General features: G+C 63.8%; 110 protein-coding genes, 2 tRNA genes, 1 pseudogene and 1 other annotated feature (1 of these 114 cut by a window edge). Of the genes and pseudogenes, 51 read left to right on the top strand and 62 right to left on the bottom strand.

Annotated features, from left to right (window positions below; all coding sequences use genetic code 11):
* Positions 1–436, top strand: partial view of a guanylate kinase gene (gene gmk, locus ACR65N_RS02240; protein WP_440455557.1) — the 3' portion only. The gene continues 227 nt to the left of window position 1, outside the view; the window shows 436 of its 663 coding nt (coding positions 228–663); its start codon lies off the left edge, out of view; it ends in the stop codon at positions 434–436.
* Between the two features lie 42 nt (positions 437–478).
* On the opposite strand, the gene rsmA is transcribed toward gmk, so the two are convergent.
* The 7 genes from rsmA to ACR65N_RS02205 all read right to left on the bottom strand — a co-directional run bounded on the left by rsmA (position 479) and on the right by ACR65N_RS02205 (position 8,907).
* Positions 479–1,306, bottom strand: coding sequence for a 16S rRNA (adenine(1518)-N(6)/adenine(1519)-N(6))-dimethyltransferase RsmA (rsmA, locus tag ACR65N_RS02235; protein WP_440455556.1), 828 nt, complete (start codon positions 1,304–1,306; stop codon positions 479–481).
* Complete coding sequence (pdxA, locus tag ACR65N_RS02230) at positions 1,306–2,337, bottom strand: 4-hydroxythreonine-4-phosphate dehydrogenase PdxA (protein ID WP_440455555.1); 1,032 nt, start codon at positions 2,335–2,337, stop codon at positions 1,306–1,308. Before pdxA ends, rsmA begins: the two co-directional genes overlap by 1 nt.
* Entirely contained in the window at positions 2,334–3,275 is a 942-nt protein-coding gene (locus ACR65N_RS02225; RefSeq protein ID WP_440455554.1) for a SurA N-terminal domain-containing protein, read from the bottom strand. The genes pdxA and ACR65N_RS02225 overlap by 4 nt, the downstream gene beginning before the upstream one ends.
* A 129-nt stretch (positions 3,276–3,404) precedes the next feature.
* Positions 3,405–5,768: an LPS-assembly protein LptD gene (locus tag ACR65N_RS02220; protein ID WP_440455553.1), complete on the bottom strand. Its 2,364-nt coding sequence runs from the start codon at positions 5,766–5,768 to the stop codon at positions 3,405–3,407.
* Positions 5,768–6,856 carry an LPS export ABC transporter permease LptG gene (gene lptG, locus ACR65N_RS02215; RefSeq protein WP_440455552.1) on the bottom strand — a complete coding sequence of 363 codons (1,089 nt, stop codon included), beginning with the start codon at positions 6,854–6,856 and terminating at the stop codon, positions 5,768–5,770. The genes ACR65N_RS02220 and lptG overlap by 1 nt, the downstream gene beginning before the upstream one ends.
* Positions 6,853–8,031 (bottom strand): LPS export ABC transporter permease LptF, encoded by a 1,179-nt coding sequence (gene lptF, locus ACR65N_RS02210; protein WP_440455551.1) that lies wholly within the window; start codon positions 8,029–8,031, stop codon positions 6,853–6,855. The genes lptG and lptF overlap by 4 nt, the downstream gene beginning before the upstream one ends.
* Positions 8,032–8,112: 81 nt before the next feature.
* Positions 8,113–8,907: a phosphatase PAP2 family protein gene (locus ACR65N_RS02205; RefSeq protein ID WP_440455550.1), complete on the bottom strand. Its 795-nt coding sequence runs from the start codon at positions 8,905–8,907 to the stop codon at positions 8,113–8,115.
* A 174-nt stretch (positions 8,908–9,081) separates the two neighbouring features.
* Here ACR65N_RS02205 and ACR65N_RS02200 point away from each other — a divergent pair, with 174 nt between their 5' ends.
* From ACR65N_RS02200 to ACR65N_RS02190, 3 genes are all read left to right on the top strand, one after another.
* Positions 9,082–10,566: a leucyl aminopeptidase gene (locus tag ACR65N_RS02200; protein WP_440455549.1), complete on the top strand. Its 1,485-nt coding sequence runs from the start codon at positions 9,082–9,084 to the stop codon at positions 10,564–10,566.
* 8 nt (positions 10,567–10,574) lie between these two features.
* Entirely contained in the window at positions 10,575–11,024 is a 450-nt protein-coding gene (locus ACR65N_RS02195) for a DNA polymerase III subunit chi (RefSeq protein ID WP_440455548.1), read from the top strand.
* Between the two features lie 221 nt (positions 11,025–11,245).
* On the top strand, positions 11,246–11,854 hold the full coding sequence (locus tag ACR65N_RS02190) for a nitroreductase family protein (RefSeq protein WP_440455547.1): 609 nt from the start codon (positions 11,246–11,248) through the stop codon (positions 11,852–11,854).
* A gap of 66 nt (positions 11,855–11,920) precedes the next feature.
* On the opposite strand, the gene ACR65N_RS02185 is transcribed toward ACR65N_RS02190, so the two are convergent.
* From ACR65N_RS02185 to ACR65N_RS02165, 5 genes are all read right to left on the bottom strand, one after another.
* On the bottom strand, positions 11,921–12,787 hold the full coding sequence (locus tag ACR65N_RS02185; RefSeq protein ID WP_440455546.1) for a polysaccharide deacetylase family protein: 867 nt from the start codon (positions 12,785–12,787) through the stop codon (positions 11,921–11,923).
* A 109-nt stretch (positions 12,788–12,896) separates the two neighbouring features.
* Positions 12,897–14,960 (bottom strand): prolyl oligopeptidase family serine peptidase, encoded by a 2,064-nt coding sequence (locus ACR65N_RS02180; protein ID WP_440455545.1) that lies wholly within the window; start codon positions 14,958–14,960, stop codon positions 12,897–12,899.
* A 48-nt stretch (positions 14,961–15,008) separates the two neighbouring features.
* Positions 15,009–15,179 carry a type II toxin-antitoxin system VapC family toxin gene (locus ACR65N_RS02175; protein WP_440455544.1) on the bottom strand — a complete coding sequence of 57 codons (171 nt, stop codon included), beginning with the start codon at positions 15,177–15,179 and terminating at the stop codon, positions 15,009–15,011.
* Between the two features lie 59 nt (positions 15,180–15,238).
* Positions 15,239–17,122 (bottom strand): ABC-F family ATP-binding cassette domain-containing protein, encoded by a 1,884-nt coding sequence (locus ACR65N_RS02170; protein WP_440455543.1) that lies wholly within the window; start codon positions 17,120–17,122, stop codon positions 15,239–15,241.
* Between the two features lie 49 nt (positions 17,123–17,171).
* A complete protein-coding gene (locus ACR65N_RS02165) occupies positions 17,172–17,681 on the bottom strand; it encodes a DinB family protein (RefSeq protein ID WP_440455542.1) in 510 nt (169 codons plus the stop codon).
* Positions 17,682–17,823: 142 nt separating this feature from the next.
* Between ACR65N_RS02165 and ACR65N_RS02160 the strand changes: the two genes are divergently transcribed.
* From ACR65N_RS02160 to ACR65N_RS02150, 3 genes are all read left to right on the top strand, one after another.
* The gene (locus tag ACR65N_RS02160) at positions 17,824–18,507 is read left to right on the top strand and encodes a glutathione S-transferase family protein (RefSeq protein ID WP_440455541.1); all 684 of its coding nucleotides are present in this window, start codon (positions 17,824–17,826) and stop codon (positions 18,505–18,507) included.
* Positions 18,508–18,622: 115 nt separating this feature from the next.
* Positions 18,623–19,045, top strand: coding sequence for a nucleoside-diphosphate kinase (ndk, locus tag ACR65N_RS02155; protein WP_128444735.1), 423 nt, complete (start codon positions 18,623–18,625; stop codon positions 19,043–19,045).
* Between the two features lie 103 nt (positions 19,046–19,148).
* Positions 19,149–19,823 (top strand): spermidine synthase, encoded by a 675-nt coding sequence (locus ACR65N_RS02150; protein WP_440455540.1) that lies wholly within the window; start codon positions 19,149–19,151, stop codon positions 19,821–19,823.
* Positions 19,824–19,857: 34 nt separating this feature from the next.
* Here the strand turns inward: ACR65N_RS02150 and ACR65N_RS02145 are convergent, their stop codons facing one another.
* The 5 genes from ACR65N_RS02145 to ACR65N_RS02125 all read right to left on the bottom strand — a co-directional run bounded on the left by ACR65N_RS02145 (position 19,858) and on the right by ACR65N_RS02125 (position 24,172).
* Positions 19,858–20,322 (bottom strand): molybdenum cofactor biosynthesis protein MoaE, encoded by a 465-nt coding sequence (locus ACR65N_RS02145; RefSeq protein WP_440455539.1) that lies wholly within the window; start codon positions 20,320–20,322, stop codon positions 19,858–19,860.
* A gap of 20 nt (positions 20,323–20,342) precedes the next feature.
* Positions 20,343–20,600: a molybdopterin converting factor subunit 1 gene (moaD, locus tag ACR65N_RS02140; protein ID WP_430305242.1), complete on the bottom strand. Its 258-nt coding sequence runs from the start codon at positions 20,598–20,600 to the stop codon at positions 20,343–20,345.
* The gene (gene pgsA, locus ACR65N_RS02135) at positions 20,597–21,184 is read right to left on the bottom strand and encodes a CDP-diacylglycerol--glycerol-3-phosphate 3-phosphatidyltransferase (protein ID WP_430305241.1); all 588 of its coding nucleotides are present in this window, start codon (positions 21,182–21,184) and stop codon (positions 20,597–20,599) included. Before pgsA ends, moaD begins: the two co-directional genes overlap by 4 nt.
* A 193-nt stretch (positions 21,185–21,377) precedes the next feature.
* Positions 21,378–23,414 (bottom strand): excinuclease ABC subunit UvrC, encoded by a 2,037-nt coding sequence (uvrC, locus tag ACR65N_RS02130; protein WP_440455538.1) that lies wholly within the window; start codon positions 23,412–23,414, stop codon positions 21,378–21,380.
* A complete protein-coding gene (locus ACR65N_RS02125; protein WP_440455537.1) occupies positions 23,411–24,172 on the bottom strand; it encodes an SDR family oxidoreductase in 762 nt (253 codons plus the stop codon). Before ACR65N_RS02125 ends, uvrC begins: the two co-directional genes overlap by 4 nt.
* Before the next feature lie 369 nt (positions 24,173–24,541).
* On the opposite strand from ACR65N_RS02125, the gene ACR65N_RS02120 reads away from it, so the two are divergent.
* Entirely contained in the window at positions 24,542–25,183 is a 642-nt protein-coding gene (locus tag ACR65N_RS02120) for an outer membrane protein (RefSeq protein WP_430305237.1), read from the top strand.
* Positions 25,184–25,285: 102 nt separating this feature from the next.
* On the opposite strand, the gene ACR65N_RS02115 is transcribed toward ACR65N_RS02120, so the two are convergent.
* The 5 genes from ACR65N_RS02115 to ACR65N_RS02095 all read right to left on the bottom strand — a co-directional run bounded on the left by ACR65N_RS02115 (position 25,286) and on the right by ACR65N_RS02095 (position 28,112).
* A complete protein-coding gene (locus ACR65N_RS02115) occupies positions 25,286–25,576 on the bottom strand; it encodes an addiction module antidote protein (RefSeq protein WP_440455536.1) in 291 nt (96 codons plus the stop codon).
* Positions 25,569–25,787 carry a type II toxin-antitoxin system RelE/ParE family toxin gene (locus tag ACR65N_RS02110; protein WP_440456103.1) on the bottom strand — a complete coding sequence of 73 codons (219 nt, stop codon included), beginning with the start codon at positions 25,785–25,787 and terminating at the stop codon, positions 25,569–25,571. Before ACR65N_RS02110 ends, ACR65N_RS02115 begins: the two co-directional genes overlap by 8 nt.
* 129 nt (positions 25,788–25,916) lie before the next feature.
* Positions 25,917–26,513: a glutathione S-transferase gene (locus tag ACR65N_RS02105; protein WP_440455535.1), complete on the bottom strand. Its 597-nt coding sequence runs from the start codon at positions 26,511–26,513 to the stop codon at positions 25,917–25,919.
* Positions 26,514–26,529: 16 nt separating this feature from the next.
* Entirely contained in the window at positions 26,530–27,180 is a 651-nt protein-coding gene (locus ACR65N_RS02100) for a ribonuclease T2 family protein (RefSeq protein ID WP_440455534.1), read from the bottom strand.
* A 65-nt stretch (positions 27,181–27,245) separates the two neighbouring features.
* Entirely contained in the window at positions 27,246–28,112 is an 867-nt protein-coding gene (locus ACR65N_RS02095; RefSeq protein ID WP_440455533.1) for a 23S rRNA (adenine(2030)-N(6))-methyltransferase RlmJ, read from the bottom strand.
* Between the two features lie 86 nt (positions 28,113–28,198).
* Here ACR65N_RS02095 and ACR65N_RS02090 point away from each other — a divergent pair, with 86 nt between their 5' ends.
* The 4 genes from ACR65N_RS02090 (at position 28,199) to ACR65N_RS02075 (ending at position 32,306) form a co-directional block, all read left to right on the top strand.
* Complete coding sequence (locus ACR65N_RS02090; RefSeq protein WP_440455532.1) at positions 28,199–30,322, top strand: molybdopterin-containing oxidoreductase family protein; 2,124 nt, start codon at positions 28,199–28,201, stop codon at positions 30,320–30,322.
* Positions 30,319–30,912, top strand: coding sequence for an NUDIX domain-containing protein (locus ACR65N_RS02085; RefSeq protein WP_430305223.1), 594 nt, complete (start codon positions 30,319–30,321; stop codon positions 30,910–30,912). The genes ACR65N_RS02090 and ACR65N_RS02085 overlap by 4 nt, the downstream gene beginning before the upstream one ends.
* 63 nt (positions 30,913–30,975) lie before the next feature.
* Positions 30,976–31,797, top strand: coding sequence for an alpha/beta fold hydrolase (locus tag ACR65N_RS02080; RefSeq protein WP_440455531.1), 822 nt, complete (start codon positions 30,976–30,978; stop codon positions 31,795–31,797).
* 164 nt (positions 31,798–31,961) lie between these two features.
* On the top strand, positions 31,962–32,306 hold the full coding sequence (locus ACR65N_RS02075) for a metalloregulator ArsR/SmtB family transcription factor (protein WP_440455530.1): 345 nt from the start codon (positions 31,962–31,964) through the stop codon (positions 32,304–32,306).
* A 32-nt stretch (positions 32,307–32,338) separates the two neighbouring features.
* Here ACR65N_RS02075 and purN read toward each other — a convergent pair whose 3' ends face one another.
* A complete protein-coding gene (purN, locus tag ACR65N_RS02070) occupies positions 32,339–33,010 on the bottom strand; it encodes a phosphoribosylglycinamide formyltransferase (protein ID WP_440455529.1) in 672 nt (223 codons plus the stop codon).
* A complete protein-coding gene (purM, locus tag ACR65N_RS02065; protein ID WP_440455528.1) occupies positions 33,007–34,080 on the bottom strand; it encodes a phosphoribosylformylglycinamidine cyclo-ligase in 1,074 nt (357 codons plus the stop codon). The genes purN and purM overlap by 4 nt, the downstream gene beginning before the upstream one ends.
* Before the next feature lie 202 nt (positions 34,081–34,282).
* Between purM and ACR65N_RS02060 the strand changes: the two genes are divergently transcribed.
* The 4 genes from ACR65N_RS02060 (at position 34,283) to ppx (ending at position 39,963) form a co-directional block, all read left to right on the top strand.
* Positions 34,283–35,449: an AI-2E family transporter gene (locus ACR65N_RS02060; protein WP_430305216.1), complete on the top strand. Its 1,167-nt coding sequence runs from the start codon at positions 34,283–34,285 to the stop codon at positions 35,447–35,449.
* On the top strand, positions 35,446–36,159 hold the full coding sequence (gene hdaA / locus ACR65N_RS02055; protein WP_440455527.1) for a DnaA regulatory inactivator HdaA: 714 nt from the start codon (positions 35,446–35,448) through the stop codon (positions 36,157–36,159). The genes ACR65N_RS02060 and hdaA overlap by 4 nt, the downstream gene beginning before the upstream one ends.
* 87 nt (positions 36,160–36,246) lie before the next feature.
* Positions 36,247–38,436, top strand: a complete 2,190-nt coding sequence (locus tag ACR65N_RS02050) for an RNA degradosome polyphosphate kinase (RefSeq protein ID WP_440456102.1) — start codon at positions 36,247–36,249, stop codon at positions 38,434–38,436.
* A gap of 6 nt (positions 38,437–38,442) precedes the next feature.
* Entirely contained in the window at positions 38,443–39,963 is a 1,521-nt protein-coding gene (ppx, locus tag ACR65N_RS02045; RefSeq protein ID WP_440455526.1) for an exopolyphosphatase, read from the top strand.
* 65 nt (positions 39,964–40,028) lie between these two features.
* Here the strand turns inward: ppx and ACR65N_RS02040 are convergent, their stop codons facing one another.
* On the bottom strand, positions 40,029–41,387 hold the full coding sequence (locus ACR65N_RS02040) for an esterase-like activity of phytase family protein (RefSeq protein WP_440455525.1): 1,359 nt from the start codon (positions 41,385–41,387) through the stop codon (positions 40,029–40,031).
* Positions 41,388–41,660: 273 nt separating this feature from the next.
* Here ACR65N_RS02040 and ACR65N_RS02035 point away from each other — a divergent pair, with 273 nt between their 5' ends.
* Entirely contained in the window at positions 41,661–41,915 is a 255-nt protein-coding gene (locus ACR65N_RS02035; RefSeq protein ID WP_440455524.1) for a hypothetical protein, read from the top strand.
* Between the two features lie 60 nt (positions 41,916–41,975).
* On the opposite strand, the gene rnd is transcribed toward ACR65N_RS02035, so the two are convergent.
* The 4 genes and pseudogenes from rnd to ACR65N_RS02015 form a co-directional block, all read right to left on the bottom strand.
* Positions 41,976–43,136 (bottom strand): ribonuclease D, encoded by a 1,161-nt coding sequence (gene rnd, locus ACR65N_RS02030; protein ID WP_430305210.1) that lies wholly within the window; start codon positions 43,134–43,136, stop codon positions 41,976–41,978.
* Positions 43,137–43,326: 190 nt separating this feature from the next.
* A pseudogene (locus tag ACR65N_RS02025) lies at positions 43,327–43,467 on the bottom strand (MBL fold metallo-hydrolase); the annotation flags it as partial.
* A 19-nt stretch (positions 43,468–43,486) separates the two neighbouring features.
* Positions 43,487–44,887: a multicopper oxidase family protein gene (locus tag ACR65N_RS02020; protein ID WP_440455523.1), complete on the bottom strand. Its 1,401-nt coding sequence runs from the start codon at positions 44,885–44,887 to the stop codon at positions 43,487–43,489.
* Between the two features lie 80 nt (positions 44,888–44,967).
* Positions 44,968–46,218, bottom strand: a complete 1,251-nt coding sequence (locus tag ACR65N_RS02015; RefSeq protein ID WP_440455522.1) for an MFS transporter — start codon at positions 46,216–46,218, stop codon at positions 44,968–44,970.
* 241 nt (positions 46,219–46,459) lie between these two features.
* Between ACR65N_RS02015 and aspS the strand changes: the two genes are divergently transcribed.
* The 3 genes from aspS (at position 46,460) to ACR65N_RS02000 (ending at position 50,530) form a co-directional block, all read left to right on the top strand.
* Entirely contained in the window at positions 46,460–48,250 is a 1,791-nt protein-coding gene (gene aspS, locus ACR65N_RS02010) for an aspartate--tRNA ligase (protein ID WP_440455521.1), read from the top strand.
* A 196-nt stretch (positions 48,251–48,446) separates the two neighbouring features.
* Positions 48,447–48,776 carry a DUF1236 domain-containing protein gene (locus tag ACR65N_RS02005; RefSeq protein WP_430305203.1) on the top strand — a complete coding sequence of 110 codons (330 nt, stop codon included), beginning with the start codon at positions 48,447–48,449 and terminating at the stop codon, positions 48,774–48,776.
* 144 nt (positions 48,777–48,920) lie between these two features.
* Positions 48,921–48,978 (top strand) — a sequence feature (sul1 is cis-regulatory element that is thought to sense ions involved in sulfur or methionine metabolism; They are found in Alphaproteobacteria).
* A 64-nt stretch (positions 48,979–49,042) separates the two neighbouring features.
* Positions 49,043–50,530 carry a SulP family inorganic anion transporter gene (locus tag ACR65N_RS02000; protein ID WP_440455520.1) on the top strand — a complete coding sequence of 496 codons (1,488 nt, stop codon included), beginning with the start codon at positions 49,043–49,045 and terminating at the stop codon, positions 50,528–50,530.
* Between the two features lie 85 nt (positions 50,531–50,615).
* On the opposite strand, the gene ACR65N_RS01995 is transcribed toward ACR65N_RS02000, so the two are convergent.
* Complete coding sequence (locus ACR65N_RS01995; protein WP_430305201.1) at positions 50,616–51,806, bottom strand: aq_1923 C-terminal domain; 1,191 nt, start codon at positions 51,804–51,806, stop codon at positions 50,616–50,618.
* Positions 51,807–51,999: 193 nt separating this feature from the next.
* Between ACR65N_RS01995 and parC the strand changes: the two genes are divergently transcribed.
* A complete protein-coding gene (gene parC, locus ACR65N_RS01990) occupies positions 52,000–54,261 on the top strand; it encodes a DNA topoisomerase IV subunit A (protein WP_440455519.1) in 2,262 nt (753 codons plus the stop codon).
* A gap of 46 nt (positions 54,262–54,307) precedes the next feature.
* On the opposite strand, the gene ACR65N_RS01985 is transcribed toward parC, so the two are convergent.
* From ACR65N_RS01985 to hemB, 4 genes are all read right to left on the bottom strand, one after another.
* Complete coding sequence (locus ACR65N_RS01985; protein ID WP_440455518.1) at positions 54,308–54,547, bottom strand: AbrB/MazE/SpoVT family DNA-binding domain-containing protein; 240 nt, start codon at positions 54,545–54,547, stop codon at positions 54,308–54,310.
* Positions 54,548–54,604: 57 nt separating this feature from the next.
* Positions 54,605–55,372 (bottom strand): arginyltransferase, encoded by a 768-nt coding sequence (locus ACR65N_RS01980; protein ID WP_440455517.1) that lies wholly within the window; start codon positions 55,370–55,372, stop codon positions 54,605–54,607.
* Between the two features lie 129 nt (positions 55,373–55,501).
* The gene (locus ACR65N_RS01975; protein ID WP_430305196.1) at positions 55,502–55,960 is read right to left on the bottom strand and encodes an RDD family protein; all 459 of its coding nucleotides are present in this window, start codon (positions 55,958–55,960) and stop codon (positions 55,502–55,504) included.
* A gap of 108 nt (positions 55,961–56,068) precedes the next feature.
* Entirely contained in the window at positions 56,069–57,082 is a 1,014-nt protein-coding gene (gene hemB / locus ACR65N_RS01970) for a porphobilinogen synthase (RefSeq protein WP_440455516.1), read from the bottom strand.
* 133 nt (positions 57,083–57,215) lie between these two features.
* Between hemB and ACR65N_RS01965 the strand changes: the two genes are divergently transcribed.
* The 12 genes from ACR65N_RS01965 (at position 57,216) to ACR65N_RS01910 (ending at position 71,051) form a co-directional block, all read left to right on the top strand.
* A complete protein-coding gene (locus ACR65N_RS01965; protein ID WP_440456101.1) occupies positions 57,216–57,656 on the top strand; it encodes a DUF6163 family protein in 441 nt (146 codons plus the stop codon).
* Positions 57,657–57,887: 231 nt separating this feature from the next.
* Positions 57,888–58,400: a transcriptional regulator LdtR gene (gene ldtR / locus ACR65N_RS01960; protein ID WP_440456100.1), complete on the top strand. Its 513-nt coding sequence runs from the start codon at positions 57,888–57,890 to the stop codon at positions 58,398–58,400.
* A 384-nt stretch (positions 58,401–58,784) separates the two neighbouring features.
* Positions 58,785–60,110, top strand: a complete 1,326-nt coding sequence (locus ACR65N_RS01955; RefSeq protein WP_430305192.1) for a L,D-transpeptidase family protein — start codon at positions 58,785–58,787, stop codon at positions 60,108–60,110.
* A 217-nt stretch (positions 60,111–60,327) separates the two neighbouring features.
* Positions 60,328–62,667 (top strand): DUF3772 domain-containing protein, encoded by a 2,340-nt coding sequence (locus ACR65N_RS01950; RefSeq protein WP_440455515.1) that lies wholly within the window; start codon positions 60,328–60,330, stop codon positions 62,665–62,667.
* 144 nt (positions 62,668–62,811) lie between these two features.
* Positions 62,812–64,101: a serine hydroxymethyltransferase gene (gene glyA / locus ACR65N_RS01945; protein ID WP_430305190.1), complete on the top strand. Its 1,290-nt coding sequence runs from the start codon at positions 62,812–62,814 to the stop codon at positions 64,099–64,101.
* A 13-nt stretch (positions 64,102–64,114) separates the two neighbouring features.
* Complete coding sequence (nrdR, locus tag ACR65N_RS01940) at positions 64,115–64,594, top strand: transcriptional regulator NrdR (protein ID WP_430305188.1); 480 nt, start codon at positions 64,115–64,117, stop codon at positions 64,592–64,594.
* Between the two features lie 4 nt (positions 64,595–64,598).
* The gene (ribD, locus tag ACR65N_RS01935) at positions 64,599–65,687 is read left to right on the top strand and encodes a bifunctional diaminohydroxyphosphoribosylaminopyrimidine deaminase/5-amino-6-(5-phosphoribosylamino)uracil reductase RibD (protein WP_440455514.1); all 1,089 of its coding nucleotides are present in this window, start codon (positions 64,599–64,601) and stop codon (positions 65,685–65,687) included.
* Positions 65,669–66,289 carry a riboflavin synthase gene (locus tag ACR65N_RS01930; RefSeq protein ID WP_440455513.1) on the top strand — a complete coding sequence of 207 codons (621 nt, stop codon included), beginning with the start codon at positions 65,669–65,671 and terminating at the stop codon, positions 66,287–66,289. The genes ribD and ACR65N_RS01930 overlap by 19 nt, the downstream gene beginning before the upstream one ends.
* 236 nt (positions 66,290–66,525) lie before the next feature.
* The gene (gene ribH / locus ACR65N_RS01925) at positions 66,526–66,981 is read left to right on the top strand and encodes a 6,7-dimethyl-8-ribityllumazine synthase (RefSeq protein WP_430305184.1); all 456 of its coding nucleotides are present in this window, start codon (positions 66,526–66,528) and stop codon (positions 66,979–66,981) included.
* Between the two features lie 3 nt (positions 66,982–66,984).
* Positions 66,985–67,464, top strand: coding sequence for a transcription antitermination factor NusB (nusB, locus tag ACR65N_RS01920; protein ID WP_440455512.1), 480 nt, complete (start codon positions 66,985–66,987; stop codon positions 67,462–67,464).
* Positions 67,465–67,494: 30 nt separating this feature from the next.
* Positions 67,495–68,721, top strand: a complete 1,227-nt coding sequence (locus ACR65N_RS01915; RefSeq protein WP_440455511.1) for an MFS transporter — start codon at positions 67,495–67,497, stop codon at positions 68,719–68,721.
* A gap of 191 nt (positions 68,722–68,912) precedes the next feature.
* Entirely contained in the window at positions 68,913–71,051 is a 2,139-nt protein-coding gene (locus tag ACR65N_RS01910) for a sodium-translocating pyrophosphatase (RefSeq protein WP_440455510.1), read from the top strand.
* Between the two features lie 92 nt (positions 71,052–71,143).
* Here the strand turns inward: ACR65N_RS01910 and ACR65N_RS01905 are convergent, their stop codons facing one another.
* Positions 71,144–71,626 carry an outer membrane protein assembly factor BamE gene (locus ACR65N_RS01905; protein ID WP_430305177.1) on the bottom strand — a complete coding sequence of 161 codons (483 nt, stop codon included), beginning with the start codon at positions 71,624–71,626 and terminating at the stop codon, positions 71,144–71,146.
* Positions 71,627–71,850: 224 nt separating this feature from the next.
* Here ACR65N_RS01905 and ACR65N_RS01900 point away from each other — a divergent pair, with 224 nt between their 5' ends.
* The 6 genes from ACR65N_RS01900 (at position 71,851) to ACR65N_RS01875 (ending at position 76,276) form a co-directional block, all read left to right on the top strand.
* Positions 71,851–72,444 (top strand): ubiquinol-cytochrome C chaperone family protein, encoded by a 594-nt coding sequence (locus tag ACR65N_RS01900; protein ID WP_440456099.1) that lies wholly within the window; start codon positions 71,851–71,853, stop codon positions 72,442–72,444.
* 6 nt (positions 72,445–72,450) lie between these two features.
* Positions 72,451–73,023, top strand: a complete 573-nt coding sequence (locus tag ACR65N_RS01895) for a YceD family protein (RefSeq protein ID WP_440455509.1) — start codon at positions 72,451–72,453, stop codon at positions 73,021–73,023.
* A 96-nt stretch (positions 73,024–73,119) separates the two neighbouring features.
* Positions 73,120–74,169, top strand: coding sequence for a phosphate acyltransferase PlsX (plsX, locus tag ACR65N_RS01890; RefSeq protein WP_430305173.1), 1,050 nt, complete (start codon positions 73,120–73,122; stop codon positions 74,167–74,169).
* 19 nt (positions 74,170–74,188) lie between these two features.
* The gene (locus ACR65N_RS01885) at positions 74,189–75,160 is read left to right on the top strand and encodes a beta-ketoacyl-ACP synthase III (protein WP_440455508.1); all 972 of its coding nucleotides are present in this window, start codon (positions 74,189–74,191) and stop codon (positions 75,158–75,160) included.
* A gap of 88 nt (positions 75,161–75,248) precedes the next feature.
* Entirely contained in the window at positions 75,249–75,587 is a 339-nt protein-coding gene (locus tag ACR65N_RS01880; protein ID WP_430305171.1) for an integration host factor subunit alpha, read from the top strand.
* A 149-nt stretch (positions 75,588–75,736) separates the two neighbouring features.
* A complete protein-coding gene (locus ACR65N_RS01875) occupies positions 75,737–76,276 on the top strand; it encodes a MerR family transcriptional regulator (RefSeq protein WP_440455507.1) in 540 nt (179 codons plus the stop codon).
* Between the two features lie 28 nt (positions 76,277–76,304).
* On the opposite strand, the gene ACR65N_RS01870 is transcribed toward ACR65N_RS01875, so the two are convergent.
* The 11 genes from ACR65N_RS01870 to ACR65N_RS01820 form a co-directional block, all read right to left on the bottom strand.
* On the bottom strand, positions 76,305–76,487 hold the full coding sequence (locus ACR65N_RS01870; RefSeq protein ID WP_440455506.1) for a hypothetical protein: 183 nt from the start codon (positions 76,485–76,487) through the stop codon (positions 76,305–76,307).
* 176 nt (positions 76,488–76,663) lie between these two features.
* Positions 76,664–78,028 carry an FAD-containing oxidoreductase gene (locus ACR65N_RS01865; RefSeq protein ID WP_440455505.1) on the bottom strand — a complete coding sequence of 455 codons (1,365 nt, stop codon included), beginning with the start codon at positions 78,026–78,028 and terminating at the stop codon, positions 76,664–76,666.
* The gene (locus tag ACR65N_RS01860) at positions 78,028–78,486 is read right to left on the bottom strand and encodes a DUF4126 family protein (protein WP_440455504.1); all 459 of its coding nucleotides are present in this window, start codon (positions 78,484–78,486) and stop codon (positions 78,028–78,030) included. The genes ACR65N_RS01865 and ACR65N_RS01860 overlap by 1 nt, the downstream gene beginning before the upstream one ends.
* A 422-nt stretch (positions 78,487–78,908) precedes the next feature.
* Positions 78,909–78,985, bottom strand: a tRNA-Pro gene (locus ACR65N_RS01855).
* An 82-nt stretch (positions 78,986–79,067) separates the two neighbouring features.
* Positions 79,068–79,256, bottom strand: a complete 189-nt coding sequence (locus ACR65N_RS01850) for a hypothetical protein (RefSeq protein ID WP_430305165.1) — start codon at positions 79,254–79,256, stop codon at positions 79,068–79,070.
* Between the two features lie 116 nt (positions 79,257–79,372).
* Positions 79,373–79,522 (bottom strand): hypothetical protein, encoded by a 150-nt coding sequence (locus ACR65N_RS01845; protein ID WP_430305163.1) that lies wholly within the window; start codon positions 79,520–79,522, stop codon positions 79,373–79,375.
* A gap of 76 nt (positions 79,523–79,598) precedes the next feature.
* The gene (locus tag ACR65N_RS01840; RefSeq protein WP_430305162.1) at positions 79,599–79,892 is read right to left on the bottom strand and encodes a helix-turn-helix domain-containing protein; all 294 of its coding nucleotides are present in this window, start codon (positions 79,890–79,892) and stop codon (positions 79,599–79,601) included.
* Positions 79,893–79,923: 31 nt separating this feature from the next.
* Entirely contained in the window at positions 79,924–81,198 is a 1,275-nt protein-coding gene (locus ACR65N_RS01835; protein WP_440455503.1) for an O-antigen ligase family protein, read from the bottom strand.
* Positions 81,195–82,775, bottom strand: coding sequence for an undecaprenyl-phosphate glucose phosphotransferase (locus tag ACR65N_RS01830; RefSeq protein WP_440455502.1), 1,581 nt, complete (start codon positions 82,773–82,775; stop codon positions 81,195–81,197). The genes ACR65N_RS01835 and ACR65N_RS01830 overlap by 4 nt, the downstream gene beginning before the upstream one ends.
* Positions 82,776–82,848: 73 nt before the next feature.
* Positions 82,849–84,006, bottom strand: coding sequence for a glycosyltransferase family 4 protein (locus tag ACR65N_RS01825; protein WP_440455501.1), 1,158 nt, complete (start codon positions 84,004–84,006; stop codon positions 82,849–82,851).
* Between the two features lie 5 nt (positions 84,007–84,011).
* Positions 84,012–84,590, bottom strand: coding sequence for a polysaccharide biosynthesis/export family protein (locus ACR65N_RS01820; protein WP_430305157.1), 579 nt, complete (start codon positions 84,588–84,590; stop codon positions 84,012–84,014).
* A 190-nt stretch (positions 84,591–84,780) separates the two neighbouring features.
* Between ACR65N_RS01820 and ACR65N_RS01815 the strand changes: the two genes are divergently transcribed.
* Entirely contained in the window at positions 84,781–86,973 is a 2,193-nt protein-coding gene (locus tag ACR65N_RS01815) for a GumC family protein (RefSeq protein WP_440455500.1), read from the top strand.
* A 59-nt stretch (positions 86,974–87,032) separates the two neighbouring features.
* Here the strand turns inward: ACR65N_RS01815 and ACR65N_RS01810 are convergent, their stop codons facing one another.
* Both ACR65N_RS01810 and ACR65N_RS01805 read right to left on the bottom strand, forming a co-directional pair.
* Positions 87,033–88,259, bottom strand: a complete 1,227-nt coding sequence (locus ACR65N_RS01810; RefSeq protein ID WP_440455499.1) for a GNAT family N-acetyltransferase — start codon at positions 88,257–88,259, stop codon at positions 87,033–87,035.
* Between the two features lie 108 nt (positions 88,260–88,367).
* Complete coding sequence (locus tag ACR65N_RS01805) at positions 88,368–88,577, bottom strand: DUF2842 domain-containing protein (RefSeq protein ID WP_430305153.1); 210 nt, start codon at positions 88,575–88,577, stop codon at positions 88,368–88,370.
* Between the two features lie 140 nt (positions 88,578–88,717).
* Here ACR65N_RS01805 and ACR65N_RS01800 point away from each other — a divergent pair, with 140 nt between their 5' ends.
* Complete coding sequence (locus tag ACR65N_RS01800; RefSeq protein WP_440455498.1) at positions 88,718–89,815, top strand: COX15/CtaA family protein; 1,098 nt, start codon at positions 88,718–88,720, stop codon at positions 89,813–89,815.
* A gap of 13 nt (positions 89,816–89,828) precedes the next feature.
* Here ACR65N_RS01800 and ACR65N_RS01795 read toward each other — a convergent pair whose 3' ends face one another.
* The 8 genes from ACR65N_RS01795 to rplM form a co-directional block, all read right to left on the bottom strand.
* Positions 89,829–90,686, bottom strand: a complete 858-nt coding sequence (locus tag ACR65N_RS01795; RefSeq protein ID WP_440455497.1) for an aminoglycoside phosphotransferase family protein — start codon at positions 90,684–90,686, stop codon at positions 89,829–89,831.
* A gap of 12 nt (positions 90,687–90,698) precedes the next feature.
* A complete protein-coding gene (locus ACR65N_RS01790; RefSeq protein WP_440455496.1) occupies positions 90,699–91,088 on the bottom strand; it encodes a VOC family protein in 390 nt (129 codons plus the stop codon).
* 24 nt (positions 91,089–91,112) lie between these two features.
* Entirely contained in the window at positions 91,113–92,045 is a 933-nt protein-coding gene (argC, locus tag ACR65N_RS01785) for an N-acetyl-gamma-glutamyl-phosphate reductase (RefSeq protein WP_440455495.1), read from the bottom strand.
* Positions 92,046–92,116: 71 nt separating this feature from the next.
* Positions 92,117–93,070, bottom strand: a complete 954-nt coding sequence (gene speB, locus ACR65N_RS01780) for an agmatinase (RefSeq protein ID WP_440455494.1) — start codon at positions 93,068–93,070, stop codon at positions 92,117–92,119.
* A gap of 7 nt (positions 93,071–93,077) precedes the next feature.
* Positions 93,078–93,404, bottom strand: coding sequence for an XRE family transcriptional regulator (locus ACR65N_RS01775; RefSeq protein WP_440455493.1), 327 nt, complete (start codon positions 93,402–93,404; stop codon positions 93,078–93,080).
* Positions 93,394–93,759 (bottom strand): type II toxin-antitoxin system RelE/ParE family toxin, encoded by a 366-nt coding sequence (locus ACR65N_RS01770; RefSeq protein WP_440455492.1) that lies wholly within the window; start codon positions 93,757–93,759, stop codon positions 93,394–93,396. Before ACR65N_RS01770 ends, ACR65N_RS01775 begins: the two co-directional genes overlap by 11 nt.
* Before the next feature lie 105 nt (positions 93,760–93,864).
* Complete coding sequence (rpsI, locus tag ACR65N_RS01765) at positions 93,865–94,329, bottom strand: 30S ribosomal protein S9 (RefSeq protein ID WP_430305142.1); 465 nt, start codon at positions 94,327–94,329, stop codon at positions 93,865–93,867.
* Positions 94,330–94,331: 2 nt separating this feature from the next.
* Positions 94,332–94,796 carry a 50S ribosomal protein L13 gene (gene rplM, locus ACR65N_RS01760; protein WP_430305141.1) on the bottom strand — a complete coding sequence of 155 codons (465 nt, stop codon included), beginning with the start codon at positions 94,794–94,796 and terminating at the stop codon, positions 94,332–94,334.
* A 311-nt stretch (positions 94,797–95,107) separates the two neighbouring features.
* On the opposite strand from rplM, the gene ACR65N_RS01755 reads away from it, so the two are divergent.
* From ACR65N_RS01755 to ACR65N_RS01740, 4 genes are all read left to right on the top strand, one after another.
* A complete protein-coding gene (locus ACR65N_RS01755; RefSeq protein ID WP_440455491.1) occupies positions 95,108–95,527 on the top strand; it encodes a CoA-binding protein in 420 nt (139 codons plus the stop codon).
* A 203-nt stretch (positions 95,528–95,730) separates the two neighbouring features.
* Entirely contained in the window at positions 95,731–96,270 is a 540-nt protein-coding gene (locus ACR65N_RS01750; RefSeq protein WP_440455490.1) for a glyoxalase superfamily protein, read from the top strand.
* Between the two features lie 294 nt (positions 96,271–96,564).
* Positions 96,565–97,848 carry an O-acetylhomoserine aminocarboxypropyltransferase gene (locus ACR65N_RS01745; RefSeq protein WP_440455489.1) on the top strand — a complete coding sequence of 428 codons (1,284 nt, stop codon included), beginning with the start codon at positions 96,565–96,567 and terminating at the stop codon, positions 97,846–97,848.
* A 5-nt stretch (positions 97,849–97,853) separates the two neighbouring features.
* On the top strand, positions 97,854–98,198 hold the full coding sequence (locus tag ACR65N_RS01740) for a cupin domain-containing protein (protein ID WP_440455488.1): 345 nt from the start codon (positions 97,854–97,856) through the stop codon (positions 98,196–98,198).
* Positions 98,199–98,207: 9 nt separating this feature from the next.
* On the opposite strand, the gene ACR65N_RS01735 is transcribed toward ACR65N_RS01740, so the two are convergent.
* From ACR65N_RS01735 to ACR65N_RS01725, 3 genes are all read right to left on the bottom strand, one after another.
* Positions 98,208–98,609, bottom strand: coding sequence for a type II toxin-antitoxin system VapC family toxin (locus ACR65N_RS01735; RefSeq protein ID WP_440455487.1), 402 nt, complete (start codon positions 98,607–98,609; stop codon positions 98,208–98,210).
* Positions 98,609–98,857, bottom strand: coding sequence for a type II toxin-antitoxin system Phd/YefM family antitoxin (locus ACR65N_RS01730; RefSeq protein ID WP_440455486.1), 249 nt, complete (start codon positions 98,855–98,857; stop codon positions 98,609–98,611). The genes ACR65N_RS01735 and ACR65N_RS01730 overlap by 1 nt, the downstream gene beginning before the upstream one ends.
* A 169-nt stretch (positions 98,858–99,026) precedes the next feature.
* Positions 99,027–99,488 (bottom strand): MarR family winged helix-turn-helix transcriptional regulator, encoded by a 462-nt coding sequence (locus ACR65N_RS01725; RefSeq protein WP_440455485.1) that lies wholly within the window; start codon positions 99,486–99,488, stop codon positions 99,027–99,029.
* A gap of 149 nt (positions 99,489–99,637) precedes the next feature.
* Between ACR65N_RS01725 and ACR65N_RS01720 the strand changes: the two genes are divergently transcribed.
* Positions 99,638–100,453 (top strand): SDR family NAD(P)-dependent oxidoreductase, encoded by an 816-nt coding sequence (locus tag ACR65N_RS01720; protein ID WP_440455484.1) that lies wholly within the window; start codon positions 99,638–99,640, stop codon positions 100,451–100,453.
* Here the strand turns inward: ACR65N_RS01720 and ACR65N_RS01715 are convergent.
* Together ACR65N_RS01715 and ggt are read right to left on the bottom strand one after the other, a co-directional pair.
* Positions 100,440–101,690, bottom strand: coding sequence for a cytochrome P450 (locus tag ACR65N_RS01715; RefSeq protein WP_440455483.1), 1,251 nt, complete (start codon positions 101,688–101,690; stop codon positions 100,440–100,442). The genes ACR65N_RS01720 and ACR65N_RS01715 overlap by 14 nt on opposite strands.
* Positions 101,691–101,739: 49 nt before the next feature.
* Positions 101,740–103,506, bottom strand: coding sequence for a gamma-glutamyltransferase (ggt, locus tag ACR65N_RS01710; RefSeq protein ID WP_440455482.1), 1,767 nt, complete (start codon positions 103,504–103,506; stop codon positions 101,740–101,742).
* 379 nt (positions 103,507–103,885) lie between these two features.
* On the opposite strand from ggt, the gene clpP reads away from it, so the two are divergent.
* The 5 genes from clpP to ACR65N_RS01685 all read left to right on the top strand — a co-directional run bounded on the left by clpP (position 103,886) and on the right by ACR65N_RS01685 (position 110,564).
* On the top strand, positions 103,886–104,518 hold the full coding sequence (gene clpP, locus ACR65N_RS01705) for an ATP-dependent Clp endopeptidase proteolytic subunit ClpP (RefSeq protein WP_430305126.1): 633 nt from the start codon (positions 103,886–103,888) through the stop codon (positions 104,516–104,518).
* Between the two features lie 280 nt (positions 104,519–104,798).
* A complete protein-coding gene (gene clpX / locus ACR65N_RS01700) occupies positions 104,799–106,076 on the top strand; it encodes an ATP-dependent Clp protease ATP-binding subunit ClpX (RefSeq protein ID WP_430305125.1) in 1,278 nt (425 codons plus the stop codon).
* Between the two features lie 383 nt (positions 106,077–106,459).
* Entirely contained in the window at positions 106,460–108,880 is a 2,421-nt protein-coding gene (gene lon / locus ACR65N_RS01695) for an endopeptidase La (RefSeq protein ID WP_440455481.1), read from the top strand.
* Positions 108,881–109,072: 192 nt separating this feature from the next.
* Entirely contained in the window at positions 109,073–109,348 is a 276-nt protein-coding gene (gene hupB / locus ACR65N_RS01690; RefSeq protein ID WP_430305122.1) for a DNA-binding protein HupB, read from the top strand.
* A gap of 196 nt (positions 109,349–109,544) precedes the next feature.
* The gene (locus ACR65N_RS01685; RefSeq protein WP_440455480.1) at positions 109,545–110,564 is read left to right on the top strand and encodes an NAD-dependent epimerase/dehydratase family protein; all 1,020 of its coding nucleotides are present in this window, start codon (positions 109,545–109,547) and stop codon (positions 110,562–110,564) included.
* A 455-nt stretch (positions 110,565–111,019) separates the two neighbouring features.
* Here the strand turns inward: ACR65N_RS01685 and ACR65N_RS01680 are convergent.
* Positions 111,020–111,095, bottom strand: a tRNA-Val gene (locus tag ACR65N_RS01680).
* Positions 111,096–111,433: the final 338 nt, after the last annotated feature.

Here is a 111,433-nt window from a genome sequence, read left to right as displayed (position 1 = left end):
CAGCGGCGAGCTGCTGGAATGGGCGGAAGTGCATGGCAATTTCTATGGCACGCCTCGTGAGCCTGTGGAGGCCGCCATGGCCGAGGGTCGGGACATGCTGTTCGACATCGACTGGCAGGGCGCCCTGCAGCTGCAGGACAAGATGAAGGCCGACATCGTTTCGATCTTCGTGCTGCCGCCCAGCATGACGGAGCTGCAGTCGCGCTTGCACCGTCGCGCCGAGGATACCGAAGAGGTGATCCGCACCCGGCTGCTGAACTCTCGCGCCGAGATCGAGCACTGGCGTGAATACGACTACGTCATCGTCAACGACGACCTGGACGAGGCTTTCGGCCATGTCAGCTGCATCGTCAACGCCGAGCGCATCCGTCGCGACCGGCGCCACGGCCTGTTCGATTTCGTGCGGGACCTTCTGGAAGAAGAGCCGGTGCTTTAGGCCTGATAGTGTCCGCTTCGCCTGGGGCCGCCACCGGCGGCCTCAGAGTGCGTTCGCCAGCCTGACGAACTCTTCCACCGACAATGTCTCGGCCCGCCGCTGCGGATCGATATCGGCCTTCTGCAGCAACGCCTCACCACCAAGCGACTTGACGCTTTGGCGCAGCATTTTTCGTCGCTGGCCGAATGCGGCCATCGTCACGCGCTCGAGCTTTGCGACGTCGCAGGGCAGGGGGTTGTCGCGCGGCGTCAGGTGGACGACCGTCGACGTTACCTTCGGCGGCGGGGTGAAGGCCTGTGGCGGCACATCGAACGCCATCCGCGCCTCCGTGCGCCAGCCGCACAGCACGCCCAGCCGGCCGTAATGGTCATCATCTTCTTCGGCGACGATCCGCTGGCCTACTTCCTTCTGGAACATCAGCGTCATCGACTGCCAGAACGGCGGCCACGTCGCTGGAAGCAGCCAGTTGACGAGCAGTTGAGTCCCTACATTGTAGGGAAGGTTGGCGATGATACGCACTGGACCATCCGGCACGAGAGAGGCGAAATCGGTCTTCAGCGCATCGCCCTCGATCACCTCCAGCCGCCCCGGATAGTGGCTCTCGATTTCCGCCAGTGCCGGCAGGCATCGCGGATCGCGTTCGACCGCGATCACCTTCTTGGCGCCGAGCGACAGGATCGCCCGGGTCAGCCCACCGGGTCCGGGTCCGACCTCGATGACTGTGACGCCTTCAAGCGGTCCGGCTGTCCGGGCGATCTTCTGGGTGAGGTTCAGGTCGAGGAGAAAGTTCTGGCCGAGCGCCTTGCGGGCGTCGAGGCCGAACCGGTCGATGACGTCGCGGAGCGGCGGAAGTCCGTCGAGAGTGGCCATTAATGCTGCAATCCTGCCTGGGCCGCCAGTTCGCCGGCCAGCCGCAGGGCGGCAACCAGGCTGCTTTCCCGCGCGATACCCTTGCCGGCCAGGCTGAAGGCAGTGCCATGATCCGGCGAGGTGCGGATGAACGGCAGGCCGAGTGTGACATTGACACTGTCATCGAAGCCGAGCGCCTTGGCAGGGATGAGAGCCTGGTCGTGATACATGCAGATCGCCACGTCGTATCGCGTGCGCGCTTCGTCGTGGAACATCGTATCCGCCGGCAACGGACCGACGGCGTTGATTCCCTCCCGACGGAGGATCTCGATCGCCGGTTCTATCATATCGAGATCTTCCCTGCCGATTGCGCCGTCTTCGCCGGCATGCGGGTTGAGGCCGGCAATCGCCAGACGCGGATGCAGGAGCCCGAAACGGTGGCGAAGGTCATGAGCGGCGATCCGGCACGTTTCCAGGATGAGATCCTCGTTCAGCGCTGTCGCTACGTCCTTGAGCGGAATGTGGATGGTGACCGGGATTGCCCGCAGTTTCGGCCCGGCGAGCATCATTACCGGCCGGCATGGCCGACCCGTCGCCCGCTCTGCGAGATCCGCCAGGAATTCCGTATGCCCGGGAAAGCCGAAGCCTGCTTCATAGAGGACGGACTTGGCGATCGGATTGGTAACCGTGGCGCTCGCCTCGCCGGAGAGCGACAGCGCGACAGCCGTCTCGATCGCTGTGATCGTGCTGCGTGCCGAGGCGACATGTGGACGACCGGCCTCGATTTCCGAACCGATCTTGATCGGCAGGACGGGGAGGGCATCGGCGAAGATTGAGCATGCGGTGGCAGCGGTGGCTTCGCTGATCGGAAGATCGATCTCGATCATGCGAGCCCGTGCGGCAAGCGCATCCGGATCGCCGATGTAGACGAAGGGCTGCAGGGAAAGCTCGTGTCGCCGCATCCACGCGGCGATGGTGATGTCAGGGCCGATCCCGGCGGGATCGCCCTGCGTCAGGGCCAGCGGCCGGTCTGATCTGCCGGCGGGGCTCAAGGATAGACGATCTGCGCCTTCTTACGCAGTTCCTCAAGATACTTCGCCTCGTTGGCGCTTTCGCCGTCCTTCTTTTCTTTGCCCAGGTCTTCGGCGCGGAACACGACTTCCGCCGCCGCGTCATCGGAAACCTGACGCTGGGTGCAGATCGCCAGGAATTCGACGCCGCGTTCGGTGACGCGGGACTGGGTGGTGCCGTTGCCGGATACCTTCTCGATGAACGGCTTCCAGTCTTCCGGAAGCTCAGGCTTCATCACCCGGCCGAGATCGCGGATCGACACGTCGAGCATGGTCTTGGCGAAGTCCTTGGCCTGGTCGCAGCCCGGGAACTTCGAACGCGAGGCTTCGGCTTCCTTCTGGCGCTTGCCGAGGATGGCGTTGCGCTTGGCAGCCGGCACGACGAAGATCACCTGCTTGAGGTAATATTCGGTAGTGACCGGCTTTTCCTTGTTCTGCATCATCCGCTTGACGAGCTCTTCCGACGACATCTTGCCGACGCCGTAACGGGAGTTGACGAGCCGCGGCCAGCTCATCTGCACGGCGATGAACGCCTTGAAGTGGTCCGCACCTACGCCTGCCTGGCTGAGGATGCCGGTCATCTGCGTGACGTTCATCTTGTTGCTGGCGGCAAACCGCTCGAACGCCTTGTCGACGTCCTCGGTGCTCACCGAGCCTCTAACACGGGCGATCTCGTCGCGCTTCAGGGCTTCGTCGACCAGCTGGTCACGGGCCATCTTCTGCAGATTGCCGGTGCGCCGCTGCAGCTTCAGGAATGCGACGCGCTTGGCAACGTCGGTATTGGTAATCGGCGTCTTGTTGACGACCGCAGCCACCTGGGTCGCAGCGAACGCGTTCTGCTGCACCGGTTCTACGACAAAGGAGACGGCGAGTGCTGTGGCGGCAAGGGCGACACGCCTCCATGCTACGCTGGCAAACATCTATCTCGTCCTTCCTGGCATACGCACGGCCGTCCCGGCCGCGCTTCTGTCGCGTTTAGATCAGCCGCTGGATTGCATACTTCATGCGGCGAAACAATGACGATTGGAACAAACCGCCTGCGTCGACGGCTATTCCTCGTCGAGATCAGTCGATCCGACGGCGATTTCGCCGAGGGTTCGGAAGCTCAACCGTGCCGTGACCGTCCAGTCGTCGGCATCGGCGCTGTCCGGCTGATCCGTATAGGCGACCGTAAACACCGTGCACTCGTCGGCATAGGTGACGCCCAGGCCGCGCCGAATGACCTCGTTCTTGTTGATGTCCCAGGTCGTCGATCCCGACAGCGACCACTGCTCGTTGATGCGCAGCGAGCTTGCCGTCTTCAGATACTCCGCTTCCTTCTGGAAGCCGTAGTCCGGCTGGGCCTGGATGTTGGTGTAGACGACAGCGCCACTGACGCGCGGCAGAGCGTAGGTCAATGCCACGTCGGCACGCTCCAGCTCGAAGCTCTTCTCGTCGAAACGGCCCTGGCCCTGCACGCTGTAACCCTGCGGCAGATCGACGGCTGCAAGCGCGACGTAGTCCGACGCATCCGATTCGAGACCGGACTGAGCCCCGACATTCAGGAGGTCCGGCGTATCGAACGAGTTCGTCCCGGCCAGGTGGTAGGACTGGCCGAACAGGCCGCGCAGGCCGATGCCGTTGTCGAACGTGCCGGTGTAGCGGATGCCGACATTGGCGCGTGTACCGCCCTCGACCCTGTCATAGCCTGAGAACTTGTCGCGCTCGAACAACGAGGTGGCATCGAAGACGAAGCTTTGCGCGTCCTCGTTCGGCAGTCCGCCGGCCATCTGTTCGTCCGGACGTGCGAAGATCTGGGCCACCGGCTCCAGCACGTGGCTGCTCGTCGCCGTGGTCATCAGGATCGGGTAGCGGGCTTCGAGACCGGCCGTGAGCATGTAGCGGGATGCGCCACCCGCACCCTCGAAGTCGCCGCCGTAGGTGTAATTTCTATAGGCCGCAGCATTTGCGTCGTAGCCAAGGAAGCTAGGTGCGCTGTCGCCGGTATGACGGATCCCGTCGCCTCGTGCTGCCAGGATCGGCGTAAGAAGCAGACCCTCGTCGGTGGTGAACGTCCGCTTCCACTCGGCTTCCGTGGTGAAGCGGGTGTAGCTGCCTTCCAGGCCGCGGAAACGGGCGGACGAACCTTCAGTATAGAAGTCATCCTGCTTGCGCGACAGGTTGGTGAAGTTGCTTGTGATCGACAGCTGGCCGCCGTAGATCGGTTCCGGTGCGTAATAGGTGTAGTCAAGCGACGGATAGACGACGGCCTGCTGCTTTTCGGCAGTGCGGGCATAGTCCGTATCTTGAACGTCGAAGTAGTAGTTGTGCAGTTCGAACGAATTGCGCGTTCCGAGCCCGTTCAGGTAGATGTCGTTGGTGAACGGCGTCGTGTTGTAGCCGGCAAGCCTGTAGGTTTTCGAAAAATTGTTGTCGGACTGGAGCATGACGTTCCATCCGAAGGTCCAGCGCGGATTGATCTCGAAGCGGCCCTTGGAGGCGATCATGCCGCGCTGATCGGCGCGTTCGTCGCTGGAGCCCTTGTCGAACGTGCCGGGGCTCTTCTGGTCGATACCCGCCACCCGCAGCGTGTGCTCGCCGGTCTCGAATCGGTTGCGCAACTCGCCCGCCAGCAAAAGGCCCTGCTTCGTGTAGTAGGTAGGGCTGATCGTTGCGTCCATGCTCGGCGAGAAGACATGGTAATAGGGAACGGTCAGGCCGAAGCCGAGCTTCTGCGTCACGCTCATGCGCGGAAACAGGATGCCCGACTTGCGCTCGACGGTCTCGTCCGGAACCGTGATCGGGAAGGGCAGCCTGCCCAGCGAGAATCCGAACAGTTCGAATTGCGCGCGCTCCAGGCGAATCGTGTGGGCCTTGCCGTCGCGGATAACCTTCTGTGCCTTCACCTGCCACAGTGGCGCGCGGTCGGGACGCGCAGCACACGGAAGGCAGGCGGTGTAGACGCCGTTGTTCAGCACCATCTTTTCTTCCGGCAGGCGCTCGGCGCTCTCTGCCGCAAGACGGGTATTGTCAGTCGTTTCGACGCGCAGCGAGTTGACGAATCCCTCGCCGAAATTGTCCGTCACATCCAGCGAATCCGCATAGATGCGGTTGCCGCCCGGCTCGATCAGCTCGATGTTGCCGGTGGCCATCACGCGGCCGCTCTTCTGATCGTATTCGACGCGCTGCGCCACCATCCGGTAGCTGTTGTAGTTGATCTGCACGCCGCCGACGGCAGTGACGCGCTCGGCATCCTGATTATAGGTGAGTTCGTTCGCCCGCAGGAGCATCTTTGCTCCATCGGCGACTTCCGGCGCCAGGGGAGATCCCTGCGCCATAACGGTCGACGGGTAGACGGCCGTCATGGCCACAGCCGTGCTGGTCAGCAGGGCTGCGAGAAGCCGTCTGATAGTCCCGCGGTCATTTACCGCCACTAGCCATCCTCCTGATGAAGCAGAATTGTTGCCCCGAGTGCCATCGCGACGACGACTGGAACCCAGACCGCCACGAAGGGTGGAACAACTCCGCTGCTCCCGAATGCCCTTACGAGCACCGTCACGACATAAAGCACGAAGCCACACACGATTCCACCCAGAATCACCGAGCGCGACTGCGCCATACGGCTGAAGCGAAGGGAAACGGTTGCGGCGATGAGGGTCATCGCCACCAAGAGAAGCGGCAGCGACAACAAGGAATGGAATTGGGTCTCGAGCGCCTTGGTCGAGATACCGAAAGACCGAGCTACTTCGATTTTTCGTAAAATGTCAAAGAAAGCAACGCTTTCCGGTTTGGTATTGCTCTCCTGAAGGAATTCTCGCTTCAGATTGGTGCGCACCTGTGCCGTCGGCTTGCGGGTCGGCGGCGAGCCGGTACGCGTTTCCAGAACGTTGTTAAGGTTCCAATAACCATCTTCCAAGGTCGCTGTCGCTGCATCCTGTCTCATGACGATGCGGCCGTCCTTGTCGAAATGGAACAGCACCACGTCGAACAGCTGAGTCCCGCCGTCCTCGTAGCCCTTGGCACCGATGACCGTATCGTTGTCATTGCTGATCTGGCGGATCCACGGCAGGAAGTTGGAGGCCTTGGCGGCATTGCTGGCCTTGCGCCAGTCCGTCTCCATCAGGCTGGCCTTGCTCTGGCCCCAGGCGGAGATCGGATTGATGACGGCCATGGCGAAGACGCCGATCAGGAAGGCACCGACGACGAACGGCATGACGAACTGCCAGACGGACAATCCGGCGGCGCGGGCGACGACCAGTTCGGAGCGCCGGTTAAGCGCAATCAGCGTCGTCATGCCGATGAACAGCGTCAGCGTCGGGATCGTCTGCTGGAAGATCAGCGGCAGCCGCAGCGTGCTCATCAGCAGGCCGCCGGGCACCGTATAGCCGACGAAGCCCGACATGCGCCGGCTCGTCTCGCTGAAATCCGCAAGGAAGATGATGCCGCAGACGCCGATGAAGAACCAGATTGCGGTGATCACATAGCGTTTGAAGAAGTAGCGGCTGAGGGTTACCGGAATCATGCGGCGCCTCCCTTGGATCCGCTTGCACCATTCACCAGACGGTTACGGGCCTTGCCCACCCAGCGTCCGGTGAAATCGGTGAGGAGCGACGGCATGGTCAGCTGCCGGTTGGTTGCCAGCATGAAGATCGCCAGCAGGCCGAAGGCGATCGGCACGCCGTAGATGAGCGGGGTGATGCTGTAATTGTTTCGGCTGAGATTGGTGACGTAGAAGGTGAGCCAGCGCAGCGCAAAGCAGATCGCCAGCGCAACGACCATCGGATGCAGCCGGGCGCGGCGGCTCGAGCGTGCGCCGCCTGTCACCACCAGCGACAGGAGCGCGAAGACGATCGGCAGGATCCAGTCGGACAGGCGCCGGTGCAGTTCGGCCCGGAAGCTGCCGGGGGAGGCGAGGAAGGTCTTGTCCGTCGGGTCGGGGTTCAGCAGGAACGCCAGGCTGCGGTCGCTGGAGAAGACCGGCGCTTCACCGGTCGATTCGGTCATCGACGAAAGATCGAACGCATAGGAGACGAACTTGACGATCGAGATGCGACCGTCCTTGGCCTTCCGGTGTACTTCGCCGTCACGCATCGTCAGCGTCTTGCCGTCTTCGGCGATCGAGCCTTCGCGCGCGTAATAGATGAGGTCCCAGTTCGGATCGCGGTAGTCGACCAGGAAGATGCCGGTCAGCACGCGATTCGAATGTCGCTCCGAGATCTGCACGTAGAGGCCTTCTTCGATACTGCGGAAGGTCTTTTCCTCGATCACCGAGGACAACAGGTCTGCATAGGCCTCGGCGACCATCTCGCGGGCGCTGACACGCGACGCGGGCTCGACGAAGTTGGTGATCAGGAAGGAGAACGCGGCCATCAGGACGGCAAGCAGGATCACCGGCCGATAGATCACCGAGCGGGCCGATCCGGCCGCATCGATGACTGCCAGCTCCGAATCATTGTTCATCGCGTTCAGCGTCTGCGTCACGCCGATGACGATGGCGAACGGCAGGACCACCGGGATGATCGTCGGCAGGATGAATGTCGCAAGCGTCGCGAACGAACCGATCGACTGACCGGTATCCGTCACCAGATTGATGCGACCGAGCACCTGGATCGTCCAGATGATGGTCAGCACCGGCAACAGGGTAACCAGGAACATCTGGAACGCGCGCCGGAAGATGTAGAGCTCAAGAAGTTTCATAGAGATCCGCCACGCCGTCCTGTCATCGCGGCGCTAGCCGGCATCTAAGCAATTTCAGGGAAGAATGCGACAGCTCAAACGTCACAAAGCTGTTTGCTGAGTACGTTTTCTCGCGCTCTGTGTCATTTCGAAATACGTCGCGACTGCGGCGTAGATCACGCATGACGACAGGAAGCCCAGAAGCACGTCGGAGAGGTAGTGGCCGCCGAAGGTGATGCGCAAAGCCGGCGAGATCAGGCAGAACGCGATGATCGGCGGCGCGAAGATCAGCCGCAGGCGAGGCGGAAGAAGAACCACCAGGCAGGCGATCCAGCCGGCGCCGGCGGCTTCGCCGGAAATGAACGAACAGTTGTTGATGCAGCCGCCATCAAGGGTCCCGGCGGCGGTGAACACCTGGTGGCCACCGAAAAGGTCGGTTTCATAGGGACGCGGGCGCCCAGAAATGGTCTTCAGAATGAGGTTGACGAGCAGATAGGGCCCGAGGCCGAAGGCGATCAGCGCGATCGAGTACTGCCGCGTCTTCACCGGATTGTAGGTCGCCCCGTGATGCTGGAGGTTGCGAATCAGCAGGACTAGCAGGGTGATCGCCGAGAGCGCCGGCAGGTAGAAGAAGATCTTGCGCACGGCGATCAGCGCGCCTTCGCTCGCATACGGAAACAGGCCGCAGATACGCGCCGTGTGCGCCGACGCGGTGCAGGTGATCTCCTGAAAGAAGGCCCGTGCAACCACGATGTCGAGCTGCGGCACGGCGTAGAAGAACGCCAGAAGAAGCCACCAGAGCGCCAGCAGGGTGACGAGCCAGGCCTGGGGCCGACTGAACAGAACCCGGAGGCGCCGTTTCGAAAACGGCCGACGTGTCTGGTAGATGTATGCCAAAACGGGTTTGCCTCGATTGCCAGCGTGTCTACATTAAGCAAGTTGAGAAGGCAGTGGCAAGATGCCACCTGAAGGCTTTACCGGCTGTCCTTGCTCGACGCCTTGTTCGGGCCTTCGCCATGCCTTAGGTCTGGTGCTCGTTCATCTCATTCGAACTTGCTTCCTGGAGACACGATGTCCTCTCAATTCACCATCCGCTTTGCCCCGTCCGCTCCGCAAGAGGCCGGCCTGGCCGTCCTCCTGAAGCTCAAGGGTGATGGTACTCCCGCCGGCGCCGCAACCGCAGATCCGGGTGCCGTCATCGGCAAGGCCAGCGCGGTATCGGCCTATTCGGGCAAACAGATGGCGGTGCTCGATATCCTCGCGCCGCATCAGTCGCCGTTCGACCGGATCGTCGTGCTGGGCCTCGGCAAGGCCGATGAGCTGAAGGCGCTGGACTGGCTGCGTGCCGGCGGCAAGGCCGCAAGTCTTGCCAAGCGCGCCGAACGGATGACCGTTTTCCTCGACGTGCCCGGTCTCGAGGTATCCGCGGAGCAGGCCGCCGATGTGGCGCTCGGCATGCTGCTGCGCGCCTATTCCTTCGACGCCTACAAGACCAAGAAGGATGACGACAAGGCGCCGGCGCAGGTTGCCGTGACCATCGTCACCGCCGCTCACGAGCAGGCGGCAGCAGCCTTCGAGCAGGCGCAGGCGGTGGCCGGCGGCGTCAACCTGGCGCGCGAACTGGTCAACCTTCCACCCAACGTGCTCGGCCCGGAAGAATTCGCCGATCGCGCCCGGGCGCTGGAAACGCTGGGCGTCGAGGTGGAGATCCTCACCGAGAAAGAGATGCAGGAACTGGGCATGGGCGCGCTGCTCGGCGTGGCGCAAGGCTCTGCGCGTCCCGCCCGTTTGGCAGTCATGCAGTGGAAGGGTGGGCCCGAGGGTGAGACGCCAGTGTCCTTCGTCGGCAAGGGCGTCGTCTTCGATACAGGCGGCATTTCCATCAAGCCCGGTGCCGGCATGGAAGACATGAAGGGCGACATGGGTGGCGCAGCCGCGGTGATAGGCCTCATGCATACGCTTGCCGCACGCAAGGCCAAGGTCAACGCCGTTGGCATTCTCGGCCTTGTCGAAAACATGCCTGACGGCAATGCCCAGCGCCCGGGAGACATCGTCACCTCGATGTCCGGCCAGACCATCGAGATCATCAATACCGATGCCGAAGGCCGCCTCGTGCTGGCCGACGCGCTCTGGTACTGCAAGGAGCGGTTCAAGCCGCGGATCATGATCAACCTTGCGACGCTGACCGGCGCGATCCTCGTGGCACTCGGCAACCTGCACGCGGGCCTGTTTTCCAACGATGACGAGCTGGCGGAGAGCCTGCTGGCGGCCGGCGAAGAGACCGGCGAGAAGCTGTGGCGCATGCCGCTCGGCAAGGACTACGACAAGATCATCGATTCGAAGTTCGCCGACATGAAGAACAGCGGCGGACGTCTTGCCGGCTCGATCACTGCCGCCCAGTTCCTCAAGCGCTTCGTCGGCGAGACCGCCTGGGCGCATCTCGACGTCGCCGGTACCGCAATGAACTCGCCGGCCAACGAGTTCAACCAGTCCTGGGGCTCCGGCTATGGCGTGCGGCTTCTCGACCAGCTGGTCCGCGACCGCTACGAGGCCTGAGCCGCATCATGACAGAGGTGCTGTTCTACCACCTGACCGAATCGAAGCTCGAGGAGGCGCTTCCGGCGCTCCTCGAGAAGAGCGTCGAGCGTGGCTGGCGAGTCGTGCTGCAGACGGTCGGCGAGGAGCGGCGCGATGCGCTGGACCAGCATCTCTGGACCTACCGGGAGGAAAGCTTCCTGCCGCACGGCACGGATCAGTCGGCGCATCCGGCAGACCAGCCGGTGCTGCTGACGGTCTCTCCCGAAAACGCCAATGGCGGAAACATCCGCTTCCTTGTCGACGGCGCCGAGCCGCCTGAGATAGAAGCCTATGAGCGGGTGGTCTTCATGTTCGACGGATATGATGCCGCCCAGCTCGAGGGGGCGCGCAGCCAGTGGAAGCGGCTGAAGGGCGGCGGACATAATCTCACCTATTGGCAGCAGGCGCCGGACGGCCGCTGGGTCAAGAAGGCCTGACGCTTGCCCAAGCTGGTCGCCGGCTCGGCAGTCTGCCGGACCGGTGTCAAGCCAGAGCTGGTGGGCATCAGGCACTCGGCATTACGCAGATGGCGTTGGCAGCGGCGGTCAGATCCCGCGCATCGCTGACGGTCAGCTGGCTCCCTGTTCTTCCGACGTCACTTGTGCAGCGCAATATCGCTTGGTAGCTGGTAGTCATCATTGACCTGGAGCCGCATCCCATGACCGCCAACAGCCCGACCGCCGCCCGCGTAGCGGATCATCCGATTGCCGAATTTTTCACCGAGCGCTGGTCGCCGCGCGCCTTCACCGATGCGGCGATAACGGAACAGGAACTGCTCGGTCTGCTTGAGGCCGGCCGCTGGGCACCCTCCGCCTTCAATGCGCAGCCCTGGCGGTTCGTCTATGCACTGCGCGGTGACGCCGCGTGGGATGGTATTCTGGGCGCCATTCTGCCGTTCAACCAGACCTGGGCGCAGAAGGCATCGGCTCTGGTGATCCTCGCCTCCGACACGAAGTTCACCGCACCCGGAAAGACCGAAGCCTCCGAAAACGGCAGCCATGCCTTCGACGCCGGCACCGCCTGGGGCTATCTCGCCCTGCAGGCGCACATCGCCGGCTGGGCATCGCATGCCATGGCCGGTTTCGACCGCAGCGCGATGGCGGCCGTCACCGGCATGCCGGAAACCTTCGTCCTGCACGCGGCCATCGCCATCGGCTGCCAGGGCGACGCTTCCAGCCTTCCGGAAGGATTGCAGGCGCGCGAAGTGCCGAGCCAGCGTCATCCGCTCGCAGCCACCGCGTTTCGCGGGAAGTTCAGCAAAGCCTGAGCCGTTGCATCTTCGGCAAGAGCAAGCCGGCCTCCCACGTGGAGGCCGTTCTCATCTAGACCGTGGTTAATGGCTTTCGCCGGCGGTCGCGGTTTGGACTGATGCCATCAGCAGGGAAGGCGCCTTGCGGCGCAACGTCACCACCTTATAGCCCTCGGCGCGCATCTGGGTCAGCAGCGCCGGCAGCATGGCGGCCGTCCGCACATGAATATCGTGCAGCAGGATGATGCCGCGGCGATGGGCGCTGAGCGCGTGCATGGTCCGGGTCGCAACGGCTGCCGGGCTTTCGCTGAAATAGTCCTTCGAATCCACCTGGACATCCAGCACCACCATGCCCTCGCTGGCGACGGATCGGCGCAGGCGCCGCGTATCCGACAGATACGGAAAGCGGAAGAAGCCGACATCTTCACGCGTGGCCGTGCTGACCGCCTTCCTACCCTTGTTGATTTCCGCCATAGCCTCATCGAAGGAGAGGTTGCGCAGGTTGGCGTGGTGATAGGTGTGGCTGCCGATCGTGTGGCCGTGGCTGACGACCTCCCGGGCGATCTGCGGATACGCCTGCGCCATCTCCCCGACCATCAGGAAGGTCGCCTTGACGCCGAACTCGTCGAGCGTTGCAAGGATCCGCTCCGTCTTCTTCGGCATCGGGCCGTCGTCGAACGTCAGCACCACTTCCTTGTCGCGCAGCGCGATATCCTCGAGCGAACTCACGTCGATGGTCCGGCCCGCAAGGCTGGAAGGGTTGGCGACGCGTCCCCAGGCGGCGGGTGTCAGGGGAACGGGTGTGTCCGCATCGGTCGCCGTCGACGGCTTCATCGCGGGATGCGCGGCGAAGGCGGAGACAAAGGTGCCGCCTTCGCTCGGAACGCGGCCGGCACAGGCGGAAAGCAGGCATGCAAAGGAGGCGGCGACGCAGACGACGCGAAGGGACATTGGGGAACGACTCGGATGACAGGTGCCGGAAGAAGGTGACGGCACTGTCTCCGATCATGGTTAACAGTCGGTATCTTCGAGATGGGCGAACTCCTGCCCAGCCCGACAATTACCGGGGTTCGAGGATCGCCCCCCGCAGAAAGCTGTAGCCCATCGCCGTGCGTCGCGCCATTTCCGCCGAATTGCCGGCGCCGCCGTGTCCGCCAGAGCCGAACTCGTGGAACAGCGGCCGGTGGCCGGCCTGCTCAAGACGCAGGGCGAAGCGGCGCGCATGCGAGGGATGCACCCGGTCGTCGTTCGACGAGCTTTCGATGTACAGTGCCGGATAGCTTTGTTGCGAAGCCGGGCGGATCGCCTGCAGCGGCGAGTAATCCAGCATGAAGCGCCGATCCTCCTCGTCGTCCGGATCGCCGTACTCGTCGATCCACGCCCGGCCGGCCGGAAACTGCTGAAAGCGCGTCATATCGATCACCGGTACGCGGCACCAGACGGCGCCGAAATCCTGCGGGTAGCGCGTCAGCATCACGGCCGACAGCAGACCACCATTGCTGGCGCCGGTGCAGGCGATCCGCGACGGCTTCGTGTAGCCGCGCTTGACCAGATCGCGGGCGATGGCGACAAAATCCTCGAATGCCTTGTGTCGGCCTTCTCGTTTGGCGACGCTATGCCATTGCGGCCCCAACTCGCTGCCGCCGCGGATATAGGCCTGCACATAGGCTCCACCCTGTTCCAGCCAGCGCCCGGTCGTTCCGGAATAGTGCGGGCCGAGCGATGCGGCAAAGCCGCCATAGCCATAGATCAGCACCGGCAGTTCGCCGGTCTTGAATGCCTTCGGCAGAACCAGGTGATAGGGCACGCGGGTACCGTCCTCCGATACTGCCTCCAGCAAGGCGCTCGTCATCCCTTCGGCATCGAAATAGGCGGGGGAGGCCTGCGGCTCCTTCAGGGCCAGCGGCGCCCGCTGCTCCGATGGATCGAGCAAATAGCGGGTCGGCGGCAGCAGAAAGCCCTGGCCGACGACCCAGAGCGTATCGTCGCCCAGTTGCAGATCGGCAAAGCGCGGCGTGAAACTCACCGACTCGACGCCCTCCGGCAGCGCGACCTCCAGCGGCTCGGCATCGGTTCTGGTGAGGTCGAGCACGAACATTGTCGGGACCAGGCGGTCCTCTGCGATCCAGACCGCATGACCGCGCAACAGCCGGAACTGCCGGATCGACCGTCCGCCTGCCGGCAGCGAGATGATCTGCCGCTCCGCATCGAGCGGAGCCGCACCGAACGGCGTAAGACGCTGCAGCACGAGGCTTCCGGCAGCGACCGCCTCGTCCGATTTGGCGAGCCACAGACAATGGCTGTGATTGAGGTCGGCCTCGATGTCGACGGGCAGGTCGAGGCGCCGCAGCGCGCCTTTCTCGTCCTCCGCATGGATGCTCATCTTGCCGATCTGGTGCCCGGCAAAGAAGACATGGATCTGTCGACGGTCGCCGCTAGGGTCGTCGATGACCGCATCACCGAGCGCCGGGTCGATGACGAAGGCATAGCCGTAGACGTCGGTGCGGGCGGCCTCGTAGAGGATGGATCCCTCCTGCGGCGCAACGCCTCGCTGCAACCGCCGGCCGACCCGCGGCCAGCCGGACATCGTTGCCGAAAATTCGTCGATCGCGCCGAAATAGCAGATCTCGTCGCGGCTCAGCCAGTTGGCATGCGACCGCACCGCCGGCAGATCAAAGCCGCCGGCGACGATTTCCTTCGCTTCGGCGTCGAATTCGAGCAGCCGCGTGAGGTCCGATCCGCCATCCGAAAGCCGCAGCAGAACCCGCGTCGGCTCCCATGGACAGGTCACGGCGCCGGCATAGATCCATCGCTTGCCTTCCGATGCACAGAAGGCATCGAGGTCGAATACCGTCTCCCACTCTGCGTTCGGCAGAGGATCCTGATCCGCCGGCAGCCGCCGCCAGAGCCCAAGCGGATTGTCCTTGCTGCGCCGGAAATCAAACAGCCAGTTGCCGCGCCGGGCCGGCAGGATCAGCCGATCGTCGCGCTCCATCATCAGCTGCAGCGCCTCGGCATCCTCGCGCATGGCGGGCGTATCGAGCGCCGCCTGCGAATCCGCATTGCGCTCTTCGACGAACGCACGCGTGGCGGGATCATCATCGCTTTCGAGAAACAGATCCATGATGCCGCTCCCTGCTGTCATTCTTTGCCTGAAAATCTTCGATGGCCGTCAGCCAAGATCGGTTCGGCGAAAATCGTCGCCCACGTAGAGCAGGCCGCCGGCGGCGGCCTTGGCTCCGGCATAGGGAAAACGATCGCCGAAATTGAGACGGGCCGGATGGTGGCCCTTGCCATAGCGTGAAAACGCATCAAGCGCGGCGAAGGCAGTCTCGCGCGTCACCTCGTGAATGTACGTCCGGACACTAGCGCACATTCCCCAGTGCGGAAAGGATGGCAAACTCAGCCCGCCATCGCCTCCTCGTATTCGGTCGAAAGCTCCAGCCACTGCTCTTCCGCGCCGGCGAGTTTCGCCGCTGCCTCGCCGCGCTGCTTCACCTTGTCGGCGGCCTTGGCGGGTGATTTCTCGTAGAGCGAGACATCCGCAAGCTCTGCATCAAGCGCCTGAATCGAAACCTCCAGCTTCTTCATCAGGGCCTCGATTTCGTTGATCTTTTTCTTCAGCGGCGCGAGCGAGGCGCGGCGTTCGGCGGCAAGCTTGCGCTGGTCCGCCTTCGAGCCCGTATCGATTACGATTTCAGGTTTTTCTTCTTTTTTTTTACCCGAAGAGACAATCAGGCTGCGATACTCTTCCAGATCGCCTTCGAACGAGGTGACGGTGCCGTTGTTGACCAGCCACAGCCGGTCGACGGTTGCCTCGATCAGGTGCCGGTCGTGGCTGATCAGGATAACCGCGCCGTTATAGTCGTTGAGCGCTTCGATGAGCGCCCGGCGGCTGTCGATGTCGAGGTGGTTGGTCGGCTCGTCGAGGATCAGCAGGTTGGGCGCGTGGAACGCCGCAAGCCCCATCAGCAGCCGCGCCTTTTCACCACCGGACAAGTCCTTGGCGGCGGTGTTCATCTTCTCGGTCGCCAGTCCCATCTGCGCGACGCGCGCGCGAACCTTGCCTTCCGGCACGTCCGGCATCAGCCGGCGGACGTGTTCGATCGGCGACTGGTCGGGGATCAGGTCGTCCAGCTGGTGCTGGGCGAAGAAGCCGATCTTCAGGTTCGGCGCCGTTTTCACGCTGCCGCTTTCAGCCGCGAGCCGTCCCGAGATGAACTTGGCGAAGGTCGACTTGCCGTTGCCGTTCGAGCCGAGCAGCGCGATGCGGTCGTCGTTGTCGATCCTGAGGGTGATGTTCTTGAGGATCGGCTGGCCGGGCGTATAGCCGACCGAGCCGCCGTCGATAGCGACGATCGGCGAGGAGGGCTGCTTGTCCGGTTCCGGGAAATTGATCGGCTGCACATGGTCCTCGATCACCGAGGCGACGGTTCCCATGCGCTCCAGCGCCTTGACGCGGCTCTGCGCCTGCTTGGCCTTGGAAGCCTTGGCCTTGAATCGGTCGATGAACGTCTGCAGGTGCTTGCGCGCCGCGTCGCTCTTGGCCTTCGACTTCATCTGCAACTCGTCGTTCTCGGCCTTCTGGCGCTCGAACTGGTCATAGCCGCCGCGGTAGAAGGTCAGCTTCTTCTGGTCGAGATGGACGATCGCGTTGACGGCATTGTTCAGGAGGTCGCGGTCATGGCTGATGATGAGGACGGTGTGTGGATAACGCCGCACGTAGTCCTCGAGCCACAGCGTGCCTTCCAGGTCGAGATAGTTGGTCGGCTCGTCGAGCAGCAACAGATCCGGCTCCGAAAACAGCACCGCCGCGAGCGCGACGCGCATCCGCCAGCCGCCCGAGAAGGAGGAGGCCGGGCGTAGCTGCGCTTCGGCGTCGAAGCCGAGGCCGGCCAGAATGCTTGCCGCCCGCGCTTCGGCCGAGTGGGCGTCGATATCGACCAGCCGCATCTGGATGTCGGCGATCCGGTGCGCGTCGGTTGCGGTTTCTGATTCCAGCATCAACGCCGTGCGTTCCTTGTCGGCGGAAAGCACGATGTCGATCAGCGACTCTTCGGTTGCCGGCGCTTCCTGCGCCACCTGTCCGATACGCGCCGCCTTGGGCAGGGTAACGTCGCCGGTCTCCGACGCATAATCGCCGGTAATGATGCGAAACAGCGTCGACTTGCCGGCACCGTTGCGGCCGACAAGGCCGGCTTTCGTTCCGGTCGGCAGGCTGACACTGGCATGGTCGAGGAGAAGGCGGCCGGCGATGCGCGCCGAAAGGTCGGTAATGGTGATCATGCGCGCGGTTTTGACCGAAGTTTCCGGCCGTGGCAAGCCGGGCGGGGCGCTATTGCCAGCACTGTCCCTCCCGTCTGAGGAAATAGACGAGGTCGAGCGCCAGCGATGGCTGGCCGAGCGCCGTAAGCGTCGCATGCACCTGGCCGCGGTGGTGGGTCTGGTGGTTGAAGACATGCGCAAGAAGAGGCGAGAGCGTTTGGGTGATCGGCGTCGCGACGGTGATCGGCGTATAGGAGACGAGGCCGGCAAGTGCTTGCGCCGTCAATCCATCGATCCAGTCGATGATCCGGCGGTCGTCGACCACTCGCGCGGCACGCAGGCCGTCGAGATCGTCGTACAGAACGGCATCGAGCGAGTTCGGCGCGTCGCCGGTCCCGGAGAGGCGCTTCAGCCAGATCCGATCGGCCGCCAGGATGTGGTTGAGCGTCCGGTGCGCCGATCCGAAGAAGGCGCCCTTGTCGGTCCGATAGTCCGCGTCGGTCAGCGCGGCGCAGGCGGCATAAACCTGCTCGTTGGCCCACCGGTTGTAATCGGCAAGCATCTGGTAATGGCGAAGCATCCGGTTCCCTTTCTGAATGGTCTCCAGCACCCTATCGCATACCGCGCGTCGTGCCTGTGATGGCACCGATAAAATTTCGTGATTGGATCTGGGGCCCGGCTGCGGTTCAATGGGCGCCGAACGCAACAGGACGATGATCCGGATGACCAGAATTCTCTATTCGCTGTGTGGCCGCGACGACAAGCGGCCGTTTTCGCCCCACTGCTGGAAAGTGTCGCTGGCGCTCGCCCACAAGGGGCTCGACTACATCGAGAAGCCGGTGCCGTTCACGCAGATCCCGACGCTGGAGAACGGTTTCTCGAAAACCGTGCCGATCCTGCGCGATGGTAACCTGCTGATCCGCGACAGCTTCGACATCGCGCTCTACCTGGAAGAAACTTATCCGGACGGCCCGACGCTGTTCGGCGGCGAAGGCGGCAAGGCGCTGTCGCGCTTTGTCGAAAGCGTGTCGAATACCCTGATCCATCCGGCGCTGGTCAAGGTCGCCATCAAGGACATTCACGACCTGCTGGGAGAGACGGACCAGATCTACTTCCGTCACAGCCGCGAGGCGCGGCTCGGCAGGAACTTGGAAGACGTGCATGCCGACCGGGATGCTGAAATCTCCACGATTGCAAGCCGGTTCGAGGCGATCCGCCAGACATTGAAACATCAGCCCTTCATCGGCGGCGAAGGGCCGCTGTTTGCCGACTACATCCTTTTTGGCGCCCTGCAATGGGTGCGGGTGACGACAAGGCTCACTCTGCTGCCGGCCGACGATCCGGTCAGCGACTGGTTCGAGCGCTGCCTTGATCTCTACGGTGGCAAGGGCAGGGCGGTCGCCTGAGCCTGCGCAGCCGGGCTTGTGACGGCCGCGTGAAATTCCCGGAGCCCTCTTGTCTTCGTGATTCGGGGCGGCTAAACACCGCCCACTCATTCCCTGACAATAAGGATTTTTGGCAATGGCGATCGAACGCACCTTCTCCATGATCAAGCCCGACGCAACCAAGCGCAACCTGACCGGCGCGATCACCAAGGTTTTCGAAGACAACGGCCTGCGCGTCATTGCTTCGAAGCGCGTCTGGATGAGCAAGCGCGAAGCCGAAGGCTTCTACGCCGTTCACAAGGAACGTCCGTTCTTCGGCGAACTGGTTGAAGGCATGACCTCCGGCCCGACGATCGTCCAGGTTCTCGAAGGCGAGAACGCCATCCTCAAGAACCGCGAGATCATGGGCGCCACCAACCCGGCCAACGCCGACGAAGGCACCATCCGCAAGCAGTTTGCGCTGTCGATCGGCGAGAATTCGGTGCACGGTTCGGACGCTCCGGAAACCGCTGCCCAGGAAATCGCCTACTGGTTCGCAGAGACCGAAATCGTCGGCTGAACCTGTCTCCGGTCTTCCGGAGAGCCTGGATGTAAGACTATTGGTAAAGCCGCTCGCGAGATCCTCTTGCGGGCGGCTTTCTTTTGCGTGAGGAAACCTGCCGATGCTGCCGTGGATCCAGCTCGATACCGCCAAAGTACCGGGCGACAAGTCCGAGTTGCGCCTGAAACAGCGCGGCCAGGAATTCTCGATCATGCTCGGTGCAAACGAGCTGATGAACAGCCGCCTTAGCGGCTCGGAAGAGGCTCTGGCGATACTGGCGCAGGAACGCATCAGGGACCGGCCGAAGCCGGTCGTGCTGATCGGCGGTCTTGGCATGGGCTTCACCCTGCGTGCAGCACTTGCCGTGCTGCCGGCGGATGCGAAGGTGGTCGTTGCTGAACTGGTTCCGGCGGTGGTCGAATGGGCGCGCGGGCCGATGGCCGAGGTTTTCGGGGGATGCCTCGACGATCCACGCGTATCTATCCATGTCGGCGATGTCGGCGAACTGATCCGCAGCTCCGGTGCGGGCTTCGATGCGATCCTGCTCGACGTCGATAACGGTCCCGACGGCCTGACGCGAACCAGCAACGACAGCCTCTACGATCATCAGGGGCTACGCGCCTCGCACGAAGCGCTGCGCAAGGGCGGCGTTCTCGCCGTCTGGTCTTCCGGGCCGGATGCCAAATTCACGCGTCGCCTCAAGGACAGCGGCTTCCATGCGGAAGCCGTCAAGGCCCGTGCGAGCACCAAGCGCAGCGGGGCGCGGCATGTCATCTGGCTGGCGGTGAAGCCGTAAGAGGTATTCGGAGCGGGGTTGGTCGCCGGAGGCGTCAGAGCCACTTGTCTCGGGCCGCGTCGTCGGCATCCTTGGCGGCCACCCAGCCGCCGGACGTCCCGTCGGCAAGATGCTCCTTCTTCCAGAAAGGCGCCGCCGTCTTCAGGAAATCCATCATCAGGCTGGCGCCGTCGAAGGCTGCCTGCCGGTGCGATGCCGAGGCGATGACCAGGACGATGTTGCCGCCGGGAGCGATCTTGCCGTAGCGGTGGATGGCGGTGAGCCCGAGAAGCGAAAAGCGGTCCACGGCGAGTTCGGCGATCCGCCGCATCTCGGCTTCTGCCATCCCCGGATAATGCTCGAGTTCGAGTGCTGTCAGGCTGCCGCCTTCGTCGCGGCAGAGGCCGGAAAACGTGACCACCGCCCCCACATCCCGGCGACCGCCCGTCAGCGCATCGATCTCCGCCTGCAGGTCGAAATCCTCTGCCTGGACGCGGATGGTCGGGACGATGGACGTCATGCTGTTCTCCGGAAGGCGGCTCAGCCGCCGGTCATCGGCGGAAAGATGCCGATCTCGCGGGCGCCGGCGATCGGCTCGTCGTGATCGACATGCTCCTGGTTGACCGCCACCCGGATGACATCCGGATACTGCAGCGCCGCTTCATAGCCTTCGCCGAGCGTCTTCAGGTAATCCAGCAGATCGCCTGCCGTCACGACGCTCTCCGGAAGGTCGATGTCCTCCTCGGGCTTGTCGATGCGTTCGCGCACCCAGGCGAAATAGACCAGCTTGACCCTCATTCTGCGTCCACCACGTGCTTGAGCCCGGCCTTGAAGTAGTCGTAGCCGGAATAGATGGTGAGGAGCGCCGCGATCCACAGAAGCGTGATGCCAGTTGCCGTCGTGTAGAGGCCGAACTTGTCGCCCGCCGGTCCGGCGAGCAGGAAGGCGATCGACACCATCTGGATCGTCGTCTTCCACTTGGCGATCCGGGTCACCGGCACCGCCACCTTCAGCGCCGCCAGATACTCGCGCAGTCCCGACACGAGGATTTCCCGGCACAGGATGGTGATCGCCGCCCACAGCGACCAGCCGGCGATCGTCCCGTCGGCAGCCATCAGCAGCAGCACCGAGGCGACCAGCAGCTTGTCGGCGATCGGATCCAGCATGCGGCCGATATTCGACGTCTGGTTCCAGATGCGCGCGAGGTAGCCGTCGAAATAGTCGGTGATCGAGGCAATCGCGAAGATAGCCAGGCCCATCCAGCGGGCGAAATCCGAGCTCTCCAGCCGGCCCTCGACGAAAAAGCACACGACGATCAACGGCACGGCCAGGATGCGCGCATAGGTGAGGAGATTGGGGATGTTGTATGCGCGCGACGCCATGGCGGACCTGTTACCTGATATGTGCTTCTAGTTGATGCTTAGACGCCGGAGCGTCAACACGCAATCTGACTGAATTGCTGCAGCCTTGGCCAACCCTCCTGTGGTGCGGCTCGTTTACGTCGTTATCGAGGCATGCGGGCTGCCGTGGTTAAGGCAGGCGGTGCCGTGATGGGCGATCCGGGCCGGTCGGACGTCAGCCGGCGCGGTTCTCGTGGAAATGGTTGTAGATGTGCTTGGCGACGCCTTCCGAGATGCCCTCGACAGCCATCAGGTCACTGATGCCGGCCCGCGATACGGCCTTGGCGGTGCCGAAGTGCTGCAGCAGCGCACGCTTGCGCGTCGGGCCGATGCCGGAGATCTCGTCGAGCGGGTTCTTGACCATTTCCTTCTTGCGCCGCGCCCGATGCGAGCCGATGGCGAAGCGGTGCGCCTCGTCGCGCAGCCGCTGGACGAAATAGAGGACGGGATCGCGCGGCGGCAGCGAGAAATCCTGGCGGCCGTCGGCAAAGAAGCGTTCGCGACCGGCCTCACGATCGACGCCCTTGGCGACGCCGATCGCCGTCACCACCTCGCGGATGCCCAGCTCGTCGAGGATCTTGCGCACCGCCGACATCTGTCCCTGGCCGCCATCGATGAGGATGACGTCCGGCCAGGCCGGGAAGCCGGCATCGGCCGCATCCTCGGGGGATGGCCGGGCGGTGCGATCGGGCAGCCCTTCTTCCTTCAAGAGACGTGAGAACCGGCGGGTCATCACCTCGCGCATCATGCCGAAGTCGTCGCCAGGGGTGATGTCCGTCGATTTGATGTTGAACTTGCGGTACTGGCCCTTCACGAAGCCTTCCGGTCCGGCGACAACCATGCCGCCGACGGCATTGGTGCCCATGATGTGCGAGTTGTCGTAGATCTCGATGCGGCGCGGGACTGTCGCCAGCCCGAAGGTCTCGGCAAAGCCCCTCAGCAAGCGCTCCTGCGAAGCCGTCTCGGCAAGCTTGCGGCCATGTGCCTCGCGGGCGTTCGACAGGACGTGGTCGGTCAGGTCCTTCTTCTCGCCCCGCTGCGGCACCAGGATGGCGATCTTCTGGCCGGCCTTCTCGCTCAGCGCCAGGGCGAGCAGGTCCTGTTCCTCGATCGTCTCCGACAAGAGGATCTGGCGCGGCACCGGCTTGTCGTCGTAGAACTGCGCCAGGAAGGCGTTCAGCACCTCGGCGCCGGTCAGCTGCGGATCGGCCTTCGGGAAATAGGCCTGGTTGCCCCAATTCTGCCCGGCGCGGAAGAAGAATACCTGGATGCAGGTCAGCCCGCCCTCATGGTGGATGGCAAAGACATCCGCCTCCTCCACTCCGGCCGGATTGATGCCCTGGTGGCTCTGCACGTGGCTGAGCGCGCTGAGGCGATCCCGGTACACGGCCGCCCGTTCGAAATCGAGATCCTCGGAAGCCTCGGTCATCTGCCGGCCAATGGTCGCCTTGACGTTCTGGCTGCGGCCGGACAGGAAATCCTTGGCCTCGTTGACCAGTTCGGCATAGTCGGCGTCGGAGATCTCGCGGGTGCACGGTCCCGAACAGCGCTTGATCTGGTAGAGCAGGCAGGGACGGGTGCGCACCTCGAAGACGCTGTCGGTGCAGGTGCGCAGCAGGAAGGCGCGCTGCAGCGAGTTGATCGTCCGGCCGACGGCGCTCGCCGACGCAAACGGGCCGAAATAGTCGCCCTTGCGGGCCCGGGCGCCGCGATGCTTGTAGATGGCCGGCGCCCGGTGGTCGCCCGTCAGCATGATATAGGGAAAGCTCTTGTCGTCGCGCAGCAGCACGTTGTAGCGCGGACGCAGCCTCTTGATCAGGTTGGCTTCGAGCAGCAGCGCTTCGGTTTCCGTGCGGGTCGTGACGAATTCCATCTGCGCCGTCTCGCGCACCATCTTCGTCAGCCGGTTGGAGTGCACACGGCCCTGCGCGTAGTTGCTGACGCGCTTCTTCAGGCTGCGGGCCTTGCCGACGTACAGCACGTCGCCCGCCTCGTTGAACATCCGGTAGACGCCGGGCGCGTTCGGCAGGTGCTTGACGAATTCGGCAATCAGTTCGGCGCCCTTGAGGCCGGATTCGTTCTTCAGACCCTCATGCCATTCGATGCCCGACACGACACGTGCGGCGTCGCCGTCCGGCTGGACGATGTCGTCGTCATCTTCATCTGATTCGTCATAAAGAACGCCGCCCTCGGGCAGTTTCGTTCCGTTCATTCAATGATCTCCGCCACATCAGGCGTTTTCCAGGCCAGATGCTGGCCACCATCTAGGGCTATCATTTGGCCCGTGATGGACGGAGTGTCAAAAAGAAATCGGATCGTCTGTCCGAATTCCATGGCCGTGGGCCCATGCTCGAGGGGCAGGGCGGCGACCTGCCGGGCGAAGTCCTGTTCCGACTGGCGGGCGCTGCGGAACGACGGGCCGGGGCCGATGGCATTGACCCGGACGCGTGGCGCATAGGCCTGCGCCAGTGTCTGCGTCGCCGCCCACAAGGCCGCTTTCGACAGGGTATAGGAGTAGAACTGCGGCGTCAGCTTCCACACCCGCTGGTCGATGATGTTGACGATGAGCCCATCTTCATCCGCCGGCAAATGGCGCAGCAGCGCCGCCGACAGGATCGATGGCGCCCGCACGTGGATGCCGAAATGCCTGTCGAAGATTTTTGCATCGAAGGCATCTGCCGTATCGGCCAGGAAGATCGAGGCATTGTTGACGAGACCGGTCAGCGGCCCAAGTTTTTTTGCCGCAGAATCGATTAATTGGTCGGCCTGTTTCTCGTCGAGAAGATCGGCCTTGACCGCGATCGCCCGATAACCTTCCGCCCGAAGCAAGGCGGCAAGAGCCTCCGCCTCTTCGATCGAACGATCCGCATGCACCGCGACGCCATAGCCATGTCGGGCGAGATCCTCGCAAATTGCCCGGCCCATTCTTTTGGCACCGCCAGTTACAAGTACGCTACGGGAGGAAGACAAGGTTCGTTCAGTCCTTTCAGGCCGATCTTGGAGAGCGACTTCATGCCGAAGCTTTACGAGATCATCAAGTCGCCGGATCGTTTGCCAGAAGACTTTTGTTCAGCTATGGAATCGTCATGTAGTCACGCGGCCGTGACCAGTAGTTCAACATGTAATACTTCTGTTTACCTTCGAGTAAGGTTAACGAAATACATGTTGCGGCAAAGCAACATCCAATTTCTGCCATTCGCGCGCCACAATCAATTCACAATTCGGTACTTTCATTTCCTCAATTGGCCACCAAATTCCATCTCAACGAGCCGGGAACAAATGACGATCTTTCGTCTTGTTAGATCACTTCCCAGCTCGGCATAAAAAGGAGATTTAAGTATGCGTACTCTCATCGCGACCCTGATGGTTTCTGCAGCCAGCCTCGCCGCCGTTTCGGCACACGCAGCAGACGCCGTCACCCAGATCCCGGAAGCTCCGATGGCCGTTGAAACTGCCGCTCCGGCAGCCAACTGGTCTGGCTTCTACCTCGGCGGCTACGGCTCGTACGATTTCGGCACGGCCCAGGGCGGCCCGAGCGACACCAACGCTGACGGTTGGGGCGGCGGCGCATTCGGCGGTTACAACTGGCAGAGCGGCCAGATCGTCTACGGTGCTGAAGCCGACATCGGCTACAACGACCAGAAGGGTTCGGCCGGCGCTGGCGTCACTGCCGAGCAGAAGCTCAACGGCTCGGTCCGCGGCCGCGTCGGTTACGACCTCAGCCCGTTCATGATCTACGGCACGGCCGGTCTGGCTGTCGGCAACCATGAACTGTCCAACGCTGCCGGTTCCGACGACAAGACTGCCGTTGGCTACACGGTCGGTGCAGGTGTTGAAACCTTCATCACCAACAACATCACCGCCCGCGTGGAATATCGTTACACCGATTTCCAGGACAAGGACTACAACCTCGGCGGCACCACCGTGTCGCGCGGCTTCGACGACCATTCGGTCAAGGTCGGCGTTGGCGTCAAGTTCTGATCCAGCGGATCTGTAATGAAAAAAGGCCGGGGGGAAACCTCCGGCCTTTTTTGTCTGCGGCTGCGCGAGGCGCTGCTGACGGTGCCTCTGGCAAGTTCTCGTTCAAGCCGCCCGAGGCTTGGCCGTCAGCTGTAATCCCAGCGCCTTCAAGACCGCAACCGTCGTCTCAAGTGTCGGATTGCCGCTCTCGCTCAGCGAGCGATACAGTTGCTCCCTTGCCAGCCCCGTCTCGCGCGCCACTGCCGTCATTCCCTTCGCCCGTGCCACGACGCCGATCGCCCTGGCGATGTAAGCTGCGTCGTCCGTCTCGAAGGCATCGGTCAGGAACGCTTCGATTGCCTCATCTGTCTTCAGCAGGTCGGCCGGGTCGAAGCTGGTAAAGGTGTCATTCATGATCGTCTCTCCACTCGGCGGCGATGCGTCTGGCCGCCTCGATATCCCGCCGTTGCGAACTCTTGTCGCCCCCGCACAGCAGGATGATGAGCGGGGCGCCCCGGCGGCAAAAGTAGATACGGTAGCCAGTACCGTGATGGACACGCAGCTCACAGATCCCGCCGCCGACAGGCGCGCAGTCGCCCTCATGCCCAAGCGATAGCCTGAGCAGCCGGGCTGCGATAATCGCTTTCGCCCGCTCGTCCTTGAGCTTTCAGCCCATTTCCGGAAGCTGCTTGACTGCTTGATCAAGGTCACGACAGATTGTGATCTATAAATCACAACCTGTCAAAGCGGCTCTTCAGGCCGCTGACTTCATGCTCTCGTAATCGATGAACACCGTCGAAAACGTGTCCGTCCAGCCGGACAGGTTCGGCCGCCCGCCAGCCCACTGGCCGGCGAAACGTAGATTGAGGTAGCCGATCAGCGCCGCCAGCGAGAAATGCCCGCCATGCAGCCTGTCGCCTGTCTGCGGCAGGTTGTTTTCCAGGAAATCCAGGCCGCGCACAACCTTGTCCCACTGCTTGTCGATCCACGGCTGGTAGACGATCTCGGCCGGCCGGAAACGCCTCTCGTACATGATGGCGAGCAGGCAGTCGGTGATGCCGTCGCACAGCGCTTCCAGCACCTCCGCCTGCGTCCGCTCATCCGCGTCCGACGGATAGAGCCTGCCGCCGGACTGGCGGTCGAGGAACTGCATGATCGCCACACTGTCGTAGACCGGCTGCTCTCCGTCGCGGATGAGGACCGGGATCTTGCCGAGCGGGTTGCTGTCCAGCAGTTCGGCCGGCGGCGTGTTGGTGTCGGTGCGCACGTCCTCGATCGCGATGCCGAGATGGCGGGCCGCCATGCGGCATTTTGCGGAATAGGGGGAGGCGGGCGAGTAGAGCAGCTTCATGGGATATCCTGTGTCGTCAGTTTGCCGGCGGTATGGTGATGCGGCTGAGCGAGCAGCCCTGGCGATCCACCTCGCGGCACGGGCGGAAGGTCAGATCCTTGGATAGGCAGATGCGCACCTCCTCCAGCCTGCTGCCCTCGCAGCTGACGGCGATGGCGGCGGGGGTGAGGCCGGGATTGGCGGCGACGAAGCCTTGCTCGATGGCTTCGGCGGACAGTGTCTCGGTGGTCTTAAGCGTCGACAGCTGCTGCGGCAGCTTGATCTTGTCATAGGCGCTGCGGGTGGCTTTCAGGTAGTCGGCCTGGTTGAGGCCGGTGCAGCTGCCATGCTTGCGCCACTGGTGGCCGATCAGCCCCATTGACGGCATGATGTCGAAATACTGGCGTCCGAGTTCGGCGGGCACGCGGCTCGGTTCGGTGCTCGCGCAAGATTGCGGATAACCCTTCTCGTTCTGCGGCCACAGGCCATGGACGATGAAGCGGAAATCCTTGTCCGCCGCGCATTGCTGAGGATTTTCCTTGGCCCGTCCGCCAGTGCAGAAGGTCGGCGACCAGGAAAGCGACAGAACGTAGAAATCGAAGCTGCCGGGCCGATCCTCGGCGGCTGAGGGAAGGGCGCTCGCAAGCAGCGATAGACCAAGCACTGCGCAGGACAAGAAGTGGTTCATGATGGCCTCCCCGGGACTGGTCGACCATGTCCCGGATCTGCCCGTCCGGTCAAGCGGCTCGGCCGTCACACCTCTTCAGGCTTCTCCTCGCCGCGCAGCCAGAAGCTGCGCTGCGACGCATAACGATCCTGCGCCAGCACCTCCTTCAGCACCGGCAGCAGCCGGTGCAGGTCCGCCTTCAGCGTGAATGGTGGGTTGACGACGATGAGGCCGGAGCCGGAAAGGCCGGTCGTCTCGCGGTCGCTGCGCACCAGGAGTTCGGCGCACAGCATCTTGGGGATCTCCAGCGCCTGCAGGTCCTCGTGGAACTGGCGGATCGGCGCGCCCTTCTTAATCGGGTACCACAGACAGTAGGTGCCGCCGGGAAACCGTCGGTAGGCGGTCGCCAGCCCCTTGGCCAGCCGCTCGTATTCGCCATCGATCTCGAAGGGCGGATCGATCAGCACCAGCCCGCGCTTTTCCTTCGGCGGCAGGTGGGCGCCGAGCGACAGCCAGCCGTCGAGCTCCGTCACCCGGACCTGATAGTCGCCCTCGAACAGGCGCCAAAGACGGCCGAAATCGTCGGGATGCAGTTCCATCGCCGCCAGCCGGTCCTGCGGCCGAAACAGCAGCCGGGCAAGCTTTGGCGAGCCGGGGTAGAGAGTGATGCCGCCATCCGGGTTCATCTCACGCACGGCGTCGAGGTAAGGAGCAAGCAACTGCGTTACCTCCGGCGCAAGATCCGCCGACAGCAGCCGGCCGATCCCTTCGCGCCATTCGCCGGTCTTCTGCGCCTCTTCCGACGACAGGTCGTAAAGCCCGGTGCCGGCATGTGTGTCGAGCACGCGGAATGCCTTGTCCTTCTTCTGCATGTAGCGGATCAGCAGGCAGAGGACGGCATGTTTCAGGACGTCGGCGAAATTGCCCGCGTGATAGATGTGCCGATAGTTCATTCAGGTCTCTGCTGGATCGCGTGAAATGATTTGATGCGCCGCAAAAGTCGCTTTTGGCGGGGCTCGCCTTGTCCTATAGGAAAGGCATGAACCTTGCGACCCCGATCTCTGTGAAAAACGCCGTCGGTCATACGGTCTGCCCGCATGACTGTCCCTCCGCCTGCGCGCTCGAAGTCGACCTGACCGCCGAGGGCCGCATCGGCCGTGTCCGTGGCGCAAGCGCCAATACCTATACGGCCGGCGTCGTCTGCGCCAAGGTCGCGCGCTACGCCGAGCGTCTCTACCATCCGGACCGGCTGATGACCCCGAAGCGTCGTCTGGGCGGCAAGGGCGAGGGTGCGTGGCAGGAAGTGTCGTGGGACGCGGCGCTCGACGAGATCGCCGAAGCCTTCGTCAAGGCCGAGGCGGCACACGGCAGCGAGGCGATCTGGCCGTATTTCTACGCCGGTACCATGGGCCAAGTGCAGCGCGATTCCATCGAGCGCCTGCGCCATGCCAAGCGCTATTCCGGATTCTTCGGCTCGATCTGCACCAACATGGCGTGGACCGGCTACGTGATGGGCACCGGCGCGCTACGCGGTCCCGACCCGCGCGAGATGGCGAAATCCGACTGCATCGTCATCTGGGGCACCAACCCGGTCGCCACCCAGGTCAACGTCATGACCCACGCCATCCGGGCTCGCAAGGAACGCGGTGCGAAGATCGTCGTCGTCGATATCTATGACAGCCCGACGATGAAGCAGGCGGACCTCAAGGTGGTGCTGAAGCCCGGCACAGATGCCGCGCTCGCCTGCGCCATCATGCATGTCGCCTTCCGCGACGGCTATGCCGACCGCGAATACATGATGAAGTTCGCCGACGATCCGCTCGGGCTCGAGGCGCATCTGGAAACGAAGACGCCGGAATGGGCGTCGGCGATCACCGGTCTTGGCGTGGACGAGATCGAGGCGTTGGCTAAACTGGTCGGTACGACGAAGAAGACGTTCTTCCGCCTCGGCTACGGCTTTACCCGTCAGCGCAACGGCACGGTTGCCATGCACGCGGCACTGTCGATCGCCACCGTGCTGGGCTCCTGGCAGTACGAGGGCGGCGGCGCCTTCCACAACAATGGCGAGATCTTCAAGCTCGACAAGCGCGAGCTGATGGGAACCGCCTACATGGACCCGGACGTTCGCATGCTCGACCAGTCGCAGATCGGCCGCGTGCTGACCGGCGATCCGGTTGCGCTGCGTCATGGTGGTCCGGTAACGGCGCTGCTCATCCAGAACACCAATCCGATGAATATCGCGCCCGAGCAGCGCCTCGTCCGGCAGGGCTTTTCGCGCCCCGATCTTTTCGTCGCCGTGCACGAGCAGTTCATGACCGAAACGGCGGAGATTGCCGATATCGTTCTGCCGGCGACCATGTTCGTCGAGCACGACGATCTCTATCGGGCAGGCGGGCAGAACCACATCCTGCTTGGGCCGAAGCTGGTCGAGCCGCCGGCGACGGTACGCACCAATCTCTTCGTCATCGAGGAGCTCGCCAAGCGTCTCGGCGTCTCCGATTTTCCGGGGTTCGGCCTCAGTGAACGGCAGCACATCGACGGCATGCTTCTGCCGAACGGCCTGCCGGGCTACGACCAGCTTCTCACCGGAAAGTGGATCGATTGCCAGCCGGCCTTCGAGGATGCGCATTACCTGAATGGTTTTGGTTATCCCGACGGGAAGTTCCGCTTTCGGCCCGACTGGCAGGACGGCCCGTCGCCGAACAAGACGCCGAAGAGCATCGGGGCGCTTGGTCCGCATGCCGAGCTTCCGCCGTTCCCAGACCAGGTGGATGTCATCGAGGTGGCGGATGGGGAGCACCCGTTCCGGCTCGCGACCTCTCCGGCCCGCAACTTCCTCAACTCGACCTTTGCCGAGACGAAGACCTCGCGCGACAAGGAAGGCCGGCCCTCGGTGATGATCCATCCCGAGGATGCGAATGCGCTGTCGGTGATCGATGGCGATGTGGTGCGCATCGGCAACCGGCGCGGCGAGCTGCGGCTGCACGCAACCGTGACGCCCGGCGCCCGCCGCGGCGTGCTGATTGCCGAAGGCCTGTGGCCCAACAAGGCGCATCTCGACGGCGAGGGCATCAACGTGCTGACCGGTGCCGATCCGGTGGCGCCCTACGGTGGTGCAGCGGTACACGACAACAGGGTCTGGCTGGTGAAGGACGAAGCATGAGCGTTGATGAACGTGCCAAGATCGATATCGTCGAGAAGAAGCTGCTCTCCGACAACTGGTACCATCTGCATCGGGTGACGTTCGATTACACCGGATCTACGGGCAAGACCGTCCGCCTCGATCGCGAGGTCTATGACCGCGGCAACGGCGCCACGATCCTGCTCTACGACGCGCGGCGCGACGTGGTGGTTCTGGTGCGCCAGTTCCGCATGCCCGCCTTCCTCAACGGCCACTCCGGCTGGATGATAGAGACCCCGGCCGGACTTCTGGACGGCGACCACCCGGAAGAGGCGATCCGCCGCGAGGCGATCGAGGAGACCGGCTACCAGGTGCGCGACGTGCGTTTCCTTTTCAAGTGCTTCATGTCGCCGGGAGCGGTCACCGAGATCATCCACTTCTTCGCCGCCGCGATCGACATCGAGGATCGCGTCTCGGATGGCGGCGGTCTGGACGAGGAAAACGAGGACATCGAGGTTCTCGAGGTTAAGCTTTCCGACGCCTTGGCGATGATAGAGACCGGCGAGATCTGCGACGGAAAGACGATCATGCTGTTGCACTGGGCTGTCCAGAACCGGCAGGCCCTGGCCTAGCCGTCAAGGAACAGGCTTCCTCCTCTTGCGTTGAAATAGTCTGTCCAACGCAAAGGAACCGGCATGACGACAATCAAGACGCGCTCCGGCACCGAACTCTACCTCAAGGATTGGGGGCAGGGTCGCCCGGTCGTTCTCCTGCACGGCTGGCCACTGACTTCCGACACCTGGGACGATTTCGCCATGGCTGCGGCCGATGCCGGGTTCCGGGCCATCTCCTACGACCGCCGCGGCTTCGGCCGGTCCCAACAGCCCTGGACGGGCTACGATTACGACACGCTGGCCGACGATCTCGCCGACGTGCTGGAGGCGACGGATGCGCAGGATGCCGCTCTCTTCGGCTTCTCGATGGGCGGCGGCGAGGTCGCCCGCTACATGTCGCGGCATGGCGGCAGGCGGGTGTCGCAGGCGGCCCTGATCGCCTCGGTCGTTCCCTACATGCTGGAGACCACCGACAATCCCAAGGGCACGCCGCAGTCGACGTTCGACGGCATGACAGCGGCCATGAAGGAAGACCGGGCGCATTTCTTCCAGTCGTTCTTCAAGAGCTTCTACGGCGTCGGCGTGTTCACCGGCACGGTGAGCGATGCGGTCCTAGACTGGTCGTTCAACCAGGCAATGGCTGCCGGACTGAAGCCGACGCTCGCCTGCGCACAAGCCTTCGCCACCACCGATTTCCGTCCGGACCTTGCGCATTTCCGCGTTCCGACGCTGATCATCCATGGCACCGGCGACCAGACGGTTCCGATCGCTGCGGCCGGCCACGCCGCTGCCGCCGGCATCCCGGGCGCTGAGATCATCGAGTACGATGGCGCGCCGCACGGCCTGTTTGCCTCCAACAAGCAGCAGTTGACGGAAGACCTGCTGGAATTCCTACGTCGCTGATCGCTGAAAGATGGAAGGATGGCCCCCGGGGGCCATCCTGTCTCGGCTGGCCTGAAGCCAGCATGCATAGTTTATAATATTAGCTTTTTATGTGTTATCGTTCGGTGGGATCGGCAGCCCTTTGGCGTACCGGAACGGCGATATATGTCTGCGGGAGGCATGGCATGGTTGGCAGGCAGACCCCGGTCGCGGAGCCGGGATCGAACCTGGAGGTGATGCGGGTGCATGCTCCCGCGGTATCCGGACTTCTCAAGACGCTGTCACATCCCGTGCGGCTGCTGCTCGCCTGCACGCTGGCGGAGGGCGAACATTCGGTCGGCATGCTCGAAGAACGCTTGGGGGTGCGGCAACCAACCCTGTCGCAACAATTGACTGTGCTGCGCGAGGCGGCGATCGTCGATACCCGGCGCAGCGGCAAGCAGATCTTCTACCGATTGGCAGGCTACGAGACGCCGCTGCTGATTGCCGCTCTCTATACCATCTACGGAACGGCAGACGAGCCGGACTGACCAGCTTCGGTAGGGGCAGCTGCCGGCGGACCTCAGGCGGAAATGAGATGTGCCGCAGGATCCGTCTGGTTGCCGTCGCGCTCGACAGCGCCGGCAGCGGTCATCCTTACCGTGCCCTCGGCAACCAGTCTCAGCGCCAGCGGGTAGCTCTTGTGCTCGACGGTCAGTACGCGTGCAGCCAGCGTTTCGGCCGTATCGCCGGCAAGCACCGGAACCACTGCCTGGACAATCGCCGGACCCTCGTCCATGCCCTCGGTGACGAAATGCACCGTGCAGCCGGAGACGCGGACGCCGGCGTCCAGCGCCCGCTGATGCGTATGCAGGCCGGGAAACAGCGGCAGCAGCGAGGGATGGATATTGAGGATGCGGCCTTCGAAGGGGCGGATGAAATCCGCCGACAGGAGGCGCATGTAGCCGGCGAGGCAGACGATCTCTGCGTTCAGGTCGGCAAGCGCCTGGAGCACGGCGGCCTCGTGATCCCCCTTGCTGGAGAAATCCTTGCGCGCGAAAGAGAGCGTCCTGATGCCGCGGGCCTGCGCCTTGGCAAGTCCTCCGGCATCCGGCTTGTCGGAAATGACGCCGACGATTTCGGCCGGAAAATCCGCCGAGGCGCAGGCATCTGCCAGCGCCACCATGTTCGAGCCGCTGCCGGACACCAGCACGACGACGCGCTTGCGCTCCGTGTTGCCGGGGCCGGGGTTCATAGCGACAGCGTGCCCGTATAGATCGTTCCGGCGGCTCCAGCCTCGCGATCGACGATGCGGCCGAGCGGCACCACGACTTCGCCTTCAGCAGACAGGATGTCCGTGACGGCCTGGACGTTCTGCGGTGCGACGACGACGATCATGCCGATGCCGCAGTTGAAGGTGCGCAGCATTTCGGTGGCCTCGACGCCGCCGACCTTGGCAAGCCACGAGAAGACCGGCGGCACGGGAATGCTGTCAAGATCGATTTCGGCCGCCAGGTTGTCCGGCAGGACCCGCGGAATGTTGTCGGGGAAACCGCCGCCGGTAATATGGGCGAGGGCCTTCAGCGCCGCCGTCTCGCGGATCGCCTTCAGCAGCGGCTTGACGTAGATGCGTGTCGGGGTCAGCAGCGCCTCGCCGAGCGTCTTGCCGTCGGCGAACGGTGCGGCATCGGCCCACGAAAGCCCCGACACTCCGACGATCTTACGCACCAGCGAAAAGCCGTTGGAGTGCACGCCGGAAGAGGTGAGGCCGAGGATCTGGTCGCCTGCCTGAAGGTCGCCTGTCGGCAGCAACTGGCCGCGCTCGGCAGCACCCACGGCAAAGCCTGCAAGGTCGTAATCGCCGTCACGGTACATGCCCGGCATCTCGGCAGTCTCGCCGCCGATCAGCGCGCAGCCGGCCTGGCGGCAGCCGTCGGCGATGCCGAGGACGATTGCTGCACCCTGTTCCGGGTTCAGCTTTCCGGTGGCGAAATAGTCGAGGAAGAACAGCGGCTCGGCGCCTTGAACGACGAGGTCGTTGACGCACATGGCAACCAGGTCGATGCCGACCGTATCATGACGATCCGCATCGATGGCGATCTTCAGCTTGGTGCCGACGCCGTCATTGGCGGCAACCAGCACCGGATCGGTGAAGCCGGCGGCGCGCAGGTCGAACAATCCGCCGAAGCCGCCGATCTCGCCGTCGGCGCCGGGGCGGCGTGTCGAACGGACTGCCGGCTTGATCTTTTCGACCATCAGGTTTCCGGCATCGATATCGACGCCCGCATCGCTGTAGGTCAGACCGTTCCTGCCTTCGTCGCTCATCGCCCGTCTCCGCATGTCTCGTCAGCATGTCCTGCAAGAAGCGTCGCATTGCATGCCGGGGCGACAGATGCAAGCACCCGCGCCGGGCTGCCCTGGTTTTCCAAGCTGTTCAGCAAGGTTTTTGCAGTGCACGGCTTCGCCTTGACCTTGTCGGAAAGACAGGTCATCCCTCAGGCACGGGACGATAGAGAAGGATCCGAGCATGGCCTACCACATCAGCGGTGCAAGCCTGAGGCGCTACGTCCTCTTCTGGGTGGCGGCCCTCATCGGCTTCATCATCTTTCTGCTGGCGTTCCGGACCATTCTTCTGCCCTTCGTCGCCGGCATGGCGCTTGCCTATTTTCTCGATCCGGTCGCCGACTGGCTGGAGCGCCGTGGCCTGAGCCGGCTGATGGCGACCTGCGTCATCCTCATCGGCTTCATCCTGATGTTCACCGTCGCGCTGATGGTCATTATCCCGCTGATCATCAGCCAGTTCAGCGAATTTGCCCAGCAGCTGCCCCAGTATGTGACGCAGTTGCAGCAGCTGATCGCCAGCCCGGAAAACTCCTTCCTGCCCGACTGGATGGTCAGCCAGATCCAGACCGCCAAGGAAAACTTCTCCAGCCTTATGACCGAAGGCGCCGGCTTCCTGGGCGGCCTGCTCAGCCAGCTGTGGAATTCCGGCAAGACCATTCTCGACGTCATCTCGCTGCTGGTCGTCACGCCCGTTGTTGCCTTCTACATCCTGCTCGACTGGGACCGCATGGTCGCCAAGGTCGACAGCTGGCTGCCGCGCGATCAGGTGGTGACGGTTCGCCAGCTGGCCCGCGAGATGGACCAGGCGGTCTCCGGCTTCATCCGCGGGCAGGGATCGCTCTGCCTCATCCTCGGCGTTTATTACGCAATCGGCCTGTCGCTGGTCGGTCTGAACTTCGGCCTGTTGATCGGCTTCGTCGCCGGCATGATCAGCTTCATTCCCTATATCGGCTCGCTGGTCGGCCTGATCCTGGCGGTCGGCGTGGCGCTCATGCAGTTCTGGCCCGACTACGGCTGGATCATCGCCACCATGTGCGTGTTCTTCTCCGGCCAGTTCATCGAGGGCAACATCCTGCAGCCGAAGCTCGTCGGCTCCAGCGTCGGCCTGCATCCGGTCTGGCTGATGTTCGCGCTGCTCGCCTTCGGCGCGATGTTCGGTTTCGTCGGCCTGCTGATCGCCGTGCCGGCCGCGGCCGTCGTCGGCGTGCTTGTCCGTTTCGCGCTGTCGCGGTATCTTCAGAGCGACATCTATTACGGCCACACGGCCGAGCTGCCCTGGGATGACATGAACGACGTGGACGCCAAGGCGCTGCAAAACCCTTCGACGGAAACACTCAGCAAGAACGCATGACCGAGACGCTCGACAAACATAAGCGTCAGCGCGCCGAGCAGCTGCCTCTGGCGCTGACCCATGACGCGGCAACCGGGCGCGAGGATCTGCTCGTCGCCGCGCCGGTGAGCGCTGCGCTGGCGATGATCGACGCATGGCCGGACTGGAAGGCGCCGGTCGTCATCCTCACCGGTCCCGCTGGCTGCGGCAAGTCGCATCTGGCCAGCATCTGGCGCGACAAGGCCGGCGCGATCGACATCCACCCGACGCGCGGCGCTGAGGCCGCAACCGTCGCTGCCACCTCGCCGGTGGTCTTCGAGGATGCCGACCGCCGCGGCTTCGACGACAGCGAACTCTTCCACGTCATCAACAGCGTGCGCGAGAACGGCCGGAGCTTGCTGATCACCGCGCGCCTCTGGCCGATGTCTTGGCCGGTGGTTCTGCCGGACCTGCGCTCGCGCCTCAAGGCGGCGACGGTCGTCGAGATCGGCGAGCCGGACGAGGATCTGCTCGGGCAGGTGATCGTCAAGTTGTTCGCCGACCGGCAGTTGCACATCGATGACCGCATCGTCGCCTACATCGTGCAGCGGATGGAGCGGTCGATGGAAGCGGCGCAGGGCGTCGTCGACCGGCTCGACCGGCTGGCGCTGGCGCGCGGCACCCGGATCAGCCGGGGGCTGGCGGCGGAAGTGCTGGAAAGCTTAGCGGGCAGTGCCGATCGCGACAGTTGACTGTCATAGTTCCGTCGTTGAAAAGGTATAGGCGCCAAGTGGATGGCCGGGGTTTTCCCGGCGTCGGGCGCAGCGAAGGGGGCCATGATGGATCAGATCTCGGAAGTGCAGGCAAAGTCGTTGGACGTGCCGCCGGACGCCGTGGATTTGCTCAACAGCCCGGAACGCTTCATCAACCGGGAATTCTCCTGGCTCCAGTTCAACCGCCGCGTTCTCGAAGAAACGCTGAATACGGCGCATCCGCTGCTTGAGCGCATCCGCTTCCTGTCCATCTCGGCCGCCAACCTCGATGAATTCTTCATGGTCCGCGTTGCCGGGCTCGAAGGGCAGGTGCGCCAGGGCATTCTCGTGCGCAGCCCCGACGGCAAGACGCCGGCCGAGCAGCTTGAAGACATCCTCAAGGAAATCGACAATTTGCAGATGGAGCAGCAGGCGTCGCTTGCCGTCCTCCAGCAGTATCTTGCCCGCGAGGACATCCTGATCGTCCGCCCGGCGGCTCTCAACGATGACGATCGCCAGTGGCTTGCGACGGATTTCGAGGAAAACCTGTTCCCGATCCTGACGCCGCTATCCATCGATCCGGCGCACCCGTTCCCGTTCATTCCCAACCTCGGCTTTTCCATGGGCCTGCAGCTCGACAGCAAGAGCGGTCGCGAGCCGATGACCGGCCTTCTGCGCCTGCCGCCGACGCTCGACCGGTTCATCCGCTTGCCGGACGAGGGACAGACAATCCGCTACATCACGCTGGAAGACGTGGTCAGCATGTTCATCGACCGGTTGTTCCCGGGATATGAAGTCAAGGGCGCCGGCACCTTCCGCATCATTCGCGACAGCGATATCGAAGTCGAGGAAGAGGCCGAGGATCTGGTGCGCTTCTTCGAGACGGCGCTGAAGCGCCGCCGCCGCGGCAAGGTCATCCGCATCGAGACGGATTCGGAAATGCCGGCCTCGCTGCGGCAGTTCGTCGTCCAGGAGCTCGGCGTGCCGGACAACCGGGTCGCGGTTCTGCCCGGGCTTCTGGCGCTCAACACGCTGTCGGAAATCGCCAAGGCGCCGCGCGACGACCTGCGCTTCGAGCCCTACAACGCCCGATTTCCCGAGCGCGTTCGCGAACACGCCGGCGACTGCTTCGCCGCGATCCGCGAAAAGGACATGGTGGTCCACCATCCCTACGAGAGCTTCGACGTTGTGGTGCAGTTCCTGCTCCAGGCTGCGCGCGATCCGGAAGTTCTGGCGATAAAGCAGACCCTTTACCGCACCTCCAACGACAGCCCGATCGTGCGGGCGCTGATCGATGCGGCCGAAATGGGCAAGTCGGTGACCGCCCTGGTCGAGCTCAAGGCGCGCTTCGACGAGGAGGCCAACATCCGCTGGGCGCGCGACCTCGAGCGCGCCGGCGTGCAGGTGGTGTTCGGCTTCATCGAACTGAAGACGCATGCCAAGATGTCGATGGTGGTACGTCGCGAAGACGGCAGACTGCGGACCTACTGCCACCTTGGCACCGGCAACTACCACCCGGTCACGGCAAAGATCTACACCGACCTGTCCTTCTTCACCTGCAATCCGAAGATCGCCCACGACATGGCGAACGTCTTCAACTTCATCACCGGCTATGGCGAGCCGCCGGAAAGCATGAAGCTTGCCGTCTCACCCTACACGATGCGTCCGCGCATCCTGCGCCACATCGAGGAAGAGACGGCGCATGCTTTGGCCGGTCGTCCCGCCGGCATCTGGATGAAGATGAACTCGCTCGTCGATCCCGAGATCATCGATGCGCTGTACCGCGCCAGCCGCGCCGGCGTCGATGTCGACCTGGTAATCCGCGGCATCTGCTGCCTGCGTCCGCAGGTCGCCGGCCTGTCGGAAAACATTCGCGTCAAGTCGATCGTCGGCCGCTTCCTCGAGCACAGCCGAATCTTCTGCTTCGGCAACGGGCACGGGCTGCCGTCCGAGCATGCGCTGGTCTATATCGGTTCGGCCGACATGATGCCGCGCAATCTCGACCGGCGCGTCGAGACGCTGGTGCCGATGCTCAACCCGACAGTGCACGAGCAGATCCTGTCGCAGATCATGCTTGGGAACCTGATTGACAATCAGCAGAGCTACGAGATATTGCCCGACGGAACCTCGCGCCGCATGGAAGTCCGCCTGGGTGAGGAACCTTTCAACGCGCAACAGTATTTCATGACCAATCCGAGCCTGTCCGGCCGCGGAGAAGCCCTGAAGTCAAGTGCGCCGAAGCTCATCGCCGGCCTGATATCCGGACACAAGAAATAGGGACGTATGGTACGATCTGAAGCCCAGGGGCGTCTCCCCGGAAGCGCGCCCGTCTCGGTGGTCGATATCGGCTCAAACTCGGTGCGCGTGGTGATCTACGAGGATCTGTCCCGGTCGCCGACGGTTCTCTTCAACGAGAAAGTCTTGTGCGGACTGGGCAAGGGGCTCGGATCGACAGGTCGCATGGACGACGAGGCGGTCCGCCGCGCGCTGAACGCGCTCCGGCGTTTCCGGGCGCTTTCGGACCAGGCCCGCTCCACCCGCATCTTCGTGCTCGCAACCGCTGCTGCCCGCGAAGCCTCCAACGGCCCCGCCTTCATCGAGGAGGCCGAGACGATCCTCGGCCATCCGGTGCAGGTACTGTCGGGTGAGGAGGAGGCGCTTTATTCGGCGCTCGGCGTGATCAGCGGCTTCGGCGACGTGGACGGCATCGCCGGTGATCTCGGCGGCGGATCGCTGGAATTGATCGACATCAGGGGACGGGAATTCGGCAAGGGAGTGACGCTGCCGCTCGGCGGGCTCCGGCTGGCCGAAACCTCCGGCAACTCCCTGTCCAAAGCGCGCAACCTCGCCAAGGCTGAGGTCCGCAAGGCAGGCTTTCTGGCAAGCGGCGCTGGCCGCACCTTCTATGCCGTAGGCGGCACCTGGCGCAACATCGCCAAGCTGCACATGGAGATCATCCGCTACCCGCTGCACATGATGCAGGGCTACGAGCTGCAGTTGAACGAGATGCAGAACTTCCTCGAGCAGGTGGTTCTGTCGAAGGACAGCAAGGACCCGGCCTGGCAGTCGGTTTCCAAGAACCGCCGGGCGCTCCTGCCCTTCGGTGCCGTCGCCATGCAGGAAGTGCTGAGCGTCATGAAGCCGTCGCGCGTGGTGTTCTCCGCGCAGGGCGTGCGCGAAGGCTATCTCTACTCGCAGCTGCCGATCGAAGAGCAGGAAGCCGATCCGCTGCTGCTGGCCGCCGATGAATTGGCCATCCTGCGCGCCCGTTCGCCCGAGCATGCGCGGGAGCTTGCCGAATGGACCGGCCGCATGGTGCCGGCCTTCGGCGTCACCGAGACCCACGAGGAGAGCCGCTACCGGCGGGCCGCCTGCCTGCTTGCCGACATCAGCTGGCGCGCCCATCCCGACTACCGGGGCCTGCAGGCGCTGAACCTCATCGCCCACTCGTCGCTGATCGGCATCACCCATGCCGGACGCGCTTATCTGGCGCTTGCCAACTACTACCGATTCGAAGGCCTCCACGACGACGGCGCCACCGCCCCGCTGTCGCAGATCGCCACGCCACGGCTGCTCGACCTCGCCAAGCTGCTCGGCGGCCTGCTGCGCGTCGTCTACCTGTTCTCGGCGTCGATGCCTGGCATCGTCAACCATCTGCACTTCCGCCGTTCCAACAGCCCGGATCTCGATCTGGAGCTGGTCGTGCCGCACGAATACTCGGCCTTTTCGGGCGAGCGCCTCGACGGTCGCCTGCAGCAGCTGTCGAAGCTCACCGGCAAGCGGCTGGCCTTCGTCTTCGAATGAGGCTCTGACGGCATCTCTTCAAAGGGCCACTCCATCCGCGGATGGAGTGGCCCTTTGTCGTTTGGTTACTTGGCCGTCAGGAACGCGCCGACTTCCAGCAGCACGAACTCGTTGTCGTCCGCCTTGTCGACGGCGCGGCCGGCCGAGAACGGCAGGTTGTTGTCGTTGCCGACGACGATGTGAGTAGCGTCGACCACATCGACGTTCTCGATGGTGACGAACGGCATGTCGTAGAAGCCTTCACCGCCGCCCTGCTTTGCCTTGCCGTCCGGGTCGGCGATCTTCATCAGGTCGATATAGCCGATCTTGCGGACGGCCTTGCCGACATTGGCCTCCGACATCTCGATCTTGTAGATGCGCTTGTGCTTGGCAGGCTGATCGAAGCAGGTGGCTTCCGGCTTCTTCGGATCGGCGCAGGCCTTGTCGCCGGTGCCGGCACCGTTGTCACGCTCGATCACTAGCGCCGTCGTCGCGTCGATCATGTTGAAGTCGCCGATCGCCACGCCGCCTTCAGTCAGCGGGTAGAGCCAGCTGCGGCCGGTCCAGGCTTTTGACGCGGCATCCAGCTCGACGATGCGCAGGGCCGTCTGGCCGTCGCTCTTCTCGACCGAATTGTCTTCGAGGTAGAGCGGGCCTTCCAGCAGGCCGTACAGCTTGGCGCCGTCCTTCGCCATCGCCAGGCCTTCGAAGCCGCCGGAGCGCTTGATGTTGAAGGCGGCCGGCTTGGCAGTCGGATTGGCCGGCACCGAGAGGAGAGCGTTGTCGGGCGAGGTGACCGGACGGCCATCAACCAGCGTCGCGATCACGTCGGTCAGTTCACCCTTGGCGTCGAACTTCAGGAGATAGGGGCCGAACTCCTCGCCCACCCAGAAGCCGTCGGCGGTCGGCTGGATCGACTCGACGTCGAAGTCGGCGCCGGTCAGGTAGCGCTTGGCCGCGCCTTCCATGGCGATCGGGAAGGGCGCCTTCTTGTTCGGGTCGCTGAGAAAGACCGTGCCGATGCGCTCGACCTTGCCGGCCTGCCAGTCGAACCGCACGTGATGCAGCATCAGCATGGCGTCGCTGGAAGTGGCCTTCGAACCAAAGCCATTGTCCGAGAGTGTCCAGAACGTGCCGTCGGACATTGCCTTGATGCCTGAAAATCCCTGCAGCGGCTGCCCCTTGAACGGCAGCGACAGGCCGGTGAGCCGCGCGCCGTCCTTGCCGGGAACGGTGTCGAGCGCTTCGGTGCGCTTGCGATCGGCGGTGGTGAACTTGCCGGAGGTCTTGAGGAATTCTGGCGCGTCCTGCGGCGCTTCGATCATCGTGTTGGCAGGCACGATTGCCTGGGCTGCGAGCTTGGCAGGGAAGGCCATTTCGTCGGCTGATGCGCCGACGCTCATGATGGCCAGCAGGGCGACGGAAGCGAAAAGCGATCTGGTCATGGGAACCACCTGTGAGTTTGAGAACAGGTTCCTCCTAAGCGGTCGCCGTGACATGCGGTTGACGGATTTGCGACGGCTCAACTTCGACGGCCCGCGACGCGCCCACCTTTGGCGACGAGCAGCAGTTAGCGCCGAGAGGGATGATCCAGCCGGACTGTTCACGGAATTGCGACGCAGTGGTCATCGAAGCGGCGTTGCGGTCGAGGAACACCGCTCCCATCTCTGTCCCATGCAATGGCGCATCGCGCCTTGCGGCTACAAAGGACAACTTCCATGAAAACCATATTGACGGGCGCGCTTCTGGCGCTTCTGATCGGCGCTCCCAGCGCCTTCGCAATCGAGCCCATTCCGGGCAGCATCACCTACAACGGCCAGCCGCGTGCCAAGCTTACCAAGGCCCCGATCGGCAGCACCGTCTACAACGACTTCTACGACGGTGGGCAGCGTTACCACGAAACCTACGTGATCCAGCCGGATCGCAGCCTCAAGCTGGTTTCGCGGCAGATCATCAGCTTCCCGAACGACTGAGCCGGGAAGCTTCTCTGCCTGACAGACCGAGGGCTCGTGAAAAACGAGCCCCTTGGCGGGTCAGACGGCGTCCGGCGTGAGCTCAACCAGTTCGACCTTCTTGTCGATGAAGCGCAGCGCCAGCGCGCCGGAGATCAGCTTCAGCGCCGGTTCGCCGAACAGGTCGCGACGCCAGCCTGAGAGCGCCGCCACCTCGGCAGCCTCGCCTTCGGCTGCGATCTTGTCGAGATCGTCGCTGTTGGCGATCACCTTGGCGGCAACCCCGTGTTTCTCCGAGATCAGCCGCAGCAGAACCTTCAGCAGCTCGACCGCCGACTGCGCGCCTTCCGGCGCATGCACGTGCTTCGGCGCGTGCGGCATGTCCGTCTTCGGCAACGCCAGGGCGGAATTCACCGCGTCCAGGATGGCAGCCCCCGAGGATGAGCGCTCCCAGCCCTTCGGCACCGTGCGCAGGCGCGCCAGTGCGTCGATATCCTTCGGCTGCTGCTGAGCGATCTCGAAGATCGCATCGTCCTTGACGACGCGCGAGCGGGGAACGTTGCGGCTGCGGGCCTCGCGCTCGCGCCACGCCGCCACGTGCTTCAGCACCGCCAGCTCCTGCGGCTTGCGCAGCCGGGATTTGAGCCGCAGCCAGGCATCGTCCGGATGCATGTCGTAGGTCGCCGGGTTTTCGAGGACAGCCATCTCCTCGCTGACCCAGGTCGTGCGTCCCTGCTTTTCCAGCTGATCCTTGAGGCTCAGATAGACGTCGCGCAGATGCGTGACGTCGGCGAGCGCATAGTCCAGCTGCTTTTCGGTCAGCGGCCGCCGGCTCCAGTCGGTGAAGCGCGACGACTTGTCGATCTGGACGTTCTTGGTCCGCTGCACGAGCTGGTCGTAGGAGACCGAATCGCCAAAGCCGCAGACCATCGCCGCAACCTGCGTGTCGAAGATCGGGTGCGGGATCAGCTTTCCCAGATTATAGACGATTTCGAGGTCCTGGCGCGCCGCATGGAAGACCTTGACCACCGCCGGATTGGCCATCAGCTCGAAGAACGGCTTCAGGTCCAGCCCCTTGGCCATCGGGTCGACGATGACTTCCAGGTCCGGACTTGCCATCTGGATCAGGCAGAGTATCGGCCAGAAGGTGGTCTCGCGCAAAAATTCGGTATCGACAGTGACGAATTCCGATTGGGCAAGCTTACGGCAGGCGTCCTCGAGGGCGGCAGTTGTGTCAATCATCAGCTTCGTTCAGGCAGTAAAACTAAGGGGTCAGCTTTCCTTTCCCTTTCCCTTCGCGATGTCAACATGAAGAGCGGTTCTTCTATTCTGCGGCAGCAGGTATTGCGTGATTTAACCGCCGGATGCGTCTTTTTCCACGCGGCGCTTGCTCTGCCGCAGGCTGTCGATGTTGTCGCGGCGGACCTGCTCGTAAGCCGAGCCCGTAGGCGCCGTCGTCGAGCCAGTTCCGGCGCGCCGAATGGAGTCGCTTGCCGTCTATCCGGCCATCGTAATAGGCGAAGACGCCAGGTCCCGCTTCTGTCATCCGCAGCGTCTTGTTCATCTCGCTCATGATGACTGTCCCTCGGGTCCTAGACGACCCGCACATAGCTGGTCATGCCGGTCTTCTGGTGCTCGATGATGTGGCAATGCATCACCCAGTCGCCGGGGTTGTCGGCAACCAGCGCAAGCTGGACCTTTTCGTCGGGAAGCACCAGGTAGGTGTCGGTGATCAGCGGGCTCACCGGCCGCACGCACGACGAGACGACCTGGAAATTCATCCCGTGCAGGTGGATGGGGTGTAGGTGAGGGGTGGTGTTCTGCAGGTTGATCAGGTAGCTGCGGCCGCGCTTCATCTCGGCGAGCGGCGCCGTCGGATCGGCCGTGTCTCCCGGCCACGGCACCTTGTTGATTGCCCAGAACGAATAGCCCAGCGATCCGCAGAAGGATTCGCGGGATGCGTTCTCAGCCGTGGCGCTGAGGATCAGCGGGATCTCCTCGGCATTCCTCAGGTCCGGCGCCTCGAACGGATTGGCGGCGAGCGGCGGCGTGTCGCGGATGTCGCGCTTCAGGGAAGAGCCGGTCGACCGGAAGCTGGCAACCGTCTTCGCCGTCGACGGCCGGATGTCGACGAGTGACGCCGTCTGACCTTCGCCGTCAGGCATCCGCACCACCAGGTCGGCACGCTGGCCGGGGCCGATCACCAGCGTCTGGAACGGTTGCGGAGCGGGCAGCGACTGGCCGTCGAGCGCCACGACCAGCGCCTCGGCGCCGTCCAGCCTCAGCGAGTAGATGCGCGTCACGTCGGTTGCTGCCAGCCGTACCCGCACCAGCCCGCCCGGCGGTGCATCGAAGGACGGCTGCACCTGCCAGTTGGCGCCACGCACCGTGCCGAATGTGCCGTTGCGGGCGGCGTCGCGCGGCTTGAAAGCCTCGATGAACTGGCCGTCGTCACCCAGACGCCAGTCGCGCAGGTTGATGGCGATCTCCGCATCGAACTGCGGGTCCGCCGGATCCTCGACGATCAGCAGGCCCGCCATGCCGCGGCCCATCTGCGTCAGCGTGTTACAATGCGGGTGGTACCAGAAGGTGCCGGCGTCCGGCGGCGTGAACCGGTAATCGAAGCTGTCGCCCGTGTAGACGTAGGGCTGGGTGAGGAAGGGAACGCCGTCCATGCGGTTGTCGATCCGCAATCCATGCCAGTGGATGGTCGTCGGCTCGTCCAGCCGGTTGGTCAGTCGTGCGTGAAAGGGTTCGCCGCGCTTCATCCGCAGCACAGGCGGCATCGGGTCGGCACCGGCGCTTCCGTCGCCCCAGCTCATCACGCCGCGGGTCGGGTGCCGGCCGTCGAGCACCGCCTCTGTCAGCCGCGCTTCGAGCACGGTCGGGCTGCCGGCATCGCTCGCGTAAAGACGCGCGGCTCCAAGCCCGGCGCCATAGGCACCAATCCCGGCGCAGGCCTTCAGCAATGTCCTTCGAGAAAGTCCGACCATGGCGCCTGTCCGTGGAAGCGTCGCCCGTTCTCCTTAAAGATGAGCCGCTGCCTCAGCAATAGACAAGCTGCCGCAGGCCGTCATCCGCGCGGCGGCTCCTTGGGGTCATCACCCGGTGCGCCGGCCAGCCGGCTGAAATAGGCCGAGGTGCGCAAGAGCGCCCGGAAGCGGCCCGGTCGCTGTTCCGGGGGGATCGCCGGCCGGGTGCGGATGCGCACCATCGTATAGGCAAGGAAGCCGATGAAGATGAACGAGGTGTAGATGAAGAACACCGACGGGCCGACGAACTGCAGCAGCAGCGCGGCCAGCAGCGGTCCGATCGTCGCGCCGATCGACCAGAAGAACAGCAGCCCCGCCGACACCAGCGCATGCTCCCCCGGCTTTGCGTGGTCGTTGCCATGCGCCGAGCACAGCGAATAGAGCGGCATGGCAAAGGCGCCATAGACGAAAATGCCGACGATGTTGGCGGTCTCCGCTGTTCCGGCGAAGAACGACAGATATGCGCCGGTGATGATCGTCCCGACGGTCGCCCAGATGATCACCTTGCGCCGGTCGAACCGGTCGGAATAGAGGCCGAGCGGATATTGCAGCACCACGCCGCCGATGATGCCGGCGCTCATGAAGGTGGCGATCCCCGTGACGCTCATGCCGATCTCCTGCGCATAGATCGGCCCGATATTGCGGAAGGCGGCCATGCTGAGGCCGACCGCAACGACGCCGACCACCGACAGCGGCGAAATGCGCCAGACCTCCAGGATGTTGACGTTGAGCGCTTCGGGCGGCGACGGGCTGGATTTGTCGAAGACCGAGATCGGCACCAGCGACAGGGCCATGGCGATGGCGATCAGCGAGAAGATCACCGGACCCTCGATGCCGACGGTCGGGATCAGGTATTGCGCGGCGGTCACCGAACTGAGATCGACCAGCCGGTAGACGGACAGCGTGCGGGCGCGGTTGGCATTGGTGACCTTGGCGTTGATCCAGCTTTCCACCACGGCAAACAGCGTGGCGACCGAGATGCCGATGGCAAAGCGCATGAGCGCCCAGAAGATCGGCGAGACGATCAGCGGCATCAGGATGGAGCAGCAGGCGGCGATGGCCGCCATGGCCGCAAACGTGCGGATATGGCCGATGGAGCGAAGGATGCGTGTGACTGTGAGGCAGCCGATGGCAAAGCCGATGCTATAGCCGGCGCCGATCAGTCCGATGGTCGTCGGCGCAAATCCTTCGGCCGACCCGCGCAGCGCGATATAGGTGCCCTGCAGCCCGTTGCCGCCGATCAGGATGCCGGCCGTCACGAGGAGGGGAATCAGCGGGCGGATCTGGCTCATGCGGATATCCGGGATCGGGTCTGCGGAGGGGGTGGGACGGCGAAGAGCCGTCAGACGGGGCGGGGTGATGCGATGGTTACCGTCTTAGACAAGCCCGCTCTTGAAAAACAGCCGAAAACTCGCCACACCGGTGCTCAGCCTTGACAAATCGGGCAGGCCATGCGCTTTTCCGCCCGATTTTCCCCCTGTCGGCCGAGACCTGATGCTTTGTGCCGGCACCCGTGATTCCAGGATCTTCGAAATGCACCGTTACCGCAGCCACACCTGTGCCGCCCTCCGGAAATCCGATGTCGGCCAGACCGTCCGCATCTCCGGCTGGGTCCACCGCGTTCGCGATCATGGCGGCCTGCTGTTCATCGACCTTCGCGACCACTACGGCATGACGCAGATCGTCGTCGATCCCGACAGCCCCGCCTTCAAAGCTGCCGAAACGGTGCGCGGCGAATGGGTCATTCGCATCGACGGCACCGTCAAGGCGCGCTCGGACGAGACCGTCAACAAGCAGATGGCGACCGGCGAGGTCGAGCTATACGCGCAGGAGATCGAGATCCTGTCGGAGGCCAAGGAGCTTCCGCTGCCGGTGTTCGGTGAGCCGGACTATCCGGAAGATATCCGGCTCAAGTACCGCTTCCTCGACCTGCGCCGCGACACGCTGCACAAGAACATCGTCAAGCGCACGCAGATCATCGCCGAAATGCGCCGCGGCATGGGCGAAGCCGGCTTCACCGAATATTCGACGCCGATCCTGACCGCCTCATCGCCGGAAGGCGCGCGCGACTTCCTGGTCCCGAGCCGTATCCATCCCGGCAACTTCTACGCCCTGCCGCAGGCACCGCAGCAGTACAAGCAGCTGCTGATGGTCGCCGGCTTCGACCGCTACTTCCAGATCGCGCCGTGCTTTCGCGATGAAGACCCGCGCGCCGACCGTCTGCCGGGCGAATTCTACCAGCTCGACCTGGAGATGAGCTTCGTCACCCAGGAAGACGTGTGGAACACCATGCAGCCGGTGATGACGCAAGTGTTCGAAAAGTTTGCCGACGGCAAGCCGGTTACGAAAGACTGGCCGCGTATTCCCTATGACGTCGCGATCCGCAAATACGGCTCGGACAAGCCGGACCTGCGCAACCCGATCGAGATGCAGGGCGTCACCGAGCATTTTGCCGGCTCCGGCTTCAAGGTGTTCGCCGGCATGATCGCCGCCAACCCGAAGGTCGAGATCTGGGCGATCCCGGCCAAGACCGGCGGTTCGCGCGCCTTCTGCGACCGGATGAACGCCTGGGCGCAAAGCCTGGGCCAGCCGGGCCTCGGCTACATCTTCTGGAAGGAAGAAGACGGCAAGATCGCCGGCTCCGGCCCGCTTGCCAAGAACATCGGCGAGGAGCGGACGGACGCGATCCGCACCCAGCTCGGCCTTGAAGCTGGCGATGCCTGCTTCTTCGTCGCCGGGGAGCCGTCGAAGTTCTACAAGTTCGCTGGCGAAGCCCGCACCCGCGCCGGCGAGGAACTGAACCTCGTCGACCGCGACCGGTTCGAGCTGTGCTGGATCGTCGACTTCCCGTTCTTCGAATGGAGCGACGAAGAGAAGAAGCTTGATTTCGCCCACAACCCGTTCTCGATGCCGCAGGGCGGCCTCGAGGCGCTGGAAAACCAGGATCCGCTGACGATCAAGGCCTATCAGTACGACGCCGTCTGCAACGGCTTCGAGATCGCCTCGGGCTCGATCCGAAACCAGTCGCCCGAGCTGATGGTCAAGGCGTTCGAGCTGGTCGGGCTCTCCAAGCAGGACGTCGAGGAACGCTTCGGCGGCATGTACCGCGCCTTCCAGTACGGCGCCCCTCCGCATGGCGGTTGCGCCTTCGGCATCGACCGAGTCGTCATGCTGCTGGTCGGCGCCAAGAACCTGCGCGAGATCACGCTGTTCCCGATGAACCAGCAGGCCCAGGATCTGCTGATGAACGCGCCGTCGCCGGCGGCCCCCAAGCAGCTGATGGAACTGTCGCTGCGGGTTCTACCGCCGATGAAGAAAGACTGATCGGCTCTGCATCGGCCCTGATCAGGACCCAGGTTTGAAGAGCCGTCGGCAATACTGCCGGCGGCTTTTTGCTGCGGTCAGGGATGGAACTGCAGCCGGGACCGCGCGCCGGCCCAGGATTTCAGTGGATGTGGGCGGGGGAACCAACCAGCGCCCGGGGCATTGTCAGGCCAGCATCAACGCCGAGGAGAGCAATATGCTGAAGTCCCTCATGGCCGCATCGGCGGTCCTTTTCATGTCGACCGCAGCCTTTGCGCAGTCGACCGTCATCGTCACCGAGCCGGCTCCGCCGGTTGCCGGCACCGTGGTTGTCCGTGAAATGCCGACGCAGGTCCGGACCTATGTCATGCAGCAGGAAGTACCGTCTGTCAGCTATAGCGGCGACGTTCTGGTTGGCCGCGTCCTGCCGCAGGAAGTCGAGACACATGTCGTCGATGGCTATGGCGACTATGCTTACACCGTCGTCAACGAGCGCCGCGTGATCGTCGATCCGCAGACCCGCGAAGTCATCCAGGTTCTCGACTAACACATCGGTCGAATACCAGAAGAACGCCGGGCCGAGAGCGTCATGCTCCGGGTCCGGCGTTTCTGTTTTTAGCAAGCCGCATCTGCTGCAGCGTTGGTGCCGAGGTTGCCTAACCGCCGATCTGCGGCTATGGACAGGGCATCACAAGGACCCGGGTGAGATCCCCGGGTGGCTCTTCCGGCCGCCGATCCGCCGGACAACGCAAAGCATTGGCCATTCCGACCAGGTTCGTTCCCGGCCGATGCGCATCGTTTGCGAAAAAAATCATGACATCATTCTCCACCTACCGTCGCGAATGGTTCTCCAACATTCGCGCCGACATCCTCTCCGGCATCGTCGTTGCCATGGCGCTGATCCCGGAGGCCATCGGCTTCTCGGTCATCGCTGGCGTCGATCCCAAGGTCGGGCTGTTCGCCTCCTTCGCCATCGCCTGCGTTTCGGCATTCGTCGGCGGCCGGCCCGGCATGATCTCGGCCGCCACCGCCGCCACTGCGGTCCTGATGGTGACGCTGGTTAAGGAACACGGCCTCCAATACCTGTTTGCCGCAACCCTCCTGATGGGTGCGCTGCAGATCGTCGCCGGGCTGGTGAAGCTCGGCCGCATCATGCGCTTCGTCTCGAAGTCGGTGATGACCGGTTTCGTCAACGCGCTCGCCGTCCTCATCTTCATGGCCCAGTTGCCGGAGCTTATCGGCGTGCCGGCGATGACCTACGTGATGATCGCCGCCGGCCTCGCCATCATCTATCTGTTCCCCTATGTCACCCGGGCGATCCCGTCGCCTCTGGTCGCCATCATCGTCCTGACCGTCGCCTCCCTGCTGTTCGGCATGGACCTGCGCACCGTCGGAGATCTGGGCGAACTGCCCTCGACGCTGCCGGTCTTCGCGCTCCCGCAGATCCCGCTGACCTGGGAGACGCTGCGGATCATCTTTCCGTATTCGGCGGCACTTGCGGCCGTCGGCCTTCTCGAATCGCTGCTGACCGCCAAGATCGTCGACGAGATGACCGACACGACCAGCAGCAAGAGCCAGGAATGCATCGGGCAGGGGGCAAGCAACATCGCCGCCGGCCTGATCGGCGGCATGGGCGGCTGCGCCATGATCGGCCAGTCGGTGATCAACGTCTCGTCGGGCGGCCGCGGCCGGTTGTCGACCTTCGTCGCCGGTTCGTTCCTGCTGGTCCTGCTCCTCGTCCTCGACGATTTTCTGAAGATCATCCCGATGGCGGCGCTGGTTGCGATCATGATCATGGTGTCGATCGGCACCTTCTCGTGGCGCTCGATCCCGGACCTGCGGCGCAATCCGTGGTCGTCTTCCGTCGTCATGCTGGCGACGGTCATCACCGTCGTCGTCACGCATGACCTGTCGATGGGTGTGCTGGCGGGTGTCCTGCTGTCCGGCATCTTCTTTGCCGGCAAGGTCGCAAAACTCTTCCGCATCAGCTCGACGATCAGCGACGACGGAAAGCACCGCACCTATCGCATCGAGGGCCAGATCTTCTTTGCATCCACGGAAGGTTTCGTCGCCGCGTTCGAGTTCGCCGAGCCCCTGAGCCGGGTGACGCTGGATGTGTCGGGAGCCCATCTGTGGGACATCTCGGCCGTCGGCGCGCTGGACCAGGTGGTCCTGAAGTTCCGCCGCCATGGCGTGGATGTCGATGTGCAGGGATTGAACGCCGCAAGCGAAAGCATGATCGATCGCTATGCGCTGCACGACAAGCAGCATGCGTCAGTGGCAGCGGCGACCGGACACTGAGTGGCCGACATCGGCATTAGTTGAAGACGATAGGGTCATTCTACGCGCCGCCGGTTGCGGCGCGTAGAACGGGTTGGCATGCCGACTATTCGTTTGCCGTCACGGTCACGCCCAGCATGTCGGGCAGCGTGTTCGGGGCAGCCTGCGCGGCGCCGATGATCATCGGCAGCGGGATCGGCTTCGGCGGCTCTGCGGTGATCGTCAGGTTGCGCGGGTTGTCGATGAAGGTGTTGATGGCCGCCGACAGGCTGGTCTGCAACGTCGGCAGGTTCAACTGGGCCAGCATCAGCGGCGCCATGCCCTTGACCATCATCGCCATCTGCTGCCCGGAGACGCCCTGGCTCTTGCCGGCATAGTCCAGCCCGCGCTTGGTGATGCCGGCATCCTCGAAGCTGATCTCGGCATTGTTGAAGGTCAACTGCTGCAGCAGTCCGAGCATCGCCAGGCCGGCGGCCTGCTTGGCGGCTTCCTTGTCCGGATTGGCTTCGGAGGCGCGCGCGGTTTCCTGCGCCGACTTGATGAAGCCGATCGTGTAGCCGGAAAGGCTGAACGACATGTTCAGCCTGCCGACATCGGCGAAATCCAGGGCATATTCATCGACGTTGATCGTGCCGGGCTCGGCTTCCCAGCTGCCCTGCATGGAAATCTTGCCGTTGATCGTCGTCAGTCCGAGGCTCTGGATGGTTTCCAGCGACTTCGGATCGTCGACGACGCTGAGGTCGGCCGTCACGCCATCCACCAGCGTGTCGAAGCTGATGCCGGAATTGTCGTCCGCGCGCTCCAGGTTGGCGGTCGTCTCGCGGATCGACGCGACCTGCTTGCCCTTGACGGTGACGGTCACCGGGCCGGCATGGCCGCGCTCGTAGAAGAGGAAGGAATCGACGTTCGGTCCGCCGGCGCTGCCCGGGATCGAGACATTGGCGAAGTAGAGGTCGCTCGCCGTGATCGTCGTATCTTCCTGCGTCGAATTGACGTTGGGGAACACGGCCTTGCTGATCGCGTATCCACCATCGCTGCCTTCCTCGACGCCCTCCAGCACGATGTCGCCGACCGTCATCCGCTCGCCATCCTTGGCGTCGGCGATCGACAGACCCTTCAGCGTCACGGTCGCGCCACTGACGTCGATACCGGCAACCTGCACGTCCTCCGGCTGGAGATTGACCGAGGCAACGATCTTCTTGAACAGGTCGTTGCCGTCGAGAGCGAAAGCGGGCGAGGAGACCAGCGCGATAGCGGCGCCGGCGACGAGAAGCCGGGTGGTACGGGTCAGGATCATGGGCGGTCCTCCTGCGCCCGATGGGGCGCCACTGGTTGTTTTTATCGGGTGTCAGTTATAGGCGCCGGAGAGGAAACGTCCATTGCTTTTCCACAGGCTGGCGGCCATTTGCCGACCTTGCAGCGGAGGTTCATCCACAGGCGGTTTGCCTGTCTTTCTTGCCGGGAATCAGGCTTTCCGGTAGTCAAGCCCCATGGGACAAAATCTAGTACCTCCGCCCGGTGACGGCGGCGACGATCATATCCTGCCGATCGACCTGAAGGCGGCGCTCGAGGAGCGCTATCTCGCCTATGCTCTGTCGACCATCATGCACCGGGCGCTTCCCGACGTCCGCGACGGGCTGAAGCCGGTTCACCGGCGCATCATCCATGCGATGAGCGAGATGGGCATCCGGCCGAATTCGGCGTTCAAGAAGTGCGCCCGTATCGTCGGCGACGTCATCGGTAAGTTTCACCCGCACGGCGACCAGTCGGTCTACGATGCGCTGGTGCGCCTCGCGCAGGACTTCTCGCAGCGCTACCCGGTCGTCGACGGCCAGGGCAATTTCGGCAATATCGATGGCGATAGCGCTGCCGCCTATCGATACACCGAAGCTCGCATGACCGAGGTCGCGGCCCTGCTGCTCGAGGGTATCGACCAGGACGCGGTGGATTTTCGCCCCACCTACAACGAGGAAGACGAGGAGCCGACGGTCCTGCCGGGGGCTTTCCCGAACCTGCTTGCCAATGGCGCTTCGGGCATCGCTGTGGGCATGGCCACCTCGATCCCGCCGCACAATGCCCACGAACTCTGCGACGCCGCGCTGCATCTCATCCGCCATCCGGACGCGACGATCGAGAAGCTGGTCGAGTTCATTCCCGGTCCAGACCTGCCGACCGGCGGCATCATTATCGACAACCGCGAGCAGATCATCGAGGCCTACAGGACCGGCCGCGGCGGGTTTCGCGTGCGTGCGAAATGGGAGACCGAGGATCTTGGCCGCGGCGGCTATCAGATCATCATCACCGAGATCCCCTTCCAGGTGCAGAAGTCGCGGCTGATCGAGAAGATCGCCGAGCTTCTCATCGCCCGCAAGCTGCCGCTGCTGGAAGACGTGCGCGACGAATCGGCCGAGGACGTGCGCGTCGTGCTGGTGCCGAAGAGCCGCACCGTCGATGCCACCCTGCTGATGGAATCGCTGTTCCGGCTGACCGAGCTGGAAAACCGTATCCCGCTCAACATGAACGTCTTGTCGATGGGCCGTGTGCCCAAGGTCATGGCGCTCAACGAGGTGCTGCTCGAGTGGCTCGCGCACCGCAAGGAAGTCCTGGTACGGCGCTCCAGATTCCGGTTGGCGGCGATCGACCGGCGTCTGGAAATCCTGGGCGGCCTTCTGATCGCCTACCTCAACCTCGACGAGGTGATCCGCATTATCCGCGAGGAGGACGAACCGAAGCCGGTGATGGTCGCCAAGTGGCAGCTCACCGATATTCAGGTCGAGGCAATCCTCAACATGCGGCTGCGCAACCTGCGCAAGCTGGAAGAGTTCGAGATCCGCAAGGAGTTCGACGAACTGACCAAGGAGAAGGCCGACATCGAGTCGCTGCTCGCTTCCGACGAGAAGCAGTGGAAGGTGATCGAGCACGAGATCCAGGCTGTCCGCAAGGCGTTCGCCAAGGGTCGCGGCAAGCCCTTTGCCCGCCTGACGCAGTTTGCCGATGCGCCGGAGGCCGATCTCGAGGCCATCCAGCAGTCGATGATCGAGAAGGAGCCGATCACCGTCGTCATCTCGCAGAAGGGCTGGATCCGGGCGCTGAAGGGTCACATCTCCGACACCACGAGCCTGACCTTCAAGGAAGGCGACGGCCCGAAACTGGCCTTCCCCGCCCAGACGACCGACAAGATCCTGCTGCTGACCACCGGCGGCAAGGCCTATACGCTCGGCGCCGACAAGCTGCCGGGCGGACGCGGACACGGCGAACCGATCCGCATTATCGTCGATATGGAAAACGATCAGGACGTGCTGACCGCTTTTGTCCACGACGCGTCACGTAAGCTGATCCTCGCCTCGACCGCCGGCAACGGCTTTGTCGTGGCCGAGACCGAGCTCGTCGCCAACACCCGCAAGGGCAAGCAGGTGATGAACGTCGCCATGCCGGACGAGGCGAAGTTGGTGATCACCGTATCCGGTGACCACGTGGCAATCGTCGGAGAGAACCGCAAGCTGCTGGTCTTCCCGCTGTCGCAGCTGCCGGAAATGACCCGCGGCAAGGGCGTACGCATGCAGCGCTACAAGGATGGCGGCATTTCCGACGTGAAGTGCTTCGCCATCGCCGACGGACTAACCTGGGAAGATACTGCCGGACGCATGTTTACCAAGTCGAAGGATGAACTGGTCGAGTGGCTGGCCGATCGCGCCACCGCTGGCCGCGCCGTGCCGAAGGGCTTTCCGCGCAGCGGCAAGTTTGCCGGGTAGCACGACAAGCCTCCGGCACCTCGTGGTGCCGGAGGCTTGTCAGCCTCTATTCGGCGAGCTTCTTCAGAGCCACCTTGTATTTTTCCATGACGACCGCGGCGGCTTCCAGTTGCCGCTCCAGATCGTCCTGATCCGCAGCATTGCCACCCACGGGCTTCAAGAACCACAGGCCCACCCGTTCGCTCAATTCCAGCTGGTCGCCGGGACTCACGCCCATGCGTTTCAGAACGTCTTGAGGAATGATGATCCCTTGGGATGTACCGATGTGACAAACGTCGAAGTTCATGGCTCCCTCCATTCTCACTGGTCGCAGCGATTGCTGACCGCTGCCGCATTCTACCGTTTAAGGTAGCTCGCCGTCCTCATCGACGAACCGTTCCCAGCCCCTTGCAGTCAGGTGCTCCTGCGGCTGGAAACGCGTCTTGTAATGCATCTTCGCAGATCCCTTTACCCAGTAGCCGAGATAGACATGCGGCAGGCCGAGCTGGCGGGTGCGGTTGATGTGGTCGAGGATCATGAAGGTACCGAGCGACCGCCGCTCCTCATCCGGGTTGAAGAAGGAATACACCATCGACAGGCCGTCGCTCATCTGGTCGGTGAGGGCGACCGCGATCAGTTCGCCCTTCGGCTCGTCGCCGATGCCTTCGCCGGGAACGCGTTTGCGGTATTCGATGAGCCGCGTGTTGACGTGGGTGTCTTCGATCATGATGGCATAGTCGAGCGCCGACATGTCCGACATGCCGCCGCGCTGGTGGCGGTCGTCGAGATAGCGGCGGAAGAGCGAGAACTGTTCGGTCGACGGCTGGGCCGGCATCATCGTGCCGACGAGATCCGAATTGAGGGAGAGGATCCGCCGCATCGAGCGGCGCGGTATGAATTCGCCGGTCAGGATGCGGACCGAGACGCAGGCGCGGCAGCCTTCGCAGGCTGGGCGATAGGCGATGTTCTGCGATCGGCGAAAGCCTCCCTGGGTCAGGAGGTCGTTCATCTCCGCCGCGCGCGGACCCACCAGGTGTGTAAACACCTTCCGTTCAAGCTCTCCGGCAAGATAGGGGCATACTGCCGGAGCCGTCAGATAAAACTGCGGTGAGGGCGTCGCCTGAGTATTCATCCGCGAAAACCGACCTTTGCTGCCGTAAAGAGAGCGATGCCCGACACGATCGCCAACCGATCAGGATAGCATGGCGCAACTTCGCAAAACGTCAACCTTTGCAAGGGCCGCCGCCGGCAACGAAATGTGTCAGGAGGTCCGCACGACCACGGTTCCGAGCAGCAGGTCGTGGATCAGCCTTGAGCGGTCGGTAAACAGGCCGGCGAGCAGGACGAGCGGTGTCAGCACCGAGTTGATGATCCAGAACAGCACCATGTGCACGACCGCCGTCATGAAGTCGATCCGCCTTCCATCGAGGCGCACCATGGCGATGCCCACCGCCCGCATGCCGGGGCTTGCCTGGCCCGATCCGCCGAGCGACATGCCGAAGTAGAGAAGCGCGACGATGACGAACAGCGCCGGGTAGAGGAGGAAGCCGAGGCCGAGGGTCAGGATACCGAGGAAGAACACCACGACCGCTGCCGGGATGCACAGAAGCAGCACCAGCACGTAGTCGATGATGAAGGCAAACACCCGCCGGGACAGCACGCCGCTATAGGCACGCCAGTCCTCGGGGGCGGCAACGACGGGATTGTTGTCCAACGACATCGGGGTCTCCTCGGGTTCTTCGCCGGATATAAGGATCGTCCGGTCGCACCACAATAGACCCGCGCGCGGTCGCCGCCTAGCGGCCCGATCGGCTCGGCGGCGACCGTTTCAGGCGTTTTTCAGCTTCTTTGCGGCCTCTATCGAGAAATAGGTGAGGATCCCGTCGCAGCCGGCGCGCTTGAAGCACAGCAGCGTCTCCATCATGATCCGCTCGCCGTCGATCCAGCCGTTCATCGCGGCTGCCTTGATCTGCGTGTACTCGCCGGACACCTGATAGGCATAGGTCGGCAGACCGAAGGCCTCCTTCATCCGCCAACAGATGTCGAGATAGGCGATACCGGGCTTGACCATCAGCATGTCGGCGCCTTCCTCGACGTCCATCGCCGCGTCGCGCAGCGCCTCAGTGCCGTTTGCCGGGCTGATATAGTAGCTGTTCTTGTCGCCCTTCAGCAGTCCGCCGGTGTTGATCGCCTCGCGGTAGGGACCGTAATAGCCCGACGCGAACTTCGTCGCATAGGACATGATGCCGACATCCTGGTGGCCGGCTGCATCCAGCGCCCGGCGGATCGCGCCGATGCGCCCGTCCATCATTTCCGAGGGTGCGATGATATCGGCGCCCGCATCCGCCTGCAGCACCGCCGCACGCGCCACCTGGTCGACCGTTTCGTCGTTGACGATGATCCCGTCGCGCAGGATGCCGTCATGCCCGTGGGAGGTGAACGGGTCGAGCGCCACGTCGGTGATGATGCCGATCTCGGGCACCGCCTTTTTCACCGCGCGGGTGAACAGGTTGATCAGGTTGTCACGCTCGAGGATCTGCGAGCCGGTCGGGTCGCGCTTCTCCATCTCGACGTCGGGGAAGGGGGCGATCGCCGGGATGCCGAGATCGGCCGCCTCGCGGATTGCCTCGACGGCCTTGTCGACGCTCATCCGGTTGACCCCCGGCATCGCACGGATCGGATCGACGATGTTTTCGCCAGGCACGATGAAGATGGGCCAGATCAGGTCGTCTACCGTCAGCCGGTTTTCCTGGGTCAGGCGCCGCGTCCAGTCAGCCTTCCTGTTGCGGCGCATCCGCCGATGGCCGGTGATGGTATCCACGAGATGGGTCTTGTCGTTCATGACGGGCCTCTTTGGTCGTTTCTTCCGCACGGTGTCGATGTCGAACGCGACTTATCATGCCGCGCCGGTGTTTGCGAAGGGACAGGCTGCCGCACCGCTGGCAAGCCGTTGGAAAGCCCGCTATCTTCGCGGCATGGAACCTGATTCACATGTCACGCCGAAAGCCAGCCTCGTCGAGATCCTGTTCGTGGTCTTTCTCCGGCTGACTGCCATCCTGTGCTTCTGGTTCGGCCTGCAGTACTGGGCTATGCTGGTGGGCTACAGCTTCGACGGGCGGGCCCGCTTCGATCTACTTAGCCTGCCGTGGCGCGTCGCCGCCTCGGCGCTTGCCGTCGCCTATCCCGTCGTCTCGCTCGGCCTCTGGCTTGCAACCTCCTGGGGTGCGGTCCTGTGGGTCATGGCGGCGGGAGCGCAATTGCTGATGTATCGGGTCTGGCCGGAAATCTACGGCCACAACGTCATCGTGCCGCTGCTGCACGGGCTGGTCGCCGCCCTCTATATCGTCTTCCGACTGGCTCTCTGGCTGGAGGAAAAGCGCAAGATGGAAGAGCGGGTAAGGGTTGATTTACCCTGATTTCTAAGCTTTGACGGCCCTGTTGACGGCAGTTTTTTAGCCTAACTATCTGATTCTATTGAAGTCAAATATCCGAGCGCAGCACCTGTCGGCGGTTCGCGGCGTTTCGTCTGTGGGCATTAAGCAGCTGTTAGCCGTGTGTTTTAAGTCGAATTTTATGCGCATTCGATAGTGTCACTCACAAGGCGGGAAGAAACAGACACCGCCAAACAAAACAGTGAGGCAGACATGTTGAACACCAAGATCAAGCCGCAGGCAACCGCAGCAGCCGAGACCCAGGACGACGCCATCCGCAACCTGTACATGGAATCGCTCCACCTGGTTGAACGTCTTCACCGCCGTCTGCTGGACGTCATCAAGGACGAGTTCGACCGCCAGGGTCGCGACGACGTCAACGCCGTCCAGGCACTCCTCCTCTTCAACATCGGCAATTCCGAACTGACCGCCGGCGAGCTTCGCTCCCGCGGCTACTACCTGGGCTCCAACGTTTCGTACAACGTCAAGAAGCTCGTCGATCTCGGCCTCATCAACCACCAGAAGTCGCGCATCGACCGTCGCTCGGTCCGCATCAGCCTGACCAAGTCCGGCCAGGAAATCGCCGAAGTCGTCGCCAAGCTCTACGAACGCCACATCGGCTCGATCGAAAAGGTCGGCGGCATCGGCGAGAGCGAGTTCGGCCAGATGAACAAGCTGCTCCAGCGCCTCGACCGCTTCTGGAACGACTCGATCGCCTACCGCATGTGAGACCCCGTCGGCCACGGGTCTGATCCACCGGTCCCGCGTCGCTGCACTCCCAGACATACCTCCAGTTCCGATCAAAACCGGATGCGTTCCCTGCGCGTCCGGTTTTCTCGCGTTTGCGCGCGGTGCAGGGCGCCGGGGTGTCGCGTCAGGGTCACGCGGCAACACGTGGCTGTGAGACGCCGCCTCCTGACAAGAATTGGCCATATTGCTATGGGACCGCCAGAGGCAGTTGTAGCGCGTGGAAGCGAGCCGTCCGGACCTTGTCCGCGTGCGGATGCGCCGAGATTGGACAATGCGGGCTTTTGGCCTTTCCCGCACGACGCTTTATTAACCATATCGCTGTAGGCACTGTCCGATGTGCTTGCGGATAACATGGATCGAATGATGTCGAAAAAGAGCGAATCCGAACTTGTTTCCCGCCGGACCCTGCTGCGGTCTGCCGTCTCCCTTGGAGCGGCCACGCTTGCCGCACCGGCTCTGGCGCAGGATGCCCTCCAGGGGCTGATCTCGTCGCCGCGCCGCGGCACGTGGGATGATCAGTTCGATGGTGGGACATCGCGTTCGGCCGTCGGCGTCACGTCCAACAATCCCGTCCTCGGCCCGACCGGCCCTGCCAATATCCAGCAGGCGATCGCGCAGTACCAGGACATCGTCCAGAACGGCGGCTGGCCGGAAGTCAACTCGCAGCAGACGCTGCGCATCGGCGTCAGCGATCCGGCGGTCCAGCAGCTGCGCCAGCGCCTGATGATCGCCGGCGACCTGCCGCGCGAAGCGGGCATCTCCAGCGCCTTCGACAGCTATGTCGACGGTGCCGTCAAGCGCTTCCAGGCCCGCCACGGCCTGCCGGCCGACGGCGTCCTCGGCGAGTACTCGGTTAAGGCGATGAACATCCCGGCGCAGACCCGGCTGATGCAGCTCGAGACCAACCTCGTGCGCCTGCAGTCGATGGCCGGCGATCTCGGCAACCGCTACATGATGGTCAACATCCCGGCAGCCTATGTCGAAGCCGTCGAGAACGATCGCGTGGCGCTGCGCAACACGGCAGTCGTCGGCCGCATCGACCGTCCGACGCATGCCATCAACTCGAAGGTCTACGAGGTCATCCTCAACCCTTACTGGACGGCACCCCGCTCGATCGTCGAGAAGGACATCGTGCCGCTGATGCGCAAGGATCCGACCTACCTGACGCGCAACAACATTCGTCTGTTCGACGGCAGGGGCCAGGAAGTGGCGCCGGAAACCGTCGACTGGAATGCACCAAAGGCACCGAACCTGATGTTCCGCCAGGACCCGGGCAAGATCAACGCCATGGCCTCGACGAAGATCAACTTCCACAATCCGAACAACGAATACATGCACGACACGCCTCAGCAGGGCCTGTTCAACAAGCTGATGCGGTTCGAATCGTCCGGTTGCATGCGCGTCCAGAACGTCCGCGACCTGGTCACCTGGCTGCTGCGCGATACGCCCGGCTGGTCGCGCCAGGAAATCGAGCGGGTCATCAACGCCCGCCAGAACACGCCGATCAAGCTGGCCCAGGAAGTGCCGGTCTACATCGTCTACATCACCGCATGGTCGGCGAAGGACCGCGTCGTGCAGTTCCGCGACGACATCTACCAGCGCGACGGCAATCAGGAGCTGGCGCTGCAGACGACCACCGGCATCGAAAAGTCGGCCGGTTCGATCGACGACGACATGCTGCCGCAATAAGCGACGGAACATGGAATTCAGCAAAAGGCGGACCTTCGGGTTCGCCTTTTTTGTGCTGGCGGACAGGATGCTCGTCGCAGGATGGGTTCCGGTGCGATCGGTGCGGAGGCTGCGGGTGGACCGCCGGTTGCGGCGGCGCCTCGCTTCTGCTTCATTCGGCCAGGGCCGATCCGCTGGGGGAGCGGCGCACGCCGCCTCTCAAGGATCGATCCCGTCGATGATGCCTGTCCGTCGCCCAATTCTGCCGCTGCGCTGCGGCGCGGTCCTGGCCCTGTTCCTGGCGCTGTTCTTCCTGCCGGCACCCGGTGTCTCTGCCCAGCAGACTGCGGCTCCGCCTCTGCCGGCCGCAACGCCGGCCGACCCGCAGGCGCAGATCGCCGAATGGGAGCGGAGCGCGACCCGTGCGGAAGAAGCGCTGCAGGCGGGCAGGGCCTCGACAGAGGAACTGGAGATCTTGCGGCAGGAGCTTGCCGAACACCGTGCTCAAGCCGAGACGATCGCCGATTCCGGCCATGTCGTGATCCGCGTCCTGAAGGCGCAGGTTGCGACCCTGGGACCTGCGCCGGCCAAGGATCAGACCGAGCCCGAGCCGCTGGCCGCCCGGCGTAAGCAGCTGACCGAGACGCTGTTGCGCGCCGAGGAACCGGCGATTGCCGCCCGGCTCGCATTTGCCCGCGCCAACGTCCTCATAGAGGAGCTCGATGCGCTGGTTCGCTCGCGCTCGACGAGCGATCTGCTGGCGCAGAAGCCGTCCCCGCTCATGCCCTCGAGCTGGAGCGCTGCCGGGTCGGACCTCGTCCGCTACTACACCAAGGTGAGGGAGGACACGCTTAGGCCGCGGACGCAGGATGGCGAACCGGTTGCCTCCTTCGAGGACAGGCTGCTACCCGCGGCCCTTCTGGCGCTCGCCGCGCTGCTCTTGCCGGTCGGCCTCGGTCACCTCGTGCTCTCCCGGCTGGAACGCCGGGTTCGCGGCAGCCCGGGCTCCTCGACCTTTCTGGTCAAAGTCGCCGGCATTCATCTCCTACGGCTGATCTTCGGCCTCCTTGCAGCGTCGATGCTGCTGCTGGCGCTCGTGCTGCTGGAAATCGGGCCGACCAGCGCCGAAGGACTGTCTGCAGCCGTCATCGTATCGTTTTTCATCTTCCTTCTGGCTGCCTGGATCGGCAGCATCCTGTTTTCCCCGCAGCAGCCGCTGATCCGCCTGCTGCATCTCGGAGACCGCTCGGCGCGGGCCTGCTACTGGCTCGGTATCGCGTTTGCCGCGTCGCTGACGGCAGAGGCGATCGTCGATGGTGCAAGCGAGGATTTCGCCTTCTCGCCGGCCGGGCTCGCGGCGCTACAGGGCGTCAGCATCGTCATCGGCACGATCGTTCTCGCCGGTCTCGCCCGCGTCCTGCTGTCGGTTGCCGACGAATTGCGCCAAACCGCCGGCGCTGACGACGACAATCCGCTCGGACCTGGTTTCTTCACCGCTTGCGCGCGGCTGATGCAGGTTCTCGCCGTGCTGTCGCTGGTGGCGGCGGCGCTCGGTTACGTGCCGCTTGCGCGGGCAGCACTCGCGCCGCTGATGGGAAGTGTTGCCGTGTTCGGGCTCGCCTTCATCCTGCATTATGCGCTGATGGTGCCGGTGAGGGGCGGCTTCCGCCGGCAGGAATCGACGGCAGCGCTGGTCTCGATGCTGCTCGGCGTCGTCATCGTGCTGCTCTGCGTACCGCTCCTGGCACTGATCTGGGGGGCTCGCACGGCGGAGGTGTCGGAGGTCTGGCGGATCATCCAGAACGGCATCGATATCGGTGGCGCAAGGCTGTCGCCCAAGGTGTTCCTCGTCCTCGTCGTCAGCTTCCTCGTCGGCCTGTTCCTCACCCGCTGGATCCAGCGGATCGTCGACCGCGTCGTGCTGCCGAAGACCCGCATCGATCGCGGCGCCCGCAACGCCGTCAATACCGGTGTCGGCTATGTCGGGGTCATCCTCTCGGCGCTCATCGCCATCTCGGCCGCCGGCCTTGATCTCTCCAACCTCGCCATCATCGCCGGCGCGCTGTCGGTGGGCGTCGGCTTTGGCATGCAGGCCGTCGTGTCGAACTTTGTCTCCGGCATCATCCTGCTCGTCGAGCGGCCGATCAAGGAAGGCGATTGGATCGAGGTTTCGGGGTTCTCCGGCGTCGTGCGCAAGATCGCGGTGCGATCGACGCGCATCGAGACGTTCGACCGTCACGACGTCATCATTCCGAACGCAGACCTGATCTCCGGCACCGTCAAGAACAGGACGCTGAGCTCACGCATCGGCCGCATCGTCATTCCGTTGACGATCGCGACCGACGTCGATGTCGAGCGGGCGAGGGGGCTGCTGCTGTCGGTGGCGCGACAGAACGGCGCAATCCTGCCCACGCCGGAGCCGCGGGTCTTCCTCACCCGGATCGGCGGCGGCGGTCGCGACTTCGAGTTTCACTGCTTCCTGCGCGACGTCGGGTCCGAGGTGGCGACGCGTTCCGACCTGCTTTTTGCGCTGAACGCGGCCTTCGAGCGTGAGGGGTTGGCGGCGGCGCTTACCTGATCCACCGGCCTCAAGTTCGCTTGACAAACCCGCGCCGATCCGCCCGCCGCGCCATCAGGCCTGCAAATGTCGCTCGCCGTATTGCCCTCGGCAGGGCAGGCGGCTATGACCCCTTCGCATCAGTTTCCTTCAAGGAGCCCCTTCATGTCGCATAGAGATGCATTCTTCTCCCGTTCGCTTGCCGAAACCGATCCGGATATCTTTGGCGCGATCGAGAAGGAACTGGGCCGTCAGCGCCACGAGATCGAATTGATCGCCTCGGAGAACATCGTGTCGCGCGCCGTGCTCGAAGCCCAGGGCTCGATCATGACCAACAAGTATGCCGAAGGCTATCCGGGCAAGCGCTACTACGGCGGCTGCCAGTTCGTCGATATCGCCGAGGAACTGGCGATCGACCGCGCCAAGAAGCTGTTTGGCGTCAATTTCGCCAACGTTCAGCCGAACTCCGGCAGCCAGATGAACCAGGCGGTGTTCCTGGCGCTGCTGCAGCCCGGCGACACCTTCATGGGTCTCGATCTGAACTCCGGCGGGCATCTGACCCACGGTTCGCCCGTCAACATGTCCGGCAAGTGGTTCAACGTCGTCTCCTACGGCGTGCGCGAAGACGACCACCAGCTCGACATGGACGAGGTCGCCCGCAAGGCCGAGGAGCATAAGCCGAAGCTGATCATCGCCGGCGGAACCGCCTATTCGCGCATCTGGGACTGGAAACGTTTCCGCGAGATCGCCGATTCGGTCGGCGCCTACCTGATGGTCGACATGGCGCACATCGCGGGCCTGGTTGCTGGCGATCAGCATCCGTCGCCGTTCCCGCATTGCCACGTCGCCACCACCACCACCCACAAGTCGCTGCGCGGCCCGCGCGGCGGCATGATCCTCACCAATGACGAGGGTCTGGCGAAGAAGTTCAATTCGGCCGTCTTCCCCGGCCTCCAGGGCGGCCCTCTGATGCATGTAATCGCCGCCAAGGCTGTAGCATTCGGCGAGGCCCTGCAGCCCGAGTTCAAGGATTACGCCGCGCAGATCGTCAAGAACGCCAAGGCGCTCTCCGACACGCTGGTCAAGGGCGGCCTCGACATCGTCTCCGGCGGCACCGACAACCACCTGATGCTCGTCGACCTGCGCAAGAAGAACGCCACCGGCAAGCGCGCCGAGGCGGCACTCGGTCGCGCCTTCATCACCTGCAACAAGAACGGCATTCCCTTCGATCCGGAAAAGCCCTTCGTCACCTCCGGCGTCCGCCTCGGCACGCCGGCCGGCACGACGCGCGGCTTCAAGGAAGCCGAGTTCATCGAGATCGGCAACCTCATCGTCGAGACGCTCGACGGCCTGAAGGTGGCCAATTCCGACGAGGGCAATTCTGCCGTCGAAGCCTCGGTGCGCGGCAAGGTCATGTCGCTGACCGAACGCTTCCCGATGTACCCCTACATGTAAGGACCACGGTTCGATGCGCTGCCCCTATTGCGGTTCCGAAGACACGCAGGTCAAGGACTCGCGTCCGGCGGAGGATTTCACCTCCATCCGCCGGCGGCGCATCTGCCCGGATTGCGGCGGGCGCTTCACCACCTTCGAGCGGGTCCAACTGCGCGAGCTGATGGTGACGAAGAAGACCGGCCGCAAGGTTCCGTTCGACCGCAACAAGCTGGTGCGGTCGTTCCAGATTGCCCTGCGCAAGCGGCCGGTCGACAACGACCGGATCGAGCGCGCCGTCTCGGGCATCGTCCGGCGGCTGGAAAGCTCCGGCGAAAGCGAGATCTCATCCGAGCAGATCGGCCTGCAGGTGCTGGAGGCGCTGAAGAGCCTCGATGACGTGGCTTTCGTCCGCTACGCCTCAGTCTATCGCGATTTCAGCCACGCCGAGGATTTCGAAAAGGTCATTGCCGAGATCAGCGCCCGCATCGGGCGCGACAGTAAGGTGGATCCTTAAAGCGATGGGCGTGACGCCCGAAGATCGGCGGTTCATGGCGGCCGCCATCCGGCTGTCGCGCCAGCACACCGGCCTGACTTCGACCAATCCGTCCGTCGGCTGCCTCGTCGTCAAGAACGGCACCATCCTCGCGTCGGCTGTGACCGCGGTCGGCGGTCGTCCGCACGCAGAAACCCAGGCATTGGCCTCGGCCGGCGAGGGCGCGCGCGGCGCAACCGTCTACGTGACGCTCGAACCCTGCTCGCACTGGGGCAAGACGCCGCCCTGCGCCGATGCGCTGGTGGCCGCCGGCGTCGCCCGGGTCGTCATCAGCCTCACCGATCCTGATCCGCGCGTCTCGAGCCGCGGCATCGCCATCCTTGACGCCGCCGGCATCACGGTCGAATGCGGCGTGCTGGAGGAAGACGGCCGCCGGGCACTGCAGGCCTACCTCATGCGCCACCGCCAGGGCCGCCCGCACGTGACGCTGAAGCTCGCCGTCTCGAGGGACGGCAAGATCGGCCGCACCGGCCACGGCCAGGTGGCGATTACCGGTCCGGTATCGCGCGCCCAGGTCCAGGTGCTGCGTGCCGAGATGGATGCCATCCTTGTCGGCATCGGAACGGCGCTCGCCGACGATCCGGAGCTAACGGTGCGGCTCGACGGTCTGCAGGATCGGTCGCCGGTGCGCATCGTGCTGGACCGCCGGCTGCGTCTGCCGCTCACCTCGAAACTGGTCGCCACGGCCCGCCAGGTGCCGGTGATCGTCGTCGGCGATGGACCGCCGGATAACGCCCTGGCGCTTGCCGAGGCCGGGGTTGAGATCATCGAAGCCGCCGATCTCCCGCGTCTGCTGTCCGCACTCGCCTCCCGCGGGCTGTCGTCACTGCTCGTCGAAGGCGGCGCCTCGGTTGCCCGGTCATTCCTCGATGCCGGACTGGTCGACCGCATCCTGCTGTTCCAGGGGAGTGTGCTGGTCGGCGAGGGCGGCATTGAATCACCGCTCGTCCATGACGATATGCCGCCCGGGTTCAGGCTCGTGCGCGCCGATCGCTTCGGCGACGATCGCTGCTGCGACTATGAAAGGACGTTTGAATGTTCACCGGTATCGTGACCGACGTCGGCACCGTTTCCGAACGGGTGCCGCTGGATGAAGGCATCAGGCTGCGTATCGCGACCGCCTACGATCCGGCGACCATCGATATCGGCGCCTCCATTTCGCATGGCGGCGTCTGCCTCACAGTGACGCGGCGGGCCGAGGATGGCAGCAATTTGCGCTGGTACGAGGTGGAGGCCTGGGAAGAGGCGCTGCGGCTGACGACGATCGCCGGCTGGGATGTGGGCACCCGCGTCAACCTTGAGCGGGCGCTGAAGATCGGCGACGAGCTCGGCGGCCACATCGTTTCCGGCCATGTCGACGGCAAGGCCGAAATCCTGTCGATCGAAGCGGAAGGCGAGGCGGTCCGCATCCGCCTGCGCGCACCCCAGGCGCTCGCCCGTTTCGTCGCGCCGAAGGGATCCGTGGCGCTAGACGGCACGTCGCTGACGGTCAACGCCGTCGACGGTGCCGATTTCGACGTACTGCTCATCCGCCATACGCTGGAAGTTACCACCTGGGGCGACCGCAAGACCGGCGACTTCGTCAACTTCGAGGTCGATACCATGGCACGCTACGCCGCTCGCCTTGCCGAATTCCCGTCCGCCATCGCCGGCTGATCTCGCCGCTGGTGTTCACCGGCGACGGCGTCCGCCGGCATAATCATGTTCCGGCATGCAACGACGCGCGCGCAAGCTGGTTCAGAAACGGATGATGCTTTGCACCGCGACGCGACGGTTGCAACAGCGGCCGGGCAGGGCCTCGCGTGAAAATCGCTTGCCAAGCCGCGCCTGCCGTGGTTTGACCGCGCCAATTCCCAACAGCTTAAATCGCCGAATTGCGACCAGGACGATCCATGACCGACTCTTTGAAGCCCCACCTCCTCATCGTCGAAGCACGCTTCTACGACGACATGGCCGATGCGCTGCTCGACGGCGCAACCTCGGCGCTGCAGGCGGCAGGCGCGACCTATGATGTGGTGACGGTTCCTGGCGCCCTCGAAATTCCGCCGGCGATTGCCATGGCGCTGGATGCGGCCGAGCAGGGCGGCGTCAACTATGACGGCTTCGTGGCGCTCGGGATGGTCATCCGCGGCGAGACCTACCACTTCGACATCGTCTCGAACGAATCCTCGCGGGCGCTGATGGATCTGGCCGTCTCGGAATCGCTTGCCATCGGCAACGGCATCATGACCGTCGAGAACGACGAACAGGCGTGGGCGCGGGTGCGCAAGTCCGAGAAGGACAAGGGCGGCTTCGCTGCGCGCGCGGCGCTGACGATGATCGAATTGCGTGAAAAACTGGGTGCCTGATCCATGTCCAAGGACCTGCAGCAGCCGGTAAAGCCGGCAAACCAGCGTGGTGCGGCCCGTCTCGCGGCCGTTCAGGCACTTTACCAGATGGATATCGGCGGCACCGGCGTGCTGGAGATCGTCGCCGAATACGAGGAGCACCGGCTCGGCCAGGAGCTCGACGGCGACACCTATCTGAAGGCGGACCCGTCGTGGTTCCGCTCGATCGTTGCCGGCGTCGTACGCGACCAGGTGAAGATCGATCCGCTGATCCGCTCGGCTCTCCAGGAAAGCTGGCCGCTGTCGCGCCTTGATTCGACGCTGCGCGCCATCCTGCGTGCCGGTACCTTCGAGATTGCCGAGCGCAAGGATGTGCCGGTCCCGGTCATCGTCACGGAATATGTCGAGATCGCCCAGGCCTTTTTCGAGGGCGAGGAGCCGAAGATCGTCAATGCCGTGCTGGACAGGCTGGCCAAGCAGATCCGCGGCGAGACCAAGAAGTAGCGGCACCCCATCAACGGCGGGACTGAAGCCATGGACGGCATTACCGGCAACGGTCTCGACAGGCAGCTGCGCTCAGCACGGCGCAACGTCGCCTTCCTCGCGGGCGCCCAGGCGATCCTCGGGTCGGCAGCCCCGCTTTCGATTTCCGTCGGATCGCTTGCCGGCTACCAGTTGCTGGCGGCCGACAAGTCGCTGGCGACCGCTCCGGTCACCGGCTTCAACGTCGGCACGGCGCTCGGCGCCATCGGCATCGCATTCCTGTCCCGCTTCCTCGGCCGCAAGGCCGCCTTCATCAGTGGCGCCATCATCGCGGCGCTCGGTGGCGTCCTGGCAACGATCGCGCTCCTGCGCAGCGATTTCTGGCTGTTTGCCGTCTCGTTGCTGGTGATCGGCATCAGCAGCGGCTTCACCCAGAAGATCCGCTTTGCTGCCGCCGATGCCTCGCCGTCCAGCTTCAAGCCCAAGGCGATCTCCTGGATCCTCGGCGCCGGCATCGTCTCGGCGATCATCGGGCCGCAGCTGGCAATCTGGGCGAAGGACCTGTTTACGCCGTTCACCTTTGCCGGCACGTTCCTCGCGCTGCTGCCGCTCGGCCTCATCGCCATCGTCATCCTGTCCTTCCTCAAGCTGCCGGAAATGAAGAAGGCGACCGACGCCACGGTGCCCGCCCGGCCGCTGCGCGAGATCGTCACCACCCAGCGCTTCCTCACCGGCATGATCTGCGGCATCGGCACCTATGCCCTGATGAGCTTCGTGATGACCGGCGCGCCGCTCGCCATGGTCATCGGCTGCGGATTTCCGACCGAGCTTGCGACGCTTGGCATCCAGTGGCACGTGCTCGCCATGTTCGGCCCGAGCTTCTTCACCGGCATGATCATCGCTCGCGTCGGCGCCGAGCGTGTCGTGGCGCTCGGTCTGGTCACGCTGATGGCCTGCGCCGTCGTCGCCCATCTCGGCATCGAGCTGTGGAACTTCTGGGGCGCGCTGGTGCTGCTCGGCATCGGCTGGAACTTCGGCTTCATCGGCTCGACGGCGATCGTCGCCTCGACCTACCGTCCGCACGAGGCCGACAAGGTGCAGGGTTTCCACGATATCTTCCTGTTCGGCTTCGTCGCGCTGTCGTCCTTCTCGTCGGGCAAGGTCTATGAGTCGCAGGGCTGGTCGTTCATGAACCTGGTCATCTGGCCGGTGGCCATTGGCTGCCTGATCCTGCTGGCGGCGCTGATGCTACGCAGGAAGCCGGCCGCTGCGGCCTAAGCCTTTCTAACTCCTTCAACTTCCGCCACGGGTCGACGTCGCCGGCACAGCCTTTCCGGGTGGCCCCTTGACGCCATTTCCAAGCGCCCGCAATCTCCCTCGCGAAGGCCGGCCAAACTCCTTGGGAGGGGAGACGCTGCCTTACGGCCCGGCGCATCATTGCGGCCGGCTTTTGGGAGAGGAAGAAGCGTATGACAGTTCTACTGGGTGTGATCGTCTGCGGCCTGCTGTCGGTGGTTTACGCCGGCTGGGCGACACGGTCGGTTCTGGCCGCGGACCAGGGTAATCAGCGGATGCAGGAAATCGCCGGCTATATCCGGGAAGGTGCGCAGGCCTACCTGACGCGCCAGTACATGACCATTGCAATCGTCGGGGCGGTTGTCGCCGTCGGCACCTGGCTGCTCCTGTCGGGCCTTGCAGCGATCGGCTTCATCATCGGCGCCGTCCTTTCGGGGGCAGCCGGCTTCATCGGCATGCATGTCTCGGTGCGCGCCAACGTCCGCACCGCCCAGGCATCCTCGCATAGCCTGGCCGCCGGCCTCGACATTGCCTTCAAGTCGGGTGCCATCACCGGCATGCTGGTGGCGGGCCTCGCACTGCTCGGCGTCTCGATCTACTACGCGATCCTCGTTTACGGCTTCGGCAACGCGCCCGGCAGCCGCCATGTGATCGACGCGCTCGTGGCGCTCGGATTCGGCGCGTCGCTGATCTCGATCTTCGCCCGGCTCGGCGGCGGCATCTTCACCAAGGGCGCCGATGTCGGCGGCGACCTGGTCGGCAAGGTGGAAGCCGGCATTCCGGAAGACGATCCGCGCAACCCGGCAACGATCGCCGATAATGTCGGCGACAATGTCGGCGATTGCGCCGGCATGGCAGCCGACCTGTTCGAGACCTATGCGGTCTCGGTCGTCGCCACCATGGTGCTCGCGGCGATCTTCTTTGCCGGCGTTCCGACGCTTGGCGTCATCATGGTCTATCCGCTGGCCATCTGCGCGGTCTGCATCATCACCTCGATCATCGGCACCTTCTTCGTCAAGCTCGGCACCAACGGGTCGATCATGGGCGCCCTCTACAAGGGCCTGATTGTCACCGGCCTGCTGTCGATCGTCGGCCTTGCAGTCGCCACCTCGCTGACCATCGGCTGGGGCTCGATCGGCGCCGTCGCCGGAATGGATATCACCGGCACCAACCTGTTCTTCTGCGGCATCCTCGGTCTTGTCGTCACGGCGCTGATCGTGGTGATCACCGAGTACTACACCGGCACCAACAAGCGGCCGGTCAACTCCATCGCCCAGGCCTCTGTCACCGGTCATGGCACCAACGTCATCCAGGGGCTGGCGGTCTCGCTCGAATCGACGGCGCTTCCGGCGATCGTCATCATCGGCGGGATCATCTCCACCTATCAGCTTGCCGGGCTATTCGGCACAGGCATTGCGGTCACGGCCATGCTCGGGCTTGCAGGCATGATCGTCGCGCTCGATGCGTTCGGACCGGTCACCGACAATGCCGGCGGCATCGCCGAGATGGCCGAGCTGCCGCCGGAAGTGCGCCGCACCACCGACGCGCTGGATGCGGTCGGCAACACCACCAAGGCGGTGACCAAGGGCTATGCCATCGGTTCCGCCGGCCTTGGCGCACTGGTGCTGTTCGCCGCCTATTCCAACGACCTCAGCTACTTCGCCGCAAACGGCGCGCAGTATCCCTATTTCGCCGATGTCGGCGAGATCTCCTTCAGCCTTGCCAACCCTTACGTCGTCGCCGGACTGATCTTCGGCGGCCTCATCCCCTACCTGTTCGGCGGCATGGCGATGACCGCCGTCGGCCGCGCCGCAAGCTCGATCGTCGAGGAAGTCCGCACCCAGTTCCGCAACCACCCCGGCATCATGCTGGGTACCGAGAAGCCTGACTACGGACGCGCCGTCGACATCCTGACGCGTGCAGCCATCCGCGAGATGATCCTGCCGTCGCTGCTGCCGGTGCTGGCGCCCGTCGTCGTCTATTTCGGCGTGCTGGTGATTTCCGGCTCCAAGGCCTCGGCCTTCGCAGCACTCGGTGCCTCGCTGCTCGGGGTCATCATCAACGGCCTGTTCGTGGCAATTTCGATGACCTCCGGCGGTGGCGCCTGGGACAATGCCAAGAAGAGTTTCGAGGATGGCTTCGTCGACAAGGACGGCAACCGCCATATGAAGGGGTCGGAAGCCCACAAGGCCTCCGTCACCGGTGATACGGTCGGTGATCCCTACAAGGATACGGCGGGCCCGGCCGTCAATCCGGCGATCAAGATCACCAATATCGTGGCGCTCCTGCTGCTGGCGGTGCTGGCGGCCTGAGGCCTAGACCCGCAGCCATAGCCTGAAACGGAAGAACCCGCGGCACATGCCGCGGGTTCTTGTATTTTCGATTGCCGGAACGTGGCTGCGGATCAGTTGTTGCCGCCGCCCAGCATGTTGCGGAAGGCCGCAGCGCCGGCGCTGCCTGCACCGGTTCCGCCGGCCAGCAGCTGCTGCAGGAAGGTGAGGTCGCGGCCGCCGGTCGGCGTCGTGCGCGAGATCGTGTCGAACACCTTGCCGTCCTTCAGCGTGTAGACGGCGCGGCGGGCGACGGTGCCCTCCTGGTTGAAGTAGATCGCCACGACGGTCTGCTCCACGAGCCTGGGCTTCATGAAGGCAACCGGACGCTCGCGCTTCTGTGAGATGTAGTAGAAGACTTCGCCGTCGAAGGTCGCCGTGGTCGAGGGCGTACCCATCGACAGGAGCACCTGCTCACGGCTCGAGCCTTCCGGGATGAGGTCGAGCGAATCCTTGTCCAGCACGTATCCGTTATAGATCGTATCGCCGATCCCGGTGGTGCAGCCCGACAGGCCAAGCGACACGGCGACTGCCAGCACTGCGGCCTTGCTCATCATATTCAAGTCAGACCCAAACACGCGCTTCTTCAACACCCTGTCCTCATGTGTTCGACCGGCCAAGCCATTCGTCGCTGCAATAGCTTCTGCTGCGATAGCATTGTGGCTATTCCGCGAAACTTCAGCGTCCCGCTCGTCCGTATCGGCATTTCCCGGTCGGCGATCGATGGCGCCCGTCCGGCATTGCAATTCGTGCATGCTTCGGTAAACCAGCTTTGGTTTCCATGCAACAAGGCTGGCTTGCCCAGCCGTCGCTTTGGCGGCGCAGAGTGCGGGCTTTTATGATCTTCGGTCTCTTCAGAAAGAAAAATTCCAATCGCCTGATCGTCGACCGGCAATACGCGGTCTTGACTTCGGCGGCCCGCGTTCCTTTCTTTTACGCCGCCATGGATGTGCCGGACACCGTCATGGGCCGTTTCGAGATGCTCTGCGCGGTGATGATTCTGTTCTTCAGGCGCACCGCCGGTTCCGACACCAGCGGTCGACAGCTGGCGCAGGAGATCGTCGACGCCTTCTTCCAGGATATCGACCATTCGATCCGCGAACTGGGTGTCGGGGATCAGGGCGTGCCGAAGCGCATGAAGAAGCTCGCCGGGATGTTTTACGGCCGGCTGGAGACCTATGGCGCGGCAATCGACGCCGGCGACGCCGCAGCGCTTGCCGGGGCGCTGAAACGCAATATTTATCCGCAGCAGGATGCGGCGCCGGGCATGCTGCCTCTGGCGGAATGGATGATGGGCGCCGAACAGGCGCTGAAACAGGTCCCGGACGAGGCGATCGCGCGCGGTGACGTCGCGCTGCCGGCGCCGGGGAAGTGAGGTTACATGAGCAATGATACGGTGCGCGGCGCAAAGCCGCCGTTCTCCTACCCGGTCAAGGTCGGGCACATCTCCGCCAATCCGGTGACTGTGCATCTGGAGGCCGATGAGCGCGAACGCGCCGGGCTGGCGACCCTCTGGCAGGTGGTCTCGGTCAAGGAACTTTCGTCCGACCTGCAGGTAACGCGGTGGAAGAAGGATGGCGTGCGGCTGAAGGGCCAGGTCAAGGCGCGGATCGTGCAGGCCTGCGTCGTGACGCTGGAGCCGGTGGAGAGCACAATCGTCGAGGAAGTCGAGCAGATCTTTGTCCCGGAGGGATCGAAGCTGGCGCGCATCGTGGCCTCCGGCGAAAGCGCCGAGATGGTGCTCGATCCGGAGGGTCCCGATCTGCCCGAACTGTTTTCCGGTGATACGATCGACGCCGGCCAGACAGTTGCCGAGTTCGCCGCTCTGTCGATCAATCCCTATCCGCGCAAGGCGGGCATCGAGTTCAGCGACCGCATCGAGTCCGATGGGACGCAACCGGAGGACAAGCCCAACCCGTTCTCCGTGCTCAAGGACTGGCCCGCCAAGCAATAGCGTTTGCATTCATCCGCTGATGGGTTGTAAGGGGCGGCAAAACCAGTATTTTGGCCCCGATTTCGCCTGGCGCGGGACAGAAGGACTAGGAAACGCGTGATCAGAATTTCTCTTGATGCCATGGGTGGCGATTTCGGCCCAGCCGTCGTCATCCCCGGTGCCGCCACGGCACTGGAGCGTCATCCCGATGCGACCTTCGTGATCTTCGGCCGTGCCGAGGAGTGTCTGCCGCTTCTCGACAGGCATCCGAAGCTGAAGCAGAAGTCGGTCTTCCACGATTGTGAAGTCGCCATCACCATGGACGAGAAGCCGAGCGCGGCGCTGCGTCGCGGCCGCTACGTGTCCAGCATGTGGCGGGCGATCGAGGCGGTAAAGACCGGCGAGGCCGATGTCGTCGTCTCGGCCGGCAATACCGGCGCGCTGATGGCGATGGCGAAATTCTGCCTGCGGACGATGGAAAACATCGAGCGTCCGGCCATCGCCGGCATTTGGCCGACGCTGCGCGGCGAAAGCATCGTTCTCGATATCGGCGCAACCATCGGTGCCGATGCGCAGCAACTCCTGGATTTTGCCCTGATGGGCGGCGCCATGGCCCGCGCCCTGTTCGAGATCGACCGGCCGACCGTCGGTCTGCTGAATGTCGGCGTCGAAGAGGTCAAGGGGCAGGAAGAAGTGCGTGAGGCGGGTCGCATGATCCGCGAATCGAACCTCTCCACGATCTCCTACCATGGCTTCGTCGAGGGCGACGATATCGGACAGGGTGTCGTCGACGTCGTCGTCACGGAGGGCTTCACCGGCAACATCGCCCTGAAGACCGCCGAAGGCACCGCCAAGCAGATGGCCGAACTTCTGCGTTCGGCGATGTCGCGCACGCTGATGGCGAAGATCGGCTATCTGTTCGCCAAGGGTGCCTTCGACCGCCTGCGCGAGAAGATGGACCCGAGAAAAGTCAACGGCGGCGTGTTTCTCGGCCTTAATGGCATCGTGATCAAGTCTCATGGTGGCACGGATGCGGAAGGATACGCCTCGGCGATCGACGTGGGCTACGACATGGCCCGCAACGGTCTGAACGAGAAGATCTCGCAGGATTTGAAAACATATCATGCCCGCCGCCTGCCTCCGGCAGGTCCGGAAGAAGCGGCTTGAGAATAGGAATTTATCGAGCATGATCCGTTCAGTGGTTCGCGGTTTCGGCTCGGCGCTGCCTCAGCGCCTGGTCACGAACAAGGAATTGGAAAGCCTGGTTGAAACGTCCGACGACTGGATCGTCCAGCGAACCGGCATCCGTCAGCGTTACATTGCCGGCGATGGGGAAACCACTGCATCGCTCGGCGAACAGGCGGCCCGTGCCGCCCTCGACAAGGCCGGCCTGACGCCGGCCGACATCGACCTCGTCATCGTCGCCACCTCGACACCGGACAACACGTTCCCGGCGACCGCCGTCAACATTCAGAGCCGTCTCGGCATGACGCAGGGCTATGCCTTCGACGTGCAGGCGGTCTGTACCGGCTTCGTCTACGCCATGGCGACCGCCGACGCGCATTTGAAGGCAGGCCTTGCCAAGCGTGCGCTGGTGATCGGTGCGGAAACCTTCTCGCGCATCCTCGACTGGACGGACCGCACCACCTGCGTGCTGTTCGGCGACGGCGCAGGTGCGCTGGTGCTGGAGGCGCAGAACCTTGAAGGAACGATGGCCGATCGCGGCATGCTGACGGCCCATCTGCGCTCCGACGGTTCGCACAAGGACAAGCTCTACGTCGACGGCGGCCCGTCCTCCACCGGTACGGTCGGTCATCTGCGCATGGAAGGCCGCGAAGTCTTCAAGTATGCGGTCGGCATGATCACCGATGTCATCGAGGCGGCTTTCGCCGCCACCGGGACGACAGCAGACGATCTCGACTGGCTGGTGCCGCACCAGGCCAACCGTCGCATCATCGACGGTTCGGCAAAGAAGCTTGGCATTCCGACGGAGAAGGTCGTGATCACCGTCGACCTGCACGGCAACACGTCGGCGGCCTCGATTCCGCTGGCGCTTTCGGTTGCCGCGGCCGACGGTCGCATCAAGCAGGGCGACCTGGTGATGCTCGAGGCAATGGGCGGCGGCTTCACCTGGGGCGCCCTTCTGCTGCGCTGGTAATCTCGTATTTACAAGCGCTTGACCCTGGACGACAACACACATAGTGTTCGCAAACGTTGATCGATGAACACTTTGACGGGCGGGGGTCATGGCCGGCAAGACAGTGACACGGGCAGACTTGGCGGAGTCGGTGTTTCGCAAGGTCGGTCTCTCGCGAACGGAATCGGCCGAGCTGGTCGAGACGGTGATCGACGAGATCTGCAACGCCATCGTGCGCGGGGAAATCGTCAAGCTCTCGTCCTTCGCCACCTTCCAGGTTCGGGCGAAGAACGAGCGCATCGGCCGCAACCCGAAGACCGGCGAGGAAGTGCCGATCTCGCCGCGCCGGGTGATGACATTCAAGGCCTCGAACGTGCTGAAGCAGCGTATCCTGAAATCGCATCTGGCCCGCAAGGCCAAGCAGAAGCCGGCCAATCCGGCCGCCTGAACGCGGCTCCTGCACGGGCCGGCGCCGCTCTAGGCTGTTCATTCTCTCTCATTCGACTTGAATTCGCCTCCGCAAACCGTTGAAATGCGGAGCATCGAGGAATTGGACCTGCGTTGAGTCGGCCTTAGCCGATCGAGGGAGACGACATCTTGGAAAAGAGCCCGGACGCGTTCCGCACCATCAGCGAAGTTGCCGACGATCTCGACCTTCCGCAGCACGTGCTGCGGTTCTGGGAGACCCGCTTCCCGCAGATCAAGCCGATGAAGCGCGGCGGCGGGCGTCGCTACTACCGCCCCGAGGATGTCGATCTGCTGAAGGGCATCCGCCATCTTCTCTACGACCACGGCTATACGATCAAGGGCGTCCAGAAGCTCCTGAAGACGAACGGCAACAAGTTCGTCGCCGCCATCGCCTCGGGCGACATGGCGACCATGGAAGCGATCATGGCGGCCAACAACGACCGTGCGGGCGGCGAGCCGAAGATCGCGCCCGACGACGAGGACCAGATCGTCGGACGGGCGAAGGCCAAGTCCAGCGGTCGCTTCTTCGGCTTCGGCTCGGGCGGCGAGGATGACACGCTGGAGGTGTCGATCGGCAAGAGCTCGGTCGGCAAGGAAGACCGCGCGCTCCTGCAGGAGGCGCTCTTCGATCTGCTCGAGTGCAAGCGCCTGCTCGACCAGGTGCGCTAACACAGCGTCCGGCTGCCTTAGAAGCGATTCAGCCGGCGCCGCCGACCGGCGTCAGCACGATGCCGCTGCCATCGCATTCGGGGCACAGGCCGCCCTCGAGCTTGCCGGTGCCGCCGCAGCGCCGGCAAAGGTTCTCTGCAGCATCCGGCGTTCCCTCCGGCACCGCGTCGCTATTGGCCGGGGCTTCGGGCATTCTCTGATCTGTGCTCATCGCAACTTTCCTCAGACTGTCTCGAAGACCAACACCGGCCACCCCATCTCCGTTCCCGGGGGCCGATAGGAACATCGGGTCAAAGACCTTGGGATGGCAGAGGGCAGGTCAGGCGTTTCACCACGCGGCCGCCGTGCGCGCTACGGCACGGCTGACGCCGCGCTCGCGATCCGTGATCAGGGTGCGGGCTTCAGATCGCCGATCAGCGTCGGGATGAACTCCGATACCGTTGGATGGATCGGCACGGCCCATTGCAGCGCCGGATAGGGCATCTTCGCATTCATGGCATCGATGATCCCGTGGATTGCCTCGTCGCCTTCGACCCCGAGAAAGGCGGCTCCAAGGATCTGCTGCGTCTCGGCGTCGGCGACGAGCTTCATGAAGCCCAGCGTCTCGCCTTTCTCGACGGCCCGTCCGACCTTCGACATCGGTCGCTTGGAGACCAGGATCGGCCGGCCGCTCTCTCTCGCCTGCCGTTCCGTCATGCCCACCCGCCCCAGCGGTGGATCGATGTAGAGCGCGTAGCCGAGGATCCTGTCGCTCAGCTTGCGGTCGCCGCCGTCGAGCAGGTTTGCCGCGACAATCTCGAAGTCGTTGTAGGAGGTGTGGGTGAAGGCGCCGTGGCCGTTGCAGTCGCCAAGCGCCCAGATGCCCTCGACATTCGTCGACAACCGGTCGTCGACCTGGATGAAGCCTTTCTGGTCAACGGCGATGCCGGCCGCCTCCAGGCCCAGATCGTCGGTGTTCGGCCGCCGGCCCGTTGCCACAAGCACATGGCTTGCGGTGTAGCTGCCGCTGTCGGTCGTCACCTCGATCTGGTCTCCGGCCTTGGCGAACGACAGACCGCCTGCCGCCGTATGGACGGCGATGCCTTCGGCGCGCAGGATCTCGGCGATCGCCTCCGAAATGTCCTCGTCCTCGCGCGATGCCAGCCGGTCGCCTCGCTCGATGACTGTCACCTCGGCACCGAAGCGCCGGTACATCTGCGCGAATTCAAGGCCGATATAGCTTCCGCCGATCACCACCAGATGGCGAGGCACCACGTCGAGATGGATGATCGACGTGCTGGTCAGGTAGGGAACCTCGGCGAGACCCGGATAATCGGGAATCACCGGTCGCGCGCCGACATTGAGGAAAATTCGCGGCGCCGTCAGCCGCTCGCCGTTGACGAGCACCGTCCTTGCATCCTCGAACCGGCCCTGGCCAAAGATCACCGTCATGTCGGGCAATCCGTCGAACCAGGTCTGTAGCCCCTGCCGGGCGTCGAGCGTTACCTTCTCGGCGCGGCCCTGCACCACGCGCATGTCGACACCGATAGGGCCGGTGACGAGAACCCCGTAGTCGGCGGCACGTCTCGCCACATGCGCGGCACGGGCGCTGGCCACGAGCGCCTTTGTCGGCATGCAGCCGGCATTGACGCAGGTCCCGCCGAGATATTTCCGCTCCAGCAGCGCGACCTTGAAGCCTTCCGACGCCATCCGCGCCGCAAGGAACGGCCCGGCCTGGCCGGCACCGATGAAGATGGCGTCGAACTCCCGCATCACACGGCCGAGACGATCAGCACGGCGGCAACCACGGCGACCACGTCCTCGACGATGCCGGCGGGCAGATCGCGACCGAAGGAGGCAGCAAGCCTTGCTCTCACCGCTGCGCCGCCATAGGTGCCGACGACCGCCCCGATGATGCCGGCAACCACGCCGAGCCATAGGGAGCCGCCGGCCGCGCCGATTGCTCCACCCGACAGGGCGCCGCTGACGAGGCGGGCGCCGAACTGCATCGGCACCTTGCGGGACGGCGTTCCCGGCAACTGGTCGGCGACGAACTCGCCGGCCGCAAGCACGGTCAGGATCCACGGTGTCCACTGGTAGCCGAGGAAGGCCAGCGGCGTCTGCGAGATGTCGAACCAGCCGAGGCTGGCGGCCCAGGCGACGGCTGCAGGCGCCGTCAATGCCCGCAGGCCCGCGACCACACCGATAAGCAGAGCAAGAACGAGTAGCATGGTGGTTCCCTTCGTTGGTGCGGGCAGCCCGCGGGCGCTTGATCTGGTGACGCGCCTTGAGGGGATCCTAGCCTGCCTTGCCGCCGCCCGCCATGGGAGATGCTGCGCCGCCGTTTCGCGCTGCCGCGGCACGGCAACAAGGTTTGGGAAACCAGCTCAAGGCCTGGCGCTGACAAGTGGCCGCGGCCGGAGCTGCCGTGTCCGGGGGAGATTTCAGGAGGAGGGGGAGATTTCGGGAGGAGGGGGAGGCGAAGAGCCGTCAGCAGAAGCCGGCGCTGAGCAGGCTATCAGCGATCGCGGTCGCACAGACACAGAGGAATACGGGCCGTTAGATCGACGCGACGGTCTGTGATGACAGCGAGGGGACCGCTGTCGCCGGTTCAGAGATTCAGGTAAAACAACTGGGCTATCAAGGTGTTCATTGGTCGGGGCGGCCGGATTTGAACCGACGACCCCTTGACCCCCAGTCAAGTGCGCTACCGGGCTGCGCTACGCCCCGACCCGCTTCGTGAGAAGCACGAACTCCATACTGACTTGCCGCATCCGGTGCAAGACCAAAAATCGGAACCCTTGAAAGATGATCACCGGTAGAGCGGCGCCCGGGTGGCGTTCATCAGCAGTTCCTGCTCGGAGGCGAAGGGACCGAGAAGCTTGAGCAGCCGGTTCTCTTCCTTGGCGTCGAGGCGGTATCGCTTGGCGAAATCGCTGACGTTCCACACCTTCTTCAGCGGCACGTTCTGAACCGTCTGCTTGTCGATATGCTGCGTCATGATGACCCCCTCGCTGTCGTGGCTTGGCCCGACAACTGCGAGAGGGGTAAAATGTTCCAGGGTAAAACACTAAAAATGTAATTTAGCGTATTGGCAGCATGCTACCGCTTCCGGCGTCAGTTTTCCTCTACCTTCACGCCGTTGCTGGTGATGCTCATTTCAACGCCCTTCGGCTTGGTCTGCTCGTGGATGAGGTAGGCGCCGAGGCCGACGACGAGCACGGCGAGCGCGCCGATTACGAAGTAGAGATTGTTGCTGCGTGTCATGGGAACTCCGTGGACATTGCGAAAGGCGCGCAGAAACGCCGGTCCCGCAAACTTGTTCCCAGAGCGCTGGAACAATTCAGCCGTCATTGGCAGAGCTCAGGTTTTCCGGCCGCATTCCCTCGTCGGACGGCTGATCGCGGAGCCGCAGACCTGGGCCGACGCCGGGGTCGTCCTGGCCGGCAGCAAGGAAAACCACGCCCTGCTGCTCCAGCGCCTGGCGCAGCCTGTGGAAGCTGTCCATGTCTCCAGCGGTCTCGCCGCGCTCGATCTGGTCAAGGTCGGCAGTCGCAAGGCCGGCCGAGGAAGCAAGCGCCTCGGTGGAGAGGCCGAGCAGGGCACGCGCGGCGCGGATCTGGGCGTTTGTAATCATCCGCAAGTATCTGGAACCGAGCGCCGGAAGGTCAAGATGCCGGTTGTAGAGCCGGGTCCGCAGCACGCCGCAAGGCAATCCGGCCAGCGCGCCTATGGCGCCACTCCAGTGCGTGACAACCCCACACGACGCCGAACAGGATGTAGACGTGCCGCCAGTGGTCGATGTCGATGACGTTGCCGATCAGTGCGTGGCCGAGGATCGAGATCCAGGCGATCATCAGGTAGGGCTGCCACGGCCTGTCACGCAGTAGCGCCCGGAAGCCGACGATCAGCGTCGCCCAGATCAGCGTCACATAGGTGACGAAGCCGAGCCAGCCGTAGGTGGTGAGCGACTTCAGCCAGATATTGTGCTCGTCCTCGCCGAACATCTTGCCGAGCACCATAGGACCGAGACCGAGCGGGCGCTCCATCGCCATCAGGAAGCCCAGCTTGTGGCGCTCGAAGCGGCCGAGCCGCGCCCCGTCATACTCCTGCACCAGCCGGGCGCGGTTGAGGAACAGGTCCGACACCTTCTTCGACTGCATGGCACCGGCGATCGCCATCATCAGCACCAGCACGGCTGTAATGAACAGCGTGAAGATCTTCAGCCGGAAGGCGGCTGTCCGCTCCTTCAGCAGCATGACGACGACCAGCGCCAGGCAGGCGAAGACGAACAGCCCCCAGGCGGCGCGTGAGAAGGACAAGAAGACGCCGAGCGTCAGCACCAGGAACCCGGTGATGTAGAGGGGTGAGCGCAGCGGCGATCCGGAGAGCACCCGGTACATGAGGTAGAGCGCCGGCGGCACCAGATACGGGCCGAAGACGTTAGGATCCTGGAAGGCGCCTTTCGCCCGGTCGTAGAGGGTAAACACCTCGGCGCCGGGAAAGGCGTGGAAATACCCCAGAATGCCGAGTATCGCGGTGATCACCGCGCCGGCCACCCAGGCCTGGAAGATCAGTTTCAGCCGCCGGTGGTCGTCTTCGACGATGGCGCCGTAGAAGACCGCCGAAAGTGCCAGGAAGGTCGAGACGGCGACGTACATCGGCGCGCCGGTCATGTCCTTCATCACCGTCAGCGACAGCATGCCGCCGATGTTGAACAGCAGAAGCAGGATCAGCAGCGGGGCGATCGCCCGCGAGATCTTCAGCCCGAACAGGAACCACAGGGCGATCTGCATCGCCATCATCAGCTCGTAAGGGGCGGGTTCGGAGATCACGAAGCCGGAGAGGAATACGCCGACCGCGACGAAGGCCGAGCCGACGATGCGCAGCGCCGCGAGCTGCGGGCGAAAGGTTGCCGGGTGCGCGTGGCTCACGGCGCTCAATAGGCGTTTTCCGTATTGAACAACCGGATCGGCGTCAGAGCCAGGATCTTCAGGTCGAGCCACAGTGACCAGTTCTCGATGTAGTCGAGGTCGTAGGCGGTGCGGGCGCGGATCTTGTCGTCGCTGTCGAGTTCGCCGCGCAGGCCGTTGATCTGCGCCCAGCCGGTGACCCCCGGCTTCACCCGGTGGCGGGCGAAATAGCTCTCCGCCACATCGACATATTTGCGGTTGCCGGTCTGCGCCTGCACCGCGTGCGGACGCGGGCCGACCAGCGACAGCTCGCCGCGCAGCACGTTGAACAGCTGCGGCAACTCGTCAAGCGACGACTTGCGCAGGAAGCGGCCGACGGGCGTTACCCGAGGGTCTTTACGAGTGACTGCCAGCTTGGCCGTCGGATCGGCAAGTTCGGTATACATCGAGCGGAATTTCAGGACGTCGATGACCTCGTTGTTGAAGCCGTGGCGTTTCTGGACGAACAGCGCCGGCCCCTTGGACGTCGCCTTCACCGCGATGACGCAACCGATCATCACCGGCCAGAACACGACCAGCATGAGCGCCGAAAAGGTCACGTCGAAGATGCGCTTGGCAACCGAATCCCAGTCGCGCAGCGGCTTGTCGAAGATGTCGAGCATCGGCACGGCGCCGACATGGCTGTAGGCGCGTGGCCGAAAGCGCAGGCGATGCGCGTGGGCGGCGAGCCGGATGTCGACCGGCAGCACCCAGAGCTTCTTCACCAGCTGCAGGATGCGCTGTTCGGCGGTCGCCGGCAGGGCGATGATCAGCATGTCGATGCGTGCAAGCCGGGCAAATTCCACCAGTTCGCCGAAGGTTCCGAGCTTCGGGTAGCCGGCCACCACCTCCGGCGAGCGGGCGCTGCCGCGATCGTCGAAGATGCCGCAGATGCGAATGTCGTTGTCGGGCTGCTGCTCCAGTGCCCGGGCAAGGTCCTTGGCCGGCTGACCGCCGCCGACAATCACCGCGCGACGTTCCATGATGCCGTTGCGCGACCAGTTGCGGATGCCGAAGGCGAGCAGGTAGCGCACGGTCACCAGCAGCACGCAGCCGAAACCGAACCAGGTGCCGAGCGACGGCAGCGGCAGCCGGGCGTCGATGAGCTGCGCGACCAGCTGCTGCAGCGCAAAGGCCGCAAGCCAGGCGGCCAGAACCCGCGGCGCGGCGCGGCGCGGCGCCCTGAGCAGGGGGATCTGGTAGGTGTCGGCAACCTGCAGGAACAGCATGGCGAGCACTGCGCCGAACAGCGTCAGCCCGACATGCAGCAGATGCGGAAACATCGCGTCCGGCGCGGCGAACAATCCGACGGCGAGACCGGTGGCGGTCAGGATGAGGATCTCCAGAAGCCGGAACTGTCCGATCAGCAGCGACGGGCTCTGGGAATGATTGCTGAACTGCTCGGCGATCTGGCGGGCAAAGGCATTGAGTTCCGGTGCCCGGGCGTCAGAGCTGTTGCGTTCGAAAGCCTTGGCCTGCTCACCACCCGCAGCGCCGCCGGAAACATCGGACACGTTGCGCCGAAGGGCGTCGACGTCCAGTCCCTCGTGCTGTGCCGGGTCGCTCATCGCAAGATCCCAATCGCGCTCATGCGCCAGCCGGCTCGGCCACCGCGCAATGGGCAGGTCTATCAGAAAGATGCTAATAAAGTTTTGAGTTCGGGCGATCCAGCCGGCGCTGGTAGAGCGCGAGCATAGCCGAGGCCATCACCGAAGCCGAGAAGCGTGACTTGAACGCCTCCGGGCGGGGCATCACCTGCGCCTGCCAGTCGGGCACGCTCAGCACCTCGAGCATCAGCCGGGAAAGATCGTTCGCATCGCCGGGCACGGCCAGCGCCGCGCTGTGAGCGCCGAGAACCTCGGGGATGCCGCCGACGCGGCTGGCGATGAGCGGCTTTTCCGCCGCAAGCGCCTCCAGCACGATATAGGGCATGGCTTCTGCCCTGGACGGCACGACCACCACATGCGCCAGCGCGAACGCCTCGCGCGCCGGCATCGCGTCCAGCAGCCTGATCCGGCGGCCAAGCCCGCGCTCGTCGATGATCTGCCGGTAGCGCGGCTTGTCCGGTCCGTCGCCGACCATCACCGCCGACAGCGTCCGGCCAAGGCTTCGTTCGGTGCGGGCGAAGGCGTCGATGAAGACGTCCGGCCCTTTGAGGTCGCGCATCATGCCGATGTAGAGGAAATCGGCACCATCCGGCCGCGTGGCGACGGGTGAAAACTCCTGGTCGCGGATGCCGTTGTAGATGATCTCGGCCGGCACCGTCGGAGCGCCGACCTTCTCCTCATAGGTCCGCCGCTCGAAGTCGCAGACGAACACCAGCTGGTCGGTAAAGCGCTCCAGAAACCGTTCGAGCCGCAGCACGATCTGGCCCACCGGTTTGCGGCGATCATAGTGCAGGCTGCCGCCATGCGGCGAATAGAGGCGGGCGACGCAATACCTGTTGACCCGCAGGGCTGAGCCGATGAGACGGGCCACGACGCCACCTTTGGCGCCGTGTCCGTGCAGGACGTCCGGCTTCAAACTTCTGATATGCTTGTAGCTTGCGTAGAGCGCCGCCAGATCCGAAGGGCTGATGGCGCGGCGGATCGGCAGGCGGATCAGGCCGAGTGCGAGATGCGGCAGGATCGCCTCGAAGAGCTTCTCCTCGTGTGGGCCTCCCGTTGAGCTGTCGCAGAGGATGCCGACCTGATGGCCGTCGCGCACATGCTCCTCGACCAGATCCCGCACATGGCGAAAGATCCCGCCCACCGGCGACCGGAAGCAATGGATGATCCTGAGGGGTTCGCCGGCGGCCATGGATGTCAGAAAAGCCGCTCGCGGACATAGATCGTATCGCCGGCCAGCACTGGGCTGGAAATGGTGGTGCGGCCCGTCAGCGAGCGTCCATTCAGCTTGCGTGTCACGTCGACGTCGCGCTGGTTGCCGCGCGGCGTGAAGCCGCCGGCGATCGCCACGGCATTCTGCACCGTCATGCCCGGCACGTAGGAATACTGGCCCGGCCGGCCGACTTCGCCCATCACGAACACGGGCCGGTAGCGATCGACCTCTATGGTGACATCCGGATCGCGCAGATAGCCCTGGCGAAGCTTGGTGGCAATCGCACCTTCGAGGCTTGCCAGCGTCTCGCCGCGGGCCGGCACCTGGCCGATCAGCGGGAAGGAGATGTAGCCCGCCTGGTCCACCGTGTAGGTGTTCGTCAGGCTCTGCTGCTCGAAGACTGCGACGCGCAGTCGGTCGCCGCTGTCCAGCCGATAAGGCTGGATCGTCGCCTCATGGAATGCCTTCGGCGCCGGCTTGTAGGAGGTGCAGCCGGACAGGACCCCAAGCGCCGAAACGGCGAGGGCCAGTGCGATGGATGATTTACGGCGTGCGAACTTCATTCGCGCGGACTCCGGCTTAAGAAACCAACTTCATCCGTTATCGGTCCATTAGGGTTAATGGCCGGTAAAGAGCCTTGGCCTGACTGTGCCAGATGTGCGGGCGCGGCGGCGAACTGCCGGCGGGGAGGGCGTTAACGTCCCGCTTACTCTGTTCGTTTACGCTCTTCGTGAATTACACGTGGAGCGCGCGATGCCAGGCGTCACCGGAAATCAGGATGCGGATATTGATATCGGCCAGCTGTTCGGCGCCGTGAAGGACCGCCGCAAGGCGATCCTCGCGTCGACCGCCATCGCTGCGGCCATCGCCTTTGTCTGCGCCAGCCTGATGACCCCGAGCTACAAGTCCGAGACGCGCATCCTCATCGAAGCGCGCGAGACCAACACTGCCGGGCAGGAAACCCAGGGCGCCAACGAGCCGGTGCTCGACCAGTACAACATCGTCAGCCAGGCGCAGCTCCTTCAGTCGGCGGATCTCATCAAGACCGTGGCCCGCGACCTGAAACTGTTCGACCTGAAGGAATTCGACCCGGAAGCGCATTCGCTGCTGCCCGATCCGCTGGTCATGCTCGGCCTCAAGCAGAACCCGCTAGACCTGCCGCCGGAAGACCGCGTCATCAAGGCGTTTCGCGAGAAGTTGCAGGTCTATCCGGTCGAGGGGTCGCGCGTCATCGCCATCGAGGTGTCCTCGGAGGATCCCAAGCTTGCCGCCGCCATCCCCAACCGGATGGCCGAGGTGTACCTGTCCATGCAGAGCGGCGCCAAGCTCGACACGCATAGCGAAACCACCCGTTGGCTGGAGCCCGAGATCGCGTCGCTGCGCGACAAGGTGCGTGATGCGGAACGCAAGGTTGCCGACTATCGCACCACGGCCGGCCTGTTCCAGTCCGGCGAGAACACCAGTTTTTCGGCGCAGCAGCTGAACGACATTTCGACCGAGCTCGCCCGTGTCCGCGGCGAACGGGCGAATGCCGAGGCGCGGTCGGAAAACGTCCGCGCGGCGCTAAAACTCGGCCGCGGTTTCGATACGCTCGGCGACGTCGTCGGCTCGGCGATGATCCAACGGCTGAAGGAGACAGAGGCCAACCTGCAGGCGGAGATCTCGCAGACGCAGATCTCTCTGCTCGACGGACATCCGCGGCTGAAGGGCATGCGCGCCCAGCTCGCCGGCATCCGCCAGCAAATCGAATCGGAAACCCGCAAGATCCTCGCCAGCCTCGAAAGCGAGGCGGATGTCGCAAAGCTGCGGGAACGGCAGCTCGGCCAGCAGCTGAACGGCCTGAAGGCCGATTCGGCCCGTGCCGGCGAAGACGAAGTCGGCCTGCGCGCGCTGGAGCGCGAAGCCGCCGCCCAACGGCAGCTGCTGGAAACCTACCTGTCGCGTTACCGGCAGGCCGCCTCGCGCGTCGACCCGGGTTCGACGCCGGCCGACGCGCGTGTCGTGTCGACCGCGATCGAGCCTGTCGAAGCCTATTTCCCCAAGGTCATCCCGATCACCATCATCGTCGCTCTGGCGACGCTCATCCTGCACGTCATCGGCATCATCGTCGCCGCGCTGTTTTCCGGTCGCGGACTGCGCCCGACCTATGAATACGAGGACGGCGGCGAAGCGTCGGCGTACGACACGATGCCGGGCCGCTACCGTCTCTCCCAGGAGAGGACCGACAACACCGAGCAGGGCGAGTTTGATGCACATGCACTGAACGATCTTGCCGCCGCAAAGAACGATGCCTCCTCGGCCCCTGCAGCGCCCGCGGCAGAGATGCCCTCCGATATGCCGGCTGCCATTCATGCAGCGCTCAGCCTCGAAGCGGTGCGCGACTACCTTCTGCGGCGCGGGTCACCGCTTGCCGTCGCCGTGTCTCCGACCGGCGACGAAGGGTCCACGGCCACCGTCCTCCTGGCGCGCGAAATTTCTGAAGCCGGCCGCACCGTCGTGCTGGTCGACATGACAGGATCCGGCTGCCCGACCCGGCTGATGGCAGACAGCATCAGCCTGCCGGGCGTCACCGACCTTCTCTGCGGCACCACGCCGTTCGGCGACACCATCCATCCGGACCGGCTGTCGGATGCGCATATCGTTCCGCAGGGCACGGCCGACGCTGAGCAGGCGATGCGCGGCGCGGATCGCCTGACGATGATCCTTGATGCGCTGGCAGGCGCCTATGATGTGGTGCTGGTTGAGTGCGGTCAGGCAGATGCCAAGGGCCTCGAGCGACTGATGCGCGGCGACAAGGCGGAACTGATCCTGTCGCTGCCGCTGGCAAGCCAAGGCGAGATCGGCGAACTGCTCGAGGACTATGCGCAGGCCGGCTATCGCAATCCGCTCGTCATGTCGGCCGAACTTGCTGGCCGTCCCAGCCGCAGCGGCCGCGTCGCCGCCTGATCGCGTTCTCAACGCTGACAGTAATCCAAGCCGATCCGCTTTGGGTCGGCTTGCCGTCTCTAGTCCTGCTCGGTGGGGAGCGGCGATCTCCGGCCGGCCCTCAGCCGCTGGATCATGCGGTAGAGACGCGGGTTGCGCTTGATGCCGAGCTTTGCACGCCCAATGCCAGCATGCAGCGCCGCAGCGATCCGGCCGGCCGTCGAGATCGGGATCGAGATGTCGTAGAGAACGGTTTCCACCGGACACCAGCTGCGCTTGTAGCCCTGGTCGCCGACGCCGAAATCGAAGAGCGCCGCACCTTGCGCACAAGCCTGCTCGATCATCAGCCAGAACAGCAGCTCGCCGGGGCTTGCTTCCGGGTGAAGCGTTCCGTCGATCGACCCGAACTGGCAGATGATGTGATCGCCCTTGCGCGACAGGCCGGCGATGGCAGCGATCTCGCCGCCCTTCCTCAGCCGGATCGCATGCAGCCTGAGCGGATAATTCTGCTCCATTGATTGGGCATCGATCAGCGCGTGGAAGAAGGCCCGGATCTCCGGATCGGCGAAGACGTCTGGAAGCCCGTGCGCCTCGAAGCGGACGCGCTTCTGGCGGAAGAATAGGTCGAGGAGCGTGTGCTGCTCGGCCAATGTTTCCGGAATCCAGTGATCGTAGCCGCCGGCCTCTTCGAGGCGCCGGTTCTGGGTGCGGAATTTCTTGCGCCGGCGCTTGGCATTCAGCTGCTTCAGCGTTTCCTCGAAGCGCGGATGAAGCGGCAGCTGAAAAGACGGGTTGAGGTGGGTCCGGAAGCACAGCGCCGCGAGCGGATGATCCCCGTCGCGCCAGCGCCGCGGGACAGCTTCGAGGATGGCAAGATCGGCCTTGCCCTTCAGCAGCAGGGCGATCTGTCGGCGGATCTCCATCTGCCGGGCGGGCGCCGGTCGAAAATCCTCGGCAAACAACCCGGTGTTGAGATTGTTGTGACGGCCGCCGGGGAACGCCGCGACCCGGATGCCGTTGCGCCTGGCGATCTCAAGCGGCAGCAGGAAGACCATTCGATCGCCGACAAGCCCCTCGATGACCAGCGGCGTTCGACCATGCGCTATCGACCAGCTTCGGCACCAGTCGTAGCCCTGATGCAGCGAATTGAGCGGCAGCCGTTCCAGCCGCCGCCACTCATGTTCAATGGAGGCCATGTCGACGAGGCGGCACATGATTGCCGTCGATTCGACCGCAGCCTCTCCCGGCTCCGCGTTCGGATCGGGTGGGGCAGGGCATTCATCGATCGCCGAGCGGATTGTCTGCACGCGGTACTCCTTGGTGCCGGGCAGAGGCTAGGGCAGGAATCGCAACAACTGGTTATGGCGCAAAGACAGTGAGCGTCCGATCGCCGGGTGTGGTTAAGCGCCAGTGAATCAGCGCGGCCGCGGCCCCGCCATCCAGCGGATGATCAGCATTGCCGGCAGGATCCACAACAGCCCGCTCAAAGCAAAATAGGCAAGGTGCACGTACCAGGGGGAGGTGCCAAGCGTCAGCGAGGCGATGCTCGTGGCGATCAGCGCGTAGCTGAGGACGAGGATGATCAGCAGGATCGTTCCGATGAACTTCTTCAGGCGCAGTGGCATGAGCTTCCTCTTGCAAGCCGGTCCGCTCTCAAAGACCTTGCCGCGACGGCATGCCGCAAACCTGCAGGACTTGTTTTGCACGGGCCCATGGGGCAAATCAACGCCGAGACGACATTGTCGACAGATGTCAGGAGACGGTCATGGTCACCTCGGACGCAATCATCCGGGATACGAGCAGTGAGGAGAGCCGCCGGCTGGAGCGCAATCGCCTCGCTCTGCGCCGCTGGCTGCAGCTCGTCATCCTGACGCTGGTCTGCCTGGTCGTTGTCGGCGGCGCCACGCGGCTCACCAATTCCGGCCTGTCGATTACCGAGTGGAAGCCGATCCATGGCGCCATACCGCCGCTTTCGGTTGCCGAATGGGAAGAGGAATTCCAGCTCTACCAGCGCATCCCGCAGTATCAGCAGCTGAACCACGGCATGACGCTCGACGAGTTCAAGTCGATCTTCTGGTGGGAATGGGCGCACCGGCTGCTGGCCCGGGCAATCGGCCTCGTCTTCGGCCTGCCGCTGGTGTTCTTCTGGCTCACCGGCCGTGTCGAGCGCCGTCTGCGCATGCCGCTCGTCGGGCTCCTGGCGCTCGGCGGCCTGCAGGGCTTTGTCGGCTGGTGGATGGTATCCTCCGGCCTTGCGGTGCGCACCGACGTCTCGCAGTATCGCCTGGCGACGCATCTCACCATCGCCTGCCTGATCTACGCCGCCTGCGTCTGGATCATGCGTGGGCTGACGCCACAGACGGTCGACCGGCCGCCGACCCGCCACTCGCATCTCGCCGCCGGTGCCCTGGCGTTTCTGGCGCTGTTCCAGATCTATCTCGGCGCGCTGGTTGCCGGCCTGGATGCCGGCTTCGCCTACAACACCTGGCCGCTGATGGATGGCGCGCTCATCCCCGGCGACCTGTTCATCCAGCAGCCCTGGTGGATCAACCTCTTCGAAAACCCGAAGACGGTGCAGTTTGTCCACCGCTGCGGCGCTTACCTGCTGCTGATCTTGACCTTCGTGCACATGCTTCAGTCGCTGCGCCTGACGCCCGGCACAGGCCATGCCCGGGGCGCGATGCTGCTGTTCGGTCTCGTCTGTCTGCAGGCGGCAATCGGCATTGCAACGCTTCTGCTGCACGTGCCGATCGAGGCGGGGCTGCTGCATCAACTGGGCGGGCTTCTGGTGCTCGGCTATGCCATCGCCCACTGGCGCGGCTTCTACGGCGAGTTTCCGCGCGATCCGGCAGTGCGCAGCTGACGCCTGGCGGGCTTCAGAACCCGTCGCTCAGCATCCTCCGCACAATTCCGGCAAAGGCCAGTCGCTCCTTGATGTTCTGCTGCGCGCCTTCCGCGTCCGCTCGCTTCTGCGACCATGCGACCGAAAGCATCGCATGCACGGCGGCAAACCGCAGAACCTTGTCGGGCGGGCAGCCGAAATGAATGCCGAAGTCGCGGGCGAGGCGGCGGATCCGCTCCGGTGAGACGATAAGCGCCCCGGCGCCAAGCGGATTGCCGAAGACGTTCGCCACGTCGTAGACGGGGTCGCCGATCAGGCCGTGCGGATCGATCGCCCGCCAGCGATCCTTGCCATCAAAGAGGATGTTGTCGTGGTGGAGGTCGCCGTGCAGCGGCCGCACGTCATGCGTCTCCGCCAGAAGGCTGCGGGCCTCGGCCGCCGCCCAGCGACAGATCTCGTGATGGTCTCCACCGCGTTCCTCCAGCGCGAAGAGCGTCTTGACGTGGTCGGCAAACGGCATCATGCCGCGCGGCGCCGGGCGAGGCATCGCGCTGTGCAGCTCTGGCAGCAGGTTGAGGATCACGCTCGTCGCTTCAACGTCCCGAGCCGCACCGAGGACGCGCGCCAGCGTCAGTGCGCCGGCATCTTCCAGCAAGGCACAGTCATTCGTCACGTCCAGCAGTCGGACTGTGCCGTGTCCGTCACGCCAGCGCAGGAATTCAAAGCCGGAGCGCTCGGCCATGCCTTCCGGCTTGAGCCGCTTGAGGATGACGATTTCACCGCTGTCCGTGCGCGCACGCCAGACATGGCTGCTGTGCGTATCGGCGATCAGCACCGGGTCGGAAAGCCGCCAGCGTCGTAGAAGGAAGGGGTCGACATTCGCCACCATCATCCGCCCGCACAGCTAGGCCGGCAGGTGGCAGACCGCCTCGATATTGTGCCCGTCGGGATCGAGAACGAAGGCGGCATAATAGTTCGGGTGATACTCTGGGCGCAGACCGGGCGGGCCGTTGTCCGTCGCACCATGCTCCATGGCCGCTGCGTAGAAGGCATCGACCGCTGCCCGATCGGGCGCGCTGAAGGCGACGTGCATGCTGCCCTTGCTGCGCGCGCCGTTGCCGATCCAGAAGGAGGCCTTGCCGTCGCGGCCGTAGCCGACGCCCTCATAGGTTCCGCCGGTTTCCGCCGCCGTCACCGCCATGACGATTGAGGCGCCGAGTGCCGGCATGACGGCATCGTAGAACAGGCGGGAGCGGCCGAAATCGGCCACCGATAGTCCCAGATGATCCAGCATTGCCGCACTCCGTTGCGATGGGTTTCAGGCCGACAGCATCAGGTCCATGTTCTGCACGGCTGCACCGGAGGCGCCCTTGCCGAGATTGTCGAGCACGGCGACGAGGTTCACGTGCGCGCCGCCCGGCGTTCCGAACACGAAGAGCTTCATCGTGTCCTGCCCGGCAAGTTCCTCGGCGTCGATGCGGCCGAGCTTGGCACTTTCTTCAAGCGGCACGACGGTGACGATGTCCTGCCCGGCATAATGCGCCGCAAGCGCCGCATGGATGCTCTCCAGCGTCGCGCCGGGCGCGAGATCCTCGACGAACAGTGGCACCTGGACGATCATCCCCTGCGGGAAGCGGCCGACCGACGGCGAAAACAACGGCGCCCGGTCGAGCAGCCCGTGGATCTTCATCTCCGGCGCATGCTTGTGCTTGAGCGGCAGGCCATAGAGGAAATTGTTGGCGGAAATCGCGTCGTCCCGCGACGGGTCTTCCATCTGGGCGATCATCTGCTTGCCGCCGCCCGTATAGCCGGAGACCGCATTGACCGAGACCGGATAGCCGTCAGGCAGGATGCCGGCGGCCCGGAGCGGCCGGATGAGGCCGATGGCGCCGGTCGGATAGCAGCCGGGGTTGGCGACGTAGCGAGCGCCACGGATCTTGTCCGCCTGCTGCCGGTCCATCTCGGCGAAGCCATAGGCCCAGTCGGGCGCGATCCGGTAGGCGGTCGAGGTATCGATGATGCGAACCCGGTTGTTCCCCGACAGCATGGACACAGCTTCCCGCGACGCATCGTCGGGAAGGCAGAGGATCGCCACGTCGGCGCTGTTGAGCAGGTCCTCGCGCAGGGCCGGGTTACGCCGCTCCGCCTCCGGGATCGACAGGAGCTCGACGTCGCGGCGGCCGGCCATGCGGGTGCGGATCTGCAGGCCCGTGGTTCCGTGTTCGCCATCGATGAAGATTTTCGCGCTCATGTCTTCGCCCACAATAACAGGAGGTTGGCAGGTTCGGCGGAATCAGTCTCTCCGCCAGTTGATTCTGTTTCTCAAGCGCTGCGGGAAAGCCGCTCCGCCCGGAGGCCCAGCATATACATGGCGACTGTCGCACCGGCAATGGCGGTGATATCGGCATGGTCGTAGGCAGGCGCCACCTCGACGACGTCGGAACCGCGGATGTCGAGGCTGCCGAGCTTGCGCAGGACCGAAAGGATCTTTGCCGAGGACGGTCCGCCGGCGACCGGCGTGCCGGTGCCCGGCGCGAAGGCCGGATCGAGGCAGTCGATGTCGAAGGTGAGGTAACACGGCCGCTCGCCGACATGCGCGAGGATTTGCTCGGCGATCGCCTGGGCGCTCAGGTCCTCCACCGCGTCGCCGCGCAGGATGCGAATGCCGAAATCCTCCGGTGCCTGCGTGCGGATACCGATCTGGATCGAGCGGGAGGCGTCGATCACGCCTTCGCGCACCGCCCGGGCGACGAACGAACCGTGGTCGAGGCGCTGGCCATCGTCGTCCCAGGTGTCCTGGTGGGCGTCGAAATGCACCAGCGCCAGCGGTCCATGCCGCTCCGCATGTGCCTTGAGCAGCGGCCAGGTGACGAAGTGATCGCCGCCGAGCCCCAGCAGATAGGCGCCGGATGCGAGAATTTCCGCCGCCTGCGCCTCGATCCGCGCCGGCGTCTCCTGATGGTTGCCGTAGTCGAGCAGCACGTCACCATAGTCGGTCACTGCCATCTCTTCGAACAGGTCGCGGGCGAACGGGTACTGCGGGTCGTTGTCGAAGATCGCCGAGGCGCGGCGGATCGCCTGCGGCCCGAACCGGGCGCCCGGCCTGTTCGAGGTCGCGGCATCGAAGGGGATGCCGAGCACCACCGCATCGACGCCCTGCAAGTCCTTGGTGAACCGGCGGCGCATGAAGGACAGCGCGCCGGCATAGGTCGGGTCGGAGGCAGCACCACGATAGGCGCTGGCGGTGAATGCGTGGTCGATGGATTTGGAGGGCATCGGTGCTCTATTTCGTCTCGGAAAGGTCGGAAAATTTGCGGATCTTGATGGAGCGCCCCTGAAAGCGGGCCGTTATCTCCAATTCGCCGCCCATCGCCTCGATGAACCGCCGAAGCGTTCCGACATACATGTCGGCTCGCTTCTCCAGCTTGGCCACGGAGCTCTGGCCGATCTGCAACGTCTGGGCGATGTCTTCCTGCGACAGCTTCAGTGCCCGCCGCACGTCCGCCAGATGCATTTCTTCGCCAAGGCGCAGAGCCTCTTCCTCGGCCTGCGCGCGGTCGGCCTTCGGCATCTGGCTTCGCAAGTCGCCGAAATTGTTTCTACCGCTCATGGCCATCCTCCTTTGCCAGTTCCGCCAGATGCTCATCGTAGAGCTCGTCGGATATCGGTATCATCGTCTCATAGAAGCGCTTGTTTCCCGTCTTGTCGCCGCCAATCAAGAGAATGGCCATGCGCCGGGGATCGAAGGCGTAGAATATCCTGAGAGGCTTGCCGCTGCTCTGGACGCGCAGTTCCCGCATGTGTGCATGTCGCGAGCCTTTCACGCCGCTTGAGTACGGAAAGGGGAGGTTAGGACCGCGCGCTTCCAGCTGTCGCACATGCGCGTCGATGCTGATGTGGTCACTCGGCTTAAGAGTATGCCACCATGCCTCGAATTCGTTCGTGTACTCGACGACATAGCTCATCCCCGGATGATATGCCCTGCGTGGAATATTTCAATCGGTCTGCCACAACGAAAAAAGGCGGAGCCGAAGCCCCGCCTTTCCAATGACCGTATCCGGTCTCCGCGATTAACGCTTGGAGAACTGGAACGAACGGCGGGCCTTGGCCTTACCGTACTTCTTACGCTCGACGACGCGGCTGTCGCGGGTCAGGAAGCCACCCTTCTTCAGAACCGCGCGCAGGCTCGGTTCGAAGTAGGTGAGGGCCTTCGAGATGCCGTGACGAACGGCACCGGCCTGGCCGGAAAGACCGCCGCCGGCAACCGTGGCGATGACGTCGAACTGACCGGTGCGGGCAGCGGCGACAACCGGCTGCTGCAGGATCATCTGCAGGACAGGACGGGCGAAGTATGCCGTGAAGTCCTTGCCGTTGATGATGATCTTGCCCGAGCCAGCCTTGACCCAGACGCGGGCGACGGCGTTCTTGCGCTTGCCGGTCGCGTAGGAGCGGCCCAGCGTGTCGACCTTGCGTTCGCGCGACGGAGCGGCCTGAGCGGTCGTGCCGAGATCCTTCAGGGAAGAGAGGTCAGCCATGATCAGGCGCTCCTTACGTTCTTGGTGTTGAGCTTGGCGACGTCGAGGCTGACGGGCTGCTGTGCTTCATGGGGATGGTTCGAGCCGGCATAGACGCGCAGGTTCTTCATCTGGCGACGGCCGAGCGGGCCGCGCGGGATCATGCGCTCGACTGCCTTCTCGACGACGCGTTCCGGGAAACGGCCTTCGATGATGGCGCGTGCAGTGCGCTCCTTGATGCCGCCCGGGTAACCGGTGTGCCAGTAGTACTTCTTGTCGTTGTACTTGTTGCCGGTGAAGACGATCTTGTCGGCGTTGATGACGATGACGTTGTCGCCGTCGTCGACGTGCGGCGTGTAGGTCGCCTTATGCTTGCCGCGCAGACGGTTGGCGATGACGGTGGCGAGACGGCCGACGACGAGACCTTCGGCGTCGATCAGTACCCACTTCTTCTCCACCTCAGCGGGCTTCTGTACGAAGGTAGACATTGAGTTGCTCTCTTCTTCATGATCCCGGGAGCGAGGCAGGCCTCGACCGCGGGCGTTTCTTGTTGCTTGGTATGACAGGCGGACAGCGGCGGGATTGATCCACGCCAAGTCTTGACCTGCGCGGCTTATAGGCGGTGCGCCGAAAACGGTCAAGACAAGCGATTTTCCGCATCGGAAAATAAACTCAGATAAAACAGGGCGTTAGCAATGTGGTATTATGAGGCCACACAAATTACCGGGTATCCGGCTGGTTCTGACGCCGGACTGTTTCCATATAGCCGAGGACAGGGGATCACCGGAGGCCTATAGCCATGAATCACGATCGCTACGAACGTCAGTACATCGACGGCATCCTTGAGGATACCCGGACGATCGCCCTGCTCGGGGCGTCGCCCAACCCGGCGCGGCCGAGCCACGGCGTGATGGGCTTCCTGCTGTCGAAGGGCTACCAGGTGTTTCCGGTCAATCCCGGGCAGGCGGGCAAGCAGATCCTCGGCCAGATGGTCTATGCGCGGCTCGCCGACGTACCGCAGCCGGTGGACATGGTCGATGTTTTCCGCGCCGCCGAATATCTGGACGGTGTGGTGGACGAGGCGCTGGCACTGGAGACGCCGCCGAAGGTCATCTGGGGCCAGCTGTCGGTGCGCGACGACAAGGCCGCTGCCAAGGCCGAGGCGGGCGGTATCAAGGTGGTGATGGATCGCTGCCCGGCGATCGAACTGCGCAGCTGACGGTCTATCTACAGCCGTTGTCGCTGGCGCCGGGCGGGGTCCTGCGCTAGTCTCGCGGCACGGCTGGAGGCGGCCGGCCGCTCGCGCTTGTCTTCAAGCCTGGTGAACGCCTCCATGCGCCGGATCCTGAACGTTTCCCGTCAGGCGAGGGTGTTGGCAATGCGGGCACCAACAGGACTTCGCCGCCTGACGAAGGAACGGACATGCGCGATTACCGCGACGCAAAATCCATGGCGAAAGCCCTGCGGGAGGCACTTGCCGCCCACGACGCCCCCATCACCCATTCGCAAGCTTTGGAGATCGTCGCCCGTCAGTTCGGGCTCGCCAGCTGGAACATCCTCAGTGCCAGGATCGGCGACGGCATGACGCAAGATCCGATAGCCTTCGAACGCGCCGTGCCGATCGTGCGCATCTTCGATGTCGCCAAGGCACACGAATTTTACCTCGGCTTTCTCGGCTTCAGCGTTGATTGGGAGCATCGCTTCGGCAGTGACTTCCCGCTTTACACCCAGGTGTCGCACGCCGGCCTGCAACTGCATCTCTCCGAACATGCCGGTGATGCGACGCCCGGCGGCACGACCGTTGTCTACATGAAGGGCATCCGCGCGCTGCATGCGGAGCTGACCGCCCGGAACTACCGCTACATGCGACCGGGGCTGGAAGAGGTCGACGGCCGTCTGGAAGTGACGGTGACCGACCCGTTCAACAACCGCATCCGGTTCATGGAGGTCATTGGCCGCTGACATGCCGTGGTGTCGCAAGCCGGGCTGACCCGGAATTGCCACCCGGCAGGATGTGCCACTCTACCGTCGCGACGACGCCATGCGAGTGCGAGCCTGTTGACGACCGCCTGCCGGGCAAAGCATCTGATCAGGATGACAGCGGTTCAATTTTCACCGGCGGCTGGCTGCGCGGAATGATATTCCTTGATCGCAATCGAAGGACGGCCTTTGCTGGCCTCGCAGTTATAGGGCGGTGCCGATCTTCCGACGGAAGCCGACGAGCCCGAGTGGCAGACATTGATGGGAGGAGACGACATGGCAACCCATAACCCGGGATTTTCGACGCTTGCCGTTCACGCGGGCGCCGCACCGGATCCGACGACCGGCGCGCGGGCGACACCGATCTACCAGACGACGTCCTTCGTCTTCAACGACGCCGATCACGCCGCAGCCCTGTTCGGCCTGCAGCAGTTCGGCAATATCTATACGCGCATCATGAACCCCACCCAGGCGGTGCTGGAAGAGCGGGTCGCGGCGCTTGAAGGTGGCACCGCGGCGCTGGCGGTCGCGTCCGGCCATGCGGCCCAGATGCTCGCCTTCCACACGATCATGACGCCGGGTCGTAATTTCGTCGCGGCCCGCGGCCTCTACGGCGGCTCGATCAACCAGTTCGGCCACGCCTTCCAGAATTTCGGCTGGCAGGTTCGCTGGGCGGATGCCGCCGATCCGGCCGGCTTCGACGCGCAGATCGACGACAACACCCAGGCGATATTCATCGAGAGCCTCGCCAATCCAGGCGGCACCTTCGTCGACATCCAGGCAGTCGCCGACGTCGCCCACCGCCGCGGCCTGCCGCTGATCGTCGACAACACGATGGCCAGCCCCTATCTGGTGCGGCCGCTGGAGCACGGCGCCGACATCGTCATCCATTCGCTGACGAAATTTCTCGGCGGTCATGGCAATTCGATGGGCGGAATCATCGTCGACGGCGGCACGTTCGACTGGTCGGCCTCCGGCCGCTATCCGATGCTGTCTGAGCCCCGTCCGGAATATGCCGGTCTCGTCCTCCATCAGACGTTTGGCAATTTCGCCTTCGCCATTGCCGCCCGCGTGCTTGGCCTGCGCGATCTCGGCCCGGCGATATCGCCGTTCAACGCCTTCATGATCCTGACCGGCATCGAGACCCTGCCGCTGCGCATGCAGAAGCACAGCGACAATGCCGCAGCCGTCGCGCGCTGGCTGAAGGGTCACGACAAGATCGCCTGGGTCAACTATGCCGGGCTCGAGGAGGATCCCAACCATGCGCTGCAGCAGCAGTATTCGCCAAACGGCGCGGGCTCCGTCTTCACCATCGGCCTGAAGGGCGGCTACGACGCGGGCAAGGGCTTTGTCGAGGGGCTCAAGCTTTTCTCGCACCTTGCCAACATCGGCGATACCCGCTCGCTGGTCATCCACCCGGCCTCTACCACGCATCGCCAACTGACCTCCGACCAGCAGGTATCTGCCGGCGCCGGGCCGGATGTCGTGCGCCTGTCCGTCGGCATCGAGGATGTCGCCGACATCATCGCCGATCTCCAGCAGTCGCTCGAGAGGATCTGATCCGCATGACCCTTGTGCTATCGTTCGACATATCCGCCGTCGAGCCGGAGGAGGGCGCTCCGGCGCCCGACCGGCTGATCTCCGGGGAGCCGAAATTCCGCACCTGGAACGTCGAGGAAGCGGATGGCGGGGTCTATGCCGGCGTCTGGGAATCAACGCCTGGCAAGTGGCGCATCGTCTACGACGAGTGGGAGTATTTCCACATTCTCGACGGCTATTCGATCGTCACGGAAGAGGGCGGCGAACCGATCCATCTGCGGGCAGGCGACAGGCTGATCCTCAGGCCGGGCTTCAGGGGAAGCTGGGAAGTGGTTGAAACGACTCGCAAGGATTATGTGATCAGGCTCTGAGCCGGACGATCAGGCGCGGGCTAGAACGCCGTTGGCGAGCGCTGCTGCGGCGAGCGCCTTGTCGAACGTGGCGAGCTGCCCGTCGAGCCGCAGCGCCAGTTCCAGATAGGCGGCATCGTAGATCGTCAGTGCGTAGCGCTCGGCGAGATAGCGGATAGGCAGAAGCGGGATGTCCGTCTCGACTTTGATCGGCAGCTTGTCCATCCGGTTGAGCGCGTCGGTGAGTTGGTGCTGAGATAGTCTGCCACGCCGGAACGCCATGACACAGATGTTGGTCACCTCGTAGAGCCAGAGCGGCGGCACAAGACCGTCTGCGGACGCGAGCTTATCGAGAATGTTCTGGGCCGCCGGCACGTTCTCGTCCGGCAGCAGCCATGACGCAGTGACCGAAGCGTCGATGATGTAGAGCATCAGCCCTTCTGGCCCTCGCGCCGAAACTCGGCGAGTTCCTCGGCGGTGAAAGTAGGCATAGAGGCTCGCAGTTCCGCCAGATCGCGTTTCAGCGCTTCCATGTCGATGGGCTTCCTCGGCGCCCGCGGGGCTTTGAGCTCGACGACGCTCACGCCGCCCTCGGTGAGGACGACGGTTTCACCCTCGCGCACCAGAGTGATCAGTTCGTCGAACATCGTCTTCGCTTCATCAACCGTCACGTGGCGCATCGTCGGCTCCGGTGGGCTTTTTGATGTTGCTCTGACTATACACCGCACTGGCCGATCGGCAAAGAACAGCCAGCAGGGTGCCTGCGAGAAGGGAGGCGGCACTGGACGTCCTGCCTCAACGGAACGGCCGAACCCGCTGATCGGACTCTGCGTTCGAGGGTCCACGCCCTCACGTCTCCTCGCGAAAAGCCTTGGCGAACTCGGGCGAGGCGATGAAGGCCAGCGCTCGCCGCAGCTCTTCGGATTTCTCCTTGCCGAACGCCTTGTCGAAGCGCGCCTGCGCCTGCTCCCAGGCGGCCAGCATGGCCTGCTGCTGCCGGATCCCGTCCTGCGTCAACCGCACGCGTTTGGCCCGGCGGTCCTTGTCATCGACGACCAGTTCCACCAGCCCGTCGCGGATGAGCGGCTTCAGCGTGTGGCCGAGCGCCGAGAGATCCATCACCAGCGCCTCGGCCAGCATCTTCTGCGTCGGCATCCCCAGGTGAACGATCTGTGTCAGCAACGAGAACTGCGTGCCGCGCAAACCGGCATCACCCATCATGCCGTCATAGAGCTGGCCTAGCTGGCGTGCAGCCCGGCGCACCGCGCTGTGGGTACAGAACTCCCAGACACCTTGGTGCTGCTTGATCATCATCGTCTCCGTTGCGGTGCCGTCTCCACGCTTTAGGCGTCGCGTCGCTGTCCAGCAAGGCACGCGATCATTTGCCGGCCTTGCGCGATTGAAAGCAATTGCACCGATCTCTATTTAGTGGCATATACCAGTAAATCAAATCCCAGGAGATGGAAATGTCGTCACCGCTCGGAACTGCCCTTATCACCGGCGCCTCATCGGGCATCGGTTCTGTCTATGCGGATCGCCTGGCCCGGCGCGGCTACGATCTGGTGCTGGTCGCCCGAGATCGCGAGAGACTAACCGCTGCCAAGAGCCGACTCTCCGCTCAGTACGGCATCTCCGTCGATACGCTCGAGGCCGATCTGGTCGAGCGGGGCGACGTGCTGAAGGTGGAGGAGCGTCTGCGTTATGACCCGACGATCACGCTGTTCGTCAACAATGCCGGCGTCGGGCCGAACGGTCCGCTGCTCTCCAACGACCTCGACTATCTGGACCGCATGGTGGCGCTGAACGTCGTCGCAGCCAACCGTCTGGCAGTTGCCGCCGCGCAGATCTTTGTCGCCCGCAAGACTGGCGCGATCATCAATACGGCTTCGGTCGTCGCGCTGGCCCCGGAAATCTTCAACGGCACCTACAGCGCCACCAAGGCCTTCGTGCTCAGCCTGACGGAATCGCTGGCTGCGGACCTGAAGGATACCGGCGTGCGCATCCAGGCGATCCTGCCGGGCCTCACCCGCACCGAGATTTTTGATCGGGTCGGCTCGTCCATGGACAATCTCAACCCGGACATGGTGATGGAGGCGACCGACATGGTCGATGCCGCGCTTGCCGGTTTCGATCAGGGGGAGGTGCTGACCATCCCGTCGCTTTCCGAAGCAGGTCTGCTCGACAGCCTGCACGCCGCCCGCGCCGCCCTCGGGCCGCATCTGTCACTGAAGAACCCGGCCGCCCGCTACGGCGCGCCGCAGTCTATCGCCAGCTGAGGTCCAGCCGCTCCAGCCCGTGGAAATGATAGACGTCCTTGACCACGGGCGTCGCGGCAAGCATCAAGCCGGGCAGACGCCGGAACAGCAGCGGCAGGGCGATGTTGAGCTCCAGACGCGCCAGCGGCGCGCCGATGCAGAAATGGATGCCGGCGCCGAAGCTTAAGTTGGCGCCATCGGTGCGCTCCGGCCGGAACGTCAGCGGATTGGCAAATTTGCTCGGGTCGAGATTGGCGGCGGCGAGGATCAGGCTCACCTTGTCGCCGCGCCGGAACGACACGCCATCGACCTCGACATCCTCCAGAGCCCAGCGCTGAAAGATATGCACAGGCGCGCAGAGCCGCAGCGTCTCCTCCACCGTCCGCTCGGTCGTTGCCGCGTCGCCGAACAGTTCTGCGGGATCGCCTCCGCTGTCGAGGATCGCCCGAACCGAATTGCCGATCTGGTGCACCGTCGCCTCGTGACCGGCATTCAGCAACACGATGGTCGTCGAGACCAGCTCGTCCTCGGTGAGATACTGGCCCTTGTGCTCGGTGTGGATCATGTGGCTGAGCAGGTCGTCGCGCGGGTTTTCGCGGCGCTCGGCGATCACCGTCTTCACATAGGCGGCGAATTCTGCCGCCGACCGGTCGGCGGCGTCCTCGTCGGCGCGGCTGCGCTTGAACATGTACATGCCGACATAGTTGTGGCTCCACTTCAGGAGCTGCGGTCCCATCTCCTCCGGAATGCCGATCATCCGGGCGATCATCGTCACCGGAATGATGTCGGCAAAGCTCGACAGCAGTTCCGTCTCGCCCGCATCCACGAACCGGTCGATCAGCCGGTTGGCGAGCGTCTCGATCTCGCCGCTCATCTTCTCGACATGGCGCGACACGAAGGCACGGTTGACCAGCGTCCGCAACCGCGTGTGTTCGGGGGGCTCGATCTCCAGCAGCGAGTGACGCTCGGCGAGGTCGAAATTGCGGGTATGGGCGGCGGGCTCGGGCAGGCCAAGTTCCTCGCGGCTGGCGATGTGCAGGATCTGTCGTCCGAAACGCCTGTCGCGCAGCAGCGCGTTGACCTGCTCGTAGCCGCAGAAGAACCACTGCTTCTGCTCTTCCCAATAGAAGGTCGGAGCCTGCGCATGCAGCGCTGCATAGGTGGGGTTCGGATCGCCGTAGAAGCGGGGATCGCGGGCATCCAAGGAGACGCGACGGTTTGTGGGATCGATGCGCAGGAAATCGGACATGTCGGTCATGCCCGATGCCTAGACCATCCGCGCGGCGAGCAGAAGCCGATTTCCAGCGTCATTCACCGACCGCAATGCCTTCGCGCCGTGGGTCGGCACTGCCTACAAGACCGTTGGCTGTGATCTCGATTGCCTGCAGCCCTGAATTCATTTCCGTCGGGTTCACCTCGTAGCCAAGCGACTTCAGCGATTCGGCGAATTTTTCGGCCGAGGTGCCGGCCTCGATGTCGTATTTGCCGAAGCGGTTGATCAGGTGCGGCTGGGCGACGATCGCCTCGACCGGCATGCCCCAGTCGATATAGGCGATCAGCGCCTGCGCCACGTAGCCAATGATCTGGCTACCGCCTGGTGAGCCGATGGCGAGCAGCGGCTTGCCGTCCTTCATGACGATGGTCGGCGCCATCGACGAGCGCGGCCGCTTGCCGGGCTCCACGCGGTTGGCGACCGGCAGCGAGCCGTCATGCGTCTTGAAGGAGAAGTCGGTGAGCTCGTTGTTGAGCAGGAAGCCGCCGGTCATCAGCCGCGAACCGAAGCCGTTTTCAATGGTGGTGGTCATCGACACAACGTTGCCCTCGGCATCGACGATGACGAAATGGCTTGTCGACGGCAGCTCGATCGCGGCATCGCGGCCGAACAGCATCGCGTGATCCCAGGTCGGCTCGCCGGCCTTGACCTGATCGGTCGTCAGCGCCTTGTCCCCATCGAGCAGACGCGCGCGCTCGCCGAGATAGTCCTTCTTCATGAGGCCCTTGATCGGCGAGGGGACGAAGTCGGTATCGGCGAGATATCTTTCGCGGTCGGCAAAGGCGAGGCGCTGGGCGTCGCCGATCAGTCGCCAGCTTTCGACGTTCTGCGGGCCGAGCGCCTTCAGATCGAAGTTCTCGACCATGCCAAGCATCTGACCGATGGCAACCGCACCCGACGACGGTGGTCCCATGCCGCAGACGTCGAGCGCCCGGTACGTGGCGCAGACCGGCTCGCGTTCCTTGATCCGGTAGTTGGCAAGGTCGGTCAGCGACAGCACGCCGGGATTGCCGGCCGCCTCGCGCACGGTCCTGACGATGCCTTCGGCGATCGGTCCTGTGTAGAAGGCGTCCGCTCCGCCGGCGGCGATCGTCTTCAGCGTCTGCGCGAAGTCGGGGTTCTTCAGCACGGTGCCGGCCTTCAGCGGCGCGCCGGCCTGGTCGAAGAAATAGCCCTTCGGACCGTCATAGCGTTTCAGCTTGTCACCCTCGGTGGCGACCAGCCCCGCCAGTCGCGGCGAGACGGCAAAGCCCTCTGAAGCGAGCGTCTCGGCTCGTGCAAATAGCGTGGCCCAATCGAGCTTGCCGTAGCGTTTGTGGACAGTATCGAGCAGCCGCACGGTGCCCGGCGTGCCGACGGAACGACCACCTACAACGGCATCCATGAACTTCAGCGGCTGGCCTTTGTCGTCGAGAAACAGCTTGGGCGTTGCCTCCATCGGTGCCGTCTCTCGCCCGTCGAAGGTGGTCAGCCTTTTAGCCGCGGCGTCGTAGTAGACGAGGAACGCGCCGCCGCCGAGGCCGGAGCTCTGCGGTTCGACCAGGCCGAGCACCGTCTGCACGGCAACCATCGCGTCGATGGCATTGCCGCCCTTGGCGAGGATTTCGCGACCGGCTTCCGCCGCCAGTGGATTGGCGGCGGCGACCATGAAGCGCTTCGCCTCGCTGCGCTTGGCGGTGCTCGTCGCTGTCGCCCGCTCGGGTGCGATCGTGTCGGATGCCTGCTGGGCAAGGCATGCAGATGAAGAGAGGAGAAGCCCCGAAATAAGCGCCGCAATGGCCGGGATCGAATGGGTGCGCATGGTCGCCTCCGGATCTGTTGCTGCGCGAGTGTGGCCGATGGGATGGCCAAGGGCAAGGGCTGGAGCCGCCGCTCGGCGGAGGATTGGCTGCCCGCTGGTTCGCACCGCTGCTCGGCCTCTTGGTTCGCTGGGGGGAATCGCCTTACTCGAACCCTCCTGATCCTGCCGTACAGGAACCGGGTTTCAGCTGTCAGGACCGGTGGATTGCAGATTTTCGAGGTGCTTCCTATCTAGGACCGAGAGCGGCCATGCTCAGTTAAGGATATCGGCCTCTGCGTCTTGAAGTGCGGTGCTCCGACACTCTATGTAGGAAGCTGACCGATTGAGACGATTCCTGGCGCGATTCAGCCGTCAGCGCCTGTTGAAACAAAGGAACACCATGAGAAACCCCGTTGATACCGCTATGGCCCTGGTGCCGATGGTCGTCGAGCAGACCAACCGCGGCGAGCGCTCCTACGATATCTACTCGCGCCTGCTGAAAGAGCGGATCATCTTCCTCACCGGTCCGGTGGAAGACCATATGGCCTCGCTCGTCTGCGCCCAGCTTCTGTTCCTCGAAGCCGAGAATCCGAAGAAGGAAATCGCCCTCTACATCAATTCGCCGGGTGGCGTCGTCACTGCCGGCATGGCGATCTACGACACGATGCAGTTCATCAAGCCGGCCGTTTCGACGCTGTGCGTCGGCCAGGCCGCCTCCATGGGTTCGCTGCTGCTCGCCGCCGGCGAGAAGGGCATGCGCTTTGCCATGCCGAACTCGCGCATCATGGTGCACCAGCCGTCGGGCGGTTTCTCGGGTCAGGCCTCGGATATCGAACGCCACGCTCGTGACATATTGAAGATGAAAAAGCGACTGAACGAAGTCTATGTGAAGCACACCGGCCGCACGTACGAGGAGATTGAAAAGACCCTCGACCGTGACCACTTCATGGATTCGGACGAAGCGCTCACCTGGGGTGTGGTCGACAAGATACTGACCTCGCGTCTCGAGCTTGAAGGCGCAACGCCTGACTGACCACGCTTCCGCTTCGCCGGTGTCACCCCGTTGTGACTGAAAACAGGGGTTTCAACTGGCTGCGAACGCGCTAATAGTACCTATTAATGCTGTGTTGAATCATTATGACATAGCGTGCGGTCTGGACGGGGTTTTCGTTGCCACCGGGCCGGGGCCGACAGGTTCCATCCGGTAGAGTACCCCAGGAGCACGGCGGGCAAAGCTTCCTGCGAGGCTTTGCCGGCCGGCGAACGAAGTGTCCGCGCCCGTATGACGGGCGGTGTGCTGGAAGGGAAGTGATATGAGCAAAGTCAGCGGCAGCAACGGCGGCGACTCCAAGAATACGTTGTATTGTTCGTTCTGCGGTAAGAGCCAGCACGAAGTCCGCAAGCTGATTGCCGGACCGACGGTGTTCATCTGCGATGAATGCGTCGAATTGTGCATGGACATCATCCGCGAGGAGAACAAGACCTCGATGGTGAAATCCCGTGACGGCGTACCCACGCCGCAGGACATCATCAAGGTGCTCGATGAATACGTCATCGGCCAGAAGCAGGCGAAGAAGATCCTCTCCGTCGCCGTGCACAACCATTACAAGCGCCTGGCGCACGCCTCCAAGAACGGCGACGTGGAACTGGCGAAGTCGAACATAATGCTTGTCGGTCCGACCGGCTGCGGCAAGACCTATCTCGCCCAGACGCTGGCCCGCATCATCGATGTGCCCTTCACCATGGCTGATGCAACGACGCTTACCGAAGCCGGCTATGTCGGCGAGGACGTCGAGAACATCATCCTCAAGCTCCTGCAGTCGGCCGACTACAATGTCGAGCGGGCGCAGCGCGGCATCGTCTATATCGACGAAGTCGACAAGATCAGCCGCAAGTCTGACAATCCGTCGATTACCCGTGACGTGTCGGGCGAAGGCGTGCAGCAGGCGCTCCTGAAGATCATGGAAGGCACCGTTGCCTCCGTGCCTCCGCAGGGCGGCCGCAAGCATCCGCAGCAGGAATTCCTGCAGGTCGACACGACGAACATCCTGTTCATCTGCGGCGGCGCGTTCGCCGGACTGGACAAGATCATCTCGGCGCGTGGCGAAAAGACCTCGATCGGCTTCGGTGCGACGGTTCGCGCCCAGGACGAGCGCCGGGTCGGCGAAGTGCTGCGCGAACTGGAGCCGGAAGATCTGGTGAAGTTCGGTCTCATCCCGGAATTCATCGGCCGTCTGCCGGTCCTGGCAACGCTCGAAGATCTGGACGAGGATGCACTGATCCAGATCCTGTCGGAGCCGAAGAACGCGCTCGTCAAGCAGTACCAGCGCCTGTTCGAGATGGAAGACGTGGAACTGAACTTCCACGAGGACGCTCTTCGCGAAATCGCCAAGAAGGCGATCACCCGCAAGACCGGCGCCCGCGGCCTCCGTTCGATCATGGAAAAGATCCTGCTCGACACGATGTTCGAACTTCCGACGCTGGAAGGCGTTCGGGAGGTGGTGATCTCCGAGGACGTGGTTCGCGGCACTGCCCGTCCGCTGTATATCTACGCGGATCGCCAGGACGAGAAGGCCAACGTTTCGGCCTGACCGAGCTTTGCCAAGGCCGGGGGCGCGATCGTGCCCTTGGCCCTGTCGGCTTCAGGTGATGGCTGTTGCTCAGGCGCGGCCGTCACATGTCGGCTGGCACAGGCAGCATGGCAGCTGACGGCGGCTGTGCCTCGACTGCCGACCGGTCGGCCGCAACCCTTTCCGGGCGCCGTCTCTCGACCGGCCGAACGGTCTGCAAAATGTCGGCCGAGACAGTCACGCGTAAGCCTCCCGGCGCAAGGTTGAGGCTGCCGCAACGGCGGTGCGTGCGACGCGTAAGGCTTGAAAACATCATTCTGAACCTCCACTTTAGGGAGGAAAGAAAGCGTCCAGCCAACTGACTGGGCCGGTCCCCGGAAACGGGACGAGTGAAAGGAAATGACATGACGAATACAGCGTCTGCGGCACCTGGCGGGGAAGCCTATCCGGTCCTGCCTTTGCGCGACATTGTGGTCTTCCCCCACATGATCGTACCTCTGTTCGTCGGGCGCGAAAAATCCATTCGCGCGCTGGAAGAGGTCATGGGTTCGGACAAGCAGATCATGCTCGTCACCCAGATCAATGCCGGTGACGACGATCCGGCACCGTCCGCCATCCACAAGGTCGGCACGGTTGCCAACGTTCTTCAGCTTCTGAAATTGCCCGATGGCACCGTCAAGGTTCTGGTCGAAGGCCGCGCACGCGCCGAGATCGACACCTATACCGACCGCGAGGAATTCTACGAGGCGCACGCAAAGGTCCTGTCCGAGCCGGAAGAAGAGCCGGTCGAGGTCGAGGCACTGTCGCGCTCGGTGGTTTCGGAGTTCGAGAACTACGTCAAGCTGAACAAGAAGATCTCGCCGGAAGTGGTGGGCGCCGCAAGCCAGATCGAGGATTACTCGAAGCTCGCCGACACGGTCGCCTCGCATCTGTCGATCAAGATCACCGAAAAGCAGGAAATGCTGGAAACGGTTTCCGTCAAGCTGCGTCTGGAAAAGGCGCTCGGCTTCATGGAAGGCGAGATCTCGGTTCTTCAGGTCGAGAAGCGCATCCGCTCGCGCGTCAAGCGCCAGATGGAGAAGACCCAGCGTGAGTACTACCTGAACGAACAGATGAAGGCGATCCAGAAGGAACTCGGCGACGGCGAAGACGGCCGCGACGAGATGGCCGAACTGGAAGAGCGCATCTCCAAGACTAAGCTGACCAAGGAAGCCCGCGAAAAGGCGGATGCGGAACTGAAGAAGCTGAAGCAGATGAGCCCGATGTCGGCGGAAGCCACCGTCGTGCGCAACTATCTCGACTGGCTGCTGACCATTCCGTGGAACAAGAAGTCGAAGATCAAGACCGACCTGAATAATGCCGAGAAGATCCTCGAGCAGGATCACTTCGGCCTCGACAAGGTCAAGGAGCGCATTGTCGAGTATCTGGCCGTTCAGGCGCGTGCCACCAAGATCAAGGGGCCGATCCTCTGCCTCGTCGGTCCTCCGGGCGTCGGCAAGACCTCGCTCGCCCAGTCGATCGCCAAGGCGACCGGCCGCGAATACGTGCGCATGGCGCTCGGCGGCGTGCGTGACGAGGCCGAGATCCGCGGTCACCGCCGCACCTATATCGGCTCGATGCCCGGCAAGGTCATCCAGTCGATGAAGAAGGCGAAGAAGTCCAACCCGCTGTTCCTCCTCGATGAGATCGACAAGCTGGGCCAGGATTATCGCGGCGATCCGTCGTCGGCCCTGCTCGAAGTGCTCGACCCGGCGCAGAACTCGACCTTCATGGATCACTACCTGGAGGTGGAATACGACCTGTCGGACGTGATGTTCATCACCACGGCCAACACGCTCAACATCCCGGCGCCGCTGATGGACCGCATGGAGATCATCCGGATCGCCGGCTACACCGAGGACGAAAAGCGCGAGATCGCCAAGCGGCACCTGCTGCCGAAGGCCATCAAGGAGCATGCGTTGAAGCCGGAGGAATTCTCCGTCAGCGACGATGCGCTGATGGCGGTCATCCAGCAGTACACCCGCGAAGCCGGTGTTCGTAACTTTGAGCGCGAACTGATGAAGCTCGCCCGCAAGGCGGTCACCGAGATCATCAAGGGCAAGGCGAAGTCGATCGAGGTCACGGCTGAGAACATCCACGATTACCTGGGCGTGCCGCGCTTCCGCCATGGCGAAGCCGAGCGCGAGGATCAGGTCGGCGTGGTGACGGGTCTGGCGTGGACGGAAGTCGGTGGCGAACTGCTGACGATCGAAGGCGTGCTGATGCCGGGCAAGGGCCGCATGACGGTCACCGGCAACCTGAAGGAAGTGATGAAGGAATCGATTTCGGCAGCGGCGTCTTACGTCCGCTCCCGCGCCGTCGATTTCGGCATCGAGCCGCCGCGCTTCGACAAGTCGGACATCCACGTCCACGTGCCGGAAGGCGCAACCCCGAAGGACGGACCGTCCGCCGGTGTCGCCATGGCAACCGCCATCGTTTCGATCATGACCGGGATCCCGGTCGACAAGAACGTTGCGATGACGGGCGAGATCACCCTGCGTGGTCGCGTCCTGCCGATCGGCGGCCTGAAGGAAAAGCTGCTTGCAGCGCTTCGCGGTGGCATCAAGAAGGTGCTGATTCCGGAAGAGAACGCCAAGGATCTGGCGGACATCCCGGATAACGTGAAGAACAACATGGAGATCATCCCGGTATCCCGCATGGGCGAGGTGATCAGGCATGCTCTGGTGCGCCAGCCGGAGGCGATCGAATGGGACGGCACGGTGGAAACGCCGGTGATCGCCACCGTCGAAGGCGTCGACGACAACGGTGCTTCGCTCGCCCACTGACCGGGCCAGCCTGTGGAAATGACACGTGAATGAAAAAAAGGCCGGCATTTCGCCGGCCTTTTTTGTGCAAACACCGCGAACCCCCTTGTTTTTCAGGCCATCCCGGAGCTTTTGGGGATTGCGAAGGGGTCGTCGAAGGCAAGAGTCGCCCGACTGATCCGTGTGTGTGAACCCATTGAAAGGGGTGGAAACATGAACAAGAACGAATTGGTATCCGCCGTTGCCGAGAAGGCCGGACTCTCCAAGGCTGATGCTGCATCGGCTGTCGATGCCGTGTTTGAAACCGTCCAGGCTGAACTCAAGAACGGTGGTGACATTCGTCTCGCCGGTTTCGGCAGCTTCTCCGTTTCGCGCCGCGAAGCGTCGAAGGGCCGTAACCCCTCGACCGGCGCTGAAGTCGATATCCCGGCCCGTAATGTCCCGAAGTTCTCGGCCGGCAAGGGCCTGAAGGACGCCGTCAACAGCTAAGCTGTTTTTGCCGCGCCCGCTGCGCGGCGATCATCATAATCGAGCTTCGAGACCCGGTGCCTGGCGCCGGGTCTTTTTTTGTTCCGGCAGCCACGTTCCGGCCGCCTGCTACACGTCGGACGGCGGCAAGGCAGAGGTTGCATCCTCGGAACGAATGGTCTTCTATCCGCCGCCATCAGACGGAGCGCGACAGACCATGCATTACCTCATCACCGGAACCGCAGGCTTCATCGGATTTCATCTTGCCCGCAGGCTTCTGGAGGAGGGTCATCGGGTGACCGGGTTCGACGGGATGACCGCTTACTATAATCTGCGCCTCAAGGAGGCCCGTCACGCGGCGCTCGCGCAGTTTCCAAGCTTCCGCCCGGTGATCGGCATGCTGGAGGATCAGGCGCGGCTGGAGGCGGTGCTGGACGAGGGGACGCCGGACGTGCTTGTTCACCTCGCTGCGCAGGCCGGCGTCCGCTACAGCAACGAAAACCCCAAGGCCTATCTCGATTCCAACCTCGTCGGCACCTGGAACGTCCTGGAGCTTGCCCGGCGCGTGAACGTCGGCCACCTGATGCTCGCCTCCACCTCGTCCGTCTACGGCGCCAATGACAAGATCCCGTTTGCCGAGGCCGACCGTGCCGACGAGCCGCTGACCTTCTATGCTGCGACGAAGAAATCGACCGAGCTGATGGCGCACGCCTATGCGCATCTGCACAAGGTACCGACTACCGCATTCCGCTTCTTCACCGTCTACGGGCCCTGGGGCCGTCCGGACATGGCGCTCTTCAAGTTCGTCAAGGCCATGCTGGAGGGCGACGAGATCGAGATCTACGGCGAAGGCCGGATGAGCCGCGACTTCACCTACATTGACGACCTGGTCTCCGGCATCATCGCCCTGTCGAAGGTGGTGCCGAACGAGACCAACCGGGTGGAGACGGCGGGTGTCACCGACACGCTGTCGCGCCAGGCGCCCTACCGGGTCGTCAATGTCGGCGGCGGCCAGCCCGTCGGCCTGCTGGATTTCGTCGAGACCATCGAGAAGGTGATGGGCCGCCCGGCAGCTAAGAAACTGCTGCCGATGCAGCAGGGTGACGTGCCGCGCACCTATGCCAGCCCCGACCTGCTGGTGGCGCTGACCGGCGGCAAGCCGGAAACCGGGCTGGAGCAGGGGGTCCGGGCGTTCGTCGACTGGTATCTCGACAATCGCGACGCGCTGCAGCTCTGAAGGGGTGCACTTCCGACAGGCCTATCCACATCGCAGGTGGCGTCTGCGAGTCGTCAGCCAGTCGGTGGGTCGTATGTGAAGGGGAAGTGGGGGCGGCCACGTGGTCTCGTGTCAGCAACGTGACGTCAATCTGCCGCCCGACCCCGTTCTAAAGATAACGGCGGTCGCGCCCCCGGCCGCGCTTTTGGCAGACGGGACGGGCAGTGTCCAGCCCGAATGGAACGCGAGAAAGGCGAATCGATCGTACCGAATTCTTCGCTCGGGAGCTTCAACAGCGTCACCACAGCGGCAAGGGTCGGGGGATTCCTGCAGATCTATCCACCTGTGGAAGAGTTGGCCGAGAGGCCAGCCGAGCAGAGGAAGGAAGCGGTACGCAGAACGATTGAACCGTCGAGATGGCTCAGATCACATCAGTCGCCGCCAGACATCGATCAAATCATCAATGAGGAAAAGAATGGTGGGCGATGACGGACTCGAACCGCCGACATCCTCGGTGTAAACGAGGCGCTCTACCAACTGAGCTAATCGCCCGCTCGCTGGCCGGATCAAGTCCGCCGCGTCGGTGGCCGTGATCTATGCGGATCGCGGAAAAGACGCAAGAGTATTTATGGCCAAATGCGATTTTTTTTGAGTGGCAGCACCACCGATCTGGCGCAAATGCCTGTGGCGCACGGGCTTTGCCAGGCGGCCTCGACGTGGAAATCCCCAGCGGCGAAGCGGGCGGGGGAGGCGTGCTCTGTGCAAATTTTCTTCCGTCACGGTTTTGTCTTCGAAGCCGCTTGACACCCATCGGCGAACCCCTTAGAGACCCGCTCATCGACTGGTTATGCCGGTCGGCGGGGCCGGTTTTCGCCCCTTTGAAATGCGCG

Source organism: Rhizobium sp. SAFR-030, assembly GCF_059415005.1.
The sequence above is the reverse complement of the archived record's forward strand: the minus strand, read 5'-3'. Positions and strand labels throughout refer to the sequence as shown.

Excerpts from the sequence above, each read along its gene's own strand:
- ACR65N_RS02005 (WP_430305203.1), top strand. The coding sequence starts at position 48,447 with ATGCTGAAGTCCCTCATGGCCGCATCGGCGGTCCTTTTCATGTCGACC.
- ACR65N_RS01915 (WP_440455511.1), top strand. The coding sequence starts at position 67,495 with ATGGACGGCATTACCGGCAACGGTCTCGACAGGCAGCTGCGCTCAGCA.
- ACR65N_RS02020 (WP_440455523.1), bottom strand. The coding sequence starts at position 44,887 with ATGGTCGGACTTTCTCGAAGGACATTGCTGAAGGCCTGCGCCGGGATT.
- hupB (WP_430305122.1), top strand. The coding sequence starts at position 109,073 with ATGAACAAGAACGAATTGGTATCCGCCGTTGCCGAGAAGGCCGGACTC.
- ACR65N_RS02095 (WP_440455533.1), bottom strand. The coding sequence starts at position 28,112 with ATGAACTATCGGCACATCTATCACGCGGGCAATTTCGCCGACGTCCTG.
- ACR65N_RS02075 (WP_440455530.1), top strand. The coding sequence starts at position 31,962 with ATGGTTGGCAGGCAGACCCCGGTCGCGGAGCCGGGATCGAACCTGGAG.
- ACR65N_RS02115 (WP_440455536.1), bottom strand. The coding sequence starts at position 25,576 with ATGAATGACACCTTTACCAGCTTCGACCCGGCCGACCTGCTGAAGACA.
- argC (WP_440455495.1), bottom strand. The coding sequence starts at position 92,045 with ATGAGCGCGAAAATCTTCATCGATGGCGAACACGGAACCACGGGCCTG.
- ACR65N_RS02100 (WP_440455534.1), bottom strand. The coding sequence starts at position 27,180 with ATGAACCACTTCTTGTCCTGCGCAGTGCTTGGTCTATCGCTGCTTGCG.
- ACR65N_RS01865 (WP_440455505.1), bottom strand. The coding sequence starts at position 78,028 with ATGCGGGAGTTCGACGCCATCTTCATCGGTGCCGGCCAGGCCGGGCCG.
- ndk (WP_128444735.1), top strand. The coding sequence starts at position 18,623 with ATGGCGATCGAACGCACCTTCTCCATGATCAAGCCCGACGCAACCAAG.
- ACR65N_RS01735 (WP_440455487.1), bottom strand. The coding sequence starts at position 98,609 with ATGCTCTACATCATCGACGCTTCGGTCACTGCGTCATGGCTGCTGCCG.
- lptG (WP_440455552.1), bottom strand. The coding sequence starts at position 6,856 with ATGATTCCGGTAACCCTCAGCCGCTACTTCTTCAAACGCTATGTGATC.
- ACR65N_RS02035 (WP_440455524.1), top strand. The coding sequence starts at position 41,661 with ATGAAAACCATATTGACGGGCGCGCTTCTGGCGCTTCTGATCGGCGCT.
- ACR65N_RS01815 (WP_440455500.1), top strand. The coding sequence starts at position 84,781 with ATGCCAGGCGTCACCGGAAATCAGGATGCGGATATTGATATCGGCCAG.
- ACR65N_RS01975 (WP_430305196.1), bottom strand. The coding sequence starts at position 55,960 with ATGTCGTTGGACAACAATCCCGTCGTTGCCGCCCCCGAGGACTGGCGT.
- ACR65N_RS01720 (WP_440455484.1), top strand. The coding sequence starts at position 99,638 with ATGGAAATGTCGTCACCGCTCGGAACTGCCCTTATCACCGGCGCCTCA.
- ribD (WP_440455514.1), top strand. The coding sequence starts at position 64,599 with ATGGGCGTGACGCCCGAAGATCGGCGGTTCATGGCGGCCGCCATCCGG.
- ACR65N_RS01830 (WP_440455502.1), bottom strand. The coding sequence starts at position 82,775 with ATGAGCGACCCGGCACAGCACGAGGGACTGGACGTCGACGCCCTTCGG.
- ACR65N_RS01845 (WP_430305163.1), bottom strand. The coding sequence starts at position 79,522 with ATGACACGCAGCAACAATCTCTACTTCGTAATCGGCGCGCTCGCCGTG.
- ACR65N_RS02170 (WP_440455543.1), bottom strand. The coding sequence starts at position 17,122 with ATGATCACCATTACCGACCTTTCGGCGCGCATCGCCGGCCGCCTTCTC.
- ggt (WP_440455482.1), bottom strand. The coding sequence starts at position 103,506 with ATGCGCACCCATTCGATCCCGGCCATTGCGGCGCTTATTTCGGGGCTT.
- ACR65N_RS02160 (WP_440455541.1), top strand. The coding sequence starts at position 17,824 with ATGACCAGAATTCTCTATTCGCTGTGTGGCCGCGACGACAAGCGGCCG.
- purN (WP_440455529.1), bottom strand. The coding sequence starts at position 33,010 with ATGAACCCCGGCCCCGGCAACACGGAGCGCAAGCGCGTCGTCGTGCTG.
- ACR65N_RS01685 (WP_440455480.1), top strand. The coding sequence starts at position 109,545 with ATGCATTACCTCATCACCGGAACCGCAGGCTTCATCGGATTTCATCTT.
- ACR65N_RS01985 (WP_440455518.1), bottom strand. The coding sequence starts at position 54,547 with ATGAACTTCGACGTTTGTCACATCGGTACATCCCAAGGGATCATCATT.
- ACR65N_RS01930 (WP_440455513.1), top strand. The coding sequence starts at position 65,669 with ATGTTCACCGGTATCGTGACCGACGTCGGCACCGTTTCCGAACGGGTG.
- ACR65N_RS02080 (WP_440455531.1), top strand. The coding sequence starts at position 30,976 with ATGACGACAATCAAGACGCGCTCCGGCACCGAACTCTACCTCAAGGAT.
- ppx (WP_440455526.1), top strand. The coding sequence starts at position 38,443 with ATGGTACGATCTGAAGCCCAGGGGCGTCTCCCCGGAAGCGCGCCCGTC.
- rnd (WP_430305210.1), bottom strand. The coding sequence starts at position 43,136 with ATGATTGACACAACTGCCGCCCTCGAGGACGCCTGCCGTAAGCTTGCC.
- pgsA (WP_430305241.1), bottom strand. The coding sequence starts at position 21,184 with ATGGCGTCGCGCGCATACAACATCCCCAATCTCCTCACCTATGCGCGC.
- parC (WP_440455519.1), top strand. The coding sequence starts at position 52,000 with ATGGGACAAAATCTAGTACCTCCGCCCGGTGACGGCGGCGACGATCAT.
- ACR65N_RS02145 (WP_440455539.1), bottom strand. The coding sequence starts at position 20,322 with ATGACGTCCATCGTCCCGACCATCCGCGTCCAGGCAGAGGATTTCGAC.
- ACR65N_RS02040 (WP_440455525.1), bottom strand. The coding sequence starts at position 41,387 with ATGACCAGATCGCTTTTCGCTTCCGTCGCCCTGCTGGCCATCATGAGC.
- ACR65N_RS02195 (WP_440455548.1), top strand. The coding sequence starts at position 10,575 with ATGACAGAGGTGCTGTTCTACCACCTGACCGAATCGAAGCTCGAGGAG.
- ACR65N_RS02000 (WP_440455520.1), top strand. The coding sequence starts at position 49,043 with ATGACATCATTCTCCACCTACCGTCGCGAATGGTTCTCCAACATTCGC.
- rpsI (WP_430305142.1), bottom strand. The coding sequence starts at position 94,329 with ATGGCTGACCTCTCTTCCCTGAAGGATCTCGGCACGACCGCTCAGGCC.
- ACR65N_RS01950 (WP_440455515.1), top strand. The coding sequence starts at position 60,328 with ATGATGCCTGTCCGTCGCCCAATTCTGCCGCTGCGCTGCGGCGCGGTC.
- ACR65N_RS01775 (WP_440455493.1), bottom strand. The coding sequence starts at position 93,404 with ATGAGCGGTAGAAACAATTTCGGCGACTTGCGAAGCCAGATGCCGAAG.
- ACR65N_RS01750 (WP_440455490.1), top strand. The coding sequence starts at position 95,731 with ATGCGCGATTACCGCGACGCAAAATCCATGGCGAAAGCCCTGCGGGAG.
- ACR65N_RS01880 (WP_430305171.1), top strand. The coding sequence starts at position 75,249 with ATGGCCGGCAAGACAGTGACACGGGCAGACTTGGCGGAGTCGGTGTTT.
- purM (WP_440455528.1), bottom strand. The coding sequence starts at position 34,080 with ATGAGCGACGAAGGCAGGAACGGTCTGACCTACAGCGATGCGGGCGTC.
- uvrC (WP_440455538.1), bottom strand. The coding sequence starts at position 23,414 with ATGAACGGAACGAAACTGCCCGAGGGCGGCGTTCTTTATGACGAATCA.
- ACR65N_RS01965 (WP_440456101.1), top strand. The coding sequence starts at position 57,216 with ATGGAACCTGATTCACATGTCACGCCGAAAGCCAGCCTCGTCGAGATC.
- ACR65N_RS02015 (WP_440455522.1), bottom strand. The coding sequence starts at position 46,218 with ATGAGCCAGATCCGCCCGCTGATTCCCCTCCTCGTGACGGCCGGCATC.
- ACR65N_RS01870 (WP_440455506.1), bottom strand. The coding sequence starts at position 76,487 with ATGAGCACAGATCAGAGAATGCCCGAAGCCCCGGCCAATAGCGACGCG.
- ACR65N_RS02060 (WP_430305216.1), top strand. The coding sequence starts at position 34,283 with ATGGCCTACCACATCAGCGGTGCAAGCCTGAGGCGCTACGTCCTCTTC.
- ACR65N_RS01730 (WP_440455486.1), bottom strand. The coding sequence starts at position 98,857 with ATGCGCCACGTGACGGTTGATGAAGCGAAGACGATGTTCGACGAACTG.
- aspS (WP_440455521.1), top strand. The coding sequence starts at position 46,460 with ATGCACCGTTACCGCAGCCACACCTGTGCCGCCCTCCGGAAATCCGAT.
- ACR65N_RS01725 (WP_440455485.1), bottom strand. The coding sequence starts at position 99,488 with ATGATCAAGCAGCACCAAGGTGTCTGGGAGTTCTGTACCCACAGCGCG.
- nusB (WP_440455512.1), top strand. The coding sequence starts at position 66,985 with ATGTCCAAGGACCTGCAGCAGCCGGTAAAGCCGGCAAACCAGCGTGGT.
- ACR65N_RS02085 (WP_430305223.1), top strand. The coding sequence starts at position 30,319 with ATGAGCGTTGATGAACGTGCCAAGATCGATATCGTCGAGAAGAAGCTG.
- glyA (WP_430305190.1), top strand. The coding sequence starts at position 62,812 with ATGTCGCATAGAGATGCATTCTTCTCCCGTTCGCTTGCCGAAACCGAT.
- moaD (WP_430305242.1), bottom strand. The coding sequence starts at position 20,600 with ATGAGGGTCAAGCTGGTCTATTTCGCCTGGGTGCGCGAACGCATCGAC.
- speB (WP_440455494.1), bottom strand. The coding sequence starts at position 93,070 with ATGCCCTCCAAATCCATCGACCACGCATTCACCGCCAGCGCCTATCGT.
- ACR65N_RS01980 (WP_440455517.1), bottom strand. The coding sequence starts at position 55,372 with ATGAATACTCAGGCGACGCCCTCACCGCAGTTTTATCTGACGGCTCCG.
- ACR65N_RS02050 (WP_440456102.1), top strand. The coding sequence starts at position 36,247 with ATGGATCAGATCTCGGAAGTGCAGGCAAAGTCGTTGGACGTGCCGCCG.
- ACR65N_RS02150 (WP_440455540.1), top strand. The coding sequence starts at position 19,149 with ATGCTGCCGTGGATCCAGCTCGATACCGCCAAAGTACCGGGCGACAAG.
- ACR65N_RS01850 (WP_430305165.1), bottom strand. The coding sequence starts at position 79,256 with ATGACGCAGCATATCGACAAGCAGACGGTTCAGAACGTGCCGCTGAAG.
- ACR65N_RS01770 (WP_440455492.1), bottom strand. The coding sequence starts at position 93,759 with ATGAGCTATGTCGTCGAGTACACGAACGAATTCGAGGCATGGTGGCAT.
- ACR65N_RS01805 (WP_430305153.1), bottom strand. The coding sequence starts at position 88,577 with ATGCCACTGCGCCTGAAGAAGTTCATCGGAACGATCCTGCTGATCATC.
- ACR65N_RS01795 (WP_440455497.1), bottom strand. The coding sequence starts at position 90,686 with ATGATGGTGGCGAATGTCGACCCCTTCCTTCTACGACGCTGGCGGCTT.
- ACR65N_RS01825 (WP_440455501.1), bottom strand. The coding sequence starts at position 84,006 with ATGGCCGCCGGCGAACCCCTCAGGATCATCCATTGCTTCCGGTCGCCG.
- ACR65N_RS02180 (WP_440455545.1), bottom strand. The coding sequence starts at position 14,960 with ATGGATCTGTTTCTCGAAAGCGATGATGATCCCGCCACGCGTGCGTTC.
- ACR65N_RS02190 (WP_440455547.1), top strand. The coding sequence starts at position 11,246 with ATGACCGCCAACAGCCCGACCGCCGCCCGCGTAGCGGATCATCCGATT.
- ACR65N_RS01995 (WP_430305201.1), bottom strand. The coding sequence starts at position 51,806 with ATGATCCTGACCCGTACCACCCGGCTTCTCGTCGCCGGCGCCGCTATC.
- lptF (WP_440455551.1), bottom strand. The coding sequence starts at position 8,031 with ATGAAACTTCTTGAGCTCTACATCTTCCGGCGCGCGTTCCAGATGTTC.
- ACR65N_RS01740 (WP_440455488.1), top strand. The coding sequence starts at position 97,854 with ATGACCCTTGTGCTATCGTTCGACATATCCGCCGTCGAGCCGGAGGAG.
- ACR65N_RS01895 (WP_440455509.1), top strand. The coding sequence starts at position 72,451 with ATGAGCAATGATACGGTGCGCGGCGCAAAGCCGCCGTTCTCCTACCCG.
- clpX (WP_430305125.1), top strand. The coding sequence starts at position 104,799 with ATGAGCAAAGTCAGCGGCAGCAACGGCGGCGACTCCAAGAATACGTTG.
- hemB (WP_440455516.1), bottom strand. The coding sequence starts at position 57,082 with ATGAACGACAAGACCCATCTCGTGGATACCATCACCGGCCATCGGCGG.
- lon (WP_440455481.1), top strand. The coding sequence starts at position 106,460 with ATGACGAATACAGCGTCTGCGGCACCTGGCGGGGAAGCCTATCCGGTC.
- ACR65N_RS02120 (WP_430305237.1), top strand. The coding sequence starts at position 24,542 with ATGCGTACTCTCATCGCGACCCTGATGGTTTCTGCAGCCAGCCTCGCC.
- ribH (WP_430305184.1), top strand. The coding sequence starts at position 66,526 with ATGACCGACTCTTTGAAGCCCCACCTCCTCATCGTCGAAGCACGCTTC.
- ACR65N_RS02185 (WP_440455546.1), bottom strand. The coding sequence starts at position 12,787 with ATGTCCCTTCGCGTCGTCTGCGTCGCCGCCTCCTTTGCATGCCTGCTT.
- ACR65N_RS02200 (WP_440455549.1), top strand. The coding sequence starts at position 9,082 with ATGTCCTCTCAATTCACCATCCGCTTTGCCCCGTCCGCTCCGCAAGAG.
- ACR65N_RS01900 (WP_440456099.1), top strand. The coding sequence starts at position 71,851 with ATGCAACAAGGCTGGCTTGCCCAGCCGTCGCTTTGGCGGCGCAGAGTG.
- ACR65N_RS01790 (WP_440455496.1), bottom strand. The coding sequence starts at position 91,088 with ATGCTGGATCATCTGGGACTATCGGTGGCCGATTTCGGCCGCTCCCGC.
- nrdR (WP_430305188.1), top strand. The coding sequence starts at position 64,115 with ATGCGCTGCCCCTATTGCGGTTCCGAAGACACGCAGGTCAAGGACTCG.
- hdaA (WP_440455527.1), top strand. The coding sequence starts at position 35,446 with ATGACCGAGACGCTCGACAAACATAAGCGTCAGCGCGCCGAGCAGCTG.
- ACR65N_RS01820 (WP_430305157.1), bottom strand. The coding sequence starts at position 84,590 with ATGAAGTTCGCACGCCGTAAATCATCCATCGCACTGGCCCTCGCCGTT.
- ACR65N_RS01860 (WP_440455504.1), bottom strand. The coding sequence starts at position 78,486 with ATGCTACTCGTTCTTGCTCTGCTTATCGGTGTGGTCGCGGGCCTGCGG.
- rsmA (WP_440455556.1), bottom strand. The coding sequence starts at position 1,306 with ATGGCCACTCTCGACGGACTTCCGCCGCTCCGCGACGTCATCGACCGG.
- ACR65N_RS01905 (WP_430305177.1), bottom strand. The coding sequence starts at position 71,626 with ATGATGAGCAAGGCCGCAGTGCTGGCAGTCGCCGTGTCGCTTGGCCTG.
- clpP (WP_430305126.1), top strand. The coding sequence starts at position 103,886 with ATGAGAAACCCCGTTGATACCGCTATGGCCCTGGTGCCGATGGTCGTC.
- ACR65N_RS01885 (WP_440455508.1), top strand. The coding sequence starts at position 74,189 with ATGATCCGTTCAGTGGTTCGCGGTTTCGGCTCGGCGCTGCCTCAGCGC.
- ACR65N_RS01715 (WP_440455483.1), bottom strand. The coding sequence starts at position 101,690 with ATGACCGACATGTCCGATTTCCTGCGCATCGATCCCACAAACCGTCGC.
- ACR65N_RS02090 (WP_440455532.1), top strand. The coding sequence starts at position 28,199 with ATGAACCTTGCGACCCCGATCTCTGTGAAAAACGCCGTCGGTCATACG.
- ACR65N_RS01755 (WP_440455491.1), top strand. The coding sequence starts at position 95,108 with ATGAATCACGATCGCTACGAACGTCAGTACATCGACGGCATCCTTGAG.
- ACR65N_RS02105 (WP_440455535.1), bottom strand. The coding sequence starts at position 26,513 with ATGAAGCTGCTCTACTCGCCCGCCTCCCCCTATTCCGCAAAATGCCGC.
- ACR65N_RS01745 (WP_440455489.1), top strand. The coding sequence starts at position 96,565 with ATGGCAACCCATAACCCGGGATTTTCGACGCTTGCCGTTCACGCGGGC.
- ACR65N_RS01910 (WP_440455510.1), top strand. The coding sequence starts at position 68,913 with ATGACAGTTCTACTGGGTGTGATCGTCTGCGGCCTGCTGTCGGTGGTT.
- ACR65N_RS02225 (WP_440455554.1), bottom strand. The coding sequence starts at position 3,275 with ATGTTTGCCAGCGTAGCATGGAGGCGTGTCGCCCTTGCCGCCACAGCA.
- ACR65N_RS01955 (WP_430305192.1), top strand. The coding sequence starts at position 58,785 with ATGTCGAAAAAGAGCGAATCCGAACTTGTTTCCCGCCGGACCCTGCTG.
- ACR65N_RS02165 (WP_440455542.1), bottom strand. The coding sequence starts at position 17,681 with ATGCTTCGCCATTACCAGATGCTTGCCGATTACAACCGGTGGGCCAAC.
- ACR65N_RS01800 (WP_440455498.1), top strand. The coding sequence starts at position 88,718 with ATGGTCACCTCGGACGCAATCATCCGGGATACGAGCAGTGAGGAGAGC.
- ACR65N_RS01840 (WP_430305162.1), bottom strand. The coding sequence starts at position 79,892 with ATGATTACAAACGCCCAGATCCGCGCCGCGCGTGCCCTGCTCGGCCTC.
- rplM (WP_430305141.1), bottom strand. The coding sequence starts at position 94,796 with ATGTCTACCTTCGTACAGAAGCCCGCTGAGGTGGAGAAGAAGTGGGTA.